This is a genomic window from Pseudorhodoferax sp. Leaf267, from assembly GCF_001422405.1.
GTDB lineage: Bacteria > Pseudomonadota > Gammaproteobacteria > Burkholderiales > Burkholderiaceae_C > Pseudorhodoferax.
In genome coordinates this window covers 112,634-224,601 of the sequence record NZ_LMMV01000002.1, presented here as the reverse complement: position 1 = coordinate 224,601, position 111,968 = coordinate 112,634, and the positions used below count along the sequence as shown (strand labels likewise).

Below are 111,968 nucleotides of genomic sequence, written 5' to 3'. Positions count from 1 at the left end.
CGAGACGCCCAGGTACAGCAGGTCGCGGTTGGCCAGCTGCGCACCCGTCAGCACCGAAGGCATGCGGCCGTGCACCGTGTTGAAGCCATGCGAAGCGCCCAGGAAATAGTCCGGCGTCTTGGAGCTGCAGCCGATGCCCGAAAGCTTGGCCACGCGGTGCGGCTCCACGTCCAGCTCCCAGCAGGCCTGGATGATGGCGGCAGAGATCGAGTCATGCCCGCAGCCGGCGCACAGCGTGGAGATCTTGCCCTCGTAATCGCGCCGCGTGTAGCCGACCTTGTTAGCGGCCAGCGTGGGGTGGTGCAGCCGGGGTTTGGCCAGGTAGGTCATGCCGCGGCCTCCAGGGCGGGTTGCAGGTTGGCAGTGATGGCCTGCGCGATGAAGCGCGCCGTGATCGGCGTACCGTCGAAATGCAGCACGCGCACCAGGCGCGCCGGGTCGGCGTCGAGCTCGTTGACGAGCAGGCTGCGCATCTGCGCGTCGCGGTTCTGCTCGACCACGAAGACCTTGTCGTGCTCGGCGATGAAGCGCGCCACGGCGGCCGGGAACGGAAAGGCCCTGAGCCGCATCGCGTCCAGCTGCGTGCCGGCCTCGGCCAGCATCTGCAGGGCCTCGTCCAGGGCCGGGCTGGTCGAGCCGAAATACAGCACGCCGAACCGGGTCGACCCGTCAGCCGGCTTCAACACCGGCCCAGGCACCAGGTCGGCCGCCTTAGCGAACTTGCGCTGCAGCCGCTCGACGTTGTAGATGTAGTCGGGCCCGCGCTCGGAATAGCGCGCATAGGCGTCGCGCGTGGTGCCGCGCGTGAAGTAGCTGCCTCGGCTGGCATGCGTGCCGGGCAGCGTGCGCCAGGGGATGCCGTCTCCGTCCACGTCCTTGTAGCGGCCGAAGTCGCGGCCGGCCTCCAGCTCCTCGGCCGTCATGACCTTGCCGCGGTCGTAGTCGCGCCCTTCCTCCCACACGAATGGCTCGCACAGGCGCTGGTTCATGCCGATGTCCAGGTCGGTCATCACGAACACCGGTGTCTGCAGGCGGTCGGCCAGGTCCAGCGCGGCTGCCGCATGCTCGAAGCACTCGCGCGGGTCTTCGGGGAACAGCAGCACATGCTTGGTGTCGCCATGCGAGGCATAGGCGCAGGCCAGGATGTCGGCCTGCTGCGTGCGCGTGGGCATGCCGGTGGAGGGGCCGCCACGCTGCACGTTGATGATGGTGACCGGAATTTCGGCGAAATATGCCAGGCCGATGAACTCGGTCATGAGCGACACGCCGGGGCCCGAGGTGGCCGTGAACGCGCGCGCGCCGTTCCAGCCCGCGCCCACCACCATGCCGATGGAGGCGATCTCGTCCTCGGCCTGCATGATGGCGTAGCGGCGCTCGCCGGTGTCCTGGTCCACGCGGAACTTGGCGCAGTAGGACTGGAAGGCCTCGGCGACGGATGAAGACGGTGTGATGGGGTACCAGGCTGCCACCGTGGCGCCGCCGTACACGCAGCCCAGCGCGGCGGCGCTGTTGCCGTCCACGAAGATCTTCTGGCCTACGCGGTCGGCACGCCGCACGCGGATGGGTAGCGGCGCCTGCAGATGCTCGCGTGCGAAATCGCGGCCCAGGTGGAGCGCGCGCACGTTGGAGTCCAGCAGCTTCTCCTTGCCCTTGTATTGCTCGCCGAACAACTGCTCGATGACTTCGGCCTCGATGTCCAGCAGCACCGACAGCGCACCCACGTAGATGATGTTCTTGAACAGCTGGCGCTGGCGCGGGTCGGAATAGACGGCGTTGGCGATCTCGGTAAGCGGCATGCCGATCACCTGGATGTCGCTGCGCAGCTTGTTCGCCGGCACGGGCCGGGTGCTGTCGTAGAACAGGTAGCCGCCGGGCTCGATCTCGGCCACATCGGCGTCCCAGGTCTGCGGGTTCATGGCGACCATCATGTCGATACCGCCGCGGCGGCCCAAATGGCCGGCTTCGGTCACGCGCACCTCGTACCAGGTGGGCAGGCCCTGGATGTTGCTCGGGAAGATATTGCGCGGGCTGACCGGCACGCCCATGCGCAGGATGGCCTTGGCGAACAGCTCGTTGGCCGAGGCCGAACCCGAGCCGTTCACGTTGGCGAACTTGACGACGAAGTCGTTGATCCCGGTGATGGGCTGCGTCATGCGGCCACCGCCTTGCGGGCCGCCGCGTCACGACTGGCCGGGCCGGCCTGCGCGGTCTTGAGCAGGAACTTTTGCATGTCCCAGGCCCCCGTGGGGCAGCCGCTCGGCGCACAGGCCGCAATGCAGGCACAAGTCTTCGTCCTTGGCCATCACGCGGCCGGTCTTGAGCGGGGCCGACACATACAGGTCTTGCGCCAGGTTGGTGGCCGGTGCCTTGAGCCGCTGGCGCAAGTCGGCCTCGTCGCCATCGGGCGTGAAACTGATGCAGTCCATGGGGCAGATGTCCATGCAGGCGTCGCACTCGATGCAGGCCTCCTGCGTGAACACGGTCTGCACGTCGCAGTTCAGGCAGCGGCTGGCCTCCTTGAACGCGGTGGCGGCGTCGAAGCCCAGTTCCACCTCCACGCGGATGCTGGCCAGCGCGATCTCGGCCTGCGCCCAGGGCACCTGGAAGCGTTCGTCCAGCGAGGTCGCGTTGTCGTAGCTCCACTCGTGGATGCCCATCTTGGTGGACATCAGGTTATGGGCGGGCGGCGGCCGGCGCAGCACGTCCTCTCCGTGCAGGTAGCGGTCGATCGACACCGCTGCCTCATGGCCGTGCGCCACCGCAGTGATGATGTTCTTGGGCCCCAGCGCCGCGTCGCCGCCGAAGAAGACATGCGGCAGGCTCGACTGGAAGCTGTTGCCGTTCAGCACCGGCAGGCCATGGCGGTCGAACGCGATGCCGCAGTCGCGCTCGATCCAGGGGAAGGCGTTCTCCTGGCCCACCGCGATCAGCACCTCGTCGCAGGGGATCAGCACGTCGGGCTCGCCGGTCGGCACCAGGCGGCGCTGGCCATCGGCGTCGCGCTCGGCACGCACGCGCTCGAAGGTCATGCCCGTGAGCCGGCCATCCACATGCTCGAAACTTTTGGGCACGTGGTAGTTCAGGAACGGGATGCCTTCGTGCTGCGCGTCTTCCTTCTCCCAGGGGGAAGCCTTCATCTCGTCGAAGCCGCTGCGCACGATGACCTTGACGTCCTCACCGCCCAACCGGCGCGCCGAGCGGCAGCAGTCCATCGCGGTATTGCCGCCGCCCAGCACGATCACGCGCCTGCCCACCTGCGTCACATGGCCGAACGAGACCGAAGCCAGCCAGTCGATGCCGATGTGGATGTGCGCCGCGGCCTGTTGGCGGCCCGGCAGGTCCAGGTCGCGCCCGCGGGGTGCACCGCAGCCCACGAACACGGCGCCGTAGCCCTGCGCCAGCAGCGTGGCCATGGAGGCGATGCGCTCACCGCTGCGGAACTGCACGCCCAGGTCGAGGATGTAGCCGGTCTCCTCATCGATCACTTCCTCGGGCAGCCGGAAGCGCGGGATCTGCGTGCGGATGAAGCCGCCAGCCTTGGCCTCGCCATCGAACACCGTGACCTCGTAGCCCAGCGGCGCCAGGTCGCGCGCCACCGTCAGCGACGAGGGGCCGGCGCCGATGCAGGCCACACGCTTGCCGTTGCGCGGAGCGACCGGGGGCATGCGTCGGGCCACGTCGCCCTTCATGTCGGCCGCCACCCGCTTCAAGCGGCAGATGGCCACGGGCTCGGGCTGCTCGCTGCTGCCCTCCTCCACGCGGCCGCGCCGGCAGGCGGGCTCGCAAGGGCGGTCGCAGGTTCGGCCCAGGATGCCGGGGAATACGTTCGACACCCAGTTGACCATGTAGGCGTCGGCATAGCGGCCCTGGCCGATCAGGCGGATGTACTCGGGAACGGGGGTGTGGGCGGGGCAGGCCCACTGGCAGTCGACGACTTTGTGGAAGTAGGAAGGGCTGGCTGCTTGCGTTGGCTGCAATCTTGTCTCCTTGTCCCGTGCCGGCTTCCATAGCCGACCGAGCGGTCGGGGCAGTCTACGCGGGCGATTGCGGCCAGCGCTACGGTAAATCCCGCATCCACCGCCCGTGCAGGCCGGCCCTCCGGCGATCGGCTCACCCATCCGCAAATGGCTGCCTTGTAGCTATAGTGCGGAATGATCACAACTCTGTCCACGAACCGGTGGACAGTTCTCACCCGGGAGATGACCATGGCCCGACCCGTGCCTATGCTGCGACGTCGCATGCTGTTGCTGTGCTGCCTGGGCTGGGGGATGGCGCGCGCGCAGCCCAAACCCACGGGCGATGTGGTGCTGACCGTGGGAGGCAGGCCCGGTGCCGGCCCTCGCACGGCGTTCGACATGAAGATGCTGGAGAGCCTGCCGCAACACAGCTTCACGACGCACACCCCCTGGTACACCGAGCCCGTGCGCTTCACCGGCCCGCTGCTGCGCGACGTGCTGGCCATGGCCGGCATCAGGGGCAGCAAGATCGTGGCGGTGGCCCTGAACGACTACCGCACCGAGATCCCGTTCAACGACGTGACGCAGCACGACGTCATCGTGGCCCGGCTCATGAACGACAAGCCCATGTCGGTGCGCGAGAAGGGGCCGCTGTTCATCGTCTACCCGTACGACAGCAAGCCCGAGCTGAAGGCCGAGATCTACTACAACCGCTCGGCCTGGCAGCTGAACCAGTTGCAGGTGCAATAGGAGGCCGCCATCCCTGCCTTGCGCAGCAAGCCCCTTCTGCGCCTGCTGATCGCCAGCTTGGCGCTGGTCTACATCGCTATCGGCTTGGTGCAGTACCGCCAGTACCGCGACCTGACGGAGATGATGCAGCGCAGCGACATCAACGCGCTGTGGACCTACGGGCAGCTCACAGTCGAGTACGAGCGGCTGGACAACACGCTCGGCGACTACCTGGCGAGTCCGCAAGCCACGCCCTATGCCCAGCTGCAGCTGCGCTATGACTTGTTCGTGAGCCGCATCAATGCCATCGACGTGGGCACGCCGCGCCGCCTCCTGCAGGCTGACCCTGACTACGTGCAGGCCATGGGCGACCTGCGCGCCCTGGTGGCCGCCGCCGACCGTGCGATGGGCACCGACGGGCCGGTGGACCCGCAGGGCGCCGCGCTGGGCGCCGTGCGCGAGCAACTGCAGGCCCTGCGCCCGACCGTGCGCGAGCTGTCGCTGTCGGCCGCGCGCGCCTCTGCCGCAGTCAACGACCAGCGCAACGCAGAGATCCGGCGCCAGACCGTGCAGGCCGTGGGCCTCACGCTGTTCCAGGCACTGCTCACCTTCTGGCTGGCCCTGGCCATGGCGCGCCAGTTCGGCAAGCGCGAGCGGGCCAGCGTGCAGGCCCTGCAGACCCAGGCCACGCTGCTGGCCTCGCTCAAGCGCAGCGAAGAGGCGCTGGAGGCCCGCGTGGCCGAGCGCACCGACGCCCTGGCCCAGGCCAATGACGCGCTGCGCGCGCAGGAGGGCGAGCTGCGCGCGGCCCAGGCACGTGCGGAGGCGGCCTCGCAGATGAAATCCGACTTCCTGGCCAACATGAGCCACGAGATCCGCACGCCCATGAACGCGGTGATCGGCATGAGCCATCTGATGCTGGTGACCGAGCTCACGCCCAAGCAGCGCGACTACGCGACCAAGATCCAGCGCTCGGGCCAGCACCTGCTGGCGCTGATCAACGACATCCTGGACTTCAGCAAGATCGAGGCCGGCAAGATGGAGGTTGAGAACGTCGACTTCGAGCTGCAGGCGGTGCTCGACAGCGTGGCCGACCTGATCGGCGAGCGCGCCTCGGCCAAGGGCCTGCAACTCGTCTTCGACACCGATCTCGGCGCGCTGCCGCCCGCGCTGCGCGGCGACCCGCTGCGCCTGGGCCAGATCCTCATCAACTACGCCAGCAACGCCGTGAAGTTCACCGAGCACGGCAAGATCGTGGTGCGCGTGCGTCAGGCGCCACTGCCGGACGGCGACGTGCTGCTGCGCTTGGAGGTGCAGGACACCGGCATCGGCATGACCGAGGAGCAGCGCGAGCGCCTGTTCCAGTCGTTCCAGCAAGCCGACACATCCACCACGCGCAAGCACGGCGGCACCGGCCTGGGCCTGGCCATCTCCAAGCGGCTGGCCGAGCTGATGGGCGGCGAGGTCGGCGTGGACAGCACGCCCGGCCAGGGCAGCGTGTTCTGGTTCACGGCGCGGCTGGGCGTGGCCACCAGCCGCGCGGCGACGCTGCCCGATGCCGCGCTGCGCGGCCACCTCGTGCGGGTCGTGGAGGACAACGCGCGCAGCCCCGCTCCCGAGGCCGACGATGCGCAACTGGCTGCACTGCACGGCGTGCGCGTCCTGCTGGTGGACGACAACGACCTGAACCGCCAGGTCGGCATCGAACTGCTGCAGGCCGTGGGCGTGGTCGTCGATGTGGCCGAAGACGGCCAGCTGGCCCTGGACAAGCTGGCCCAGCAGGATTACGACCTGGTGCTGATGGACATGCAGATGCCCGTCATGGACGGGCTCGATGCCACGCGCGCCATCCGCCGCAACCCACGCTGGGCCCGCCTGCCCGTGCTAGCCATGACCGCGAACGCGATGGCCAGTGACCGCCAGCGCTGCCTGGACGCCGGCATGAACAGCCACATCGCCAAGCCGATCGATCCGGCCGAGCTGTACAGCCAGATGCTGCAGTGGCTCGCGCCCGCGCGGGGCACGGCACCGGTGGCGGCGCCCACGCCCGCCTCACCGCTGGCACCGGACGATCAACTCGCCCGGGTGCCCGGCCTGGACGCGCCCGCGGGCCTGCGCCGTGTGCTGCACAAGCGTGCGACCTACGAGGGCCTCTTGCAGCGCTTCGTCGACGGCCAGGCCCAGGCCGTGCCGGCCGCGCGCGCGGCCCTTGCCAGTGGCCAGAGGGCCGAGGCGCGCCGGCTGGTGCACACGCTCAAGGGCACGGCTGCCACCATCGGCGCTGCTGGTCTTGCGCGCCATGCGCAGGCAGCCGAGGCGGCGTTGGAGCACGACCAGGCGGATCATGCAGCCGAGGACATCCTGCTGCAGGCATGCGAGGACGACTGCCAGCGGCTGATCACCGCGCTGCGCCAGGTGCTGGCGCCGCCACCCCAGGCCGCAGCGCCCGAGATCGCATCGGACTCGAACGCCGTGCGTGCCGTGCTCACGCAGCTGGAGACGCTGCTGGCCCAGGACGACGCCGAGGCCATCGACCTGTTCCAGCGGCACGAGGCCTTGCTGCGCCCGGCATTGGGCGAGGCACACGCGGCCGTGGCCGCGGCGATCCATGGCTACGACTTCAGCGAAGCGGCGCAGCTGCTACGGGCCAGCACCGAGGCCGGTTGATCAGGCCGCCGTGCCCAGCGCCAGGGCCGCGGCCACCTCGGGAGGTGCCTGCACCAGTTCGATCAGCACGCCTTCGCCCGCGATCGGGAAGGCCTCGTTCGCCTTGGGGTGCAGGAAGCAAATGTCGTAGCCGGCCGCCCCTTTGCGGATGCCGCCCGGCGCAAAGCGCACGCCCTGCGCCGTGAGCCATTCCACCGCCTTGGGCAGGTCGTCGATCCACAGGCCCACATGGTTCAGCGGCGTGGTGTGGACGGCGGGTTTCCTGTCCGGGTCCAGCGGCTGCATGAGGTCGACCTCGACCTTGTAGGGCCCGCTGCCGATGGCGCAGATGTCCTCGTCCACGTTCTCGCTCTCGCTGCGGAAGGTTCCGGTCACCGTCAGCCCCAGCATCTGCACCCACAGCTTCTGCAGGCGTTGCTTGTCGGGCCCGCCGATGGCGATCTGCTGGATGCCCAGCACGCGGAATGGTCGTTGGCTCATGGTGGCTTCCTTCAGGCGAACTCGACGATGGGCTGGTCGACCGACAGGCTCTCGCCCTTGTTGGCCAGCACCTTGCCGACCACGCCATCGGCCGCGGCGAACAGCACGTTCTCCATCTTCATGGCCTCGATCACGGCCACACGCTCGCCAGCCTGCACCTTCTGGCCCACCTGCACGGCCACGTCGACCAGCAGGCCGGGCATGGGCGACAGCACATAGCGGCTCATGTCCGGCGGCGCCTTGTAGGGCATCAGCGTGAACAGTTCGGCCGCACGTGGCGACAGCACGAGCGCGTCGATCTGCGTGCCGTTGTGCGCCACGCGGATGGCCAGCGGATTCTTCTGCGCGCCGCGCTCCACCTGGGCGCTGAACGGCTGGCCGTTCACCGTGCCGGCCAGGCGGATCGCCCCGAGCCGGCCATCGCTCTCCACCAGATAGCTGCGCGAGCCGACCTGCACGGTGCTGGCGCCCGTCACGCCCTCGAACCCGCTGACGCGCACGGGCTGCGCCCGGTGGTGCCCGTCCGCACCCAGCACGACGACGACGAAGTCCTCGCCGATCTCCAGCTCGTGGCCCGCCATCTGGCCGCTGATGCCGGCCGCGCGGCCCAGGTAGCGCCGGTTGGCGAAAGCGGCCAGCGCGACCAGGAAATCCGGGTCGTCGTGCGGCACATCTTCCGCATGGAAGCCTTGGGCGTACTGCTCGGCGATGAAGCCGGTGTTGAAATCGCCCGCGACGAACTTGGGGTGCGCCAGCAGCGCGGCCTGGAACGGGATGTTGCTGCTGATGCCGCGGATGATGAAGCCGTTCAGCGCCTCGCGCATCTTGGCAATGGCCTCGTTGCGGTCGCGGCCGTGCACGATGAGCTTGGCGATCATCGAGTCGTAGTACATGGGGATCTCGCCGCCGTCCTGCACGCCGGTGTCCACGCGCACGCCCTGCAGGTGCTCGGTGTCGGCGGAGAACATGGTCTCCCTGGGCGGCGCGAAGCGCACGAGACGGCCTGTGCTCGGCAGGAAGTTGCGGAACGGGTCTTCGGCGTTGATGCGGCACTCGATGGCCCAGCCATCGCGCTTCACCTCGGCCTGCGTGAGCGGCAGCTTCTCGCCTGCCGCCACGCGGATCATCAGCTCCACCAGGTCCAGGCCCGTGATGCATTCGGTGACGGGGTGCTCCACCTGCAGTCGCGTGTTCATCTCCAGGAAATAGAAGTCCTGGTTCTTGCCGACCACGAACTCCACCGTGCCCGCGCTCTGGTACTTCACGGCCTTGGCCAGCGCCACGGCCTGCTCGCCCATGGCCTTGCGTGTAGCGTCGCTGATGAAGGGCGACGGCGCCTCTTCGATCACCTTCTGGTGCCGGCGCTGGATCGAGCACTCGCGCTCGTTCAGGTAGATCACATTGCCGTGGGCATCGCCCAGCACCTGGATCTCGATGTGGCGCGGCTGCTCGACAAACTTCTCGATGAAGATGCGGTCGTCGCCGAAGCTGTTGCGCGCCTCGTTCTGGCAGGCCGTGAAGCCCTCCAGCGCCTCCTTGTCGTTGAAGGCCACGCGCAGCCCCTTGCCGCCGCCGCCGGCGCTGGCCTTGATCATCACGGGGTAGCCGATGTCCCTGGCGATCTGCACCGCGCGCTCGGCCGACTCGATGGCGTCGTTCCAGCCCGGGATGGTGTTGACCTTGGCCTCGTTGGCCAGCTTCTTGGAGGCGATCTTGTCGCCCATGGCCGCGATGGAGTAGTGCTTGGGGCCGATGAAGGCGATGCCCTCTTCCTCGACCTTCTTGGAGAAGGCTTCGTTTTCCGAAAGGAAGCCGTAGCCCGGGTGCACCGCCTCGGCGCCGGTCTGCTTGCAGGCGGCGATGATGCGGTCGGCCTGCAGGTAGCTCTCGCGCGAAGGCGCCGCACCGATGTGAACGGCCTCGTCGGCCAACTCGACATGGCGGGCATAGCGGTCGGCGTCCGAGTAGACGGCGACCGTCAGGATGCCCATTTTCTTGGCGGTCTTGATGACGCGGCAGGCGATCTCTCCGCGGTTGGCGATCAGGATCTTCTTGAACATGCTTACCTCTTTTCGATCAATCAAAGCCGCTGCCACACGCGCGCCAACGTGGCGCGCACGGTGTGCAGCGTCGTCTGCCGGATGGGCAGGTCATTCAACAGTTCAAGTTGCGGCTGCAACACTTCCATCCAATGCGCCAGGCAGGCCTGCGCGTCCCTGTCCTTGATGCAGCCGCGCCGCGCGACCCGTAGCAGTTCAGCGCGGCCCGGCGCTGCGCCTTCGCCTGCCACGCTGGTGCTGTGCTGGCCGCCAGGGCCTTGGCTGAAGCTCAGGTCGAAGGCCGGCGACAGGCGCCAGCGCCCATCAAACTCCATGCGGAACGCGAAGTTCTTGGCGTGGTCGTCGCGGTTGTGCGTGAGCACGTTGAACACGCAACGCTCGAAGGCCTTGAGCGTCTCGCGGTAGTCGCCGGTCACGCGGGCGGTGGCCAGCAGCACGGTCTCGTAGTCGAGCGCGGGCAAACGGTAGTCGGCATCCAGCAGCGCGGCCATGCTGAGCAGCGGCGCGCGCTGTTCGGCGCCATCGACGTCCACGCGGTCGAAGCGACGCACGCCGAAGGCCGCTTGCCTAGCGCCCAGGGGGAAGAACGCGGCCTCGGGCATGTCTATGCCGCCCGCACGGGCCAGCCGCGCGTAGAACATCTCCAGCGCGCAGACCTCCGCATGCTCGCCACGCGCGGGAAACTTCAGCAACCAGGGTTCGCCCGCGGCCGCGTGTGCGGAGCCGAACTGGTTCTGCGCGCGCTGCCAGCGCAGCAAGGCCTTGGGCCGCGCGCCTTGCGGCGAGCCACCGAGCAGCAGCAGGCGGCGCAGTTGCTCGCTGCTGCTGTGCTCTTCGTCATCGGCCGCCACGGCCTGCACTTCGCGCGCCAACTCGGCGATCCGCACGATGCCGGCCTCCTCGGCCTCCAGCGGATCGCTGGGCTCGAACGCCAGCGCACCGATGGCCGAATGGCCGACGATGGCCAACCGCTCCAGCACCGACACCGCATGCGGATTTCGGCCGGCCTTGCGCAAGGCGCGGTCCATCAGCAGCATGCCCCAGCCATCCGGCAGGCTGTCGGCAATGAAGCCGGGCAGCCCATGGAAGTGCGCCGGCCCACTGTAGGCCTGCTGCACCGCGCCCGCACTTGGCAGCGGCACGCGCAGAGGCGAGAACTCCAGCCCACGCTCCACAGCCTGTGGCGAGTACTCGAACAGCAAGCGGCCCTGACCTCGGCCAACGTGCCCAGCACCCAGTCCTCGCCCCAGCCGAGGTAGCGGACGTTCAGGCGCGTGATGCCGGCCATGGTCTTCACCCGCCGGAACGCTGCGGCTGGCGCGGCTTGCGTGCGCGTTGGCGCGTGGACAGCTGCACGGCCGCCTCGGCCTCGGCGATGCTGCGTGTCGGCAGCGTCAGCAAATGCTGCAGGCCGTCGCTGGCCTGCAGGGCCTGGGCCAGCTGCACCATCAGCAGCATGCTGCCCTGCCCGCTGGCCTCGAAGCGCCGGATGGTGGACAGCGACGCGCCCGCTCTGTCGGCCAGCTCCTGCTGCGAAAGGTTGCGCGCCAGCCGCAGGGCGCGCACGCGCTCGCCCAGCATCTGGCAGATCGCATCCGGGGTCTGAAGCTCCAGCACTCAACTGCTCCAAAAAGAACAATTAAACCTCAAAAACAGGTTTTACAGGTCAAATATGAACCATTGACTTGGACACTCACAGCGGGATGTTGCCGTGCTTGCGCCACGGGTTCTCCAACTTCTTGTCGCGCAGCATGACCAGCGACCGGCAGATGCGCCTGCGCGTCTCGTGCGGCAGGATCACGTCGTCGATGAAACCGCGCGCGCCCGCCACGAAGGGGTTGGCGAAGCGTGCCTTGTATTCGGCCTCGCGTGCTGCGAGCTTCACGGGGTCGCTTTTGTCCTCGCGGAAGATGATCTCCACCGCGCCCTTGGCCCCCATCACCGCGATCTCGGCGTTGGGCCAGGCGAAGTTGACATCGCCGCGCAGGTGCTTGGAGCTCATCACGTCGTAGGCGCCGCCGTAGGCCTTGCGCGTGATCACGGTGATCTTGGGCACGGTGCACTCGGCATACGCGTACAGCAGCTTGGCGCCGTGCTTGATGATGCCGCCGTACTCCTGGCTGGTGCCCGGCATGAAGCCTGGTACGTCCACGAAGGTGATGACGGGGATGTTGAAGGCATCGCAGAAGCGCACGAAGCGCGCGGCCTTGATCGAGCTCTTGATGTCCAGGCAGCCGGCCAACACCAGCGGCTGGTTGGCCACGATGCCCACAGTCTGCCCTTCCATGCGCGCGAAGCCGACCACGATGTTCTTGGCGTACTCGGGCTGAATCTCGAAGAAGTCACCGTCGTCCACGGTCTTGGCGATCAGCTCCTTCATGTCGTAGGGCTTGTTCGCGTTCTCGGGCACCAGCGTATCGAGGCTCATGTCCTGGCGGTCGGCCGGATCGTTGCTGGGGCGTACCGGCGGCTTCTCGCGGTTGTTGAGCGGCAGGTAGTTGTACAGGCGGCGCAGCATCATCAATGCCTCGACATCGTTCTCGAACGCCAGGTCGGCCACACCCGAGCGCGTGGTGTGCGTGATGCCGCCGCCCAGCTCCTCGGCCGTGACCTCTTCGTGCGTCACGGTCTTCACGACTTCGGGGCCGGTCACGAACATGTAGCTCGAGTCCTTGACCATGAAGATGAAGTCGGTCATGGCCGGCGAGTACACGGCGCCGCCGGCACAGGGACCCATGATCATGCTGATCTGTGGCACCACGCCCGAGGCCATCACGTTGCGCTGGAACACGTCGGCATAACCACCGAGCGAGGCCACGCCTTCCTGGATGCGCGCGCCGCCCGAATCGTTCAGGCCGATCACCGGCGCGCCGACCTTCATCGCCTGGTCCATGACCTTGCAGATCTTCTCGGCGTGGGCCTCGGACAGGGCGCCGCCGAAGACCGTGAAGTCCTGGCTGAACACGAACACCAGGCGGCCGTTGATCATGCCGTAGCCGGTGACGACGCCGTCGCCCGGGATCTTCTGCTCGGCCATGCCGAAGTCCACCGAGCGGTGCTCGACGAACATGTCCCATTCCTCGAACGTGCCTTCGTCCAGCAGCAGTTCCAGCCGCTCGCGTGCGGTCAGCTTGCCCTTCTTGTGCTGGGCGGCAATGCGCTTGTCGCCGCCGCCCAGGCGGGCTTGGGCACGCTTCTTTTCAAGTTGTTCCAGGATGTCTTGCATGTCGGTCCTCGTTGGCTTGTGTCTTCTTCAATTCGATGCGGCGGCCAGCAGCTGGCGCGCCGCCGTGGATGCGGCGATGCGGCCTTCGGTCACTGCAGCCAACATCGCGGGCAGTTCTTCACGCACCTGCGGATGGCTGCGAAAGGCCTGCTTCAGGCCGGTCTCGATGCGCTCCCACATCCAGGCCAGCGCCTGCTTCTGGCGCCGCGTTTCCAGCCGGCCGTTGGCGGTCTGCAGGCCGCGAAACTGCGTCACCTTCTCCCAAAAGCGGTCCACGCCCTCGTTGCGCAGCGCGCTGAGCTGCATGGCCCGGGGCCGCCACAGGCTCTCGTCGTGCAGCGAGTGGCCGCCACTGCCATGCATGCCCAGCAGCCGCAGCGACGAGGTGATCTGCGCCTGCGCGCGCGTGGCGGCGTCGGGGTCGATGTCGGCCTTGTTGATGACGACCAGGTCGGCGATCTCCATCACGCCCTTCTTGATGGCCTGCAATTCGTCGCCGGCGTTGGGCAGCTGCAGCAGCACGAACATGTCGGTCATGCCGGCCACTGCCGTCTCGCTCTGGCCCACGCCCACGGTCTCGACGATGACCACGTCGTAGCCGGCGGCCTCGCAGACCAGCATGGCCTCGCGCGTTTTCTCGGCCACGCCGCCCAGCGTGCCGGAAGACGGGCTGGGCCGGATATAGGCGCGCTCGTGCACCGACAGCATCTCCATGCGCGTTTTGTCGCCCAGAATCGAGCCGCCCGAGACGGTGGAGGATGGATCGATGGTCAGCACCGCCACGCGGTGGTCGCGGCCGATCAGGTACAGCCCCAGCGCCTCGATGAAAGTGCTCTTGCCGACACCGGGCACGCCGGAGATGCCCAGGCGGAAGGCCTTGCCGGTGTGTGGCAGCAGCGCCGTCAGCATGTCGTCGGCCTGCGCGCGGTGGTCGGCGCGGGTCGATTCCAGCAGCGTGATGGCCTTGGCGATGGCGCGGCGCTGCACGGAGCCGGTGCCGTGCAGCAGGGCGTCGGCCCACGGAGTGGCGGCGGGGATGCGGTTCACAGGATTTCGAATGCGCGCCCGTCGGGCAGGCGATAGCGCGAGAAGTCGCGGTGGTCCGTGGTCATGATGCGCGTCACGCCGGTGTCCATGGCGAGGCAGACCAGCGAGGCATCAGCCAGGTCCATTTCAGTGCGCGGCTGCTCGGTGTAGCGCTTCATCAGGTCGACGAAATCACTGAGCGACTCCTGTTGGAACGGAAAAACCGTGACACCGCCCTGAGCGACCCAACGCAGCAGCACATATCGACGCGCCGGAGCAAGCAAGTGGCTCGCCTCTACAACGCAGGGCCAGGTCGTGCTCAGACGCCAGCGCTCGGCGGCGGCACGCTGGAACAGTGCGTGGTAGTGCGCGGAATGGGGTTCGTGCTGGTCGAACACCGCCACCATGGGGCCAGCATCAACCAGCGTCGAGGCCATGCTTCTTCTTCAGCTTGTCGCGGATGTAGGTGCGCACCGCATCGGAATCGCCCAGGTCGCCTTGGAAGCGATCATTGGCAAAGGCCTTCTCCATGACTTGGTATCGGGGTGATGCCTGCTCCTCTGCCTCGATCTTCAAAAGCAGCGCATAAGGGTCTTGGTGGCCCAACGCGTGTTGCACCGCATCGATGATGAACTGCGACTTGGTGACGCCCTTGCGCTTGGCGGCGAGCTCCAGCTCTTTTTCCATCAAGGGGTCCATGCGAACAGAAACAGCCATTGTCAGCTCCTGGCGAAATACGGTATTACCGAATTACACCACGCCGGCCGTCGCCTTGCGGATCTGCTCCAGCACGTCCTTGGCGCTGGCCGGAATCGGCGTGCCCGGGCCGTAGATGCCCTTCACGCCGGCCTCGTACAGCATCTCGTAGTCCTGCCGCGGGATCACGCCGCCGACGAACACGATGATGTCGTCCGCGCCCTGCTTCTTCAGCTCTTGGATGATGGCGGGCACCAGCGTCTTGTGGCCGGCCGCCAGCGTGGAGACGCCCACGGCATGCACGTCGTTCTCGATGGCCTGGCGGGCGCATTCCTCGGGCGTCTGGAACAGCGGCCCCATGTCCACGTCGAAGCCCAGGTCGGCAAAGGCGGTGGCCACGACCTTGGCGCCGCGGTCGTGCCCGTCCTGGCCCAGCTTGGAGATCATCACGCGCGGCCGACGGCCCTGTTCCTCGGCGAACGCGTCGATCTCTTTCTTCAGCGCGTCCCAGCCTTCGGCCGAGTCGTAGGCGGCGGCATAGACGCCGGTCACCTTCTGCGTGTCGGCGCGGTGGCGGCCGAACACCTTCTCCAGCGCATCGCTGATCTCGCCCACCGTGGCGCGCGCGCGCACGGCATCGATGGACAGCGCCAGCAGGTTGCCGCTGTTGCTCTCGGCGGCGGCGGTCAGCGCGTCCAACGTGGCCTGCACTTTGGCGGCATCGCGCGTGGCGCGGATCTTTTGCAGCCGGGCGATCTGGCCGTCGCGCACTTTCATGTTGTCGATGGACAGGCTGTCGATCGCGTCCTCGGTCTTGAGCTTGTACTTGTTGACGCCCACGATCACGTCCTTGCCCGAGTCGATGCGCGCCTGCTTGTCGGCCGCGGCGGCCTCGATCTTGAGCTTGGCCCAGCCCGAGTCCACGGCGCGCGTCATGCCGCCCATGGCCTCGACCTCCTCGATGATCTTCCACGCCGCGTCCGCCATGTCCTGCGTCAGCTTTTCCATCATGTAGCTGCCGGCCCAGGGGTCGATCACGCTGGTGATGTGGGTCTCCTCCTGGATGATGAGCTGCGTGTTGCGCGCGATGCGGGCGCTGAACTCGGTGGGCAGCGCGATGGCTTCGTCCAGCGCGTTGGTGTGCAGGCTCTGCGTGCCGCCGAACACGGCGGCCATGGCCTCGATGGTGGTGCGCACCACGTTGTTGTAGGGGTCCTGCTCGGTCAGGCTCCAGCCCGAGGTTTGGCAGTGCGTGCGCAGCATCAGGCTCTTGGGGTTGGACGGGTTGAACTCCTTCATGATGCGGTACCACAGCAGGCGGGCCGCGCGCATCTTGGCCACTTCCAGATAGAAGTTCATGCCGATGGCCCAGAAGAAGCTCAAGCGGCCCGCGAAGTCGTCCACGTTCAGGCCTTTGGCCAGCGCCGTCTTCACATATTCCTTGCCGTCGGCCAGCGTGAACGCCAGCTCCAGCGCCTGGTTGGCACCCGCCTCCTGCATGTGGTAACCCGAGATCGAGATCGAGTTGAACTTCGGCATGTGCTGCGAGGTGTACGCAATGATGTCGCCGATGATCCGCATGCTCGGCTCGGGCGGAAAGATGTAGGTGTTGCGGACCATGAACTCCTTGAGGATGTCGTTCTGGATGGTTCCGCTCAACTGGGCCTGCGACACGCCCTGCTCTTCCGCCGCCACCACGTAGCCGGCCAGCACCGGCAGCACGGCACCGTTCATGGTCATGGAGACGCTGACCTTGTCCAGCGGGATCTGGTCGAACAGGATCTTCATGTCCTCCACCGAATCGATCGCCACGCCGGCCTTGCCCACGTCGCCCGTCACGCGCGGGTGGTCGCTGTCGTAGCCGCGGTGCGTGGCCAGGTCGAAGGCCACGCTCACGCCCTGCCCGCCGGCGGCCAGCGCCTTGCGGTAGAACGCGTTGGATTCCTCAGCGGTGGAGAAACCCGCGTACTGCCGAATGGTCCAGGGCCGCACGGCGTACATGGTGGCCTGCGGCCCGCGGATGTAGGGCGCGAAGCCGGGCAAGGTATCGGTGTAGTGCAGGCCTTTCAGGTCGGCCGCGGTGTAGAGCGGCTTGACCGTGATGCCGTCCGGCGTGAGCCAGTTCAGCGCAGCGGGGTCGCCACCAGGGGCGGACTTGGCCGCAGCCTTGGTCCAGGCGGCAAGCGCCTCGGGCGAGAGTTCGGAAGAGCTGGGGGGCATGATGAACCGTCCGGAAAGCTATCGAATCAGGTGCCAGCGCCAGACTGGCGACGGCCAGCCTGTGCAGTAGTTGGCAAGGCGCTGGTAGTATATGGCATTCATAATTATTGATTCAAAACTCAGTTTCAGCTGTCTCTCACATGTCCGTCGTGTCCCTGACCCCCCGTGCGCTCTATGAAGAGGTGGCCGAACTGTTGCGGCAACGCATCTTCAGCCGCGAACTCGCGCCCGGCAGCTGGATCGACGAACTGAAGCTGGCCGAGGAATACGGCATCAGCCGCACGCCACTGCGCGAAGCGTTGAAGGTGCTGGCCGCAGAGGGCCTGGTGACGATGAAGGTGCGTCGCGGCGCCTACGTCACCGAAGTGTCGGAAACCGACCTGCGCGATGTCTACCACCTGCTGGGGTTGCTCGAGGGTGATGCGGCGGCCGCCGTGGCGCGCGATGCCACGCCCGAGCAGCTCGACGAACTCGAGGCCCTGCACGCGCAACTGGAAGCGGCCAAGGGCAGCCCCAACAGCGACCGCTTCTATGACCTGAACGTGCAGTTCCATGCGCGGCTCCTGGGCATGGCCAACAACCGCTGGCGCGAGCAGATGGTCAACGACCTGCGCAAGTTGATGCGGCTGGCGCGCATCAGCTCGCTGCACAAGGCCGGCCGCGTCGACGAGTCGCTGCAGGAGCATGCCGACGTGCTGGCGGCGTTGCGCCGGCGCGACCCCGAGGCCGCCATGGCCTGCATGCGCAAGCATTTCCAGAGCGGCTTTACCGCGGCCCTGTAGCGCTTGAAGTGGCGCAACGCCAGGTCAAGCCGCGTTCCGAAAGCAAATCGAAACATCTGTGCCGCGGAGCGCGACTGGCCGGCACCATCGTCGTTCGGGCAAGATGGCGCCATGCGCTCGGCCATCCTGTCGGAAGCCCCGCGCATCGCCATGGCGCCCGGATTTTCCAAAGGATCGCTCTGCATGCCGTTTTCGCCCGGCCCTCTGCCCGATATCGTTGATCCACCACCAGCGCCGCTGCGGCCCATCCGCTGGGGCTCGGCCGCCGCAGCCGCGCTGTGGTTGCTGGTCGTGGGGCTGACGGGCCATGTGCTGTCCAGCCGCATCGTCGGCGCCCACGTCCAGAGCGTTGCCGACGGCGCAAGCCTGGACGCGCGTGCCACGGCCCGCTTGATCGACCGCATGTTCATCGAGTTGGGCAGCGTGTCGAACATGGCGGCGCACCAGGTCGATGTGATCGAGGTCTCGCGCCGCTTCGTCGTCAACACGCCGATCGAGACCGCGCAGACCGCTGCCGAGCGCGCAGGCACCCTGGCTGAGGAGCCGCTGGTGCGCGAGGTCGGCAACTACCTGCGTCGCCTGATCCAGGACCTGAGCTACGACCAGATGTTCCTGGTCAACCGCTCGGGCACCGTCATCGCCAGCGGCGACTGGTCCGAGCCCAGCGGCCTGCTGGGCGCCAGCTACGGCGACCGCGACTACTTCTACCAGGTGCTGCTGGACGGCGTGGGCCGGCGCTTCGACATGGGCACCGATGGCGGCCACCCGGGCTTCTACGTGGCCAGCCGGGTCGATTCCAGCGAAGGCACCTTCGGCGCCGTGGTCGTGCGACTGGACACCACCACCGTCAACGAGATGCTGGCCGGCCAGCGTACGGCCATGATCGTGGACGGCGAAGGCATGGTGCTGGCCTCGTCGCAAGCCGGTTTCGTGCTGCGCCACGTCAGCCCGCTGATCGGCGCCGCAACCCAAACCGGTGCACCGGCCGCCACCCCGGCCGAGCGCCCACTCGATGTGCGCCGCCCCTCCGGCGCGTTGCATGCGGACCATTGGCTCGTCGACGGCCAGCCCTACGTCGTCGAGCGCACGGAGCTCTCCGAGCCCGGCTACCAGCTGATGACCCTGAGCCGGCTGGACGGGGTGGCGCCCATGCAGCAACTGCACGCCATGGTGACCGGCGTCGTGGCAGCGCTGGGGCTGTTGCTGATCCTGCTGGCCAGCCGGACACTGAGCCAGATGGTGCGGCACCGGCACGAGGCCGTGCGGCTGGGCGCCGAGCACTCGGCCTTCCTGCAGTCGGTGATCGACGCAGTGCCGATGCCCATGTTCTACAAGGACGCGCAGGCACGCTTCCTGGGCATCAACGCGGCCTACCAGCGCGTGTTCGGCGTGGCCCCGCAGGACATCGTGGGCAAGACGTTCAAGGAGCTGCCCTTCATCGACAGCGAACGTGCCAGCGTGCTGCACCAGGAACAGCTGGCGCTGATCGACAGCCGCGGCACCTTCACACGCGAGGAAGACTTCCGCTTCGCCAACGGCGAAGACCACACCACGCTGTACTCGGCCAGCGCCATCGCGCGGCGCGACGGCAAGGCCTCGGGCCTGGTCGGCGTGATGGTCGACGTGATGGCGATCAAAAAGGCCCAGGAGGAACTGCACCACGCCAACGACCGGCTGCAGGTGGCGCAGGACGCCGGCGGCATCGGCCTGTTCGACCTGAACTTCGCGACCGGCTCCACCCACTGGACGCCGCAGCTCGAGCGCATCTACGGCGTGGAGCCCGGCACCTACCAGGGCGGCTTCGAGGAATGGAACAAACTGCTGCACCCCAGCGACCGCGAGCGCTCGGCCCGAGCGTTCCGCGACGCGCTGATGGACCCGGCCGTCGACACGCACCGCGACGAGTTCCGCATCATCCTGGCCGATGGCTCGGTGCGTGTGGCGCAGACGGTGGGCCGCATCCAGCGCGACCGCAACGGCCGCGCCACGCGCATCACCGGCGTGCATGTGGACATCACCGAGCTGGCCCGTGCGCGCGACGAGGCCGGCGCCGCGAGCCAGGCCAAGAGCGACTTCCTGGCCAACATGAGCCACGAGATCCGCACGCCGATGAACGCCATCATCGGCATGTCGCACCTGGCGTTGAAGACGGAGCTGACGCCGCGCCAGCGCGACTACATCGAGAAGATCCAGCAGTCCGGCCAGCACCTGCTGGGCATCCTGAACGACATCCTGGACTTCTCCAAGGTCGAGGCCGGCAAGCTGGACATCGAGCACACGCCGTTCGAGCTCGACGACATGATGGCCACCGTCTCCGGCGTGGTTGCCGACAAGGCCACCAGCAAGAACCTGGAGCTGGTGTTCGACGTCGCGGCCGACGTGCCGCAGCAGCTCGTGGGCGACCCCTTGCGGCTGGGCCAGGTGCTGATCAACTACGTCAACAACGCCATCAAGTTCACACAGCAAGGCGAGATCGGCATCGTGGTGCGCGTGGCCAGCCATGAGCCCGCCAGCGGCGTACGCAGCGGGCCCCAGGTGGTGCTGCGCTTCGAAGTGCGGGACACGGGGATCGGCCTGTCCGAAGAGCAGATGGCGCGACTGTTCCGCAGCTTCGAGCAGGCCGATAGCTCCACCACGCGCCAGTACGGTGGCACCGGCCTGGGCCTGGCCATCAGCAAGCGCCTGGCCTCGCTGATGGGCGGTGAGGTCGGCGTGCACAGCGTGCTGGGCCAGGGCTCCACCTTCTGGTTCACGGCGCGCCTGGGCCTGGGCGAGCGCCGCGCACTGCCGCTGGCGCCGCCGGTGGACCTGCGCGGCCGCCGCGTGCTGGTGGCCGACGACAACGAACACGCAGCAACCGTGCTGACCGAGATGCTGCAAGCCATGTCGATGCGCGTGCACGCCGTGTCCTCGGGCAGCGCGGCCATCGCGGCGGTCCAGTCGGCAGCCGACGCCGGCGAGCCCTTCGACTTCGCGATGCTGGACTGGCGCATGCCGGGCCTGGACGGGCTACAGACCGCGCACGGCATCCACGCGCTCGCCTTGTCCCCTGCCCCGCAAATCATGATCGTCACTGCCTATGGCCGCGAAGAGGTCATACGCGGCGCGCAGGAAGCCGGCATCGACTACCTGGTCCTCAAGCCCGTGAGCGCATCGGTGCTGCTGGAAACGATGATGCGCGCCAGCCGCGTCGCCATGCCTGCCGACGCTGCCGAACAGCGCGAGCCGCAGCGCAGCAGCGCACTCGATGCCCTGCGCGGCCTGCGCGGCGCCCACGTGCTGCTGGTGGAAGACAACGACCTGAACCAGCAGGTCGCCAGCGAGCTGCTGGCCGATGCAGGCTTCGCCGTGGACGTGGCCGACAACGGCCAGATCGCGCTGGACATGGTGCGCGCCCAGGCCGCACGCACGCCCGCCTACGACGTGGTGCTGATGGACATGCAGATGCCGATCATGGACGGCGTGACCGCGACGCGCGCACTGCGCGCCGACCCGCGCCACAGCGCCATGCCCATCCTGGCCATGACGGCCAATGCCATGCTGGTCGACCGTGAGCGCTGCCTGCAGGCCGGCATGCAGGACTTCGTCTCCAAGCCCATCGAGCCGGACGCACTGTGGCAGGCACTGGCCCGCTGGGTCCGGCCGCGGCCGGAGATGGGCGCCACGGCGGCAGACCCCGCGCCGATTAGCGCACCGTTGCCCGAAGACGTGGCCAGCCTGGCACTCGACCCCATCGACGGGCTGGACATGCGGGTGGGCCTGCGGCGCGCGCTGGGCAAGCCGGCGCTGTACCGCACGCTGCTCGAAAAGTTCGTGGCCGGCCAGAGCGGCACGCCTGCCGCCATCGACCTGGCCCTGGCCAGCGGCCAGCACACCACGGCCGAGCGCCTGGCGCACACGCTCAAGGGCGTGGCGGCGAACATCGGCGCGACCGAGCTGCGGCAGACGGCGGGGCAACTGGAGCACGCGCTGCGCGAGCGCCTGCCCGAGCAAGTCGTCGCCACGCACCGCGCCGAGTGCGATGCGCAGCTCGCGGCGCTGCTGTCGGCGCTGCGCGCACAGCTCGGGCCGGCGCTGCACGGTGCAATGCCATCCGATGCCCCTGCAGCGCGGTTGGACCCGGCCGTCCTGCAACGTATGCAGACGCTGCTGGCGCAGGACGACGCCGAAGCCGCAGAACTGCTCGCCGAACACCGCAGCGCCTTGCAACAGGCACTGGGCGCGGACTTCGACGCGCTGTCCGATGCGATCGCCGGCTACGACTTCGAGGCGGCGCTACAAACGCTGCGCAGGGCGACCGCGCCGGCCTGAACGCGCGCCCGCGCTCATTCGGCAGCCGGTGTGCGCGGCCCCGTGTTCACGTAGCTGGCATTGCCCAGGCCGGTGCCGATGGTCAGGACCGCCCAGCGCTTGACGTCGCGCATGAAGGGCAGTTCGGACAGGCCCTGCACCACGGCGTCGTTGTGCATCAGGACCTGGGTGCCCTCGTGGCCGATCACGGGCAGTTTCTCGCGCAGCGCGGTGGGCAGGTGGAAGGTGTCGGCTGCCCAGTTGCCGGGCAGGTTCTGTGCGCCGCGCGCGATCGTGCCGTCCTCGCGGATCAGGCCGGGGCAGGCGATGCCGACGAAGGGCGCCAGGCGGATCTTGTGCCGATGGGCCCACTCGATCATGTCGGTCAGCATGGCGACCAGGCCGTCGACCAGGGCCGTGCGGCTGGGCTCGTCGTCGGCGTGGCGCCACTTCGTGCGGCGCACGACCTGTGCACGCGACAAGTCCTGCGCCTTGCCGCGGCGGAACTTCACGATGCCGCAGCGCACGTTGGTGCCGCCAATGTCCAGCGCGAGCAATGCATCGCAGTGCTCGACGAAATGCGGCGGCACCAGGTGCACCCAGCCAATGAGGCCGCCGTCGTCCACCTCGTGGCGCAGGCGCGCGAGCTCGACAGGGATCTCGGCCACATGGCATAGCGCGGCGGCCTGCAGGATGGCGAGCTCGCCCACCTCGCTCTCGGGAAAGCCGCCGCCGATGACGATGCGCTGCACACCATGCCAGGCACCCTGGCGCATGAAACGCTCGATCACCTGCGTGAGCTCGACCGCGAATTCCTCGATCGCGCTGCGCACGATCTCACCGGCCGGCGAGGCATGCTTGCCGCGCAATGCGCGATCCAGCGCCTTTTTGCTGAGTTCCGCCGATGGCAGTTCGCCCAGCGGGTCGGGCTGGTCCTTCTCACGCAAGCGCTTGCGCCACACGTCCAGCAACTGGCGAAACGCCGTCTGGCTGGCCCGGTCCCCGACGAAGCCCTGCTCGTCCGCCACTTCCAGGTTGTAGCCGGCAATCGTGAGGCCGGGCAGCTCGGTCACGCCGTGGTGTGCGCCCACGACGCTGGGCACGTGGCGCGCCTTGGGCTTCGAAGCCCTGGCATCGGGGGTCTTGCCTGCCTTGGCCTTGTCCGTGGCCGAGGTCTTGGACGTGATCTTCTTCTTGCTCATCGGTGCAGGCTTCCATGTGGCGCTTGGCAATCCCAGGCAGACCGATCATGCGCGTGATCGGGCGGGCGCGCTGCGGGGTGCGGCGCGCCATCGGCATCGTCGGGCGACCCTTGTGCATGTAGGAATGCGCCCACCCCGCGCCGCGTGCGTTCACCCTAAACTGCACGCGATGCAGACTCTCCGCTCCGGCTTGCTACAAGCCCTCGCAGCCGCACTCGGTCTGCTCATGCTCCTGGCCCATCTGCCCGCAGGCGCTGCCGACGACGGCCCCCTGCGCGTGGGCTCCAAGCGCTTCACCGAGTCCTACATCCTGGCCGAGATCTTTGCGCAGACGGCGGCGCCACAGCTAGCCACCGCACCCGCCGTGCGCCAGGGCCTCGGGAACACCGCCATCGTCTACGAGGCGCTGCGCTCGGGCGCGATCGACCTGTATGCCGAGTACACCGGCACCATCTCGGCCGAGATCCTGCGCGGGTCACCTTCGATGTCGCTGCAGGCGATGAACGCGCAGCTCGCGCCGCTGGGCCTGGCCGCCTCCATCCCGCTGGGCTTCAACGATGGCTATGCGCTGGCCATGCGCGCCAGCGAGGCGCAGCGCCTGGGCATCCGCAACCTGGGCGACCTGGCCAAACACCCCACGCTCAAGTTGGGCCTGTCCAACGAATTCATCGGCCGCGCCGACGGCTGGCGCGGCGTGGCCGCCCACTACGGCCTGCCGCAAACGCCGACCGGCCTGGACCACGGCCTGGCCTACGACGCGATCGGCGCCGGGCAGGTCGACGTGATCGACATCTACACCACCGACGCCAAGATAGGCCACCTGGGCCTGTTGGTCCTGCAGGACGACCGCGCCTACTTTCCCCGCTACGACGCCGTGGTGCTGCACCGCATCGACCTGCCGCAGCGCCTGCCGCAGGCCTGGGCCGCGCTGCAGAAGCTGCAAGGCCGCATCGACGAGCCCGCGATGATCGCGATGAACGCGCGCGCCGAACTGCAGGGCCAGGCCTTCGACGTGATCGCGCGGGACTTCCTGGCCGGCGGCGCGGCGCAGACCACCGAGCGGCCGGGCTTCGTGGACCGATTGTTCGGCAGCGACCTGGGCCGGCTGGCGCGCCAGCATTTGATGCTGGTGGCCGTGTCGGTCGGCGTAGCCACCCTGATCGGCGTGCCGCTGGCCGTAGCCGTGTTCCCCTACGTGCAGTTGCGTGCCGTCGTGCTCGGCATCACGGGCCTGATGCAGACCGTGCCCTCGCTCGCGCTGCTGGCCGTGCTGATCTCGGCGCTGGGCGCCATCGGCACCCTGCCCGCGTTGATCGCGCTCACGCTGTATTCGCTCCTGCCCATCATGCGCAACGCGGTGACGGGCCTGGCCGATGTGTCCGATGGCCTCAAGCAGGCCGGCACGGCGCTGGGCATGACCGCGTCGCAGAACCTGCAGCTGGTGCAGCTGCCGCTGGCCTTGCCGACCCTGATCGCCGGCGTGCGCACGGCCACGACGATCGCCATCGGCACCGCGACGATTGCGGCCTTCATCGGCGCGGGCGGCTTCGGCGAGCGCATCGTGACGGGGCTGGCGCTCAACGACAAGCAGTTGCTGCTGGCCGGCGCCGTGCCGGCTGCGGCGCTGGCGCTGTTCAGTGAAGCTCTGTTCGAATTGCTGGAGTACGCGCTGCGCCGCCGGCGGCGCACGCCTGCCTCGCGCGCCCCGGTCAGGACGTAGCGAACGGCCGTTTACGCAGCCTGCGCGACAGGCTGTGTGCGCAGCACCCAGGCGCGCAACGCCAGCATCTGCTCGGCCAGCAGCGCGCGCGTGCCCTCGTGCGTGAGCGTGCCCGCGCTGTCGAAGCACTCCGCCGCCGCACCGATGAACACCTCGGGCTTGTTCAGCACGAAGGCATCCAGAAACTGCAGGCACTTGCGCAGGTCGTACTGCATGCGCGAGGTGCCCAGCCGCCCGGCCGATGCGCCGAGCAGCGCCACCGGCTTCTGCGCGAACGGCTGCCTGGGCACGCGCGAAATCCAGTCCAGCGCGTTCTTCAAGCCACCGGGAATGGTGAAGTTGTATTCGGGGCTGGCGATGAGCACGGCATCGGCGCCGCGGATGGCCTGCACCAAGCGTTGCACGCCCTCGGGCCAGCCCGCGGCCTGGTCGTCGGCGTTGTAGATCGGAAGCCCGGCGATCGACTCGATCTGCAGCGTCATGCCGGTCGGCATGGCCTGGCCGGCGGCGCGCAGAGCCGCCATGTTGTGGGAGGCCTTGCGCAGGCTGCCGCAGAGGCCGACGACGCGGATTTCGCTGTTCATTGAGAGATTCCACCTTCCATGTGCAAGAGCGCTTCGGTCACGTTGCGCTCGGTTCCTGAAATATGTTGGCGCAGCAGGCCCACGGCCTTGTCGTCATTGCGGGCGAGCACGGCCGTCAGCAGCCGCTGGTGCTCGGCGTTCTTCTTGCGGTCGACCTTGCGGTGGCGCGCCGAGAAATGGCGGTAACGCTCGGCGTTGTCGAACAGCTCGGCCACCAGGCTCTTGAGCATGGGCGAGGTGCAGCCGGCGTAGATCGCCAGGTGGTAGTCGCGGTGGCGCGCCGCCCAGTTCTCGTCGAGCACCAAGGGGCCGTCGCCCAGGCGCTGCTCCACCAGCGACAGGCTGTGCGCCGCCGCCACCACGCCCGCCTCCCAGGCATCGCGCCCGTTCGCCATGGCGTCGCGCAGGGCCTCGCACTCCACCAGCAGGCGCACGCGCGTGAGGTCGGCGATGCCGGCCACCGACAGCGGCGCAACATGGAAGCCGCGGTTCTCGAACGCGCGCACCAGGCCCTGCTCGGACAGCCGGCTCAGCGCCTCGCGCAAAGGGCTGCTGCTGATCTCGTAGTGCTTGCTCAGCTCGTCCACGCGCAGGCGCTGGCCCGGCGGGAATTCGCAGCGCACGATGGCCTGGCGCAGGCGCCGGTAGGCGCGTTCTGCAAGGGGAAGTTCGGTTTCGGTCGTGGGGTCCATGGCGGTGGCGGCGGATGTCAGCACGGGGCCGCATCTTAAGCGACACGCAAACTTCCAATCAATACGCATAGGGTTTATATCTACGCACATTTTTGTTTTTGTGCATAAAAATTTGTTGCGCGCACAAATGCCATGACGGCGATCCGATCCATCCGCGCCCAACAGGAAGTACCCCATGAAACTGATGTCCTACGAACACGCCGGCCAACCCACCTGGGGCGTCGTGGTCGGCGACGGCGTTGCCAGCCTCGCCGGCCGCACCGGCCACGCCACGCTGGCCGCCTTCATCGCCAGCCCTGATTTCGCGCGGCGCAACGCGCTGGTCGAAGGCCTCGCGGCCGACGCCCGCCTGGCCGAGGTGAAGTTTTTGCCCGTGATCCCGCAACCGGAAAAGATCGTGTGCGCGGTGCGCAACTACATGGACCACCACCAGGAGGTTCTGGCCGCCGGCATGCAGCGCGAGCTGTCGGAGCAGCCGCCGATCTTCCTGCGCGTGTGGCGCTCGCAGACGCCGCACAACGGCCCCATCGTGCGGCCCCATGTGTCCGAGTCGCTGGACTGGGAGGGCGAGCTGGCCGTCATCATCGGCGAGGGTGGCCGCAACATCCGCCGCGCCGATGCGTGGAAGCACGTGGCCGGCTACAGCTGCTACAACGACGCCAGCGTGCGCGAATGGCAGTTCCACGCCAAGCAGATCGCCTCGGGCAAGAACTTCGAGTCCACCGGCGGCTTCGGCCCGTGGATGGTCACGGCCGACGAGATCGAGCCGGGCCGCGAGCTCAAGCTGATCACCCGCCTCAACGGCGAGGTCGTGCAGTCCAGCCACACGGGCCACATGATCTTCCCGATCCCGCAGCTGATCGAGTACGCCTCCACCATCTTCACGCTGGTGCCCGGCGACGTGATCGCCACCGGCACCCCGGCCGGCGTGGGCTGGAGCAAGAAGCCACCGCAGTTCATGAAGCCCGGCGACACGGTGGAGGTGGAGATCGAGGCCATCGGCACGCTACGCAACCCCATCGTCGCCCAGGACTGAGCCCGCCCCCACGACAACGCCGCCGGCATGACCGGCGGGCACGGAGACAAGCATGCACAGAAGACAGTTCGCCGCCGTGTGCGGCGCTGCGGCGGCGCTCACCCTGCTCGATGCCCACGCCCAGCCCTACCCCGAGCGGGCGATCAAGCTCTACCAGGGCTTCGCGCCCGGTGGCAACGCGGATTCGATCGCGCGCGCCATCGGCGTGGAGATGGGCAAAGGGCTCGGCCAGCCCATCGTGGTGGAGTCGCAGAGCGGGGCCGGCGGCACCATCGCCTCGACCTCGGTGGCGCGCGCCAAGCCGGACGGCTACACGCTGCTGCTGGCCACGGGTGGCCACGCCGTGGCGGGCGCGCTCTACAACACGCTGTCGTACAAGACCGTGGACGACTTCCAGATGGTGTCCACGGTCACCTACTTCCCGTTCCTGGTGGTGGTGGCGGCGAACTCCAGGTTCCAGTCCTTCAAGGAACTGCTGGAGGCTGCACGCGCCAAGCCGGACGCCGTGTCCTACGGCAGCGCCGGCATCGGCTCCACGCACCACCTGGCCGGCGAGCTGCTGGCGAAGATGGCCAAGGTGCCCATGCTGCACGTGCCCTACCGCGGCGACGCGGCGGCCGTCACCGCGCTGCTGTCGGGCGACGTACCCTTCATCATCGCGCCGCCCACCGCCGTGCTGGGCAACCTGCAGGCCGGCAAGCTGCGCGCGTTGGCCACCACCGGCCCGCAGCGCTGGCCCGGCCTGCCAGCCACGCCTACGGTGGCCGAGCAAGGCGTGCCGGGCTACGACGTGCGCTCGTGGGCGGGCGTCATGGCCCCGGCCGGCACGCCCACCGCCATCGTCGAACGCCTGAACGCCGAGACGCGCAAGGCCCTGCAGGCACCGGCCGTGCGCCAGCGGCTGGAAGACATGGGCGGCGAAGCCCGCGCCAGCACGCCCGAGGAAATGCGCACCATGGTCGCGCACGAGGTCCAGAAGTGGACCCAGGTCGTCGCCGACGCCCAGATTCCCAAGCAATGACAACCCAAGGAAGCCCCATGTCGCTGATCGCGATCCGCAAACGCAGCCTGACCGTCGAGACGGTCTTCCACGAAGGCGGGCCGGTGGCAGCCACGCCCCTGCGCCTGGCCGCCGCCTGCGCCGTCGTGCGCAACCCCTACGCCGGCCGCTACGAGCCCGACCTGCTGCCCTTCATGGCCGAGCTGCGCGCGCTGGGCACGCTGCTGGCCGAAGAGCTGGTGGCCACGCTGGGCCGCGACCAGGTGGAGGCCTACAGCAAGGCCGCCATCGTGGGCGTGAACGGCGAGCTGGAGCACGGCGCCGTGTGGCACGAGGCCGGTGGCTGGGCCATGCGCCAGGTGCTGGGCGATCCCAAGGCCATGGTGCCGGCGGCCAAGGCCGTGGCGGCCACGGGCTACCGGCTGATGGTGCCGCTGCACAACATCCACGCCTCGTATGTGCGCAGCCACTACAACACGTTCGAGGTGGGCATCCAGGACGCGCCGCGGCCCGACGAGATTCTGTTCGCGCTGGTCATGGCCACGGGCGGGCGCATCCATTCGCGCCTGGGCGGGCTCACGCTCGACCAGGTGGCAGTCCATGATGGCCAGCGCTGAACGCGAACGAGGTCATCCATGAAAGCCATCCAACTGCAAGCCCCGGGCGGGCCCGAGGTCCTGCAACTGGTCGACCTGCCGCTGCCCGAGCCCGGCCCCGGTGAGGTGCGGGTGCGCGCGGCCGCCATCGGCGCGGGCGGGCCGGACGTGCTGATCCGCAACGGCACCTACAAGTGGATGCCGCCGATGCCGGCCATCCCTGGCAACGAACTGGCCGGCACGGTCGATGCCGTCGGCCCCGGCGTCGAACTGCTGCAGCCCGGCCAGCGCGTTCTGGTCAGCGCGCGCGAGCTGCCGCAGCGCGGCGGCTGCTACGCCGAGGCCATCTGCGTGCCGGCCTCCGCTCCCTTCGTGCTGCCCGACACGCTGGCGTTCGACGACGCGGTGAGCCTGGGCAACTTCCAGCTCGCGCTGGCGCTGCTGGCCAGCAACGGCAACCTGCCGGCGCAGAGCATTCTGGTGCCCGGCGCGGCCGGTGGCGTGGCGACGGCGCTGGTGCAGGTGGCCAAGGCGCGCGGCATCCAGGTGATCGGCACCGCATCGACGCCGGCCAAGCAGGCCTTCGCACGCGAGAACGGCGTGGACGTACTCGTGGACGGCAACCCCGCAACCCTGACCGAACAGGTGATGCAGGCGACAGGCGGGCGCGGCGTGGACATGGCCTTCGACCACCTGGGCGGCGACATGTTCGTGGCCTGCCTGCGCGCGCTGGCCAACTCCGGCATGCTGGTCTCCTACAACATCGTCGCCGGCCCGCCCAGTGCCGACGTGTTCGATGAATTGCGCAAGCTGCTGGGCCGCAGCCTGGCCGTGCGCACCTTCTCCATCCACGCCATCGACGCCGACGTCGCGCAGCGCCGCGGCCTGATGGAGCAGGCCATCGCACTCATGGCCAGCGGCCAGGTGCGAGCCCCCAAGGCCACACGCTTCGCGCTGGCCGATGCGCGCCGCGTGCACGAACTGTTGGACAGCGGCAGCACGCTCGGCAAGATCGTGCTGCACCCCTGAAAGCCCCGCATGCAGACCCCCTACCAACCCCATCTGTCGCACTTCGGCGTGTTCTGCCGCGACATCGAGCGCATGAAGAACTTCTACTGCACGGTGTTCGACCTGCAGGAGACCGACCGCGGCGTCGGCTTCACCTTCCCGTTCACCATCGTGTTCCTGAGTGGCCACGCGGACCAGCACCACCAGCTGGCCCTGGCGTCCAGCCGCGACCCGCAAGGGCCGAGCACCGTGATGCAGATCTCGTTCAAGGTGCAGACGCTGGACCACCTGCGCGAGGCCCGGCGCCGCGCGCTGGAATGCGGCGCCACGCGCATGCGCGGCCTCAACCACGGCAACGCGCTGTCCATCTACTGCATGGACCCGGAGGACAACACGGTCGAGGTCTACCTGGACACGCCGTGGTACGTGCGCCAGCCGCACGGCGACCCGCTCGACTTGGAACAGGACGACGCCGCGATCTGGGCCGAGACCGAGCGCATCGTGCGCGCCGATCCCAGCTTCATGCCGGTCGAGGAATGGAGCGCGCGGTTCGCAGCGCGGCGCGCGGCGGCCCAGGGCGCAGCACGGTAAACACCTGGCGCAAACGGAAAAACGGCGCGGCCGCCGAAGCTGCCGCGCCGTCGTCAGGCTGAGTCGATCAGGCCAGCGTGTACGCCGTCTTCACCGTGGTGAAGAACTCCTGCGCGTACTTGCCCTGCTCGCGCGGGCCGTAGCTCGAACCCTTGCGGCCACCGAACGGCACGTGGTAATCCACGCCCGCGGTCGGCAGGTTCACCATCACCATGCCGGCCTGGCTGTGGCGCTTGAAGTGCGTGGCGTACTTCAGGCTGGTGGTGGCGATGCCGGCGGACAGGCCGAACTCGGTGTCGTTGGCCGTGGCCAGCGCTTCTTCGTAGTCCTTCACGCGGATCACGCTGGCAACAGGGCCGAAGATTTCTTCCTTGTTGATGCGCATGGTCTTGGCGCTTTCGCTGAACAGCGCGGGGCTCATGTAGAAGCCGTCCGTGTCCAGCTTCAGGCGCTCACCGCCTGCGGCCAGCGTGGCGCCTTCGCCCTTGCCGATGGCGATGTATTCCAGGTCCTGGTCGAGCTGGCTTTGGCTGGAGACGGGGCCGATGTCCGTGCCTTGCGCCAGTGCGTCGCCCACCTTGATCTTGGCCATGCGCGCTTGCATCGCCTCGATGAACTTGGGGTAGATGCCGTCGGTGACGATGAGGCGGCTCGATGCCGTGCAGCGCTGGCCCGTGGAGTAGAACGCGCTTTGCACGCTCAGTTCCACGGCCTGGTTCAGGTCGGCGTCGTCCAGCACGATCTGAGGGTTCTTGCCGCCCATCTCGAGCTGCACCTTCTTGCCGGCCTTCACGCATTCCAGCGCGATGGCACGGCCCACGCCGGTGGAGCCGGTGAAGCTGATGGCGTGGATGCCGGCATGGCCGACCAGCGCATTGCCGATCACGCTGCCGCGGCCCATCACCAGGTTGAACACGCCCGCCGGGATGCCCGAGCGGCTGATGATTTCGGCCAGCGCCCAGGCGCTGCCGGGCACGAGGTCGGCGGGCTTCAGGACCACGCAGTTGCCGAAGGCCAGCGCCGGCGCGATCTTCCATGCGGGAATCGCGATGGGGAAGTTCCAGGGCGTGATCAGGCCGACGACGCCGACGGGCTCGCGCGTGATTTCCACGCCAATGCCGGGGCGCACCGAGGGCAGCGTCTCGCCCGACAGGCGCAAGCATTCACCGGCAAAAAACTTGAAGATCTGGCCGGCGCGGGCGGCTTCGCCCATGCCCTCGGCCTTGGTCTTGCCCTCTTCGCGCGCCAGCAGCGTGCCCAGCTCTTCCTTGCGCGCCAGGATCTCGGTGCCGATCTTGTCCAGTGCATCGCTGCGTGCCTGCACCGAGCCCGTGGCCCAGGCGGGGAACGCGGCGGTGGCGGCAGCAACTGCTGCATCGACCTGCGACGCATCGCCCTGCGTGTACTGGCCCAGCACGTCGGCCAGGTTGCTGGGGTTCAGGTTGGGGCTGTAGGCCTTGCCCGCGACCCATTCGCCGTTGATCAGGTTGTCATGATTTGCCATCGATTCACTCCAGTTTTCAGCGGACCAAGGCCGGCCGCTTGTTGTCGAACTTCCAGTTCGGAATGAGGAACTGCATGGCCTGTGCGTCGTCGCGCGCGCCCAGGCCGTGCTTCAAATACAGCTGGTGCGCCTTCTCGACCTCGGCCATGTCCAGCTCCACGCCCAGGCCCGGCTTCTTAGGCACCTGCACGTAGCCGCCTTCGATCTTCAGCGGCTCTTTCGTCAGCCGCTGGCCGTCCTGCCAGATCCAGTGCGTGTCGATGGCCGTGACCTTGCCGGGGGCCGCCGCGCCCACGTGCGTGAACATGGCCAGCGAGATGTCGAAATGGTTGTTGCTGTGCGAGCCCCACGTGAGGCCGAAGGCCTGGCACAGCTGGGCCACGCGCACCGAGCCGGCCATGGTCCAGAAATGCGGGTCGGCCAGCGGGATGTCGACCGACTGCAGCGACAGGCTGTGCACCATCTCGCGCCAGTCGGTGGCGACCATGTTGGTGGCCGTGGGCAGGCCGGTGGCGCGGCGGAACTCGGCCATGACGCGACTGCAGCGACAGGCTGTGCACCATCTCGCGCCAGTCGGTGGCGACCATGTTGGTGGCCGTGGGCAGGCCGGTGGCGCGGCGGAACTCGGCCATGACTTCGCGACCCGAGAACACGCCTTCGGCACCGCAGGGGTCTTCGGCATAGGCGACCACGCCGCGCATGCGCTGGCCCAAGCGGATGGCGTCTTTCAGGAGCCAGCCGCCGTTCGGGTCGAGCGTGACGCGGGCCTCGGGGAAGCGTTCGTGCAGCGCGGTGACGGCATCGACCTCGTCGTCGCCGGCCAGCACGCCGCCCTTGAGCTTGAAGTCCTGGAAGCCGTAGCGCTCCTGCGCGGCCTCGGCCAGGCGCACGATGGCGGCCGGGGTCATGGTGGATGGCCACGCGCAGGTCGAAGGTCTGGGTGCCGCGCCCGCCCGCGTCGCGCTCGGCGAACTGCGTGCGCATGGCGTTCAGCACGGCCTGCCAGTTGCCGATGGGCTGGCCCACGATGAGGCCTCGCGCATCGTCCAGCGTCTGGCGGATCTTCTCGCCGCCGGGCACTTCGCCCACGCCGGTGTTACCGGCGTTGTCCTTGAGGATCAGGATGTTGCGCGTGAAGAACGGGCCGTGCGCGCCCGAGAGGTTCATCAGCATGTCGTCGTGGCCCGCGACGGGCACGACACGCAGTTCGGTGACGATGGGGGTGGACATCGGGCTTCCTGGTGAGCGAAGGATCAGACCGGCGGGCGCACGGCCTGGCGGGCCAGCAGTTTCCACTGTCCGCCCTGCTTTTGCCATACACCCAGGATCTTGATGTTGACCTTGCCCGGCTTGCCTGCGTCCAGCGTGTCGGCCGTGAGCGTGTGCCGCACGATGGCCACGTCGCCCACGAGCTTGATGGTCTGCTCGCTGATGGCGATCGTCACGAAGTCGGACTTGCCGTCCATCAGGTCGGCGATGAAGCTGGCCTTGGTGTCGACCTTGCCTGCCGAGTGGCCGTAACTGAGGTCGTCGGCCACCAGTGCATCCAGCGCAGGGCGCGTGGGGTCGACCATGGCCACGCGCAGCTTCTCGGCAGCGGCAGCCACGGCGGCGGCATCGTTGGTGCCGCCGCCCGCGGGCATGCCGGCACAGCCGGCGACCAGGGCGGCCGCGGCCGCCGTCAGGAACAGTTTGCGCATCATCTGCTTGTCTCCTCTGTTGTGGATTGTTCTGGGTGCAGCGCCGCGGGCGGCTTACTGCGGGCCGAGCTTCTTGATCAGCACCGCCAGCTCTTCCATCTCGCCGGGCTTGAGGTCGGACAGCGGTGCGCGCACCGGGCCGCCGTCATGGCCGACGATCTTGGCGCCGGCCTTGATGATGCTGACGCCGTAGCCTTCCACGCGGTTGCGGATGGCCAGGTAAGGCATGAAGAAGTCCTTGAGCAGCTTGTGCTGCGTGGCCATGTCGTCGTTGGCGACCGCATGGTAGAAGTCCATCGCCGTCTTGGGGATGAAGTTGAACACGGCCGACGAGTACACCGGCGTGCCGAGTGCCTTGTAGGCCGCGGCATAGACCTCGGCCGTGGGCAGGCCGCCCAGGTAGGCGAAGCGGTCGCCCAGCGCCATGAAGATCGAGGACATGGTCTCGATGTTGCCCACGCCGTCCTTGAAGCCGACTAGGTTGGGGCAGCGCTCGGCCAGCTCGATCAGCGATTTCGGCGTGAGCTTGGTGCGGTCGCGGTTGTAGACGATGACGCCGAACTTCACGCTCTTGCAGACCTGGGCCACATGCTCGACCAAGCCTTCCTGGCCGGCTTCGGTCAGGTAGTGCGGCAGCAGCAGGATGCCGTGGGCGCCCAGGCGCTCGGCTTCCTGGGCATGGGCGATGGCCATGCGCGTGGGGCCGCCGGCGCCGGCAATGATCGGCACCTTGCCGCGGCAGGTCTCGACCGCGGTCTTGATGACCTGGCTGTATTCCTCACCGGCCAGCGAGAAGTATTCGCCCGTGCCGCCGGCTGCGAATAGCGCGCTGGCGCCGTAGGGTGCGAGCCATTCCAGTCGCTCGATGTAGGTCTTGGGGCGGAAGTTGCCCTGCTCGTCGAAGTCGGTGATCGGGAACGACAGCAGGCCGGAGCCCATGATGGATTTGAGTTCTTGCGGATTCATGTTGGTGTCCTCGAGTAGAAAAGAAAGCAAACGGCTTTGCGTGCAACAGATCAGGCGGCCGCGGAGCAGGCCATGCCAGCAGACGCCGCGGATCTGGCTCTGCCAGGCCGCTGGCGGCGCCCCCTGAGGGGGGATGGGACTTCTACACGCAGTGAGAAGTCCAAACGGGGGTCAGTCAAGCTTGATGTCGGCGGCCTTCACCACGGCAGCCCAGCGGGCACGCTCCTTGGCGAAGAACTGCTCTTCCTCGGCCGGCGCCATGGTCACGACCTCGGCGCCCTGCCCGGCCAGGCGCGAGCGGATGTCGGCCGAGCGGATCACGGTGATCAGCGCCTGGTTGAGCTTGTTGACGATGGCGTCCGGCGTGCCGCGCGCCACGCGCACGCCCTGCCAGGTGCCGGACTCGTAGCCCGGCACGCCTTGCTCGGCGATGGTGGGCGTGTCACCCACCAGCGGCATGCGCGTGGACTTGGACACGCCCAGCAGCTTGAGCTTGCCGCTCTGCACATGCGGCAGCGTGGCCAGCATGCCATTCATCAGCACATCGGTCTGGCCGCCCACGGTGTCCTGGATGGCCTGCACGCCGCCCTTGTAGGGCACGTAGACCCACTTGGCGCCGCTGGCACGTTCCAGCGCCACGCCGGCCAAGTGCGGCGCGCTGCCGCTGGCCGTCACGGCGAAGTTCAGGTCCTTGGTCTTGGACAGCGCGACCAGCTCCTTCAAGTTGTTGGCCTTGACGGAGGGGTGCACCACCAGCAGGTGCGGCGAATAGGCCAGCATGGTCACGCCACGCAGGTCCTTGGACGGGTCGAATGGCAGCTTGGTGTAGACCGAGGGGCTGATGGCCAGCGCGCCCACGTCGCACAGCAGCAGGGTGTAGCCATCGGGTGCGGACTTGGCGACGAAATCGGCACCCAGGTTGCCGTTGGCGCCGGGCTTGTTCTCCACGAGCACGGTGGTCTTCAGCAGCTCGGCCAGCTGCACGCTGACGGCGCGCGCAATGATGTCCGACGAGCCGCCGGGTGGGTAGGGCACGACGATGCGGATGGGCTTGTTCGGCCAGTCCTTGGTCTGGGCGGCCAGGGGCAGGCCGCTCGCGAGCGCGCCAGCGCCCAGAAGAATGTCACGACGATTCAGACCCATGGGGTGTCTCCGGTTGGATGCGGGTGCGACGAGCGCCAGCGCGTCGTCGTCAGTCATCGTACAACCAATCGCGGACGCTGCCAAGTATTTCTTTGCAACGGCTCAGCGGGCCGCCGGCTCGGCGGCGCCCGTGGTCCCGCCCTGCTGCGCCTCGTCCTTGGCGGCCTGCTGGGCCAGGCGCAGGCGCTCGCGGCTGTTGGTCAGGTGGATGCGCATGGCGGCACGCGCCGAGTCGGGATCGCGCCGCGCGATGGCGGCGTAGATCTCCTCGTGCTCGCGGTTGACGCGCACCAGGTATTCGCCGCGCCGGTCGTGGTTGCGGATCGCGTTGACGCGCGTGCGCGGGATGATGGTCGTGCCCAGGTGGCTCATGATGTCGGCGAAGTACGGGTTGCCCGTGGCCTGCGCGATCTGCAGGTGGAAGCGGAAATCGGCCGACACCGAATCCCCCGACGCGGCCACGCTGCTTTCGAATTCGTCCAGTGCCTGGCGCATGCCGGCCAGGTGCTCCTCGGTGCGGCGCAGGGCCGCCAGGCCGGCCGATTCGGTCTCCAGGCTGATGCGCAGCTCCAGCACGGCCAGCACGTCGACGGTGGTGGCGATGTCGGCCGGGTCCAGCCGGAACATGCCCGCCGCGCGCGGCTGCAGCACGAAGGTGCCGACGCCATGGTGCGTTTCCACCAGGCCGGAGGCCTGCAGCTTGGACAGCGCCTCGCGCACCACCGTGCGGCTCACGCCATAGGCCTGCATGATGGCCGACTCGGTGGGCAGCTTGTCGCCAGGGCGCAGCTGCTGGCCGCGGATCTTCTCGCCCAGGTCATCCACCAGGCCGTGCGCCAGCCCGCGCGAACGGCGCCGCGGCGCGGCGCTGCCGAACACGGCTGCCTGGGAGGCCGCGTCGGGCGCCGCGGCGGTGTTTTCGGGCCCGGCGGCAGGCCCCGATGACAGTGTGGACATGCGGCCATGATAGTCCCGCCGCTGTTGTATGACAACTTATGACAAGACCACGTCCGGGCGAGCCACCGCGCATTCCACGCCCCGTCGCCGCGCGGCTGTGGCATCGTCGGGCCCCTGCCATCCACCGAATGCACCGCCCATGAACGTCCCGCGCCGGCGCGCCGCCACCCTCAAAGATGTCGCCGAAGCGGCACAGGTCTCGACCGCGACCGTCTCCAAGTTCGTCAACGGCAACCAGCGCTTCACGGCCGAGGTGGAGGCCCGCCTGGCGCGCGCGGTGCGCGAGCTGGGCTATTCGCTGAACCCGATGGCGCGCGGCATGATCACCGGCAAGACCGGCAACGTCGGCGTCATCATCCTGGACATCCGCAACCCCTACTTCACCAGCCTCGTGAAGGGCGCCTCGCGCGTGGCAGCCGGCGCGGCGCTGAACCTCATCATCGCGGACGCGGCCGAGAGCACCTCGCCGGAATTGAGCGTGTTGCAGTCGCTGTTCCGACGCGTCGACGGACTGATCGTCAGCTCGCGGCTGCCGGCGCCCGTCATCGAAACCCTGTTCCAGAGCGGCACGCCGGTGGTGTTCTATGGCCGGCCCTCGAGCTATGCCGAACACCACAGCGTGGGCTGCGACAACTACACGGCCGGCGTGATGCTGGGCCGCCACCTGCGCGACCTGGGGCACCGCAAGATCAGCTACCTGGGCTTCTCGGGCGCGCGCTGGAGCGTGGAACGCGAGCACGGCCTGCGCCATGCGTTCGAGGGTGCCGATCTGTCGCTGCGCGTGTTCGATGCCGGCGCGCCCTCCACCGAGGAAGGCGAGCGCCTGGCCTCCACCATCCTGCTGTCGCAGGGCCTGGACGATGCCATCGTGGCCTACAACGATCTGCTGGCCATGGGCATCTTGCTGGAGGCCAAGTCGCTGGGCATCAAGGTGCCCGAGCAGGTCTCGGTGGCCGGCTTCGACAACATCGCCTACGGCCGCCTGGTGAGCCCGGCGCTGACCAGTGTGGACATGATGGGCGAGGCCACGGGCGAGCTGGCCATGCGCCGGCTGCTGGGCGTGATCAAGGGCGAGACCACGGCGCCGGAGGACGACATCCTGCAAAGCCGCGTCGTCGCACGCGAATCCACCCGGGCCCGAAAACCCAGGGTAAACGCTTAGCAAAAGCGTCTTGACGGCGCCGCCACTGCGCCCGAACATCGAGCCCCTGCCCCTCGTGGCGAATTTTTTTAGCGATCGGGTAAACGTTTACCTGGTTTCCAAAAACCCAGATTCCAACGGCCAGCCTCATGTCCACACTCAAGCCTTCCGATCCAGCGCCCGCCCGTTTGCAGCGCCTGCTCCTGACCGGCGCCGCCGGCGGCCTGGGCAAGGTGCTGCGCGAACGCCTCGTGCCCTTCGCGCAGACGCTGCGCCTGTCCGACATCGCCGCGCTCGGCGAGCCGCGCGGCGCGCATGAGGAGGTCGTGCCCTGCAACCTGGCCGACAAGGCGGCCGTCGATGCGCTGGTGGCCGGCTGCGACGCCATCGTGCACCTGGGCGGCGTCTCGGTGGAGCGGCCGTTCGAGGAGATCCTGGAGGCCAACATCAAGGGGGTCTTCCACCTGTACGAGGCCGCGCGCCGCCATGGCGTGAAGCGCGTGGTGTTCGCCAGCTCCAACCACGTGATCGGATTTCACAAGCAGACCGAGGCGCTGGACGCGTCGGCGCTGCGCCGGCCCGACGGTTACTACGGCCTGTCCAAGTCCTTCGGCGAAGACGTGGCGCAGTTCTACTTCGACCGTTACGGCATCGAGACCGTCAGCATCCGCATCGGCTCCTCGTTCCCCGAGCCGCTCAACCGCCGCATGATGAGCACCTGGCTCAGCTACGACGACCTCACCTCGCTGATCGAGAAGTCGCTGTTCACGCCGGCCGTGCAGCACACCATCGTCTATGGCGCCTCGGCCAACAAGAACGTGTGGTGGGACAACACTGCCGCCGCGCACCTGGGCTGGACGCCCAAGGACAGCTCGGAGCCGTTCCGCGCCAAGGTCGAGGCCCAGCCGCCCGTGGCGGCCAACGACCCGAACGCCATCTACCAGGGCGGCGCGTTCACGGCCCAGGGCCCGTTCGGCGATTGACCGTATGAGCAGCACGGCAGAACTCATCGTCGACGCACGCAACGGCACGGGCGAAAGCCCGGTCTGGCGCGCGGACGAACAGGCGCTGTACTGGGTCGACATTCCCGGGCGTGCGCTGCACCGCTGGTCCGAGGGCGCAGGCCATTCGCATTGGCTGTCCGACGAAATGCCGGCCTGCATCGCGGCCCGCGCTGGCGCCAGCGGCCAGTGGATCGCCGGCATGGAAACCGGCATCTTCGCGCTGTCGCCACAAGACGACGGCCGCCTGGCCGCCAAGCTGCTGGCCCCTGTCGCCCACGCCGCCCCCGCCATGCGCTTCAACGACGGCCGCTGCGACCGCCAGGGCCGCTTCTGGGCCGGCACCATGTGCCTGGACATGGCGGCCGGCATCCGCGCCGGCGCGCTCTACCGCTTTGGCGCGGGCGACACCGCCCTGCCCGCGCAGCTGAACGATTTCATCGTGCCCAACGGCCTGGCCTTCAGCCCCGATGGCAAGACGATGTACCTGTCCGATTCGCACCCCACCGTGCAGACCGTCTGGGCCTTCGACTACGAGCTGGAGACCGGCACGCCCCGCAACCGCCGCGTGTTCGTGGACATGAACCCCCTGCCCGGCCGCCCCGACGGTGCCGCCATCGACGTGGACGGCGGCTACTGGATCTGCGGCAACGACGCGGGCCTCATCCACCGCTTCACGCCCGATGGCCGGCTCGACCGCTCGCTGAGCGTGCCCGTCAAGAAGCCCGCCATGTGCGCGTTCGGCGGCCCGCGGCTGGACACCTTGTTCGTGACCTCCATCCGCCCCGGCGGCGACCTGTCCGACCAGCCGCTGGCCGGCGGCGTGTTCGCGCTGAACCCGCTCACCCAGGGTCTGCCCGAACCCACTTTCGGCGGCTGAGCCGCCACCATCCCCCCTTTCGCCACCCACCACCACAGAGGAAGACAAATGAAGTTCCACCGCACCCTTCTCGCACTGGCCGCCGGCGCCCTGTGCATCGGCGCCCAGGCTGCCGATTTCCGTTCCGCCGACGTGCACAACAGCGACGACTACCCCACGGTCGCCGCGGTCAAGCACATGAGCGACGTGCTGGCCAAGCAGAGCAACGGCAAGTACAAGATCAAGGTCTTCAACAAGAGCGCCCTGGGTTCCGAAAAGGAAACGCTGGACCAGGTGAAGATCGGCGCGCTGGAGATGAACCGCGTCAACATCAGCTCGCTGAACTCCATCTGCCCCAAGAGCCTGGTGCCCACCATGCCCTTCCTGTTCGACTCCATCGCCCACATGCGCAAGACGCTGGACGGCCCCATCGGCGAAGAGATCTTGAAGGGCTGCGAAAGCCAGGGCCTCGTGGGCCTGGCCTTCTACGACAGCGGCGCGCGTTCCATCTACGCCAAGAAGCCGGTCAAGACCCTGGCCGACGCCAAGGGCCTGAAGATCCGCGTGCAGCAGTCCGACCTGTGGGTCTCGCTGGTCGGCGCCATGGGTGCCAACGCCACGCCCATGCCCACGGGCGAGGTCTACACCGCGCTCAAGACCGGCTTGATCGATGCGGCCGAGAACAACATCCCCTCGTACGAAGGCTTCAAGCACTACGAAGCGGTGAAGTTCTATTCGCACACCGAGCATTCCATGGCGCCCGAAGTGCTGGTCATCTCCAAGGCCATCTTCGACAAGATGACGCCGGCCGACCAGGCCATGTTCCGCGCCGCGGCCAAGGAATCGGTGATCTTCCAGCGCCAGAAGTGGGACGAGCAGGAAGCCAAGGCACTGGACGTGGTGACCAAGGCCGGCTCCACCATCGTGAAGGACGTGGACAAGGCCTCCTTCAAGGCCGCCATGGCCCCGGTGTACGCCAAGTTCATCACCACGCCCGACCTGCAACGCCTCGTCAAGGCCGTGCAGGACAACAAGTAAGTCGAACCCGCCGGCCCCAGGCGGGCCGGCGCCCACACAGATCACACCATGAACACCCCACCGCCGTCGGTCCACGCGGCCGCCACCAGCGCCATCGCCGCGCCGGTCGCCCCGGGCATCGACCCCACGCTTGCCCACACCGATCGCCCGCCCGCCACGCATGCCTACTCGCGCCTGTGCGGCTGGCTCAGCAAGGCCAGCCTGGTCGTCGCCATCCTCGGGCTGATCGGCATCATCGTCAGCGTGCAGGTCCAGGTGGTCGGCCGCTACGTCTTCAACGATACGCCGACCTGGGCCGAAGCCCTGGCGCTGCAGCTCGTGCTGTACGTGACCGCGCTGGGCGTGGCCGTGGGCGTGCGCGACGCCGGCCACATCGGCCTGGAGTCGCTGGTCTCGCTGCTGCCCGAGGGCCTGCGGCTGAAGATCGAGATCCTGATCCACGCGCTGGTGGCTCTGTTCGGCTGCATCATGGTCCAGAGCGGCTGGCTGTGGACGCGGCTCAAGTGGGACGAGCTCGACCCGATGCTCGGCATGCCCGTGGGCATCGACTACCTCTCGCTGGTGATCGCCGGCGCCCTGATCGTGATGTTCTCGATCGAACACATCATCGCGCTGCTGCGCCACGAAGAAGTCGTGCCGTCCTGGTACTGACCGAAAGAACGACATGGAACTCACAGTCCTCTCCATCAGCTTCGCGGTGCTGCTCGTCCTGGGCGTGCCGGTGGCTTTCTCCATCGGCCTGGCCTCCGTCGCCACCGTGCTGTTCTCCGGCATGCCGATCGCCATCGTCTTCCAGAAGATGGTGGGCGGCATGCAGATCTTCTCGTTCCTGGCGATCCCGTTCTTCGTGTTCGCCGGCGAGCTCATGCTCTACGGCGGCATCGCCGACCGCATCGTGCGCTTTGCCAACAGCCTGGTCGGCCACGTGCGCGGCGGCCTGGGCATGAGCAACGTGATCGGCTGCACCCTGTTCGGCGGCGTCGCCGGCTCGCCGCTGGCCGACGTGTCGGCCATGGGCTCGGTGATGATCCCGCTCATGAAGAAGGAAGGCTACGACGCCGACTACGCCGTGAACGTGACCACGCACGCGGCCCTGGTCGGTGCGCTGATGCCCACCTCGCACAACCTGATCATCTTCACGCTGGCCACCACGGGCATCGCCTCGGTCAGCGTGTTCAGCCTGATCCTGGCGGGCGTGATCCCGGCCCTGCTGCTGACCATCTGCAACCTGATCGCCGCCTACTACGTGGCCGTCAAGCGCGGCTACCCCACGCGCGGCAAGTTCCCGGGCTGGAAGGAAGTCGTCGTCTCCTTCCTGGGCGCGATGCCGGGCCTCTTGATCGTGGTCATCATCCTGGCCGGCATCCTGTCGGGCATCTTCACGGCCACCGAGTCGGCCGCCACCGCCGTGCTGTGGGCGCTGCTCGTCACCGTGCTGGTCTACCGCTCGCTGTCGTGGAAGGACTTCCTCAAGGCCTGCGCCAAGGCCTGCAAGACGACTGGCGTGGTGCTGCTCCTGATCGGCATCAGCTCGGCCTTCGGCTACTTCATGGCGCTGTACGAAGTGCCGCAGAAGACCGGCGAGCTGATGCAGTCCGTCACCACCAGCCCGTGGATGATCTTCCTGATGATCAACATCCTGCTGTTCGTGCTGGGCACCTTCCTGGACATGGCCGCCACCATCCTGATCTGCACGCCGATCTTCCTGCCCATCGCACAGCACTTCGGCATGGACCCGGTGCAGTTCGGCATCGTGATGCTGATCAACTGCGCGCTCGGCCTGAACACGCCACCGGTGGGGGTCACGCAGTTCGTGGGGTGCGCCATCGGCGGGGTCTCGGTGGGGCAGGTGATGAAATCCATCCTGCCCTTCTACGGCGCGCTGACGGCCTGCCTGATGCTGGTGACCTACGTGCCTGCGTTCTCGCTGTGGTTGCCCAACCTCTTGAACGCGCCCAAGTAAACCGGCGCAGCGGCCATCGCAGGCTGCGTTGCGACGGGGCTCTTCGTGAGCCCCGTTTTTCATTGTGAGGAGGAGTCGATCGTCATGCACCAGCAGCACAACCAGCGCCTGCGCGTCGCCGTCATCGGCGCCGGCGTGGCCTCGCCGCCGCACTTCAAGAGCCTGCACGACCTGCGCGACGAGGTCGAGGTGGCGTGGGTCTGGGGCCGCGATGCGCAGCGCGTCGCGGCGGCCGGCCTGCCCGTCGGCGCCACCGTCACAACACGCCTTGACGACGTATTGGCAGACGCCAGCGTGCAGGCCGCGCTGGTGCTCACACCACCGCAGACCCATTTGCACATCGTCGAGCAGCTCGCCGCCGCCGGCAAGCACGTGCTGGTCGAAAAGCCACTGGAACTCACGCTCGCGCAGTCCGAGCAACTCGTGGCCACCTGCGAGCGCCACGGCGTGCAGCTGGCCGTGATGCTGCAGCACCGCGCCAGCCCGGCCGCGCTGCACCTGTCCAGCATGCTGCAGGCCGGCGAACTCGGCGAGCTGCTGAGCGCTAGCGCCTCCATCCGCTGGTGGCGCCCGCAGAGCTACTACGACCAGCCCGGCCGCGGAACGCTGGCGCGTGACGGCGGCGGCGTGCTCATGACGCAGGCCATCCACACGCTGGACCTGCTGCTGCACCTGGCCGGCGCGCCCGCACGCGTCACGGGCCTGGTCGGCACACGGCTGCACCGCATGGAGACCGAGGACACGGCGGGCGCGCTGCTGCAGTGGGCGGACGGCGCCGTCGGCGTGGTCGACGCGACCACGGCCGCCTACCCCGGCTACCCCGAACGCATTGCGCTGAACTTCGCACGCGGCACGGCAACGCTGGAGGCCGGCGCGCTGCGCGTGGAGCGGCCGGGCGCCGAGCCGCTGCTCGTGGGCCAGCCCCAGGCGTCGGGCTCGGGCGCCAACCTCATGGGCTTCGACCACGCCGGCCACCGCGCCGTGCTGCAGGATTTCGTGCAGGCCATCGCGCAGCAGCGCGCGCCGCTCACCGCCGGGCGCTCGGCCCTGGCCGCGCACCGGCTCATCGACGCCATCGTGCGCTCGTCGCGCACAGGCGCGGCCGTGACACTCTGAGAATGCAGGCCTGTTCACAATGGGCGGCTTCGCAATCCATCCAGCCCCAAGGAGTGAACTGATGAACGGTGCGCAGAGCCTGGTCCATACCCTGTTGAAGTCCGGCGTGGACACCTGCTTCGCCAACCCTGGCACCAGCGAGATGCACTTCGTGGCCGCGCTGGACGACATCCCCGGCATGCACTGCGTGCTGGGCCTGCAGGAGAACGTGGTCACCGGCATGGCCGATGGCTACTACCGCATCGCCGGCAAGCCGGCCAGCACGCTGCTGCACTGCGGCCCGGGCCTGGCGAACGGCCTGGCCAACCTGCACAACGCGCGCCGCGCGCGCAGCGGCATCGTCAACATCGTGGGCGACCAGGCCACCTACCACCGCCCCTTCGACGCGCCGCTGACGGCCGACACCGACGGCCTGGCGCGCAGCGTCTCGGCCTGGGTGCAGACCAGCATGCGCGCGCAGGACGTGGGCCGTGACGCAGCCGCTGCCGTGCAGGCCGCCCGCAGCGCGCAGGGCCAGGTGGCCACGCTGATCCTGCCATCCGACGCGTCGTGGGACGAAGGCGGCGTCGTCGCCGACGCGTTGGCGCCGCAGCCCGCGCCCGCACTGGACCCGCATGCCGTGGAGGGCGCCGCGCGCGCCCTGCGCAGCGGCCAGCCCGTGCTGGTGCTGCTGGCTGGCCGTGCCGTGCGCGGCCGCTCGCAGGCCCTGGCCTGGCGCGTGGCGCAGGCCACCGGCGCCAGCCTGCTGGCCGATTTCGTCACCGCCCACGTCGAGCGCGGCCAGGGCCGGCTGCAGCTCGAACGCGTGCCCTATGTGACCGACCTCGCGATCCAGACACTGGCCCGCTACGCGCACATCGTGCTGGTCAACGCCAAGCCGCCGGTCGGCTTCTTCGCCTACCCCGGCAAGCCGTCCACGCAGTACCCCGACACGGCGCAACTGCATGTGCTGTCGCGCCCCGACCAGGATCCAGAGGCCGCGCTGCAGGCGCTGGTGGAAGCGCTGGGCGCGCCCGAGGCGGCCCTGCCCGACCCCGGCCCGCGCCCCGCCATCGTGCGCGGCGCGCCCACGCCCGAGGGCCTGGCCCAGACGCTGGCCGCCGTGATGCCCGAGGGCGCCATCGTGTCGGACGAAAGCGTCTCCTTCGGCCGCGGCTTCTACAAGCACACGCATGCGGCGCCCGCGCACGACTGGCTGCACCTGGCCGGCGGCGCCATCGGCGACGGCCTGCCCGTGGCCACGGGCGCGGCGATCGGCGCCAAGGGCCAGCGCCGCGTGATCAGCCTGCAGGCCGACGGCTCGGCCATGTATTCGCTGCAAGCGCTGTGGACGCAGGCGCGCGAGCAGTTGCCCTGCACCACGGTCATCCTGTCCAACCGCAAGTACAACATCCTGATCGGCGAATACGGCAACGTGGGCGCCAAGCCCGGCGACACCGCCATGCGCATGCTCGACCTGGGCAACCCCGACCTGAACTGGGTGCAGCTGGCCCATGGCATGGGCGTGGAGGCCGCGCGTGCGACCACGCTGGAGCAGTGTGCCGACCTGATGCGCCAGAGCTTTGGCCGCAGCGGGCCGTTCCTGATCGAGCTGGCGATCTGAAGGCGCCGTCGCCCGTTCAGGCCCGCCCGAACACCAGCAGCAGGTTGTTCGCTGGCATCTGCACGCGCTGTACCAGGCGCAGCCCCGCCGATGCAGCGGTGGCTTGCACATCCTCCCGCGCGCGGATGCCCCAGGCCGGATGGCGCCGGCGCAGGTCGGCGTCGAAGTCCAGGTTGCCCTGCGAGGTCGGCACGCCCTGCTCCAGGTACGGCCCGTAGGTCAGCAGCTGGCCCTGCGCGCCGAGGTGGCGCGCAGCGCCGCGCATGAGACCTTCGCACGCGGCCCAGGGCGCGATGTGCAGCATGTTGGCGCAGTAGATGGCGTCCCAGCCTGCAGATGCCGCGGCCGGCCAGTCCTGGTGCGTCACGTCGAGCACCACCGGCGCGCGCACGTTGGCCACGCCCAGCTGCGCGCACCAGGCACGGATGGAGCCGAATGCATCGGCCACGGCATCGCTGGGCTGCCAGGTCCACTGCGGCAACGCCCGCGCGAAGAAGGCCACATGCTGGCCCGTGCCGCTGGCGATCTCCAGCGCCGCGCCACTGGCCGGCAGCACGCGCTGCAACACTTCCAGGATGGGCTGTCTGTTGCGCTCGGAGGCGAGGCTGCGCTGGGCCTGCGCAGCGGTGTGGTCGAGGGGGGCTGGGGGCATGGAGATCTCGCAGTGGTGGCGTGGGGCATGGTAGCCAGCAGCTGGCGGCGTGCCATCCAGCATTGAACACAGGTTAAAGATGGATTGCCTTGGAGCGCGATCAAAGCGCACAGGCTTTCTTACAGTTCGTCCACCCCTTCACCACACCCTTTAGGAGACACACCATGAAGACGTACAAGATCGCCACCATCCCCGGCGACGGCATCGGCAAGGAAGTCGTGCCCGCCGGGCGCGAAGTGCTGCAGGCCCTGGCCTCAGCCAGCAGCCAGTTCAAATTCGAGTTCGAGGACTTCGGCTGGGGCGGCGACTGGTTCCGCGCCCACGGCGAGATGATGCCGGCCAACGGCCTGGAAGCGCTCAAGGGCAAGGACGCCATCCTGTTCGGATCGGCCGGCGACCCGCACATCCCCGACCACATCACGCTGTGGGGCCTGCGCCTGAAGATCTGCCAGGGCTTCGACCAGTACGCCAACGTGCGGCCCACGCGCATCCTTCCCGGCATCGACGGCCCGCTCAAGCGCTGCGGCCCCGACGACCTGAACTGGGTCATCGTGCGTGAGAACTCCGAGGGCGAATACTCCGGCGTGGGCGGCCGCGTGCACCAGGGCCACCCGATCGAAGCCGCCACCGACGTGAGCATGATGACCCGCGCCGGCGTCGAACGCATCATGCGTTTCGCGTTCAAGCTGGCGCAGTCCCGTCCCCGCAAGCTGCTCACTGTCATCACCAAGAGCAACGCCCAGCGCCACGCCATGGTGATGTGGGACGAGATCGCACTGCAGGTCAGCAAGGAGTTCCCCGAAGTCACCTGGGACAAGGAACTGGTGGACGCGTCCACCGCCCGCATGATCAACCGCCCGGCCACGCTGGACACCATCGTGGCGACCAACCTGCATGCCGACATCCTGTCGGACCTGGCTGCCGCGCTGGCCGGCAGCCTGGGCATCGCGCCCACCGGCAACATCGACCCCGAGCGCCGCTACCCTAGCATGTTCGAGCCCATCCACGGCTCGGCCTTCGACATCATGGGCAAGGGCCTGGCGAACCCGGTGGGCACCTTCTGGTCGGTGGTGATGCTGCTGGAGCATCTGGGCGAATTCGACGCTGCCAAGCAGGTCATGGCCGCCATCGAGCAGGTCACGGCCAACCCGAAGCTGCACACGCGTGATCTGGGCGGCCAGGCGACCACGGCCGACGTGACGCGCGCGGTCTGCGAGTTGGTCGGCGCACAGCCGCAGCGCAAGGCCGCCTGACGCCTTGTTGCTCCCTCGCCCCTTTGGGGAGAGGGAGCAAGACAGCTCCTCCGCTGACGCCCCGGCAGCAGCCACCAGCGCTGCGGGGATTTCCTTTGCCCGCCCATTCCTGGAGACACGCATGAACCGTCGCACCACCTTCACCGCCCTGGCGCTGGCCCTGTCCTGTGGCCTCGCCGTCGCGCAGGCCTTCCCCAGCAAGCCCATCACGCTGATCGTGCCCTTCCCGGCCGGCGGCAGCTCGGACGCGCTGGCGCGTTCGCTCAGCACGCCGCTGTCGCAGGCGCTGGGCCAGCCTGTCATCGTGGAGAGCCGGCCCGGCGCTGGCGCCACCATCGGCGCGGACTTCGTCGCCAAGGCCAAGCCCGACGGCACCACGCTGCTCATGGGCGCGGTGCACCACACGATCGCCACAAGCGTCTACCGCAAGCTGCCCTACGACTTCGAGAAGAGCTTCGCGCCCATCACCACCGTGGCGCTGGTGCCCAACGTGCTGGTGGTCAACGCCAAGTCCGCGGCCACCGACGTCAAGAGCTTGATTGCGCTGGCCAAGGCCACACCGGGCAAGCTCTCGTATGGCTCGAACGGCAACGGCACGGTGCAGCACCTGATCGGAACGCAGTTCGCCGCACTGGCCGGCGTGGACATCCTGCACGTGCCCTACAAGGGCAGCGCGCCGCTGACGACCGACCTGCTGGGCGGCCAGGTCGACATGTCGTTCGACACGCTCACGCCCATGGTGCAGCACATCAAGGGCGGCAAGCTGCGCGCGCTGGCAGTGACCACCGCCAAACGCTCCAGCACCCTGCCCGACGTGCCCACGCTGGCCGAGTCCGGCATGGCCGGCTTCGACCAGGGCACCTGGTTCGGCATCCTCGCGCCCGCGGCCACGCCCAAGGATGTCGTGGCCCGGCTCCACACCGAGATGGTCAGGATCATCCACTCGCCCGAGTTCAAGAAGCGCATGGAAGAGATCGGCGCCGAGCCCGTGGGCAACACGCCCGAGCAGATGGCCGCGCAGATCAAGGACGACACGGCCAGGTACGCGAAGCTGGTGAAGGAGGCCAAGGTCGCGATCGAGTGAAGTTGCCGCGATCAGCCGCGCCGCGGCCGGTGCGCCTGCACGCAGGACCGCACGCTCGCCACCACGCCCAGGCGGCAAGCGTGCCCACCGCCACGCCGCAGGCGACGCCGGTCCAGGTGTTGCGATCGGGTCCGTGGGAAGAAAGTGCAGCACAGGTCATTCCGGCACTGTCGCAGGTCGGCGCGCGGCCGTATCGGCCTGGACTGCCGTGTTTGAGGCCGGTCTCCTGCCTGGCGGCGCCACGCGGCGGGCGTGAGCCCGGTGGCACGCCGCATCGCGCGCGTCAGTGCGTTCTGGTTCGAGTAGCCGACCGCCAGGGCCAGCTCGGCGATTGGCCGCTCAGTGGGCCAGCCACTCGCGCACGCGCTGCAGGCGCAGCTGCGCCCAGCTGGGTGTCGTCCAGGTCCAGCACCAGGGCGCGGTGAGCGCCCTGGCCCGTCTGCGCGTGTCGCATGCCAGGTGCGACGAACGCGTCCTGCCCTTCGCGCAGCACTTGCTCGCGCCCGCCGATGTCCCCTTGCAAGCGGCCCGCAACCGGCAGTACCAGCTGCGCGAAGTCGTGGCGGCCCGCGCTCCCGTCCGCGGCGTAGCTGCGCAGGTTCAGGCCGAACGGTGGGCGAGTCGGCATGGCGCGGGTATAGCACTTGGCCGCATGCGGGGGCAACCGGTCCATCAACCTTCAGCGATGCGCAGCCACGGCCAGCGCGCCTGGTAGTTCATGGCCTTGCGCAGGAACATCTCGCGCTGCGGCATCAGCGGGTTCATGCGCAGCACGCCCTGCCCCAGTTCCTCCAGGCCATACGGCGCGTACAGCGTGCCGTCCGCCACGTCGATGGCCACGCAGGTGCAGGCGACCAGGTAGCGGTCGATGCCGTCGCGTGACGAGCGCAGCTGCGGATAGTCGTCACCAAAACGCTCCCGGTACCACAGGTGCACGCGCGCCTGGTTCCTGACCTCGACCTGCACGCCCAGGTCGGCGACTGCGGCCTGCACGCGCGCGATGACGGCGTCTTCGGCCTCCCACGACAGGTCGCGGTCGTCGAAATAGAACACGTCGTAGTCCTTCACGCCCCAGCCGGCGCTCTGGCCCGAGGCCCGGTTCCAGGTCGCCTGGAACAGGCAGCCCGCGGCCAGATGGCACTGGCGCAGCTGCAGCGCGCGCAGGCGCCCGATCAGTTCTGCGTTGACAGGGTTGGCCAGGGCGTTGGCAACGAAGGCGTCGGCGGTCAGCGGTCAGCGGCATGGTGCGTGGATTCTCCGTGGGTCGGCCGACGCATTTGGTCATGCGTCAAGCTTCGTTCGCGGCGCCCCGATTCAACGTTAAGCTCGCACCCCGGAACCGGGCTGCCACGGTGGCAGCCGGCCCCATGTGTGACCAAACATTTCGGAGACCGACTCTCATGCAACGCCGCCTCTTCACCTCCCTGCTCGCCGCTGGTCTCGCGTTCGCGGGCGCCGCCCAAGCCGACCAACTGGCCGACATCAAGCAAAAGGGCCAGATCGTCATCGGCGTGCTGGGCACGGACGAGCCGAACAGCTTCCTGGACCCGAAGACGCGCGAGCTCGTGGGCTATGAGGTCGACCTGGGCCAGGCGATCGCCAAGAAGCTGGGCGTCAAGCCCGTGTTCAAGCAGATCGCGGTGGCGGCCCGCATCCCCGAGCTGCAGCAAGGTCACGTGGACCTGCTGGCCGCATCGCTCACGCACAACAAGGAACGCGAGGCGCAGATCGACTTCTCGCTCACCACGTTCGTGACCGGCCAGAAGGCCCTGGTCAAGAAGGCCAGCGGCGTGAAGGACGTGCCCGAGCTGGCCGGCAAGCGCGTGCTGACGGCCAAGGGCGGCACGCAGGAGCCCAACATCAAGAAGGCCGTGCCGACCGCCGAGGTGGTGACGTACGAGAACTCGCAGCAGGCCTTCCTGGCGTTACAACAGGGCAAGGGCGTGGCCTATGTGAACGACGAGCTGAGCCTGTTCGTGGACATTGCCAAGCTGGGCCCCAAGGGCGCGGACTACGTGATGCTGCCGATGAACCTCAGCGTGGAGCCGCTGGCGCTGGGCATCAAGAAGGGCGAGACAGGCCTCAAGGCCGTGGTCGACGAGACGCTGCGCGAGCTGGAGAAGGCCGGCGGCGGCGAGAAGCTCTACATGAAGTGGTTCGGCCCGAACACCAAGACCAACTCGCCCACGCGCACCTTCAAGTTCGAAACCGACAAGATCGCCGGCTGACCTGCCTCTGAGCCCCCGTCGCCGCCGCGACGGGGCGCCCTGCATGCCGGTGTTCGACTTCTCCCTGCTGCTGCGCGGCCAGTACCACGACATGCTCGTGGCCGGGCTCGTGCTGTCGCTGCAGCTGGCCGCGGCCACGCTGGTCTTCGCGCTGCCGCTGGCGCTGCTGGTGGCGCTGCTGCGGCTGGCGCCGGCCAGGCCGCTGACCTGGATCGGCTTTGGCTTCGTCGAATCCATCCGCAACATCCCGCTCCTGGCCCACATGCTGTTCTGGTACTTCGCCGCGCCCGAGCTGCTGCCCGAGGGGCTCAAGGCCTGGCTGTACCAGGGCAACATCGAGGCCGTGAGCGCCGTGATCGCGCTCACGCTGTACACGGCGGCCTACATGTCGGAGGACATCCGCAGCGGCATCCGCGCGATCCCGTCCGTGCAATTCGAGGCCGGGCGCGCGCTGGGCTTCGGCTTCCTGGCCACCATGCGCCGCGTGATCCTGCCGCAGGCGCTGCGCATCACGGTGCCGCCGCTCATCTCGCAGACGCTGAACCTGTGGAAGAACACCAGCGTGGCTACCGTGATCGGCACGGCCGAGCTGATGTACCAGGCCAGCCAGGTCGAGAGCGCGACCTTTCGCAGCTTCGAGTCCTTCGGCTTCGCGACGGCCGCCTACCTCACCGTGTCGCTGGCCATCACGGCGCTGGCGACCTGGTACCAGTCGCGCTACCCGGCGCGGACGGTATGACGCGCCGCGCCGGGCCGCCCCAAGCAAGCGTGCTTCCCCTCGGGGGGCAGCGAGTACACGCAGTGCCGAGCGTGGGGGCCATTGCATGTTGGAGCTGATCGACACCTACTGGGTGTACTTCCTGATCGGGCAGTACCCGAACGGCCCGCTGGGCGGGCTGGCGCTCACGCTGGTGCTGGCCTCGCTCGGGCTGGTGCTGGGCCTGCCGCTGGGCCTGTTGCTCGGCATCGCCCGCGTGAGCCCCTATGCCTGGCTGCGGCTGCCGGTCACGGCGATGGTGTTCGTCGTGCGCGGCACGCCGCTGCTGATGGTGGTGTTCTGGGCCTACTTCTTCCTGCCCAGCGTGACGGGGGTGAAGACCGACCAGTTCTTCACCATGCTGATCGCACTGGTGGTGTTCGACGCGGTCTACCTGGCCGAGATCGTGCGCGCCGGCATCCAGGGCGTGCCGCGGGGCCAGGTGGAGGCCGCGCGCTCGCTGGGACTGGGCTACTGGCGCACCATGCGCAAGGTGGTGCTGCCGCAGGCCACGCGGGCCATGCTGCCCTCACTCGTGAACCAGTTCGTCTCCACGATCAAGGAGACTTCGCTGGGCTACATCATCGGGCTCAACGAGGTGGCCTTCATCACCACGCAGATCAACACCCAGGTGTTCACGCGGCCGGCCGAGCTGTACGCCATCCTGGGTCTGACCTACTTCATCCTGTGCTTCGGGCTGTCGCGCTTTGCCTACTGGCTGGAACGCCGGCTCGCGCGCAGCCCGCAGTCCGGCCCGAACAAGGCGCGCCAGGCGCTGCCGCAAGCGAGCACCCCATGATCGAGTTCAAGCAAGTCAACAAGTGGTACGGCGCCTACCAGGCTTTGAGCGATATCACCGAGACCATCGCCAAGGGCGAAGTGGTGGTGGTGTGCGGGCCGTCCGGCTCGGGCAAGTCCACGCTGATCCGCACGGTGAACCGGCTCGAGCCGATCCAGTCCGGCAGCATCCTGGTCGCCGGGCAGGACATCCACGCGCGCGGCATCGACCTGAACAACTTCCGCTCGCGCATCGGCTTCGTGTTCCAGCAGTTCAACCTGTTCCCGCACTTGACGGTGCTGCAGAACTGCACGCTGGCGCCGGTGCAGTTGCGCGGGCTGTCGCAGCAACAGGCCAACGAGCGCGCGATGGCGCTGCTGGAGCGCGTGGGCCTGGCGCACAAGGCCGGCGCCTACCCGGCCGACCTGTCGGGCGGCCAGCAGCAGCGCGTGGCGATCGCGCGCGCACTGGCCATGCAGCCGCCGCTGATGCTGTTCGACGAGCCCACCAGCGCGCTGGACCCGGAGATGGTGGGCGAGGTGCTGCTGGTCATGCGCGACCTGGCACGCGAGGGCATGACCATGGTCTGCGTCACGCACGAGATGGGCTTTGCGCGCGAGGTGGCCGACCGCGTGCTGTTCATGGACGAGGGCCGCGTGCTCGAGCGCGCCACGCCGGACGACTTCTTCAACCGGCCGCAGCACCCGCGTGCGCAGCAGTTCCTGTCGGACATCCGCACGCCGTTCGCGCCAGCCGGTTGAGACGCCACTTCACAATTTTTGAAGCCCCACCACAAATTCATTGAAACTTTGCGCACGGTGGGCGCTCTAGATTCGGGGTCCCCTGCCAAGGGGTGCTTTCCAAGAACACGAAATCCCACTGTCATGCACCTGCCAGACGAAAGATCCGCACGCTACAGCGCCACCGCCATCGCCCTGCACTGGGTGCTGGGGCTGGCCATCGTGGGCATGTTCGGCGTGGGCCTGTACATGACCAGCCTGCCGTTCTCGCCGGCACGGCTCAAGCTCTACAACTGGCACAAGTGGGCCGGCATGACGGTGCTGACGCTGTCGGCACTGCGGCTGCTGTGGCGGCTGACGCACCGGCCACCGCCGCTGCCCGCGCATGTGGCCAACGCCATGCCGCGTTGGCAGCACGTCGCGCACCACAGCACGCACCACCTGCTGTATGCGCTGTTCTTCATCGTGCCGCTGGTGGGCTGGGCCTACAGCTCGGCGGCGGGCTTTCCCATCGTGTGGTTCGGATTGGTGCAGCTGCCCGATCTGGTGGCGCCCAACCCCGAGCTGGCCGAGGCCATCAAGCCCTGGCATGCCTACACAGCCTATGCGCTCGCGGCGCTGGTGGTGCTGCATGTGGCAGCCGCACTCAAGCACCAGTTCATCGACCGCGACGGCCTGCTCGCGCGCATGCTGCCGGGCCGCGGCTGATCCATCCCTTTTTCTTCGGAGCTTCCATGAAACTCGTGACCACCTTCGCCGGCCTGATGCTGGCCGCCACCGCCGCGCTGGCGCAACAGGCCCTCGTGCCCGCGCAGAGCGAGATCGCCTTCGTGAGCAAGCAGATGGGCGTGCCCGTCGAGGGCCGTTTCAAGAAGTTCGACGCCCAGGTCAACTTCGACCCGGCCAAGCTGGCCACCAGCAAGATCGCGTTCACGGTGGACATGGGCAGCGCCTCGCTGAGCAAGGAAGCCGATGCCGAACTCGTGCGGCCGGTTTGGTTCAACACGCCGAAGTTCCCGCAGGCCACGTTCCAGTCCAGCGCCATCAAGGCGCTGGGCGGCGGCAAGTTCGAGGTGGCCGGCAAGCTGGCCATCAAGGGCAACACCCAGGACGTGGTCGTGCCCGTCACGCTCACGCAAAACGGCGCCACGACCATGGCCACGGGCGCGTTCACCATCAAGCGCCTGGCCTTCAAGATCGGCGAGAACGAATGGACCGATACGTCCATGGTGGCCGACGACGTGCAGGTCAAGCTCAAGCTGGCGCTGACGGGCGTGGCCAAGCTCTGATTTCCCTGTTCCTTTTTTTTCAACCTCTGGAGTCACTCCGCATGATCCGTTCCCCCCTGCTCGCCCTGGCCGCTGTGGCCGCTCTCGCTGCTGGCACCGTCCAGGCCCAGACCGCCAACTACGCGATCGACCCGACGCACACCTTCGCCACCTTCGAGATCGACCACTTCGGCGCCAGCGTGAACCGTGTGCGCTTCGACAAGAAGGAAGGCACGGTCCAGTTCGACAAGGCGAGCAAGACCGGCAAGGTGGAACTGACGCTGCAGATGAACTCTGTCAACTCGGGCACGGCGCCGTTCGACAAGCACCTGCAAAGCGCCGACATCTTCGACGCCGCCCAGCACCCCACGGCCAAGTTCGTCGGCGACAAGTTCACCTTCAACGGCGACAAGGTCACCGAAGTGGCGGGCACGCTGACGCTCAAGGGCAAGACCGGCCCCGTGGTGTTCAAGGCCAAGCAGTTCAACTGCTACGAGAGCCCCATGCTCAAGCGCGAAGTGTGCGGCGGCGACTTCGAAGCCACCATCGACCGCACGGCCTTCGGCGTGGACTACGGCGTGCAGTACGGCTTCCCGAAGAACGTGCGCATCGTGGCGCAGATCGAGGCGGTCAAGCAGTAAGCCACGCGGCTGCACCACGACACAAGGGGCCTTTCGGCCCCTTTGTTGTTGGGCGCTACTTGATCAGCGCGTGCACCGCCTTGAACTGCGGGTGCTCGGCCGTCTCCAGCCATTCGAACAGCACCATCTCGGTGGTCACGAGCTCGGCGCCGGCACCGGCCAGCCGGTCGAAGGCGGCATCGCGGTTGCGGTCGGTGCGCGAGCCGCAGGCGTCGGTGACGACCCACACCGCCATCTCTTCTTCCAGCAGGTCCAGCGCGGTCTGCAGCAGGCACACATGGGCTTCGCAGCCGGCGATGACGATGCTGGCGCGCTCGGCCGCGGCGGGCTTTTGCAGATGCTTGGGCAGGCTGCGCGCGTTGCCGGCGGCCGGCCTCGCCGGCGGCGCCAGCCATTCGCCCAGGCCTTCGGCGACGCCGCTGAAATGCATCTTGGCCAGCGTGCGCTGGCACAGCGCGCGCAGCTCGGGAAGGTTGCCGCCCAGCTTGGACGGGTTCTGCTCGGTGCCCCAGACCGGCACCTCCAGCAGCTGCGCGGCGCGCGCCAGGCGCAAGGCATTGGCGGCCACCTCGGCGCCGCCGGCGATGGCAGGCATCAGGCGTTCCTGGTAGTCGACCAGCACGAGTTGCGAGGCTTGGGCTTCGAGCAGCATGGGTGTCTTTCGAGTCGCGAAAAGGCCGTATTACACCGCAGCCGCTTTCCGCCTCAGGTGCCGGGCTGCAGGCGCAGCAGCCGGCCTGCCGGGCTGTCGGTCAGCACGTAGAGCAGGCCGTCCGGGCCCTGGCGCACGTCGCGGATGCGCTCGCCCACGTCCTGCAGCAGATGGCTTTCGCGCGCGACCTTGCCGTCGGGCGCCAGTTCGATGCGGTGCAGGCGGTTGAACTTGAGCGAACCGACGAACAGGTTGCCCTGCCAGGCCCTGCCGTAGCGCTCGCTGGTCAGGAAGGCCATGCCCGAGGGCGCGATGGATGGCACCCAGTAGTGCAGCGGCTGCTCCAGGCCGGCCGTTTTCGTGAGGCCCTCGCCGATGCGGCCACCGCCGTAGTTCTCGCCGTAGGTGATGACGGGCCAGCCGTAATTGCGGCCGGCCACGGGCAGGTTGATCTCGTCGCCGCCCTGCGGGCCGTGCTCGTGCATCCACAGCCGGCCGTCGGAGGCCAGTGCCGCGCCCTGGCCGTTGCGGTGGCCAAAGCTCCAGATCTCGGGCAGCGCGCCGCTGCGGCCGACGAAGGGGTTGTCCTGGGGCACGCTGCCGTCCTTGCCGATGCGCACGACCTTGCCGTGGTGGTTGTCCAGCGTCTGCGCGTCGGCCATGCGTGCGTAGCGGTCGCCCAGGGTGAGGAACAGCGTGCCGTCGGGCTTGCCGTCCACGCGGCGCTCGACGATGCGGCACCCGAAATGTGCGCTGCTGGCGAACTTGGGCTTCTGGCTGAAGATCACGCGCAGGTCCTGCAGCCTCGTGCCATCGGGCGCGAGGGTGGCGCGTGCCAGTGCCGTGCTGTTGCCGCGGCCGTTCTCGCCGGGTTCGGAGAAGCAGAAGTACAGCGTGCGGTTCGTGGCGAAGGCGCTGTCGGCGACCACATCCAGCAGGCCGCCCTGGCCGCCCGCCGCGATGGCCGGCAAACCGGCGAGCGGCGTCCCTGCCCGGCCGTCGGCCTCCAGCACGCGCATGCGGCCGGCGCGCTCGGTCACAAGGAACCTGCCCTCGGGCAAAAAGGCCACGGCCCAGGGATTCTGCAACCCCGAGGCCACGACCTGGGGCCGGACGGACTGGGCCGCGGCCGGCGGCGCGAGGCCCCACATGCCGAGGGTGGACAGGGCCAGCAGGCCGGCGCCTACAGACATGCGCATCAGAAACCTTTCATGAACATCAGCCGAATCGGCGCGCCCAACACAGCGTCTGGCGGACGGCCGGCACAGAGATCGTTCTAAGTCATCACGATCGTTCGGCGCCCAAAAACCTGAGCCGGATGGGGCCAAAACGGTGCCTTCGTTACAAATTAGATCAAGAATTTAATATGAATCAATGACTTACAATCGATAGCTCACTTGACTCCCCAAGACCTGAGCCGTTAGCCTCGACGCCCATGACCCGCTGGACCGCATTCCTGATCGCACTCGCCCTTTCCAGCGCCGCACACGCAGCCCCGCCCACCGGCCCCGCTACCGACGAAATCGAACGCATCCTGGCCGAGCGTGGGCTGATCCAGCAGACCATCGGCCAGCTCGGGCAAGTCGGCCAGAGCGTGCGCGACCATACGTCCGACCTGGTCGGCAACGCCATGGGCTTTTTGGGCGTGCCCTACCGCCGCGGCGGCAATTCCGAAGAAACGGGCTTCGACTGCAGCGGCTTCGTGCGCGCCACCTTCGAGAAGACGGTCGGCCTGATCCTGCCGCGCCGCGCCAACGAGCAGGCCGCCGCCACTGACTCCATCGACAAGAGCGATCTCAAGCCCGGCGACCTGGTGTTCTTCAACACCATGCGCCGCGCGTTCAGCCATGTCGGCATCTATGTCGGCGACGGCAAGTTCATCCACGCCCCGCGCAGCGGCGCCAAGGTGCGCGTGGAAGACATGGACACGAGCTACTGGAAGCGCCGCTTCGACGGCGCACGCCGCGTCGACACCGACGCGCTCGTGCCCGAGCGCCTGGGCGGCGGCAACTGAGCACGGCAGCGGCGCGCCGCGCCGCCCGCTCGGCATGCGCGCGGGCCGCACGGCGCGTGCTGCGGCCCTGACCCCTCGTCGCCTTCGCGCATCGGCAGCGCCACGACGGGCCCGCTCTTGCCGGCCCCTCGCAGCGCCCAAGGTAGCACTGGCGACAAGCGATCCACGCACCCTGGCGTATCTTGTGCGCCTGATCGCAGACCGCATGACCGATGTGCGCACAGCGACGCGCGGGGCCCCGCCCCGCCGCACCCGCAACGGAGACAAGCCACATGCCCACACGCCGCCGCGCCCTGGCGACCGCCACCCTGACCGCGCTCAGCCTGCTCGGCGCCCTGCCCGCGCTGGCCCAGGAGTTCCCGCACAAGCCGATCCGGTTCGTCGTGCCGTTCCCGCCCGGCAGCGGCACCGACACCTCGGCCCGCTACTTCGGCAAGAAGCTGTCGGAGCTGACCGGCCAGCCCGTGGTGGTGGAGAACCGCGCCGGCGCCAACGGCTTCCTCGCGGTGCAGGCCGTGCTGGCGGCCCCGGCCGATGGCTACACGGTATTCGTGGGCAGCAACTCCACGCTGGCCGTGAACGCGGCCCTGTTCAAGCAGTTGCCCTACGACCCGGTGGCCGATTTCGCGCCGCTCACGATGATGATGCGTTCGCCCGCGCTGCTGATCGTGCCCGGGAACGCGCCGCACAAGACCTTGCCCGATCTGATCGCCGCGGCCCGCGCGCGGCCCGGCGCGCTGAACTACGGCGCCGGCTCGGCCGGCTACCAGCTCATGGCCGAGCTGTTCAACGACGCCGCCAAGACGCAGACCACGCATGTGCCGTTCAAGGGCGCGAACGAGGCCGTGGCCGCCGTAGCCGCCGGCACGGTGGACCTGGCTTTCGCCGAGATGACCAGCGCGCAGGAGATGGTCAAGGGCGGGCGCATCCGCGCACTGGCCGTGGCCTCGGCCCAGCGCACCGTGGCCCTGCCCGAGGTGGCCACGGCCGCCGAGGCAGGGCTGCCCGCCTTCACGGCCTACACCTGGGTCGCGGCCGCGGTATCCGCCAAGACGCCCAGGGCCGAGACCGAGAAGCTGGCCGCGCTGCTGGGGCAGATCGAGCGGCTGCCCGAGACGCGCGCGTTCTACGAACGCATCGGCGCTGAGGTCATGCAAGGCGGCCCGCAGGAGATGCGCGAGTTCCAGGCCGAGGAGATCCGGCTGTGGAAGCGCATCGCCGCGCAGGCCAAGGTGGAGCTGCAATGACGGCGGCCGTGGGCGCACTGGCCGGCATCCGCGTGCTGGACCTGTCGCGCGTGCTGGCCGGCCCCTGGGCCGCGCAGCTGCTGGGCGACCTGGGCGCCGAGGTCATCAAGGTCGAGCGCCCGGGCGGCGGCGACGACACGCGCACCTGGGGCCCGCCCTTCGTGCGCGATGGCGCGGGCCAGCCCACGCGCGACGCGGCCTACTACCTCTGCACCAACCGCAACAAGCGCTCCATCGCGGTCGACATGCAGACCGCCGCCGGCCAGGCACTGCTGCAGGACCTGGCGCGGCATTGCGACGTGCTGATCGAGAACTTCAAGACCGGCAGCCTGGCCGCTTACGGGCTGGACTACGCGGCACTGTCGGCCATCCATCCGCGACTCGTCTATTGCTCGATCACCGGCTTCGGCCACACCGGCCCGTATGCGCAGCGCGCGGGCTATGACTTCCTGATCCAGGGCATGGGCGGGCTCATGAGCATCACCGGCCAGCCCGATGGCGAACCCGGCGCCGGCCCCATGAAGGTGGGCGTGGCGCTGACCGACATCCTGACCGGCCTGTACGCGGGCAACGCGATCCAGGCCGCGCTGCATGCGCGCACGCGCACCGGCCGCGGCCAGCACATCGACCTGGCGCTGCTGGATGTGGGCGTGGCCTGCCTGGCCAACCAGGCCATGAACTACCTGCACAGCGGTGTGGCGCCCACGCGCATGGGCAATGCGCACCCGAACACCGTGCCCTACCAGGACTTCCCCACGGCCGATGGCTACATGATCCTGGCGACCGGCAACGACGGCCAGTTCGCGCGCTTCTGCGAGGCTGCGGGCCATGCCGAGTGGGCGACAGATCCACGCTTCGCGCGCAACAGCGGTCGGCTGGAGCACCGCGCCACGCTGATCCCGCTGATGCGCCAGGCCACCGTGCTGCGCAGCACGGCCGAATGGATCGCGCTCCTGGAACAGGTGGGCGTGCCCTGCGGGCCGATCAACAGCATCGCCGATGTGTTTGCCGATCCGCAGCTCAAGGCGCGCGGCATGCAGATCGCGATGCCGCACGCGGCCGGCGCCGAGATCCCCCTGGTGGCCAACCCCATCCGCCTGTCCGACACCCCCGTGCAGTACCGCGAGGCACCGCCCACGCTGGGCCAGCACTCGCGCGAGGTGCTGCACGACGTGCTGCAGCTTTCAACCGAGGACATCGATGCACTCGTTGCAAAAGGAGCAGTCGAATGAGCGCTCTTGACTCGCTCGCGCTGACCGCGATCCCGCCCGAGGACGAGGCCTTGCGCGCCCCGGTCCGCGCCTTCCTGGCCGAAGCACTGAAGGACGTGCCGGCCCACATCCGCGCCAAATCGTGGAGCGGCTACGACCCGGCCTTCAGCCGCCAACTGGGCGAGCGCGGCTGGCTCGGCATCACGCTGCCGCCGGCCTATGGCGGCGGCGGCCGCAGTGCGTTCGCGCGCTACGTGCTGGTCGAAGAGTTCTTGAACTGGGGCGCCCCGGTCGGCTCGCACTGGATCGCCGACCGCCAGAGCGCGCCGCTCATCCTGCGCTACGGCACCGAGGCGCAGAAGCAGCGCTACGTGCCGCCGATCTGCCGTGGCGAATCCTTCTTCTGCATCGGCATGAGCGAGCCGGGCGCGGGCTCGGACTTGGCCAGCGTGCGCACGCGCGCCACGCCCAACGCGGGCGGCTGGCTGCTGAACGGCCAGAAGATCTGGACCACGAATGCCCACCACTGCGGCCACATGATCGCGCTGGTGCGCACCTCGGGCGCGCCCGAGGACCGGCAGAAGGGCTTGTCGCAATTGATCGTGGACCTCGCCCTGCCGGGTGTGACGGTGCGGCCCATCCTCGACCAGTCCGGCGACGCGCATTTCTGCGAAGTGTTCTTCGACAACGTGCAACTCGATGCCGACGCGCTGATCGGCGCCGAAGGCCAGGGCTGGGCGCAGGTCAACGCCGAGCTGGCCTTCGAGCGCAGCGGGCCGGAGCGGCTGTTCTCCAGCATCGTGCTGTTCGACCAGTGGGCCGCCTGGGTGCGCACGCCACAAGGTCGCACGCCCGAGGCCGAGCGCCTGGCCGGCCGCATCGTTTGCGCGCTGGCGCCGCTGCGCGCGATGTCGGTGGCCGTGACCGAGAAGCTCAGGCGCGGCGAAAGTCCGGTGGTCGAGGCCGCACTCGTGAAGGACCTGGGCACTGGCGTGGAGCAGCTGATCCCCGCCGCCATCGCCGACGACCTGTTCGGCCGCGCCGACGGCAGCGTGCCGCTGGCGCTGCTGCAGACGTTGAACTACGTGACCCATGTCGCGCCTTCGTTCTCGCTGCGCGGCGGCACGCGCGAGATCCTGCGCGGCATGGTCGCGCGTGGCCTGGGACTGAGGTAAACCCATGAACGATCTGTATGCCGACGCGCTCGCGCCCTTGCTGCATGACCTGTGCACGCCCGACACCGTGCGCGCCATCGAGGCCGGCGGCGACCACCGCGCGCTGTGGCAGGCCCTGGACGACGCTGGCTTCGCCGATGCGCTGGTGCCCGAAGCCCAGGGCGGTGCCGGCCTGGCGCTGCACGACGCGCTGAGCCTCATGCTGCTGTGCGGCACACACGCTGTGCCGGTCCCGCTGGGCGAAACCCTGCTCGCGCGCGCCTGGCTGGCGCGCGCGGGCCATGCGCTGCCGCCCGGCAGCATCGTGTTCGGCGAGATCCACGACGGCGCAGCGCTGGTGCGCATGGGCCGCGTGGCCGACCACGCGCTGGTCGCACGCGACGGCGTGGTGAAGCTGCTGCCCGTGGCGCAAGCCGAGGCGGTGCCGGCCGGCTTCGTGCTCGATGCCTCGCTGCGCTGGCCCGAAGCTGCGTGGCAGGCTGCGCCCTCCGTCGACACCGATGCGCGGCCCCTGCCCACGCTGCAGGCTTGCCTGTACGCAGCACAGCTGGCCGGCGCGCTGCGCGCGGTGTTCGACCGCACGCTGGCCTATGCCAACCAGCGCCAGCAGTTCGGACGGCCGATCGGCAAGTTCCAGGCGATCCAGCACCAGCTGGCCGTGATGGCCGAGCATGTGTTCGCCGCGCGCATGGCCGCGCAGATCGGTTGCCGCGCGGCCGACCTGGTGCCCGAGCGATTGCACGTGGCGATCGCCAAGGCGCGCACCAGTGAGGCCGCGCTGGAGGTGGCGGGCCTGGCGCACGCGATCCACGGCGCCATCGGCTTCACGGCCGAGTTCGACCTGCAGCTCTACACGCGCCGGCTGCACGCCTGGCGCCAGGCGGCAGGCAGCGAGTCCTACTGGTACGGCGTGGCCGGCCGGCAGCATCTGGCCGGCGAGCATGCGCTGGTGCTCGACACGCTGCGCAGCGCGACCACCCTCCCCTGAATCTTTCGAGGAACCCATGAGCACTTTCCTGACCACCGAGCGCGACGGCGCCGTCCTGACACTGACCATGAACCAGCCCGCCACGCGCAATGCGCTGACGGGCAACACCGCCGTCGACGAGTTCGTGCAGGCCTGCGCCGAGATCACGCGCGACACCACCGTGCGCGCCGTGATCATCACGGGCGCCGGGCCGGTGTTCAGCTCAGGCGGGAACGTGAAGGACATGCAGCGCTTCTTCGGCAGCGGCCTGTCGCCCGACGTGATCCGCGAGGAATACCGCAACGGCATCCAGCGCATCCCGCGCGCGCTCTACAACCTCGACGTGCCGACCATCTGCGCCGTGAACGGCCCGGCCATCGGCGCCGGGCTGGACCTGACCTGCATGTGCGACATCCGCATCGCGTCCGAGGCCGCCACGTTCGCCGAGAGTTTCGTGAAGGTCGGCATCGTGGCCGGCGACGGCGGCGCCTGGCTGCTGCCGCGCGCGGTGGGCATGTCCAAGGCGGCCGAGATGGCGTTCACAGGCGAGGCCTTGAACGCGCAGCAGGCGCTGGCCTGCGGGCTGGTATCGCGGGTCGTTCCCGCGGATGCCTTGATGGACGAGGCGCGTGCACTGGCCGCCAAGATCGCGGCGAACCCGGGCGGCGTGCTGCGCATGACCAAGCGGCTGTTGCGCGAGGGGCAGAACAGCACGCTGGAATCGCTGCTCGAACTGTCGGCCGGCTACCAGGCCATCGCGCACAAGACGGCAGACCACGAGGAAGCCGTGCGCGCCTTCATCGAGAAGCGCGCGCCCAAGTTCTCTTAGTCGAACAGGCCGGGCTCGCCGAACGCGGCGCGCTCGATCAGCAGCATCTGCAGCTTGGTGTCCACGCCTCCCGGGGCCGAGAAGCCGCCCGAGCGCGCGCCCGCTGCCAGGATGCGGTGGCACGGCACGATGGGCGCGAACGGGTTCAGGCCCAGCGCCTGGCCCACGGCGCGCGCGGCGCTGGGCTCGCCGATGTCGTGGGCGAGTTCGCCATAGGTGATGGTGCGGCCCGGCGGGATCGCACGCGCGCGCGCATAGACGCGCTGGTGCAAGGGCGCAACGCCCTCCATGTCGAGTTCCACGTCCAGCAGGTCGTCGCGCTCGCCCTGCAGCAGGCGCAGCGTGCGCTCGGCGGCCTCGCGCACGAAGGCCGGTGGTGGTGCCACCGGCGCATCGGGCAGGCGCAAGCGCAAGCGGGCCAGCAGCCGCGCGTCGTTGCGGTCCGGCAGTTGGACCGACGCGATGCCGCGCGCGCCCCAGCCGATGCCGCAGCGGCCGATGGGCGTCTCGAAGAGATGCAGGCCGCAGGCGTTCATGCCGGCCGTGCCCGCAGCTCAGGCCAGGTTGACCGCGCCGCACGCAGGCTGCGCTGCGCCCAAGGGCGTCACACGCCAGCCTTCGCCCTCGCGGTCGAAGCGCAGGGGCTGCGCATTGGCCAGCAGTGCGGCATGCGCACCCACGCCCAGTGCGGCGGCCAGCACGTGCAAGGTGCCGCCGTGGGCCACGATGAGCACCGGGCCCGGTTGCGCGATGGCCTCGGTCAGAGCAGCCAGCGTGCGCGCGACGAACTGGTCCAGTGTCTCGCCGCCTTCGGGCGCGCAGTCCCAGTCGATGTCGGCCGATGAGGTGCCGATCAACGCGCCGAAATGGCGTTCGCGCAGGCCGGCATGCGGCACGGGCGGGTGCTGCAACTGGCGCGCGACGGCCTGGGCCGTCGTGCGGGCGCGCGGCGCATCGCTGCACACAATGTGCACCAGCGGGCTGCCCGCGAACTCGGCCGCCAGCAGCAGCGCGGCCTGCTCGGCCTGCGCCAGGCCGGTCGCGTTCAGGGGTTCGTCGATGCTCTGGTAGATGCGCAGCGCATTGCGCGCTGTCTGCCCATGGCGCAGGAAGTAGAAACGGCTTACATGATCCGGCACGTCGCAGCCCGCAGCGCACAGGGCCGGCAGGCGCTCCAGGCCGCGCCCCAGCGCGTGTTGCCCGCCGGTGGCCATGGGCTAACGGGCGTCGGCCTTGGTGTCGGTGAAGCGGCCGTAGCTCTGCAGCCGCTCGTAGCGCCGGTCCAACAGCTCCTTGACCTTGAGGTCGCTGACCTGGCGGTAAGCGTCGTTGAGACCGCGCTTCAAGAACGCCGCCATCTGCTTGTGGTCGCGGTGCGCGCCACCCACGGGTTCGTTGACGATCTTGTCGATCAGGCCCAGCGCCTTGAGCCGGTGCGCCGTGATGCCCAGCGCATCGGCCGCGTCCTGCGCCTTGTCGGAGGTCTTCCACAAGATGGACGCACAACCCTCGGGGCTGATCACCGAATAGATCGAGTACTGCAGCATCAGCACCTGGTCGGCCACCGAGATCGCCAGCGCGCCGCCGGAGCCGCCCTCGCCAATGATGGTGGTGATGATCGGCACTTCCAGCTGCGCCATCTCGTAGATGTTGCGGCCGATGGCCTCGGACTGGCCGCGCTCCTCGGCGTCGATGCCGGGGTAGGCGCCCGGCGTGTCGACGAAGGTGAACACCGGCAGCTTGAACTTCTCGGCGGTCTTCATCAGGCGCAGCGCCTTGCGGTAGCCCTCGGGCTTGCTCATGCCGAAGTTGCGCAGGCCGCGCTCTTTGGTGTCGCGGCCCTTTTGCTGGCCCAGCACCATGCAGGCGTGGCCGTTGAAGCGCGCGAGGCCACCGACGATGGACAGGTCGTCCGCGAAGTGGCGGTCGCCATGCAGCTCGACAAAGTCCGTGAAGATCTCGTTCACGTAGTCCAGCGTGTAGGGCCGCTCCGCATGGCGCGCGATCTTGGTGATCTGCCAGGGCGTGAGCACGCCGTAGATGTCCTTGGTGAGCTGCAGGCTCTTCTTGCTGAGCTGGTCGATCTCTTCGGAGATGTCGACCGCAGACTCCGTTTGCACATAACGCAGCTCTTCGATCTTGCCTTCAAGATCTGCGATCGGCTGCTCGAAATCGAGGAAGGTTCGTTTCGCCAACGCCGTTCTCCTTAGGGGTTCAGTAGCCGACCGGCAGCGGGTCGAGTGATCGCCAAATATACCAAGTGGCCACACTGCAAAAGGGCGCCCAGGCAGCTGCGACTTCACGCACGTCGCTGCGGCTCACAGGGTCGCCGGAGAAGTAGTTGTGGCTGATGCCGTTGACCAGGCCGATGTCGTCCAGCGGCAGCACGTTCGGGCGCATCAGGTAGAAGATCAGGAACATCTCGGCCGTCCAGCGGCCGATGCCGCGGATGGCCACGAGCTCGGCAATGATGGCCTCGTCGTCCATCTCATGCCAGTTCGCCACGTGCAGCGCTCCCGAGTCGAAATGCAGGGCCAGGTCGACCAGGTATTCGACCTTGCGCGCGGACAGCCCCGCGGCCCGCATGTCGTCGACCTTGAGCTTGAGCACGCTGGCCGGGGTGAGCTGGCGTGGCAGCTCCGCGAAGCGGTCCCACACGGTCTGCGCGGCCTTCACGGAGATCTGCTGGCCGACGATGCTGCGCGCCAGCGTGATGAAGGCGTCGCCGCGCGTCTCCAGGCAGGCGTCGCCGAACTGCGGGATCAGGCGCTTCATGACCCGGTCCTTACGGACCAGATGCTTGCGGGCGTCTTCCCAGTAATGCGGCGTGTAGATCTCGACCGCGGGCAGGACCAGGGATTTTCTAGCCACCATGGACCATCCTCGCCGCGCCATGACGCGGCGCTTGGGGAGCTTGCATCACTGCGCGGACTCCCAGGTGGTGCCCGCCGGCGTGTCCTTCAGAACCACGCCCTGGTCCAGCAGCACCCTGCGGATGCGGTCGGCCTCAGCGAAATCGCGGCTGGCCTTCGCAGCCGCGCGCTGTGTGATCATCTCGGTGATCGCCACTGGCGACAGCACGGCTTCTTGCGACGCAGCACCGGCCTGCGCATCGGCCGGCCGCCATTGCTTGAATGCGAGGGGATCGCCCTGCAGCAGGCCCAGCGTGCCGGCCAGCGCCTTGAGCAAGCCGGCGCGCTGCGCCGACCCTGTCCGGTTCACTTCGGCAGCCAGCTCGAACAGCACCGCCACGGCCTCCGGCGTGCCGAAGTCCTCGTCCATGGCGGCCTTGAAGCGCGCGGCGACCGGGTCGGCCCAGTCGATCGCAACCGTATCGGCTGCCACCAGTTCCAGCGCCGTGTACAGCCGGCGCAGTGCGTTGCGCGCGTCGTCCAGATGGGCGTCGCTGTAGTTCAAGGCGCTGCGGTAATGCGTGCGCACCATGAAGAAGCGCAAGGTCTCGGCGTCGTATTTCGTCAGCACGTCTCGGATGGTGAAGAAGTTGCCCAGGCTCTTGGACATCTTCTCGTTGTCCACGCGCACGAAACCGTTGTGGACCCAGAAGCGCGCCAGTGGCTGGCCGCTCGCGCCCTCGCTCTGCGCGATCTCGTTCTCATGGTGTGGGAACTGCAGGTCCGCGCCGCCGCCGTGCAGGTCGAAGGTTTCGCCCAGCAGCGCGCAACTCATGGCCGAGCATTCGATGTGCCAGCCCGGCCGACCGCGGCCATAGGCGCTGTCCCATTGCGCATCGGCGGGCTCCTCCGGCTTGGCGGATTTCCACAGCACGAAGTCGAGCGGGTCGTACTTGCCGTCCAGCACGGCCACGCGCTCGCCAGCGCGCAACTCGTCGAGCGATTTGCCGGACAGCTTGCCGTAGCCCGGGAACTTGCGCACCGCGAAATTCACATCGCCACTGGGCGCGCGGTAGGCCAGGGATTTGCGCTCGAGCGTCTCGATCAGGGCCAGCATCTGCGGCACGTAGTCGGTGGCCCGCGGTTCGCAGGTGGGCGGCTCGATGCCGAGCCGGCCGATGTCCTCGTGCATGGCCGCGGTCATCTCATCGGTCAGCGCACGGATCGTGATGCCGCGCTCGACGGCACGCCGGATGATCTTGTCGTCGATGTCGGTGATGTTGCGCACGTAGGTCACGCGCAGGCCGCTGCACTTGAGCCAGCGCTGCACCACGTCGAAGGCCATCATCATGCGGGCATGGCCCACATGGCACAGGTCATAGATGGTCATGCCGCACACATACATGCGTGCGTGACCGGGTTCGATCGGCGAAAAAATGTCCAACGCACGCGTCAGCGTGTTGTAGATGCGCAAGCTCATGGGATCTGGGAAAACACAGGATCGTCGAGAAACATCCTGAGACTGTTGGACCGTTCGTCACAAGGGTTGGAGGCCGGCGAGAAGCCTGGCGAAACCTACCCCTCGGCTACAATGAGCGGCAGTATATAGCCGCGTGCACGGGCTTGTCTGTACGCTTTTCCGAAGAGGTTTTATGAAGCAAGCGCTGTCCCGCATCCTGCCGTTGGCTCGCCTCTTGACGGTAGCCGCCGCGGCGCTCGCCGCCACGCAGGTGCATGCCGACGACTACAGCGATGTGGGCCAGTTGATCCGCACCGGCAAGCTGGCAGAGGCACAGGCCAAGGTCGACCAGTACCTGTCGAGCAAGCCACGCGATCCGCAGATGCGCTTCCTGAAGGGCGTCATCCAGACCGAGTCCGGCAAGCCGGCCGATGCGATCGAGACACTCACGGGCTTGACGCAGGAATTCCCGGAGCTGCCCGAGCCGTATAACAACCTGGCCGTGCTGTATGCCGGCCAGAACCAGTACGACAAGGCCCGGACGGCACTGGAGATGGCCGTGAAGCTGAACCCTGCCTACGCGACTGCGCACGAGAACCTGGGCGACATCTACGCCAAGCTGGCCAGCCAGGCCTACGGCAAGTCGCTGCAACTGGCGGGCAACAACCCGCAGGCGCAGCAGAAGGTGGCGGCCATCAACAACATGCTGGCACCCAAGGGTGCCAAGCCAGCACCCGCCACCGCCAAGTAAGCCATTGGCGGCGATGCGGGGGCCGACCCCGCTTTCTCCTGAGCGCAACTGCGCGCGATTTCCTTCAGCGACAACATGACCTCATCTGCAGTCTCCTCGACCCGCCGCGCGCTCCTGCTGACCGCAGGCCTGGCCCTGAGCACGCACGTGTTTGCGGACAAGGCCCCGCGCGTGCAGTTCAAGACCAGCGAGGGCACGTTCACCATCGAGGTCTATCCGGACAAGGCACCCAAGACAGTCGCCAACTTCCTGCAGTACGTGCGCGACAAGCACTACGACGGCACGGTGTTTCACCGCGTGATCCCGACGTTCATGGTCCAGGGGGGCGGCTACGACTCGCAGTACGCGCAGAAGCCGACTCGCCCGCCGGTCGTGCACGAAGGCCGCGAGGCGCTGGCCAAAGGCGGAGATCGCAACGTGGTGGGCACTGTCGCCATGGCCCGCACGAACGATCCGAATTCGGCGACCTCGCAGTTCTTCATCAACGTGTCGGACAACGCATTCCTGGACCCGGTGCTGATTCCCGATGGCGACCCGGTGCCGCGCTTTGAGCACCAGGGCCGCGTGCATGAGAACGTGCCGCGCGCCAACCTGCTGAAGGCGCCGCAGCTGTACGGCTACACCGTGTTCGGCAAAGTGGTCAGCGGCATGGACGTGGTGCAGAAAATCAAAGCCGTCCCCACCGGTCCCGGTGGGCCTTTCCCGAGCGATGCGCCCAAGACGCCCATCCTGATTCAATCCGCAACCCTGGTGAACTGACATGACCCAACCCAAAGTCGAACTGCACATTGCCAACTATGGCGTCATCACGCTGGAGCTCGATGCCGAGAAGGCACCGAAGTCGACGGCCAACTTCCTGGCTTACGTGAACAAGGGCCACTACGACAACACGGTGTTCCACCGCGTGATTCCCGGCTTCATGGTGCAAGGCGGCGGCTTCGAGCCCGGCATGAAGCAAAAGGGCACGGATGCCCCGATCGACAACGAGGCCAACAACGGCCTGAAGAACAACAACTACACGGTGGCGATGGCACGCACGAACGACCCGCACTCGGCCACCGCTCAGTTCTTCATCAACGTGGCCGACAACGCGTTCCTCAACCACACCGCCATCTCGGCGCAGGGCTGGGGCTATGCCGTGTTCGGCAAGGTCGTGTCGGGCGCAGACGTGGTCGACAAGATCAAGGCCGTGAAGACCGGCCGCAAGGGTTTCCACGACGACGTGCCGGTCGAGGATGTCGTGATCGAAAAAGCCGTCGCACTCTGATGCGCGAGTTGCCAGCCCTGCCCACTTTCGCGGAGCTGGTCGCGCCCGAGGAATGGCGCGTGATCGATTGCATGTCCGACGTGCATCTGCGCCCGGATGACCTGCCGACATTCGAGGCCTGGCAGCAGGCCATGGCGAGCAGCACGGCCGACGCCCTGTTCATCCTGGGCGACCTGTTCGAGGTCTGGGTCGGCGACGACGCACTGGATCCGGCTGTCGGCGATGGCTCTCCAATCGGCCAGTTTGAATTGCGCTGCGCCCAGGTGATCCGGGCAGCGCGTTGCCCGGTCTATTTCATGCATGGCAACCGCGATTTCCTGCTGGGCGCCACGGGGCGGAAGGCCGCTGGCATGCAGTTGCTGCACGACCCGACGGTGCTCATGTTCGCCGGCCAGCGCTGGCTGCTGAGCCATGGCGATGCGCTGTGCCTGGACGACGTCGCCTATCAGAAGTTTCGCCTGCAAGTTCAGAACCCGGCATGGCAGCAGGCCTCGTTGCAGCATCCGCTAGCCGTGCGGCGCCAGATGGCACGGCAGATCCGCCAGGCCAGCGAGCAGCGCAAAGACCAGGGGCTTGGCTACGCCGATGTAGACCCGGATGCAGTACGCGCATGGCTGCAGGCGTCGCGCAGCCAGACCTTGATCCATGGCCACACCCACTTGCCGGCCGACCACGCGCTTGGCGATGGCTTGCACCGCATCGTCATGAGCGATTGGGAAGCGCAAGCGCAGCCGCCGCGCCTGGAGATCCTGCGTTTGAGCACGTCCGCGCCACCGCAGCGAGTGGGCGTACCGCGCGCCGCATGAGCGGCGTTTGGCGCCGCGCACGCCATTGGCTTGCGCGGCTGGATTTTCCCGGCCGCAGGCCCAAGGAAATCCCGCAAGCGTTATGGCTGCAAACCCTAAGGCGCTACCCTTTCCTTGCGCAGGATGCGCTGACTGCCGCGCGGCTACAGCAGCTTGCCGGGGAATTTCTTGCGCTGAAGGAGTTCCATGGCGCCGGTGGCCTGGCCATCACCGACGCCATGGCCATCGACATCGCCGCACAAGCCTGCCTGCCCTTGCTGCATCTGCGTGCACGCCCAGGTCGCATGCCGCATGGCGCGGGCTCCCCTCTTGTCTGGTACAGCGATTTCGTGGGTATCGTCGTGCAGCCCGGCGATGTCGTGGCGAAGCGCGAGACCACCGACGAGACCGGGGTTGTCCATCACTTTGACGAGGTCATCGCGGGCGAAGCCATGGACCGGGGGCCCATCATGCTGAGCTGGGCGGCTGTTGCCGGGGCAGGCACAAGCGCCGTCGAGGGCTACAACGTCGTGATCCACGAGTTCGCCCACAAGATGGACATGGCGGACGGCGCTGCCGACGGCTGCCCGCCGCTGCAAGCCGGCTTTCTCGGCGCTGGTTCCGCCCAGGCAGCCCGCAGTGCATGGTTCGCAGCCTGGGGACCGTGCTACGAGGCGTTTTGCGAACAGGCGGTGGTGGCCGAACGCTTCGGTGGCATGCCACCGTGGCTCGATCCCTACGGAGCGCAGGGCCTGGACGAATTCTTCGCCGTGGCCTGCGAGGCCTACTTCGTCAACCGGGCGCGTTTTGCGCTGGACTTCGCCAGCCTGATGCCATCGCTGGATGCCTTCTTTCGCGACGGCATCGGCGCGCCGCCTCGGAATCGATGACGGCGGTCAATCCCAGGAGGGCAAGGACGCGAAGCGCGCGGAGAGGAACTCCAGCATGGTGCGCAAGCTCGCCGGTTGGTGGCGGCGCGAGATGTAGACCGCGTAGACGCCGACACTGTCAGGCTGCCAATCTGGCAGCACGGCGACCAGGTCGCCGCTGTGCAGCATGGGCGCCACGACATAGTTCGGCAGCAAGGCGACGCCGCCGCCGGCACGCACAGCTTCGACGAGGCTCATGATGTCGTTGGCGCTGAAGCTGCCAGACACCTGCACGAGGCGCTCCTCCCCGTCGCGCGAGAAACTCCACTGGCTCTTCTCGACACGCGAGTGCGCCAGGCAGTTGTGCTGCGCCAGATCCTCTGGGATCTTCAGCGCGCCCTGCTTCTCGAGATAGCCCGGCGTGCAGCACAGCACGTTGCGGCAGGTGGCGAGCTTCTTGCCCAGCAATGCCGGGTCCAGCTCATTCGTCATTCGAATGGCCAGATCGATCCGTTCGTCGACCAAATTCGGGGACGCATCGCTGAGCACGAGGTCCACGTTGGTGCGCGGATACCGCGCCAGGTAGTCCACGAGGATCGCAGACAGATAGGCCTGACCGAATGCAGGATTGCACTGGACGCGGATCTGACCATGCGGCTCGGTGTCGCGCTGACCGACCACTTGTTCAACATCGTTGACAAGTTCGAGCAACTGACGGCTGCGCACCACGCAGGCCTCGCCGGCTTCGGTCAAAGACAGCCGGCGCGTCGACCGCTGCAACAGTCGAGCCCCCAGCCAACGCTCCAGTTCGCCGATATGCCGGGTCACCATGGCCCGAGACATACCCAGCGTGTTCGCTGCCGCAGTGAAGCTGCCCCGCGTCACCACCTCACTGAACACTCGCATCGCAGAAATACGATCCATCGCCACACCTGTAGAAACAACTTGCTCGACTGCGGCAAACCTTCATTCGCCAACAGAACGAACAAATCTTAAGGTCCAGCCTGAAACAACGTACACAAAAAAGTCACATTTACATGCGAATACAGTCATCAGCTATCGAATCTGATATATGCAGACCGAACTCTCGGTATGCAAAACTTCGCATGTCGTCTTTTGGCGACGATTCTAGGGAGCAAAAGGCGAGATTCAGCCATGCCCCAGCCATTTCTGCAATCGGCTCACTCCCTGAACCAATCGATCCGGGTCACGCGATGCAAAACACCAGCGGAACCAGCCCTGGGCTTGCGACGCAAACGCGGTGCCGGGCGCCAGGCCCAACCCGGCCTCGCGCACCAGGCGCTTGGCCGTCAGAAGCGCGTCATCGAACCCGTCCAGGCGAAAGAAGGCGTACATGCCACCATCGGCAACGGCCACCTGCACGGCCGGCGTCGCGGCCAGCAGCGGTACCAACGTGTCCCGGCAACGCAGCAGGTGCGCCACGACCCCCGGCGTGACCTCCTCGCTGCGCGCCAGCGCCGCGATCGCGGCCCGCTGGGTGAAGACGCTGGCACATGAAGTGTTGAACTCGATCAACTTGCCCATGTGCGGCGTGAGCGATGCGGGCATGACCAGCCAGCCCAGACGCCAGCCCGTCATCAGGAAACTCTTGGAGAAGCTGTGCGCCACGATCAGCCGATCGTCCGGCGCTGCCACATCCAGAAAGCTCGGTGCGCAGGCATTGGCCGAGGGCGCGTAGTACAGTCGCTCGTACACCTCGTCGGCCAGGATCCAGGTGCCGGTGCGGCGGCAATGCGCCAGCAAGGCGACCTGTTCGGCTCGCGACAGCGTCCAGCCGGTCGGGTTGTTGGGCGCATTCACGATCAGCAGCCGCGTCGTTGGCGTGATGGCCGCCAGCAAGGCGTCCAGGTCCAGCTTCCAGCGACCAGCCTCGGGGCCGTAGGCCACCGGCTGCAAGGGCACGCAGCGCAGGCTGGCACCCATGATGAGCGGCTGCGCCGTCAGGTTGGGCCACACCGGCGTCACGGCCACGACCTCGTCGCCCGCGTCCACGAGGCATTGCACGGCCAGCATCAGCGCGTTGACGCCGCCCGAGGTCACGGCGATGCGGCCGCTGTCCACGGGGCCGTGCAGCTGGCCCATGTACTGCGCGATGGCGCAGCGCAACTCGGGCAGGCCAAGGTTGTGCGCGTAGAAGGTTTCACCGCGCTGCAGGGACTCGATCGCCGCCTGGCGGATGAAATCCGGCGTGACTTCGTCGCTTTCGCCGAACCAGAAGGCCAGCACGTCGTCGCGGCCCAGCCCGGCGTTGGCGACCTCCCGGATCTGCGACTCGGCAAGTCGCTCGATGGCTTGTCTCATGGTTTGTTCTTGAAGCGCTCACGCAGAGCGGGAAGGGTGCGATAGATCACGCAAGCACGATCGTATCCAAGCGCACGTCAACGCCTGCCAACTCGATGTCGTTGACGTGCACACCACCACAGGAGCACCAATGCGCACTCGTCCCTACTTGGCCATCTGCCTGGCCGCCACCATTCTCGCCACCGCCAGTCTGCCGGCCACGGCTACGCCCGCAAAGAAGCAGGACGGTGCGGCCAGCCCCAGCAAGAGGACCGCGGCACCGAAGTTCATCCCCAGCAGCTCGCAGGAATCTCCCAAGGAACGCGAACGCCGTCTGCTGCGGGAATGCAAAGGGCGGCCCAACGCAGGCGCCTGCGCGGGCTTCGCCAGCTGACCCTTATAAAGTGGGCCGCTGCATGATGCAGCTCGTGGGCAGCTCGGCCCGCGCAGCGGCCACCTGCTTGATGACGCGAAAGCCATAGCCCGAGCCTTCGACGTCGAACTTCACGCCCGGCGCGCCCTGCCGGTCCATGACGCCCACGACCAGCGTTTGCTGGACCTGGTGGTCCGCCGCGCGCATGCGCGCCGACTGGCCGGACAGCGTGACCGATGCCTGCTCCAGCGCCAGGCCCACGCTGGCCGCGTCCAGGCTGCCAGCCTTCTCGATGGATTGGACCAGGGCCTCGACCATCAGCTGCATGCGCATGTGCACATAGTCATCGGCCGGCTTGGGGTAGCGTTCGCGGAAGTCCCGGTAGAAGGCCTCGCTCTGCGCCGTCGGCAGGTTCGGCAGCCAGTCCGCCACCGCGATGACTTTGCCGATGCCGGCATCGCCGATGGCGGCCGGCGCCCCAAGGGCGTTGCCGTAGAAGGTATAGAACTTGCCCTCGAAACCCGCCTCGCGCGCCGCCTTGACCAACAGCGTCAGGTCGTTGCCCCAGTTCCCCGTGACCACCGCATTGGCACCGCTGGCCTTGATCTTCGCGGCATACGGCAGGAAGTCCTTGATGCGGCCCATGGGGTGCAACTCGTCGCCCACGATGGCAACGTCGGGCCGCATCACAGCGAGCTGCCGGCGCGCCTCGCGCAGCACGGCCTGGCCGAAGCTGTAGTCCTGCCCCAGCAGGTAGACCCGCCCGACCGCCTTGTCGTCCTTGAGCACTTCCATCAAGGCCGCCATGCGCATGTCGGCGTGGGCGTCGAAACGGTAGTGCCAGAAGCTGCACTTCTCGTTGGTCAGGATGGGATCGACCGCCGAGTAGTTCAGGTACAGCACGCGCCGCGCGGGCTCGCGCTCGTTGTGCTTGTTGAGCGCGTCCAGCAGCACGGCGGCCACCGCTGACGAATTGCCCTGGGTGACGAAGGTCACGCCGTCGTCGATGGCCGCGCGCAACGCGCTCAGCGCCTCCTCGCTCTGGCCCTTGCTGTCGTAGCGCGCAATCGCCAGCGGCCGCGCACCACCCGGCAGCTTGATGCCGCCGCGCGCATTGACGCGCTCTGCCGCCCACACGAGGTTGCGAAACACGGCCTCGCCGGTGTTGGCGAACGGGCCGCTCAGGGTCTCGATCATGGCCAGCCGGATCGGCGTGGACTGTGCGGGCGCCGGCACAAAGGCCGTAGCACATAGCACCGCGACGGCCGATTTCAAGAGCCGCCTGCGTTCCTGATGCATCAAAAATTCCTCTTGAAAATCAAAGCGTTGCACGCAGATTGGATGCATGCGGCGCTCATGGTGAGAGCCGCGGAGTGTAGCCACCAAAGGACCCATACCATGTTGTTTGCCCCCGTCATCCGCCAGGCCTCCTACAGCCCTTCCGTGCGTTCGCTGGACCGCAGTTTCGAACGCTTCTTCAACGATGTCGCCTATGCCCGCCAGACCGGCACCAAGGGCCACAGCTTCACGCAGGACGAGAAGTCCTGGACGCTGAGCGTGGACCTGCCGGGCGTGGCCAAGGACCAGCTGACCATCGGCATCGAAGGCGCCGTGGTGCGCATCGAGAGCACCGAGGCCGCCGCTCGCAAGGTCAAGGCCGCCTATGAACTGCCGCTGGACATCGACGCCACCACCAGCACGGCCACGCTGGAGAACGGTGTACTGACGCTCAAGCTGGCGAAGAAGCTGCCCGTCAGCAACGTCGCCCAGCTCGCGATCCAGTAAGAAGGCTGCTCTGCGCGCCGCTCGGTGCCCTACAAGGCGTCGAGCGGCCAGCGCGGCTTCACATCGAACGCGTAGCGGCGCTCGGCCTGCTCCGCCCCTGCCGCCAGCCGCATCGCCGCGGCCATGGCGATCATGGCGCCGTTGTCGGTGCACAGCTCCAGCTCCGGGTAATGCACGCGCACCCCGCGCTTGGCGCACGCCGCATTCAGCTGCGCGCGCAGATCCCGATTCGCCCCCACGCCGCCAGCCACGACCAGCCGCTGCAGCCCGCTCTGCGCGACTGCAGCCATGGACTTGCGCACCAGCACATCGACGATGGCCGCCTGCGTGGACGCGGCCAGGTCGGCTTTGCGCCCCTCCAGTTGGTCGCCCAGCTTCTTGGCCTGCGTCAGCACCGCCGTCTTCAGGCCGGCGAACGAGAAGTCCAGGTTGCCGCTGTGCAGCAGGGGCCGGGGCAGCGCGAACGCCTTCGGGTCGCCCTGCTCGGCCAGCCGCGCCAGTGCCGGCCCTCCCGGGTAGCCCAGGCCCATGAGCTTGGCCGACTTGTCGAAGGCCTCGCCGGCGGCGTCGTCGATGGTCTCGCCCAGCATCGCGTAGCGGCCCACGCCATCGACACGCATGAGCTGCGTGTGCCCGCCCGACACCAGCAGGACCACAAACGGAAACTGCGGCGGGTCGGCACTCATGAAGGGCGACAGCAGGTGGCCTTCGAGGTGGTGCACGCCCAGCACCGGCCTGTCCAGCGCCGCACCCAGCGCGCAGGCGATGCCGGCGCCCACGAGCAAGGCGCCGGCCAAGCCTGGCCCACGCGTGTAGGCCACGACGTCCACATCTCCCAACGAACGCCCCGCTTCCTCCAGCACGCGGGTCGCCAGCGGCAGTGCCCGACGGATGTGGTCGCGGCTGGCCAGCTCCGGCACTACCCCACCATAGGCCGCGTGCATGCGCACCTGGGTGTGCAAGGCGTGGGACAGCAGGCGCGGTGCCTGTTCACCGACGCTTTCGACCAAGGCCACGCCCGTTTCGTCGCAAGACGATTCGAATCCCAGTACCAACATGGCGCGCAGTGTAGTGGGGCGGCGGCACGGATGTTGCTGGCCCCGTCGAACCCCACACGATGAAAACAGGCCTTACTTTTCTGATCGCGGCGCGCGAATGCGAGATCGGCGAACTCGAGCAGCTCGCGCTGACGAGTGCGCTGGTCGGCGCCATCGGCCGCCTGGTCCACGCGCTGCAGCGCGAGCGTGGCATGTCCAACGTCTTCCTCGCGTCCGGCGGCACGCGCTTTGCCGAACAACGCACGGCCCAGATCGGCACATGCGACGCCATCGCGCGCGAGGTGCGTGGCCAGTTCGATGCGCTGGACACCCAGGCCGGGCAGGTGCGCAATGGCGCGCGCCTGTTCAACCGCATCGCGGTGGTGCTGCACGGGCTGGACGCGCTGCCCGACCTGCGCGCGCGCATCGCGGCGCAGGCCCTGGGCCAGGATGAATCCACCGCTGCCTTCGTGCGGCTGCTCGCCGGCCTGCTGGCCGTGGTGTTCGAGGCCGCCGACAGCGCGACCGATCCCGACATCTCGCGCGCGTTGGTGGCGATGTTCAACTTCATGCAGGGCAAGGAGTTCTCCGGCCAGGAACGCGCCTTCGGCGGCGGCTGCTTCGCTTCGGGCCATGCCGACGGCGCACACCAGCAGCAGTGGCTGCACCTGATCGAGTCGCAGGAGCGCTGCTTCCAGGTGGCGATGAATTTTTCGGATGCATCCGTGCGCGAGGCCTGGCAGGCCGCCGAGAAGGCCAGCCCGCTCGCCGACCTGGAGCGCCTGCGCCGCATCGGCTGCGCGCCGCGCGCCGACGGCCACCTGGACCCGGACCTGAGCCAGGGCTGGTACGACGCCTGCACGCTGCGCATCGACCTCATGCGCGAAGTCGAAGAGCTGCTGGCCACCCGCCTGCGCACGTTGTGCGAGACACGCATCGCCAGCGCGCGCGCCGAGCTGCGCGACCAGCAGGCCATCCTGGCGACGCTGTCGCACGAGGCCCAGGCCGGCGCCAGCGAGCGCACGGCGGGCTACGGCCCGCAGCTGGACCGCTCCATCCTGACCATGGTGCAGGAGCAGTCGCAGCGCCTGCAGGAGATGAACGACGAGCTCGAGACCGTGCGGGCCTCGCTGAACGAGCGCAAGTTGATCGAGCGCGCCAAGGGCCTGCTGATGGCCGCGCGCAAGGTCGACGAGGCCGAGGCGCACAAGATGCTGCGCCAGACGGCAATGAACCAGAACCGCCGGCTGCTCGACGTGGCGCAGTCGGTACTGGCGATGTCCGACTACCTTTGAACGCACCATTGCTGCGCCGCACAACTCTTGTGCCTCGCGCAGCCCCACGCACCAGAATCGCCCGCCTTCCCGGCGAGGCCCCTGGGTGACGAACGGCACCTAGAGCGTTGATGGCAAACGGAAAACAGCACAACTCCAAGCGCCACCAAAACTTGGCACACAACCTGCAATAGCTCTTTCATGCGCAGGCCAACGGCGGTCTGCTTCGGCCCTCGTGCCACCTTTTGGACAACGGCGTCCATTTCCCATCTGCGTGTTTGCTCAGGTGCGAAATGGACGCCGTTTTGTTTTTCCTCGCCTCTTCGCCATCTCAGGAGTTGACATGCACCCACGCGCTTCCCGACTTGCCACGCCAGGCCGCCGCGACTTCATCCGCAAGGCCGGCGCTGCCACCGCCGCCACCTGGCTGACCACCCTGGGCCACCGCGCCGCCTGGGCCGCCGGCTCGGACGCCCCGGAGAAGAAGGAAGTCAAGATCGGCTTCATCCCGCTGACCGATTGCGCCAGCGTGGTGATGGCTTCCGTGCTGGGCCTGGACCAGAAGTACGGCGTGAAGATTGTGCTCAGCAAGGAAGCCAGCTGGGCCGGCGTGCGCGACAAACTGTCCAACGGCGAGCTGGACATGGCCCATGTGCTGTACGGCCTCGTCTATGGCGTGCACGTGGGCGTGGGCAGCCCCAAGAAGGACATGGCCGTGCTGATGGGCCTGAACCGCAACGGCCAGGCCATCACGCTGTCCAAGCAACTCGCCGACAAGGGCGCGGTGGACGGCCCCTCGCTGGCCAAGCTCATGGCCGCGGACAAGCGCACCTACACCTTCGCCGGCACCTTCCCGACCAGCACGCACACCATGTGGCTGAACTACTGGATGGCCGCCTCTGGCATCAACCCCGTGACCGATGCCAAGGTCATCGTCGTGCCGCCACCGCAGATGGTGGCCAACATGCGCGTGGGCAACATGGACGGCTTCTGCGTCGGCGAGCCCTGGAACCAGCGCGCCATCATCGACAAGATCGGCGTCACCGCCAGCACCACGCAGGACATCTGGAAGGACCACCCAGAGAAGGTGCTCGGCGCGCAGGCCGCATTCGTGAAGGCCAACCCCAACACCTGCCGCGCCGTGATGATGGCCGTGATGGAGGCCGGCAAGTGGATCGATGCCAACCTGCAGAACAAGGCCAAGATGGCCGACACGGTGGCCGAGAAGTCCTACATCAACACCAGCGCCGACGCCATCAACCAGCGCATCCTGGGCCGCTACGACAACGGCATGGGCAAGACCTGGGACGACCCCAACCACATGAAATTCTTCGACGACGGCGCGGTGAACTTCCCCTACCTGTCCGACGGCATGTGGTTCCTCACGCAGCACAAGCGCTGGGGCCTGCTCAAGGAACACCCGGACTACCTGGCCGTGGCCCAGCAGATCAACCAGATCGACCTCTACAAGCAGGCCGCCAGCGCGCTGAAGGTCAGCGTGCCCAAGGACCCGATGCGCAGCAGCAAGCTGATGGACGGCGTGGTCTGGGACGGCAAGGACCCGAAGAAGTACGCCGACGGTTTCAAGGTCAAGGCCTGATCAACGCCCCACAGGCCCACAAGGAGCACCCCATGGTTTCCGCTGTTTTCCATTCCCCCCTCGAAGCCGTCGCGGCCGAGACGCCGGCACGCGAACTCAAATCCGTTGCCAAGACTGCTGCCAACGACGCGGCGGCGCCAGCCACCCCGGCCGTGCGCAAGATGCCGTTCGACTGGCGCGGCCTGTGGCTGCGCGTGCTGCCGCCCATCGCGGGCCTGGGCCTGCTGGTCGTGCTGTGGGAGATCGTCTCCATCAGCACGAGCGGCAGCATTCCCACACCACGCGACACCTTCGCGCAGGCGGTCGACGTGTTCAGCAACCCCTTCTATTCCAACGGCCCGAACGACCAGGGCGTGGGCTGGAACGTGCTGTCCTCGCTGCAGCGCGTGGCGCTGGGCTTCGGCCTGGCGGCGCTGGTCGGCATCCCGGCGGGCTTCGCCATCGGGCGCTTCAATTTTCTGTCGCGCATGTTCAACCCGCTGATCAGCCTGTTGCGCCCGGTATCGCCGCTGGCCTGGCTGCCCATCGGTTTGCTGGTGTTCAAGGGCGCCAACCCGGCCGCCATCTGGACCATCTTCATCTGCTCGATCTGGCCCATGATCATCAACACCGCGGTGGGCGTGCAGCGCGTGCCGCAGGACTACATGAACGTGGCCCGCGTGCTGAACCTCTCCGAATGGAAGATCGTCAGCAAGATTTTGTTCCCCGCCGTGCTGCCCTACATGCTGACCGGCGTGCGCCTGGCCGTGGGCACGGCGTGGCTCGTGATCGTGGCGGCCGAGATGCTGACCGGTGGCGTGGGCATCGGCTTCTGGGTGTGGGACGAGTGGAACAACCTCAACGTCAAGAACATCATCATCGCGATCTTCGTGATCGGCATCGTGGGCCTGCTGCTGGAGTTCGCACTCATCAAGCTGGCATCCGCATTCACCTTCGAGGAAGTGAAGTCATGAGCGACGCGAAATTCATCGACATCCAGAACGTCGAGCAGACCTTCAAGACCGCGCGCGGCCCCTTCATCGCGCTGCGCGACATCCACCTCACCGTGGCCAAGGGCGAGTTCGTCGCGCTGATCGGCCACTCGGGCTGCGGCAAGAGCACGCTGCTGAACCTGATCGCCGGCCTGACCAAGCCGACCGAGGGCGTGCTGCTGTGCGCCAACCGCGAGATCGCCGGCCCCGGCCCCGAGCGCGCGGTGGTGTTCCAGAACCACTCGCTGCTGCCCTGGCTGACCTGCTTCGAGAACATCTACCTGGGCGTGGAGCGCGTGTTCGGCCCCACGGAAACCAAGACCCAGCTCAAGGCCCGCACCGACGCCGCGCTGGCGCTCGTGGGCCTCACGCCCGCCACACAGAAGCGGCCCGGCGAAATCTCCGGCGGCATGAAGCAGCGCGTGGGCATCGCCCGGGCGCTGGCCATGGAGCCCAAGGTGCTGCTGATGGACGAGCCCTTCGGAGCGCTGGATGCGCTGACCCGGGCCAAGCTGCAGGACGAGCTGCTGGCCATCGTGCAGAAGACGCAGAGCACGGTGGTCATGGTCACGCACGACGTGGACGAGGCCGTGCTGCTGTCCGACAAGATCGTGATGATGACCAACGGCCCGGCCGCCACCATCGGCGAGGTGCTCAGCGTGAACCTGCCGCGCCCGCGCAACCGCGTGGAGCTGGCCGAGGACCGCCACTACGTGATGTACCGCAAGGCCGTGATCGACTTCCTCTACACGCGCCAGGCGCATGTCGAGAAGGCCGCCTGAAGGAGCTGCCATGTCGCGCACCACCTTCATCCGCGTCGTCGAATACTGGCTGCCGAGTGCGGACGGCAGCCTGCTGGAATATGGCGGCGGCGTGTTCGGCAGCGCCACGCGCTTCGAAGCCGCCACCGAGCACCTGTGCTTCGGCCGTGGCGAGGGCCTGCCCGGCCAGGCCTGGGACCTGGGCCACCCCATCGTGCTCAAGGACCTCACCAACTCCTACTTCCGCCGCGGCCCGGCGGCGCAGGCGGCGGGGCTGACCTGCGGCATCGCGCTGCCCATCTTCGACGGCAGCACGCTGCGCGCCGTGGTGGTGCTGTTCTGCGGCGACGACGAGGCCCATGCCGGCGCCATCGAGCTGTGGGCCAACGATGCCGATGCGCCGGCCGACCTCAAGCTGGTGGACGGCTACTACGGCACGACGGGCGACACCTTCGAGTTCATCTCGCGCGCCACCGCCTTCCGCAAGGGCACAGGCCTGCCCGGCCGCGTGTGGGAGTCGGAAAGCCCCGTGTTCCTGCCCGACCTGGGCAAGGGCTCGGGCTTTCTGCGCGCCGAGGGCGCCATCAAGGTCGGCATCAACCGCGGCTTTGCGATCCCGTGCACCACGCCCGAGGGCCAGGTCTTCGTGATCACCTTCCTGTCGGCCCTGGCCACGCCGATCGCCAGCAGCGTGGGCATCTGGGAAGCCGGCCATGCCGGCGAGCCGCCGCGGCGCAGTTTCGGCTTCTCGGAGGCCGAGGGCGTGCTGGAAGGCGTGGCACCCGCGGGCCAGGCCGGCGTGGTCGCCAGCGTGCTGGCCAGCGGCCAGCCGGTGGTGGACGGTGCGGCGATCACCATTCCGGTCGCGCCCGGCGGGCAGATGCGCGCGGCCATGGTGCTGGGGTTTCACTGAGCGGCGGGCGCCGGCACAGAGCACCCACCGCAGCCAACACACGGCCCGGCACGATGACATCCACGCTGCGTTCGCATGAGGGCCGGGGGGAGCGGGCACGGCTCTTGCTGGATTCAAAGGGCGGTGCAATGACGCACCGCTTTGGTGAATCCGAACCCTTCGGACGCACCCCGGGCGCACCGCACCCGGTCGATCGAGCGCTGGCAATGGCCGCTGGCGCTCCCCTCCACACCCCATTGGATGCAGCGACCCCGCGCGGGGCGCCGTGTCGCCCATGAACGCCATGCCGCACTTCCAGAACTTCCTGCGCGCCGGCCACAGCCCCACGCTGTTCGCCGCGTTCGTGTACTTCAGCTTCTCTTGCTGCATCTGGGTGCTGAACGGCGCCATGGCGCCGTTCATCGGCGAGACCTTCGACCTGTCACCCGCGCAGAAGGGGCTGATGCTGTCGGTGCCCATCATCGCGGGCGCGCTGATGCGCTTTCCGCTCGGCGTGCTGGCGCAGTACATCGGACGCAAGAAGGCCACGCTAGTGGAGATGGGGCTGATCGCCGTGGCCATGCTGTTCGGCTTCTTCTTCGTGCACACCTTCAACGACCTGCTGGCCATGGGCGTGCTCCTGGGCATCGCGGGCGCCAGCTTCGGCGTGGCGCTGTCGCTGGGCTCGGGCTGGTACCCGCCGCAGCACAAGGGTCTGGCCATGGGCCTGGTGGGCGCGGGCAACATCGGCACGGCCGTGTCGGTGCTGGTGGCGCCGCCGCTGGCGGCCTGGCTGGGCTGGCAGGCGGTGTACGCGGTGGCGGCCGGCGCCATCGCCATCCCCATGGTGGTAATGATCGTGTTCGCCAAGGAGCCGCCCGATGTGGATGCGCACGCCAGCCTGCGCGAGCACGTGGCCTGTTTGTTCGAGAAAGACGGCTGGGCCTTCAGCCTGATCTACGGCGTGACCTTCGGCGGCTTCATCGGCCTGACCACCTTCCTGCCCAGCTATTACTACGACCAGTTTGGCGTGAGCAAGGTGCAGGCCGGCCAGCTCACCATGCTGGCCGCCTTCATGGCCGCGGCCGTGCGCGTGGCCGGCGGCTGGGTGTCGGACCGCTGGGGCGGCGTGAACACGCTGACCATCGTGCTGTGCGTGGTGGCGGTCTGCCTGGGGGGCGTGGGCTTCGCGTCCAGCTCGCTGGTGCTCACCACGCTGATCCTGATGGTGTGCTTCGCGGCGCTGGGCGCGGGCAACGGCGCGCTGTTCCAGCTGGTGCCGCTGCGCTGGCCCACCACCACGGCCGTGGCCGGCTCCATGATCGGCGAGATCGGCGCGCTGGGCGGTGGCCTGGTGCCCAATGCCATGGGCCTGTCCAAGCAGTACCTGGGCACCTATGCCGGGGGCTTCGTGCTGTTCGCGGTGCTGGCCGTGATCATGCTGGGCGTGATGCGCGTGATGCAGATCCGCTGGACGCGCACCTGGGCCGAAAAGGGTGGCCGCGCACGCACCACGGCGCCCGTCGCGCACAGCCCGCGCACCATGCCACGCCGCAAGCGGGCCTGAAGGCACATCACCATGCGCCGCCCCGGCCCCCTCACCGTGCGCTCAATGTGGCAGGAACAGCAGCCACAGCACGAGCAGCACGTTGAACAGCAACGACAGCAGCAAGCCGAGCTTCCACGCGGCGGCCGGGTCGCGGCGCAGCAGGGGCGTGGCCAGCGGCGCGGCGATTGGGCGCGAGGCGCCGCGCTCCAGCGCGAGCAGCATTTCTTCGGCGGTCTCGAAGCGCTGGCGCGGGTCGCGCGCCACGGCCTTGAGCAGCAAATGGTCGAGCCAGATCGGCACGTCGGCGCGGATGCGCGAGGGCGCGACCGGGTCGCGCCGGTAGCGGCCGCTCTGGTAGGGCTCGATCTCGCCATAAGGCAACCGGCCCGTGAGCCACTGGTACAGCGTGACGCCGAAGGCGAACAAATCGCTGCCGGCGTCGGCCATGCCGCCTTCCCACTGCTCGGGGTTCATGTAGCTGGGCGTGCCCGCGTGCAGCTCGCGCTGGGCCGCGCTCTCGCGGCCGGACAAGGCCACGCCCAGGTCGATCACGCGCCACTGGCCGTCGTCGCCCAGGTGCAGGTTGCCTGGCTTGATGTCACGGTGCACCACGCCCTGGCGGTGCAGCCGGCCGAGCACGCGCACCACGGCCACGGCCGCGTCGATGAAGGGCGTGACGGCGGGGCGGCCATCGGCCTGGCGCAGCTGCTCCAGCGTGCGGCCGGCATGCCAGTCGAACACGGTATAGAGCGCCGTGGCCCCGGCCGCGCGCGGGTGCACGCGCACCAGGCCGCCAACGCCGCCGAAGCGTTGGCCCAGCCAGGCTTCGTGCGCCAGCATGACCCGCTCCTCGGGGTCGCTGGCGCGGCCAGGGCTCAGCGTCTTGATCGCCACCAAGGCGCGGCTGGCAACGTCGCGCGCCTGGTAGAGCCGGTGCACGCCGCTGTCGGCCACCAGGTGCGTGACCTGGTAGCCGTCCAGCACATCGCCCACCTTGAGCACGGGCGGCGGCAGCAGCCGGCGCACGTCGCCCAACTCGTCGTGCAGCTGGCGCGCGTCCAGCCCGCGGATGCGCAGCACCAGCGCGGTGGCGTTGTCGCGTCCACCGGCCGCCAGCGCGGCCTGCACCAGCGCCTCGCTCGCGGCCTGAGCGTCGCCGGCCAGGGCCAGTGCGGCCAGTTGCGCGGGGCGCAGCAGGCCGTGCACGCCGTCGCTGGTCAGCACGAAGCCATCGCCCACGCGCACGTCGCCCTGCAGGTAGTCCACGCGCACGGCGTCGTCCAGGCCGATGGCGCGCGTGAGCTGGCTGCGCATGTCCGGGTGCGGGTGGGCGTGGTCGGCCGTGAGCAGCTCGGCGCCCTCGCCTGCGCGCACACGCCAGGCGCGCGTGTCGCCCACATGGGCCAGCGTGAAGCTCTGGCCGTGCAGCACCAGGGCCGTCAGGGTGGTGAGCGCGCTGCCATTGCCACGGCGCCGGTTGTGGCCGCACAGCCAGCTGTTCTGCGCGGCAATGAGCCGGTCCAGCGCGGCCGTGGGCTCCCAGTGCGCGGGCGTGGCGAAGTAGTCGGCCAACAGGCCCATCACGGTGGTCTGCGCCGCCTCCATGCCCTCGCCGCCGGCGCTCACGCCATCGGCCACCGCCGCCACCAGCGCACCGGCCTGCTGCACAGTGCCCGCGAAGTCCTCGTTGCGTTCGCGCGGCCCGCGCTGGCTGCTGGTGCCGATGTCCACTTCGAAGCTCATGGCGCGCGATTGTGCGCGCGCACATGGGCCGCCTGCCCCCTTTGAGTCGCTAGAAAGGTAGAACCCCATGAAGAAGATGAAACTGGTGCTGGTCGGCAACGGCATGGCCGGCGTGCGGGCGGTGGAAGAGCTGATCAAGCTGGCGCCCGACATGTACGACATCACGGTGTTCGGTGCCGAGCCGCATCCCAACTACAACCGCATCCTGCTGTCGCCGGTGCTGGCCGGCGAGCAGACGGTGGAGCAGATCGTGCTGAACAGCTGGGAGTGGTATGCGGAGAACCACATCACGCTGCACACCAGCAAGAAGGTGACCGAGGTGGACCGCGTGCGCCGCATCGTGCGCGCGCAAGATGGCACCGAGGCCGAATACGACCGCCTGCTGCTGTGCACCGGCTCCAACCCCTTCATCCTGCCCGTGCCGGGCAAGGACCTGCATGGCGTGATCGCCTACCGCGACATCGCCGACACCAACACCATGATCGAGACCGCCAAGACGCACAAGCATGCGGTGGTCATCGGCGGCGGCCTGCTGGGCCTGGAGGCGGCCAACGGCCTGATGCTGCGCGGCATGACGGTGACCGTGGTGCACGTGAACGCCTGGCTCATGGAGCGCCAACTGGACGACGTGGCCTCGGGCATGCTGCGCAAGTCGCTCGAAGAGCGCGGCCTGAAGTTCCGCCTGAGTTCGCACACGCAGGAGCTGGTGGGTGACGACGCCGGCCGCGTCAGAGCGATCAAGTTCAAGGACGGGACCGAGGAGCCGGCCGACCTGGTGGTGATGGCCGTGGGCATTCGCCCCAACATCGAGCTGGCGCAAAAAATGCGCCTGCACTGCGAGCGCGGCATCGTGGTCAACGACACCATGCAGACCGTGACCGATGCGCGCATCTACTCGGTGGGCGAATGCGCGCAGCACCGCGGCATCGCCTACGGCCTGGTGGCGCCGCTGTTCGAGCAGGGCAAGGTGGCGGCCAACCACCTGGCGCACTTCGGCATCGGCCGCTACCAGGGCTCGCTGACGTCCACCAAGCTCAAGGTGACGGGCATCGACCTGTTCAGCGCGGGCGACTTCATGGGCGGCGAAGGCACGGAAGAGATCGTCATGAGCGACCCCTTCGGCGGCGTGTACAAGAAGCTCGTCATCAAGGACGACAAGTTGGTGGGCGCCTGCATGTACGGCGACACGGTGGACGGCAGCTGGTACTTCAAGCTGCTGCGCGACGGCCGCAGCGTGACCGACATCCGCGACAAGCTGATGTTCGGCGAATCCAACATCGGCGACGTGGGCCACGCCGGCCACAACAGCGCGGCCGCCATGCCGGATGAGGCCGAGGTCTGCGGCTGCAACGGCGTGAGCAAGGGCGCGATCTGCAAGGCGATCAAAGACAAGGGCCTGTTCACGCTGGACGAGGTGAAGAAGCACACCAAGGCCAGCGCGAGCTGCGGCTCGTGCACGGGGCTGGTGGAGCAGATCCTGATGTTCACGGCCGGCGGCGACTACTCGGCCACGCCCAAGAAGAAGGCGATGTGCGGCTGCACCGACACCAGCCACCAGGAGGCGCGCGACGCCATACGCAAGCAGAAATTCCTGAGCCACGCCGAGGTCTACGCCAGCCTGAACTGGCGCACGCCCAACGGCTGCGCGAGCTGCCGGCCGGCCATCAACTACTACCTGATCAGCACCTGGCCCAAGCAGGCCAAGGACGATCCGCAAAGCCGCTTCGTCAACGAACGCAGCCACGCCAACATCCAGAAGGACGGCACCTATTCGGTGGTGCCGCGCATGTGGGGCGGCTGCACCACGCCCGACGAGCTGCGCCGCATCGCCGACGCGGCCGACAAGTACAAGATCCCGACCGTGAAGGTGACGGGCGGCCAGCGCATCGACTTGCTGGGCGTGAAGAAGGAAGACCTGCAGGACGTGTGGCGCGACATCGGCATGCCGTCGGGCTTTGCCTACGGCAAGTCGCTGCGCACGGTGAAGACCTGTGTGGGCAGCGAGTGGTGCCGCTTCGGCACGCAGGACAGCACGCAGATGGGCAAGGACCTGGAACGCGCGCTGTGGGCCATGTACTCGCCGCACAAGGTCAAGCTGGCCGTGAGCGGCTGCCCGCGCAACTGCGCCGAGGCCGGCATCAAGGACGTGGGCGTGATCGGTGTGGACTCGGGCTGGGAGATCTACGTGGGCGGCAACGGCGGCATCAAGACCGAGGTGGCGCAGTTCCTCGTCAAGCTCAAGACGCCCGCCGAGGTCATGGAATACACGGGCGCCTTCCTGGAGCTGTACCGCAGCGAGGGCTGGTACCTGGAGCGCACGGTGCACTACATCGGCCGCGTGGGGCTGGACTACGTGAAGAAGAAGATCCTGGACGACGCCGAGGGCCGCAAGGCGCTGTGGGAACGGCTGCAGTTCGCGCTGGACGGCGAGCCCGACCCGTGGTTCGAGTCGGTGCGTGCGTCGGTCGACGTGCGCCAGTTCCACCCCGTCGCCACGGCGCGATCCACCGCGGCCGTCGCCTGAAGCCGGAGATGCACATGAACGAATGGACCTCTATCTGCCGCGTCGACGACATCCCGATGCTGGGCTCGCGTCGCGTGGCGCGCGCCCAGGGCGTGGACGTCGCCATCTTCCGCAACGACCAGAGCGAAGTCTTCGCACTGCTGGACCGCTGCCCGCACAAGGGCGGGCCGCTGAGCCAGGGCATCGTGTTCGGCAACACCGTGGCCTGCCCGCTGCACAACTTCACGATCGGCCTGGCCGACGGCTGCGCCCAGGCGCCTGACGAGGGCTGCACGCCCCGCTTTGCGGTGCAGGTGCAGGACGGCGTAGTGCAGCTGAACGCGCACGAGCTGGCCACGCATGCGACCGACCTGGCGCGGCCCAAGGCCGGGCCGGGCGCGTCCACCGGCGCGCTGGGCGATTCGAGCTTTGCGGTGCAGGCGCCGCACTCCTCTTGAGATGACCATGACCACCGAGACACGCTCGACCTGTCCCTACTGCGGCGTGGGCTGCGGCGTGATCATCCAGGCCGAGGGCGCGCAGATCACGGGCGTGCGCGGCGACCCGGACCACCCGGCCAACTTCGGGCGGCTGTGCACCAAGGGCTCGACGCTGCACCTGACGGCTTCTGCCGAGGTCACGCTGCAGACGCGGCTGCTGCGGCCCATGCAGCGGCTGGTGCGTGGCGCGGCGCCGCAGGCCATCGGCTGGGACCAGGCGCTGGACCAGGCGGCCGACAAGTTCAGCCAGGTGATCCGCGACCATGGGCCGGACGCGGTCGGCTTCTACCTCTCTGGCCAGTTGCTGACCGAGGACTACTACGTCTTCAACAAGCTGGCCAAGGGCCTGCTGGGCACCAACAACCTGGACACGAATTCGCGGCTGTGCATGAGCAGCGCGGTGGCGGGCTACAAACAGACGCTGGGCGCCGACGCGCCGCCGGCCTGCTATGACGACGTGAACCACACGGACTGCCTGTTCATCGTGGGCAGCAACACGGCCTGGGCGCACCCCATCCTGTTCCGCCGCATCGAGGACGCCAAGCGCGCCAACCCGGCGATGAAGATCATCGTGGTCGACCCGCGACGCACCGACACCTGCGAGATCGCCGACCTGCACCTGGCCGTGCAGCCCGGCACCGACGTGATGCTGTTCCACGGCATGCTGCACCTGATGCTGTGGGAGGGCTGGACGCAGCCGGCCTACATCGCGGCCCACACCAGCGGCTTCGACGCGCTCAAGGCCACGGTGCGCGACTGCACGCCCGAGAAGGTGGCCCAGGTCTGCGGCATCACGCAGGCCGACCTGCTGCAGGCCGCGCGGCTGTTCGCCACGTCGCAGGCCACGCTGAGCCTGTACTGCATGGGCATGAACCAGTCGTCCAGCGGCACGGCCAAGAACGCGGCGCTGATCAACCTGCACCTGGCCACGGCCCAGATCGGCAAGCCCGGCGCCGGCCCGTTCTCGCTGACCGGCCAGCCCAATGCCATGGGCGGGCGCGAAGTGGGGGGGCTGTCGAACCTGCTGCCCGGGCACCGCGACATGGCGAACGCCGCGCACCGCGCCGAAGTGGCGGCCTTTTGGGGCGTGGACAGCGTGCCGGCCGTGCCGGGCAAGAGCGCGATCGAGATGTTCCAGGCCGCGGCCGATGGCGAGATCAAGGCGCTGTGGATCGCCTGCACGAATCCCGCCCAGTCCATGCCCGACCAGGTGATGGTGCGGCGGGCGCTGGAGCGCGCCGAGTTCGTGGTCGTGCAGGAAGCCTTTGCCGGCACCGCCACCTGCGCCTTCGCCGACCTGCTGCTGCCAGCCACGAGCTGGGGCGAGAAGGAAGGTACTGTCACCAACAGCGAGCGTCGCATTTCGCGCGTGCGCCCGGCCGTGGCCGCGCCCGGCGAAACGCGGCACGACTGGTCGATCGCGGTCGATTTCGCGCGGCGGCTGGAAGCGCGCGGTATTGGCTTTGCTCCCTTGCCCCCCCGGGGAGAGGGTGGAGGTGAGGGGCAGGCCGCCCCCACGCTGTTCCCCTACGCCAACGCCGAATCCGTCTGGAACGAACACCGCGCCACCACGCGCGGCCGCGACCTCGACATCACCGGCCTGAGCTGGCCGCTGCTCGACGCCCAGGGCCCGCAGCAGTGGCCCCTGGCCGAAGGCCAGTCCACCGGCCGCGCACGCCTGTACGAAGACGGCGTGTTCCCTACAGCCGACGGCCGCGCCCGCTTCGCCGACGCCCCCTACAAGCCCGTCGCCGAGGCGCGCGAAGCCCGCTACCCGTTCTCGCTGAACACCGGCCGCCTGCGCGACCAGTGGCACGGCATGAGCCGCACGGGCACATTGGGCCGCTTGTTCGGCCACGTGCCCGAGCCCGTGGTGCAAATGCACGCGCAGGACATGGAGCGCCGCCAGCTCAAGGAAGGCGACCTCGTGCACGTGACCTCGCGCCGCGGCTCCATCGTCGTGCCCGTCGCGGCCAGCGCCGAGCTGGGCCTGAGCCAGGCCTTCATCGCCATGCACTGGGGGCCCGAATACCTGGGCGGGCGCAGCAGCGTCGGCGAGCCGCTGGCAGGCGTGAACGCGCTGACCACGCCGGCCTACTGCCCGATTTCCAAGCAGCCCGAGCTCAAGCACACGCCGGTCAAGATCCTGAAGGCTGAGCTGCCCTGGTCGCTGCTGGCCATGGCCTGGCTGCCGGCGGAATCGGCGCTCAGCGCGCGCACGCAGCTCCGCGCGCTTGCCGAGGCCCTGCCCTTCGTGAGCTGCGTGCCCTTCGGTGCCAACGCGGCGCTGGACGGCGGCGGCGCCCAGCGCACCGGCGTGCTGCTGCGCGCCGCCGCCCACGACAAGCCCGACGACGCACTGCTGGTGCAGATCGAGGTGCTGCTCGGCCTGACTGGCATGGACACGCTGCGCTACGCCGACGCCCGCCGCGGTCAGCGCCGTGCTGTGCGCCTGGTGCGCACCGGCGCCGACGCCCATGTAGAAGGCGTATTGCTGGCCGGTGACACGCGCGCCGAGAGCTGGATCAAATCGCTGCTGCAGGACCAGCTGCCGGCCCAGGCCTTCGGCCGCCAACTGCTGTCGTTCCAGCCGCTGGCCCCGAGCGGCATCACCGCACGCGGCAAGCTCATCTGCAGCTGCTTCGGCATCAGCGAGACGGCGATCCAGGGCCAACTGGCCCAATGCAGCGGCAGCGACGACGAGCGCCTGGCCGCCCTACAGGGCGCTCTGAAATGCGGCACCAACTGCGGCTCGTGCATCCCCGAACTCAAGCGCATGGTGCGCGGCACGGCGGTGGCCGCATGAACGCCGTGCTGCCCGCGCAAGGCATAAGCCGACTCACGGATCGGCATAAGAGCTGCGGGACAATCCCCACACCCATGAGCATTGCCCACTACATCAAGGAAATCGGTCGCGGCGCGCGCGGTTCCAAGCCGCTGGACCGCGCACAGGCCAAAGACCTGTTCGGCCAGATCCTGGACGGCCGCGTGACCGACCTGGAGATCGGCGCGTTCTGCCTGTCCATGCGCATCAAGGGCGAGACCACGCCCGAGATGGCCGGCTTCCTGGACGCCACGCACGAACGCCTGCAATTGCTGCCTGCGAGCGACCGGCCCGTGGTCGTGCTGCCCAGCTACAACGGCGCGCGCAAGCTGCCCGTGCTGACGCCCCTGCTGGCCCTGCTGCTGGCACGCGAAGGCCTGCCCGTGCTGGTGCACGGCAGCGCCACGGAATCGAACCGCGTGCTGGCCAGCGACGTGCTGGCCGCGCTGGACGTGCCGGCCTGGTCTGGCCTGCGCAAGATCGAGACCGGCGAAGTCGCCGTGGTCGAGACCGCGCTGCTGCACCAGGGACTGAAGCGCCTGCTGGACGTGCGCCGCGTGGTCGGCCTGCGCAATGCGGGCCACAGCGTCGTCAAGCTCATGGCGCCGGTGGCCGGGCCCACGGTGGTGGTCGGCAGCTACACGCACCCCGCCTTCGCCACCGTGATGGCCGAGCTGTTCGCGCTGCTGGGCATGAGCGCCCTGCTCTCGCGCGGGCTGGAGGGCGAGGTGGTGAGCGACCCGCGCCGCACGCCGCAGCTGGACGGCTTCATCCGCGGCCAGCGCGTGGAGCTGCAGGCGCAGCAGCCCGGCACGCAGGCCGACATTCCCGGCCTGCCCACCGCCATCGACGTCGCCACCACGGCCAAATACACGCGCTGCGTGCTGAACGGCGACCTGCCCGTGCCGACTGCCATCGCGGCGCAGGTTCAACACATCCTGGAACTGAGCTCCCACGCATGAACACGATGAACATAGGCACCTGCACCCTCGTCGGCGCCGGCCCCGGCGACCCCGAACTGCTGACGCTGAAAGCGGTCAAGGCCATCGAGGCCGCGACCGTGCTGCTGGTCGACGACTTGGTCAACACCGACGTGCTGCAATGGGCGCGGCCCGATGCGCGCGTCGTCCACGTGGGCAAGCGCGGTGGCTGCAAGAGCACGCCGCAGGCCTTTATCGAAAAGCTCATGATTGCGGCCGTGCGCGAGGGTGAACACGTGGTGCGGCTCAAAGGCGGCGACCCATTCATCTTCGGCCGCGGCGGCGAGGAGGTTGAGCACCTGCGTGAAGCCGGCATCGTCTGCGCTGTGGTCAACGGCATCACGGCAGGCCTGGCGGCCGTCAGCTCGCTTGGCGTGCCGCTCACGCACCGCGACCGGGCCCATGGCGTGCTGTTCCTGACCGGACACGCCAAACCAGGCGAGGCCGGCGTCGATTGGGTTCAGGTCGGCGCCACCGCCCATGCCCTGCATCTGACGCTGGTGGTCTACATGGGCGTGAGCCGCATCGCGCAGTTGCAGCAGGGCCTGCTGGCCGGGTTGCCCGGTCACACACCGGCAGCCATCGTGCGCGATGCCAGCGGCGCGCAGCAGCAACATTGGGTGACGTCGCTCGCAGGCCTTGCCGACACGGCCGCCCACCACGGCATCGCCAGCCCGGCCGTGATCATCGTGGGCGACGTGCTCCACGGGGTGCACGCTCTGGCGAACGACCGTGTTCATGGCGTGGTGCGCACGGCCAGCGCCTGAAGACAAAAGGCCCTCAGCGCATCGCGCTGAGGGCCTTTTTGCAGCAGAAGGTGGAATTACAGCCCTGCCAGTGTCTTCAGATACTGCCTGCACATGCCAGCGTCCCACGAGGTCTTGTGGCCGTTGTCCAGGATCGACTGGTTGCCGGCTGCCACGTCGAACAATTTCAGGCACATCGGCGCCTTGACGTGGTAGTCCACCGGCCACTCCAGCGCATTCAGATACACCGTGGCGGCTGCCTGCAGCAGCGCGTTGTCACCGCCGCGCGTGTAGCTCAGACCGGCAACATTGCTGTAAATCTGATGATAGGTCGCAGCAACTGCGAGCGGAGGTGCGCCCTTCTTGGGGTCGTGCGGGGCGGTGTACATGACGCCGAACTCAGCAGGTGCTTTGCGGCTCCTCGACTCAGCGTTTTTCCCGCACTCGCTGGCGCGGTCTTTCCAGCTCTTGAAACCGGCAACGCAATTGACTGGGGCTGAGTTCTTGCCTTGTGAGACATTGCCCGACTGTTGGCCAGACACGGCACAAACGTAAGTTGCACCCAACGCATGCTTGGACGTGATGGACGCCAGTACGGCAGGCCCGGCCAGCACACCTTTGGCCAGCCGGCGGCGCCCGGAGTTCTTGATCTGCTCGATTTCTTGCATGACTTTCCTTCTTGCTTGCGAGGTGGTCAGCAAAAATCGAACCAGATCCGATTTTTCTTTGAAATCAACACCTTGTCGATCCCGCACCTCTGCGATGGGGACCGACTGTAAGTCAATCCGACATCCTGTTACGTATCTTTTTCACGTTTGAACGCTTGATGTGCCAAGTGCGGCAACAGCAAATGCAGCGGCATGCGCAGCCAGTGGCTGCGGATGTACAAAATGCGTCGCGCCCACGGCGAGGCAGGGCTCGCCATGGACGCATGGGCCGTGGACACCGCCTGGAGGAACAGAGCGTCCATCCAGGACCGATCGCGCAGCCGCGCCAGCAGCTCCTGCGGCAGCGGCGTCTGGAATACGCGGTGCGCGCAACGAACGGCATAGGCAAGGGGAATCGTGAGATTCAGCGCTTGCGCGCGCGCCAGCAGCGCGTGGCCCGCCTTTTCGGACGTGCCGTTGGCGCGCAACAGCAGGTCCAAGTCGCTCAGGTCGCGCAAACCATGGCCCCATTCGCCCTCATGGAACAAGTGGCAGGCCGAGTGCAGGATCTGGTCGGTGGGCGCCGGCACATGGACGTTGGCAAAGCCGGGCACCGGCTGCATGGCAGCCAGCAGCAGCTCGGGCCGGCTGCGGATGCGCGCGGTCTCCGGCAGGATCGCGTGGTGCACGTCCAGCGTGGTCTGGCGCTCCAGGTGCGTCATTGGCGGCAGTTCGTGCATCCACCTCCGGTAGTAGCGCTGGTCGTAGGCGTCGCTGGTCGCGGTCAGCCAGCCGTCCAGAATCAGCGCGCTTTCGACCTCGTCCAGCTGCGCCTTGGGCACCAGGATGTCGATGTCCGAGAACGTGCGCCCCAGTGCGGCGGGGGCATCGGCCATGGCGTAGGCCGCGCCTTTGAGCAGCAGCATGGGCGCGCCGGTTGGCAGCAGGGTCTGCGCAATCTGCTGCGTTTCCCAGTGCACGGCCTTGTGCTGCCGCGTGACCACGCTTTGGGCGGCCGAGAAATGTCGCAACACGGGCGCGGGCAGGCAGGAGAGCAGGCCGTCATGCTGCCGGGCCAGCGCCGCCAGCCGCCCGAGCAGGTCCGCCGAGCGGGCCTGGCGCAGCGCCAGGTCCCATTGCGGGGCGCCGAAGCCGGCCATCACGGCCGGGTCGCGCAAGGCCCGCAGCAGCGGAGACTGCAGCCAGCTCATCGCGTCAATCCGTCGAACATCGCGATGGCGTCGGGCAGGCGCGAGTAGCGCAGTTCATGGCAGGCGCAGCGCTCGATCAGGTCGGCCATCAGGTCATAGCCCGTGCTGCCCAGCAGCTCATAGTTGAAGGCATGCTGGGCCGTGCGCATGAAGGCCGCGGACTTGGCGCACGGCGTCAGCACGAGCTCGGCGCCCTCCTCCCAACGCGGGAACACGATGAAGGCGGGTCTGGCGCTGGCGTCCGATGCCCGCACGCTGGCAGCGGGCGGCCGCAGGTGGGCGACCGAGCCCTTGTGGGTGTCGTGGGCCACCTCGCCCAGCACGGCGTCCTTGGAATAGGCGCGAACGATGTCGATGGACTTGTTCTTGAGCCCCACAGGCCGCGCCAGCGGCATCAGCAAGCCCGTATCGCGGTCGATCAGCGCCATCTCGTCGGACAGCAAACGGTAGCCACTCAGCGACAGCGCAGCGGTCAGGGTGCTCTTGCCGGCGCCGGGGTCGCCCGGCAGCACGATGGCGTGGCCGTTGCGCTCCAGCACGGCCGCGTGCAGCAGCAGGTAGTGGTGGCCGTGGGACGACATGCTCCAGTTCATGCCCCACTCCAGCAAGGCGTAGGCGTGGTTGGCCGGCAGGGGCTTGAAGGGCTCGAAGCCATCGAACTGGAAAGCCACCTGGGGCCGCAGGTGCCCGCGCAGCCCGGCCACGCGGTCGACGCGAACGGCGTAGTCGCTGAAGCCCTGCTCGAAGATCTCGAACTCCGGATACAGCCGGCGCAGGCCGCGGAATACCTGCTCGGTGCGCGATCTGATGCGGAAGCGGAACGGGCCGGTGGCGACGATCAGGCCCTCATCGCGCAAGGCAGCGCGCAGGGCTGCGTCCGACAGCTCGCCCAATCTCATGCCGCGAACTCGGCGATGCCCAGCCGGCGCATCTCCTGCATGGACTTCGTGACGTCGTCCACATGCAGGTCGACCAGTTCCGACAGGCCATGGACCGAGTTGGCCGCACCGGCCAGCGCCTGCAGCAGCCGCCCGACAGGCTCGGGAACGAGGTGCGTGTTGCCAGCGGCGCCGTGGTAGAGCACGCATTCCTCGTTCCAGAAGCGGAAACGGAGCTCGGCGTCGGGCGCAATGCGCCATGCCGCGTGCAAATCGAATGCGGGATTTGGTCCAGAAGTCACAGCAACTAGCATACCCGCGATGAACACCCCCACTTTTGACGCCATCGTCGTCGGCGCAGGCGCTGCCGGCCTGTTCTGCGCGGGCGTCGCCCAGCAGCGCGGGCTGCACGTGCTGCTGCTGGACCATAGCGAAAAGGTCGCCGAAAAGGTCCGCATCTCGGGCGGCGGGCGCGCCAATTTCACGAACGTCGATGTCGGCCCGCGCAATTTCCTGAGCGAGAACCCGCACTTCTGCCGCGGCGCCCTGTCCCGCTACCAACCGCAGCAATTCATCGCGCTGCTCCAGCGCGATGGCATCGGCTACCACGAGAAGCACAAAGGCCAGTTGTTCTGCGACCGATCGGCCGAAGACCTCATCGACCTGCTGCTGCGCGAATGCGAGGCCGGCGCAGCGGGCGGCAGCGTGACGCGCTGGCAGCCCTGCGGCGTGCGCGAGATACGCAGCGTGGCCGACGGCCAGGCGCGCTATGCACTGGACACCGACCGCGGCTCGGTGCAGGGCCGCTCACTGGTCATCGCGACCGGTGGACTGTCGATCCCCAAGATCGGCGCGAGCGACTTCGGCTACCGCGCCGCGCGCCAGTTCGGCTTGCGCCTGGTGGACACGCGCCCCGCACTGGTCCCGCTGACCTTCGATGCCGAGCAGTGGAAGCCTTTCGCTGAACTGGCCGGACTGTCGCTGCCCGTGGAGATCGCCACCGGCGCGCGGCGCGACAAGGCCAGCTTTTCCGAAGACCTGCTGTTCACGCACCGCGGCCTGAGCGGCCCGGCCGTGCTGCAGATCTCCAGTTATTGGAAGCCCCAGACGCCCGTGGCCCTGGACTTGGCGCCGGGGGCCGACCTGCATGCGGCGCTGCCGCAGGCCAAGCTCGCGTCGCGCAGGCTGCTGGCCAAAGTGCTGGCCGAGCGCCTGCCCGCCCGGCTGGCGGCCGCTTGGTCGCAACGCCAGCCGGCCTGGGAGCGGCCCGTGAACGAGGTTCCTGACAAGATGCTGGCCGCATTGGCTGACAGCCTGCACGGCTGGAGCCTCGTGCCCACCGGCACCGAGGGCTACCGCAAGGCCGAGGTCACGGCTGGCGGCGTGGACACGCGCGACCTGTCGTCGCAGACCATGGAATCGAAGCAGCCCGGCCTGTACTTCATCGGCGAAGTGGTGGACGTGACCGGCTGGCTGGGCGGCTACAACTTCCAGTGGGCCTGGGCCAGCGCCTTCAGCTGCGCGCAGGCCCTGGCAGCCATCTGAATCTGGCTATAATGCGCGGCTAACTTCGGCCTTCCCTCAGCGGGCCACAAAAAGTTTCAGTTGAGGACACCCGGCCCGGGGCCTGATCTTCCCCTGCCAAATTCAAGCCAACCGATACATGACCACCATTCGCGTTAAAGAGAACGAGCCGTTTGACGTCGCGCTGCGCCGCTTCAAGCGCACCATCGAAAAACTGGGCCTGCTGACCGACCTGCGTGCCCGCGAGTTCTACGAAAAGCCCACGGCCGAGCGCAAGCGCAAGAAGGCCGCTGCGGTCAAGCGCCACTACAAGCGCGTGCGGTCCATGCAGCTGCCCAAGAAGCTGTACTGACCCGGGTCATCGCTGACCGCAAGCCCGCCCTGGTGCACCCAGCGCGGGCTTTTGTCTTTTCAGGCCTGTTCGTTTCACAAGGAGATTTCGCCATGGACACCCCTCTCTCGCTGAAGGACCGCATCACCGCCGACATGAAGGACGCCATGCGCGCCAAGGATGCCGAGCGGCTGGGCACCATCCGACTGCTGCTGGCCGCACTCAAGCAAAAGGAAGTCGATGAGCGCGTGACGCTGGACGATGCCGCTGTCGTGGCCATCGTCGACAAGCTGATCAAGCAGCGCAAGGACTCGATCGCCGCGTTCCAGCAGGCCGGCCGGCAGGATCTGGCCGACAAGGAAGCATCCGAGCTGCTGGTGCTGCAGGTCTACCTGCCCGAGCGCCTGGACGCCGAGGCCGTACTGGCCGGCGTGCGCGAGATCGTGGCCCGGCTGCAAGCCAAGGGGCCCGGCGACATGGGCCGCGTCATGGCCGCTGCCAAGACGGAATTCGCCGGCAAGGCCGAGATGTCGCAGGTATCGGCCGCCGTCAAGCAGGCGCTGGCCGGCTGACACCGGTCTTTACAGGTCTTTGCAATCGCCAGGCGAACCAAAGCCGGGGTTCGCACGTTCTAAACGGACAAGGAGGCAACATGGCCACAACCGTCTGGAAGCGCTGGGCGACGCGCCTGGCACTGGGCCTGGGCTGCCTGATCGCGGCCTCGCTGGCCACGGCCCAGGAAGACCCGCCGGACCGCGTCGCGCGCATGTCGCTGTCCGACGCGGGCGCGCAATGGGCCCATGCGGGCAGCAACGACTGGCAGAGCGCCGAGGCGAACTGGCCGCTGACTGCCGGTGACCGCATCCGGCTGCCGGCCGGCAGCCGCACCGAGCTCCATGCCGGCGCCAGCGCGCTGCGCCTGCAGGGCCCGGCCCAACTGGAGATCGGCGCGCTGGACGATGCGACCTTGCGCCTGGTCCTCGCCGACGGCAGCCTGAACCTGTCCGTGCGCGAACTGGCGGCGAACGAACGCGTCGAGGTCAACACGGGCAACCTGGCCATGGTGGTCGACCGCCCTGGCGAATTCAGGATCGACGCCGACCCGGCCGGCGACACCACGGCCGTCGGCGTGCGCTCCGGCGCCGTCACGGTCTACGGCGAGAACGGCCAGTCGTCGCCACTCGTCGCGCCACGCCAGGCGCGCTACGCCGGCCGGCAGCTGCTGGCACTCGACGTGATGGGGCTGGGCGCCCGCGATGGCCTGGACCAATGGGCGGCGGACCGCATGCGGGCCGAAGAGCAGTCCGTCAGTGCGCGCTATGTGTCGCGCGAAACCATCGGCTACCAGGAACTCGACGCGCACGGCGAGTGGGTCAACGACGTGAGCTATGGCACCGTGTGGTACCCGCGCGTGACCGTTGCCGACTGGGCGCCCTACCGCTACGGCCAGTGGCGCTGGGTCCACCCCTGGGGCTGGACCTGGATCGATGACGCGCGCTGGGGCTTTGCGCCCTTCCACTATGGCCGCTGGGTGCAGACCGGCTCGCGCTGGGGCTGGGTCCCCGGCCCGATCACGCGCCGCCCGGCCTACGCGCCAGCCCTGGTCGGCTTCGCGGGCACACCGGGGCATCGGCCACCGCCAGGGCGCGCCCAGGCGCCTGGTGCCGACTGGTTCCCGCTCGCGCCCGGCGAGGCCTGGCGGCCGCCGTTCGGCGCCAGCCAGCGCTATCTGGACCGCGTGAACCGCGGCTATGCGCGGCCCGGCGGCGGCCAGCCACCGCGCTACCAGTTCGAGCGCCGCCCGGAAGCCGTGACGACCACGCCGCTGCGCGACATGCGGCCCGACGATGGCGTGCGCAGCACGCGACGCGAGCGACCACCGATGGTTGGCGCTCAGCTGGGCTTGCCTGCGCCAGGACCCGGCATGCAGCCCGGCCGCGACGGCCGTGGGGGCCGCGACGATGACCAGGACCGCCGTGAGCGTTGGCAGCGCGAGCAGCAGCAACTGCAGCAGCAAGGCCTGCAACAGCAGCAGCAGCAATGGCGGCGCCATCAGCAGTCGCAGGACGAATCCAACAACGAATTGCACCAGCGGCACCAGCAGGTGCTGCAGGAGCAACGCCAGCGCGAGTTCTCAGCACGCCAGCAGCAGCGCCAGTTGCAGGACCAGCAGGCGCAGCAACTGCAACAGCTGCGTCAACAGCAGGACCAGCAGCAACGGCAGATGCAGGAGCCGCACCGCCAGCAGGAGCGCTTCATGCGCGAGCAGCAGGATGCACAGCAGCGCCAGATGCAGCAGCGCCAGCAGGAGGCGATGCGCGCTCAGCAGGAGCAGCAGCGTCGTGCCCAGCAGCCGCAGCAGCAAGCGCCGCAGCGACCCATGGCCGGCGACCCCCGGTTCCGCCAGGACGGCCGCGAGCGCCGGCAGGATCAGTGAGCGTGCGCCGGCTTCAGCTGCCGGCCAGCTTCATGCGGTTGACCAGGATCGAGCCCACGGTCTTGGCACCGTAGTTGTAGGCGTCTGCGCCCACGGCGGTGATGCCCTGGAACATGTCCTTGAGGTTGCCGGCGATGGTGATCTCCTCGACCGGAAACGCGATCTCGCCGTTCTCGACCCAGAAGCCGCTCGCGCCGCGCGAGTAGTCGCCGGTCACGTAGTTCACGCCCTGCCCCATGAGCTCGATCACGAACAGGCCGGTCCCCAGCTTGTGCAGCATAGCCTTCAGGTCGTCGCCGGGCTTGGTCTGGCGCGAGCGCAGCACGAGGTTGTGCGAGCCGCCCGCATTGCCCGTGCTGCGCATGCCCAACTTGCGTGCCGAGTAGGTGCTCAGGAAATACCCTTCGACGCGGCCCGCGTCGACCACGGTGCGTGCCGCCACCTTGACGCCCTCTTCATCGAAGGGCGAGCTGCCCTTGCCGCGCGGCACGAACGGGTCTTCGAGCAGGTCGATGTGCTTCGGAAAGACGCGCTTGCCCAGCGAGTCGAGCAGGAAGGTGCTGCGCCGGTAGAGGGCGCCGCCACTCACGGCTTGCACGAACCCGCCCAGCAGGCCGGCGGCCAGAGGCGACTCGAACAGCACCGGGCATTCGGTGGTCGCAATCTTGCGCGACTTCAGACGTGACAGCGCGCGCTCCGCGGCATAGCGGCCCACTGCTTGCGGTGAAGCCATTTCGTCGGGGTGCCGCATCGAGCTGTACCAGGCATCGCGCTGCATCTGGCTGCCCTTGCCGGCGATCGGCGCGACCGAAATGGAATGCCGCGAGCTTGCATAGCCGCCGCGAAAGCCCGTGGTGTGGCCCGTGAAGAAATGCGATTGCTGCGCCGACACGCCTGCGCCTTCGCTGTTCGTGATGCGCTTGTCGGTAGCGAAGGCCGCGGCCTCGCATTCCAGCGCCAGCTTGGCCGCGCCCTCGGAGTCGATGGCCCAGGGGTGGAACAGGTCCAGGTCACGGTGCTCGGTCGCCATGTCCTGCGCGTCGGGCAGGCCGGCGGCCGGGTCTTCGGCCGTGAAGCGCGCGATGTCGAAGGCGGCCTGCACTGTCTGGCGGATGGCCTCGGCCGAGAAGTCCGACGTGCTGGCATTGCCGCGGCGCTTGCCGCTGTAGACCGTCACGCCCAGCGACTTGTCGCGGTTGCGCTCCACGGTCTCCAGCTCCCCCTTGCGCACCGACACCGACAGGCCGCAGCCTTCGGAGGCTTCGGCACCGGCGTCCGTGGCGCCGATCTTCTTGGCATGGGCCAGGGCCTGTTCGACCAGTTCCTGGAAAAATGGCCGGCTGTAGCTGAAGCCGGCCTCGGCGCGTTGGGTGGAGTCGTTCATGTTGGCGGCTATGATACTTGTCGCGCCGACACCGCTCGGCCGCCGCGGACGCCACGCTCCGCCCTACTTCCCACCCGTTCCCAGATGCCGCGCAAATTCAAAAAAGGCTATTTCGTGCAGGGCCAATTCGTTGCCGAAGGCAGCGAGCTGGATCTGCAACTCAAGGCCGAACTCAAGGGCACGGACAGCGCCAGCCGCACCGATCTCAAACGCGAAAGCACGGCCCTGCAGGAACTGGGCGAGCAACTGCTGGGCCTGCGCCCCGAGCAGCTGGAGCCGCTGGCCCTGCCCGAGAAGCTGCAAGAAGCCATCGCCGAAGCGCGCCGCATCACGAACTTCGAAGGCAAGCGCCGGCAGATCCAGTTCATCGGCAAGCTGATGCGCAAGCTGGAAGACGACACCGTGGCCCAGATCCGCCAGGCACTGGCCGACCAGCACGGCGGCACGGCGCGCGAAGTCGCGGCGCTGCACCAAGCCGAGCAATGGCGCGATGCGCTGGTGGCCGACGACGATGCACTGGCCCGCTGGCTGGAGCAGTTCCCCAGCACGGACGCACAGCAGCTGCGCTCGCTGGTGCGCCAGGCGCGCAAGGATGCCAAGCCCGAAAAGCCCGGCCTGGCACCGCGCCACGGCCGCGCCTACCGCGAGATCTTCCAGCTGGTGCGCACGCAGCTGACCGACGAAGGCACCGAAGATGAGCACGACGACCACGCCTGAGCCGGCCCGCATCGGCCTGGTCTCCATCAGCGACCGCGCCTCGTCGGGCGTCTACGAAGACAAGGGCCTGCCCGCGCTGCGCGGCTGGCTGCAAGACGCGCTGAAGAACCCGATCACGTTCGAAGAGCGCTTGATCCCCGACGAGCAGGACGGCATCAGCGCCACGCTGATCGCACTGGTGGATGCCGGCTGCGACCTCGTTCTGACCACCGGCGGCACGGGCCCTGCGCTGCGCGACGTAACGCCCGAGGCCACGCTGGCCGTGGCGCACAAGGAACTGCCGGGCTTCGGCGAGCAGATGCGCCAGATCAGCCTGCGCTTCGTTCCTACAGCCATCCTGTCGCGCCAGACGGCCGTGGTGCGCGGGCGCTGCCTGATCGTCAACCTGCCGGGCCAGCCCAAGGCGATCCAGGAAACGCTGGAAGGCCTGAAGGACGCGCAAGGCCAGTCGCTGGTGCCCGGCATCTTCGCGGCAGTGCCCTATTGCATCGACCTGATCGGTGGGCCGTACCTGGAGACGGTGGACAGCGTTTGCGCCGCGTTCCGGCCCAAGTCCGCGCGTCGCCCCGCCAGCGCCTGAGGCGCCTTACTTGCCAATCAGCGCGTTGAGCTTCTCGGCCTCGAAGCACTTCTCGCGCGCGGCATCGCCCGGCACGCAATCGGCCGTCTGCCGGCTGGCCGACAGCTTTTCGATGGCCTGCCAGAGCAAGGCGATCTGGTGCTCCTGCGCGGCCGTGCTGTCGACCAGGCCGCGCATGGCCTGGCTCAGCGGGTCATCCTCGGGCGTCACGCCGTAAGCCGAGAAAAGCGGTGAGGACATCGCGGCATCGCCTGTCGCCTCCCCTTTGGGCATGATGATGCGGGCCGGGATGCCGACCGCGGTGGCGCCGGCCGGCACGGGCTTGATGACCACCGCGTTGGAGCCGATCTTGGCGCCATCGCCGACCGTGAAGCCGCCCAGCACCTTCGCGCCCGCGCTGACCACCACGTCGCGGCCCAGTGTGGGGTGGCGCTTCTCGCCTTTGTAGAGCGAGGTGCCGCCCAGGGTCACGCCCTGGTAGATGGTGCAGCCGTCACCGATCTCGGCGGTTTCGCCGACGACGACGCCCATGGCATGGTCGAAGAAGACGCGCTCGCCGATCTTTGCGCCGGGATGGATCTCGATGCCGGTCAGCCAGCGCGACAGCTGCGAGATCGCGCGGCCCAGCCACTTCAAGCCATGGTTCCAGCACCAGTGCGCGCGGCGGTGCAGCACCAACGCATGGATGCCCGGGTAGCAGGTCAACACCTCCCAGGCGCTGCGGGCCGCGGGGTCGCGGTCCAGGATGCAACGGATGTCGGTGCGCAGGCGGGAAAACGGCATCGCGGCAGTCTAGCTTTTCGCCCGTTCCGCCGCTTGCAGCATGGCCTTGGCCACACCGCGCAGGATGTGGATCTCCTCGGCACTGGGCCGCGCGCGATTGAACAGCTGGTTCAGGCGCGGCATCAGCTTCTTGGGCACGGCCGGATCCAGGTAGTCCAGCGCGACCAGCGCCTGCTGCCAGTGCTCCAGCATGCCGGCCAGCTGGCGCGCATCGGCCGGCGGTGATTCGGGCGTCGCCGAGGTGGCGCTGTAGCCGCCCAGCGCCATGCGCCACTCATAGGCCAGCACCTGGATCGCCGCACCAAGGTTCAGCGAGCCGAACTGTGGATTGGTCGGGATGCTGAGCGCCACATGGCTACGGTACACGTCCTCATTGGCCATGCCGAAGCGCTCCGAGCCGAATAGGAACGCCACGCCTGCCGGTGCCGCGCCCGGCTCGGCCAGCAGCGACTGCAGGTGCTCGCGCGGCGCACGCGTGGGCGGGCCAAAATCGCGTGGCGTCATGGCGGTGGCGCACAGGTGGTCCATGCCATCCAGCGCCTCGTCCAGCGTCTCGACGATGCGCGCCTTCTCCAGCACGTCCAGGGCGCCGCTGGCGCGCTGGATGGTCTCCTGCCGGCGCAGCACGTTGGGCCAGCGCGGCGCGACCAGCACCAGGTCGTCGAAGCCCATCACCTTCATGGCGCGCGCGGCGGCGCCCACGTTGCCGGCATGGCTGGTACGGATCAGGACAAAACGGGTGCGCATCGTGGAACTGGGCATGACTCGGTAGAATCCCGCGATTGTCGCCGCCCCATCGCGGGCGGCTTTTCGGCCTCGCAACCCGCCCTGCAGCCGCCACGCTCCTCCTCACAATCCATGTCGTTCAACCAGCACCCCATGCTCAACGTGGCCGTCAAGGCCGCCCGCGCCGCCGGCGCCATCATCAACCGCGCCGCGCTCGATGTCGAAGCACTGCGCATCTCGCAAAAGCAGGTGAACGATTTTGTGACCGAGGTTGACCAGGCCAGCGAAGCAGCCATCATCGAAACCCTGCTGACGGCCTACCCCGGCCACGGCATCCTGGCCGAGGAATCTGGCTCTGAGCACGGCGCCAAGGATTCGGATTACGTCTGGATCATCGACCCGCTGGACGGCACGACCAACTTCATCCACGGCTTTCCGTTCTACTGCGTCAGCATCGCGCTGGCCGTCAAGGGCAAGGTCGAGCAGGCCGTGGTCTACGACCCCACACGGAACGACCTGTTCACCGCCACGCGCGGCCGCGGTGCCTACGTCAACGACCGCCGCCTGCGGGTGTCCAAGCGCATCCGCCTGGGCGAATGCCTGGTGTCCACGGGCTTCCCGTTCCGCCCGGGCGACAACTTCAAGGAATACATGGCCATGATGGGCGACGTGATGCAGCGCACGGCCGGCCTGCGCCGCCCTGGCGCCGCGGCGCTGGACCTGGCCTACGTGGCGGCCGGCTACACCGACGGCTTCTTCGAGAAGGGCCTCTCGCCCTGGGACGTGGCGGCCGGCTCGCTTCTGGTCACCGAGGCCGGCGGCCTGGTCGGCAACCTGTCGGGCGAGGCCAACTTCCTGGACCAGAAGGAATGCCTGGCCGCCAACCCCAAGATCTATTCGCTGCTGGTTGGCCTGATCGGCAAGTACAGCAAGTTTGCGCCGGCTGGAGAGAAGGCCTCCGTGCGCCAGACGCTGTCGCTGGGTGATGCACCCGCGCCGGCGGACGCCGCCATCGCACCGGATACGCCCACGGCAGCCGAACAGCCCTTCGTGCAGGAAGAGGCCTCGGCCCCAACGCCGCCGCCAGCAGCCGCCTGACCGGCTACGCCGCGGGGCTCAATCCTCGTCGCGGTAGGTCGTGGCAATCTTGTTGAAGTCGTCCGCCACGGCCTCGAAGGCGTCCACGATGTCGGGATCGAAGTGCTTGCCCCGGCCCTCTACGACGATGCGGCAGGACTCCTCGTGGCTGAAGGCCGGCTTGTACACGCGCTTGCTGATCAGCGCGTCGTAGACGTCGGCCAGCGCCATGAGCCGCGCCGCGATCGGAATGGCGTCGCCGGCCAAGCCCTCGGGGTAGCCACTGCCATCCCACTTCTCCTGGTGGCCATAGGCGATCTCCTTGGCCTGCGTGAGGAAGTCCACCTGCATGCCCAGGCGCCGCTCGGCGTCCTCGATCGCCGCACGGCCCAGCGTGGTGTGGGTCTTCATGATCTCGAACTCTTCGGGCGTGAGCTTGCCGGGTTTGAGCAGGATGTTGTCCGGGATGCCGACCTTGCCGATGTCGTGCAGCGGTGCCGACTTGTAGAGCAACTCGATGCAGCGCTCGGTCAGGAAGCCGCAGAAACGGGGGTGCGTCTTGAGCTGTTCCGCCAGCCGCCGCACGTAGAGCTGCGTGCGCCGGATGTGCGCGCCGGTCTCGTTGTCGCGCGTCTCGGCCAGCGAGGCCATGGCCATGATGGTCACGTCCTGGATGGCCTGCACCTCGAGCGTGCGCTTGGCAACCTCGCTCTCCAGGTAGGCGCTCTTGTCGCGCAGGAAGTCGGCGTTGGCCTTGAGCGTCAGGTGGGCGTGCACGCGGGCCAGCACGATGGGCGGGCTGATCGGTTTGGTGATGTAGTCGGCCGCGCCCAGCTCCAGGCCACGCGTTTCGTCCTCCACCTCGGAGCGCGCGGTCAGAAAGATCACCGGGATGTCGCGCGTGCGCGGCTCGGCCTTTAGCCGACGGCAAACCTCGTAGCCGTCGATGTCCGGCATCATGATGTCCAGCAGGATCAGGTCGGGCGGAGTTTCTGAATTGGCGATGCGCAGGCCGCGCTCGCCGTGGTTGGCCACCTTTGCCGTCGATGTCCGGCATCATGATGTCCAGCAGGATCAGGTCGGGCGGAGTTTCTGAATTGGCGATGCGCAGGCCGCGCTCGCCGTGGTTGGCCACCTTGACCTTGTAGTGGTCCTTGAGCAGCGCGCTCATGAGCGACAGGTTGTCCGGCGTGTCGTCCACGACCAGCACGGTGGCCGGCTTGTCCAGCGTTGGGGTGAGGGATTCCATCGTTGTTCCATGGGCTTGCAGGCCCAAAGTGTCGGCACTTGCGCCAGGAAGATTCACAGCACCAGCAGCGCGCGAAAGTCGTTCACGTTGGTGTGGGTGGGCCCGGTCACGACCAGGTCGCCCAGCGCGTCGAAATAGCCATAGGCATCGTTGCGGTCGAGGTAGGCCTGGATCTTCCGTCCGCCGGCCTCGGCACGCTGCAGGCTGTCGGGCGCGACATAGGCGCCCGCGTTGTCCTCGATGCCGTCGATGCCGTCGGTGTCGGCGGCCAACGCGTGCACGTGCGCCTGGCCCTGCAGGGCCTGCACCAGGCCCATGCAGAACTCGCCGGCCCGGCCGCCGCGGCCGCGTGGCGTGCCCTCGGGCTGGCGCCGTATCGTGACCGTGGTCTCTCCGCCTGACAGGATCACGCAGGGCCGCGCGAACGGCTGGCCGCGCTGCGCCACCGCGCGCGCCATGGCGGCATGCACCTTGCCCACTTCGCGCGACTCGCCCTCGATCTCGTCGGACAGGATGTGCGGCTGCACACCCGCCGCACGCGCGGCAGCGGCGGCGGCCTCGAGCGACTGCCAGGGTGTGGCAATCATGCGCACCTCGTGCCCGTCGAAACGCGGGTCGCCGGGCTTGGGCGTTTCCAGGCTGCCGTCCTGCAGCGCGGCTTCGATGGCGGCCGGCACGGCGATGCCATAGCGCTGGAGGATGACCAGGGCCTGTGCGCAGGTGCTGGCGTCGGGCACGGTCGGGCCGCTGCCGATCACCGAGGGGTCGTCGCCCGGCACGTCGCTGATCGTCAGCGTCAGCACGCGGGCCGGCGCGCAGCCTGCCGCCAGGCGCCCGCCCTTGATGCGTGAAAGGTGCTTGCGCACGCAGTTCATCTCGTGGATGCCGGCGCCCGAGGCCAGCAGTTCGCGGTTGATGCGCTGCTTGTCCTCGAAGTCCAGGCCCTCGGCCGGCAGCGTCAGCAACGACGAGGCGCCGCCGGACATCAGGCACAGCACCAGGTCATCGGCCGTCAGTCCCTGCGTGAGCGCCAGCATGCGCTGCGCAGCGTTGAGGCCGGCCGCGTCGGGCACGGGGTGCGCCGCCTCGACGAGTTCGATGCGCGAGGGCACGCCCGCAGGCCGCGGCGGGATGTGATCGTAGCGCGTGACGACCAGGCCTTCGAGCGGCGCATCGGCTGGCCACCGCGCCTCCAGCGCCTGCACCATCGCGCCTCCGGCCTTGCCGCCACCCAGCACCAGCGTGCGCCCGCGCGGTGGCGGCGGCAGGTGCTCGGCCAGGGTGTGCAGGGGCAGTGCGCGCTCCACCGCGGCGCGGTACAGATGCAGCAGGAATTCGCGCGGCTGACGCGCAGGGTCTGGCGTATGGGTTGCGGGCATGAATCGGATCTCCGTTCTGTATTGTGACGCTGCGCCCGGCGGCGCAGAGGGGGTAGGCGGCCTGGGTATTGCGCCACGCAGACCCAGCCTGCGCGCTGCACCGGGGCCACGGGCCGTCATGGCGCCGCGCCGCTGGCCTGCAGCCAGTCGCAAAACGCACGCGCTGAAGCATCGTCTGCCGAGCGCGCAGGGAGCATCCAGTAGAAATCCTTCTCGTGCAGCAGCAGATGGGCGAACGGCGCGACGAGCAGGCCGCCGCGCAAGGCATCGGCCACCAGCGCCGGGCTGCCCAGCGCAATGCCCAGGCCCTGCACGGCGGCCTGCACCGCCAGATGCGCGTGGTCGAACACCAGCTCGCCTGCGGGACGCACGGCCGCCGCACCCGCCGCGCCAAACCACTGGCGCCACAGCCGCGGCGTCGAGCGGCTGTGCAGCAGCGTGTGCCGGCGCAGGTCGGCAGGCTTCTTGAGCGCGTCGGCGCGCGCTAGCCAGGCCGGGCTGCAGACCGGTGTCACGGCGTCCGGCAGGAATCGCCCGAACTGCACGCCCTGCCAGCCGGGCCGGGCCTGCAGCGCTGCCAGTTCGGCCGCCGACAGGCAGCGCACCGACACCTCGTAAGCCGCCGGGTCGAAGTCGAGCACGCCGGCCGTGGTGACGAGCTGCACGTCCACATCGGGCACCTGCTCGCAGAACCGCGACAGCTGCGGGATCAACCACTGTGCCGCCAGCGTGGGCAGCGCGTTGACCGTGAGACGCGCGCGGTGCGTCTGGCGTTCGACGCGGGCCGTGGCCTGCGCCATCAGGTCCAGCGCGCTGCTCAGGCTGGGCAGGTAGGCCGTGCCCTGGGCCGTCAGCGCCAGGCGGCGGCCTTCGCGCGTGACCAGCGCCACGCCGAGCCAGGCTTCGAGTTCCTTGATCTGGTGGCTGACCGCGCTTTGCGTGACGTTCAGCTCCTGCGCCGCACGCGTCACGCTGCCCAGGCGGCCGGCGGCCTCGAACGCGCGCAGCATGTTCAGCGATGGCAGTCGCCGCGCGGACGTGGCCATCGGCACGGCCGGGTTCACATGAGCTGGATTCATGGTTGCGCGCAAAGATGTCGATAGTCGCCCGAGCGAAGGCTGCCTAGCATTCCACGATGCTTGAACGTGGAATTGTAGAAAACCTCATCGAATGCCGCGCCCTCGCGAGCCAGCATGGCACCCCCTTGCGCGCGCGTCCACCGCGGCGCGACGCGCGGGCGCCCGCGGCCATGGCCGAGGCCGTTGATGCTCAGGGCGTCGTCTTCGCGCCAGCCTGGAACCAGCGGCCGACCAGGGCGCGCTCTTCGTCCGTCATGCCCGTGGCGTTGGTCATCGGCATGATCTTGGTGACCACAACCTGCTGGTAAATCGCCTGCGCATGCAGGGCCACCTGATCGGGCGCGTCGAGCCGCACGTTCTTCATCTGCACTTGCGCGCCGTGGCACATGAAGCAGCGCTGCTCCAGCACCTTCTGCACGTCCTGGAACGCCACCGGCGGTGCGGCAGCAGCGGCCGGCATGGGCGCGACCGGCGCGGGCTTGAGCCAGACGATCACGCCGACCAGGATCGCGATGCCGACGAGCGCATAAGGCAGCGGATGCGAGGCCCGGCCCAGCTTCCAGTGGTGCCGCACCACGAAGAACTGGCGGATCAGCGCACCGCCCAGCATGATGGCCACCAGCACCAGCCAGTTGTACTGGTGCGTGTAGGTGAAGCTGTAGTGGTTGCTCAGCATCGCGAACAGCACCGGCAGCGTGAAGTAGGTGTTGTGCACGCTGCGCTGCTTGCCGCGCGCGCCATGCGCCGGATCGATCGGCAGGCCCGCACGCAGCGCCGCCACGTTCTTGCGCTGGCCGGGGATGATCCAGAAGAATACGTTGGCGCTCATCGAGGTCGCCAGCATGGCACCCACCAGCAGGAAGGCCGCGCGGCCTGCGAACCAATGGCAGGCCAGCCAGGACGCGAAGCAGATGAAGATGAAGATCAGCAGGCCGACGATGGCGTCGCCGTTCTTGCGCTTGCCGAACAACTGGCAGATACCGTCGTAGACCATCCAGAATACGACGAAGAAGGCCAGCGCCACGCCAATGGCGGCACCGGGCGACCAGTCCATCTTGGACTTGTCGATCAAGTAGGTGCTGGCGTTCCACAGGTAGGACACCGTGAACAGCGCGAAGCCCGTGATCCAGGTGGTGTAGCTCTCCCAGTACGACCAGTGCAGGTGTTCGGGCAGCTTCTTGGGGGACAGCAGGTACTTCTGCGAGTTGTAGAAACCCCCACCGTGCACGGCCCACAACTCGCCGCCCACGCCCTTGTCCAGGGATTCCTGGTCCTGGGGCTTTTCCAGGCTGCTGTCTAGCATGACGAAGTAGAACGATGCACCGACCCAGGCGATCGCGGTGATGACGTGGACCCAACGCAACAGCAGGTTGGCCCAGTCGAGGTAGTAGCTATCCATCTATCAGCCCTCCAAGGTGCCATGGGGGACACCCTGCAATGTGCTGCTCACCACTGCGGGCGCTCTGAGCAGACGGAGGGCCGCGCACAGGTACCGGGGGGAGCACCGCGCCGCTGCGACCGGGGGCGATTCTAGACAAAGTAGGCGGTGCATGGCGTTGTTTTTTGCGGCATGTCGGTCAGGCCTCGCGCGGGGCTGGGCGGCACTGCTTTTGCAATAACCATGCCGCCGCGATCGTCTGTGCGCAGGGCGGCGCGGGGCTTGGGTAGACTCCGCGCCACCAGGCCCCTCCCCATCCCACGAGCCGCCGTCAAGGCCTGGGGCCATCTGCACCGGCGACCCACTGAAAAGATCGACATGTCCAGCACCCCTCGCCGTCTGTGGTCGCTTGCGTTGGCCGGCGGCACGGCTGCCGTGCTGATCGGCTGCGCGCCGATCCCGTCGGACGCACCTGCGCCCACCACTTCGACGACAAACCCCGCCGCGCCGGACACCTCCGGTCGCCCTTCCACCAGTGCCGCCCCTGGCCCGGCCGCGCGCCCGGACGCGCCTCGCGTCTCGGCCGCCGGCACGCCGCGCGACTACCGCAAGGACGCGGCGACCCATCTGTACGCGCGCAACGCCGAGCGCATCTACGCCGGCATGCTCCCGCCCAACCTCTACGCCATCGGCGTGCTGCAGGTGGATGTGGACCGCAACGGCGATGTCACGCGCCTGCACTGGATGCGTGCGCCCAGCCACGCACCCGAGGTCATCAAGGAAATCGAGCGCACCGTGCGCGAGGCTGCGCCCTACCCGCGCCCGGCACGCCTGGGCCGGGTGACCTATACCGACACCTGGCTTTGGCATCGCAGTGGCAAATTCCAGCTCGACACCCTGACCGAGGGGCAGATGTAAACATCTTGCGCGGATCGTGGCTTCGTGGCCCGATGTCGTCGTGCCAGGCGGTGCATGCACCATCCGCGGAACATGTGCGGTTGGCCGGGTTCGGACATTTTTGCTTACTGGTTGAAACAAGTGTGTATACGAAGTCGAATGCAGCTATGATTGCTGCATGGACAACACCGGAACCAACACCACGACCATTGTTGAAGCGCTGACCAAGGCCATCGTGGAGCACCGGCTCCACCCTGGCACCAAGCTCGCCGAACAGAAATTGGCCGACCACTTCGGGGTTTCGCGCACGCTCGTGCGCCAGGCCTTGTTTCAACTCTCACAGAACCGGCTCATCCGGCTCGAACCCGCGCGGGGCGCCTTCGTCGCCGCTCCTTCGGTCAACGAGGCGCGCCAGGTATTCGCCGTGCGCCGCATGCTGGAGGCCGAGATGACACGCGCCTTCGTGCGTGAGGCCACTCCGTCTCGCATCAAGTCACTGCGCGAGCAACTCGCACGCCAGCAAGCCGTGCTCGCCGAGAGCAAAGACCCGGCGCAGCGCATCGAACTGCGCGGCGACTTCCATCTGCAGATGGCGCGCCTGCTCGACAACGATGTGCTCGTGCAGATGATGGTCGAGCTGCTGTCGCGCTGCTCGCTGATCACGCTCATGTACCAGAAGGACAACGCGCCCGACCACGCCGATGACGGCCACGAGGCCTTGTTGGACGCCGTCTCCGCACGTGACGAAGCCCTGGCCGTGCAACTCATGGACGAGCACCTGCAGCGCCTTGAAAACGCGCTCACGTTCGACCGCAAGATTC

The 111,968-nt window shown here is 68.2% G+C and carries 105 protein-coding genes and 3 pseudogenes (2 of these 108 running past the window's edge); 60 read left to right on the top strand and 48 right to left on the bottom strand.

The genetic code is table 11. The annotated features are described in order from the left end of the window. The 3 genes and pseudogenes from ASF43_RS07805 to ASF43_RS07795 all read right to left on the bottom strand — a co-directional run. Positions 1-330: the 5' end (the start) of a 2-oxoacid:ferredoxin oxidoreductase subunit beta gene (locus ASF43_RS07805; RefSeq protein WP_056178607.1), read on the bottom strand. 726 nt of this gene lie to the left of the window's left edge; the window shows 330 of its 1,056 coding nt (coding positions 1-330); the start codon lies at positions 328-330; the stop codon falls past the left edge of the window. After that, a complete protein-coding gene (locus ASF43_RS07800) occupies positions 327-2,153 on the bottom strand; it encodes a 2-oxoacid:acceptor oxidoreductase subunit alpha (protein WP_056178605.1) in 1,827 nt (608 codons plus the stop codon). The genes ASF43_RS07805 and ASF43_RS07800 overlap by 4 nt, the downstream gene beginning before the upstream one ends. Beyond that, positions 2,150-3,977 (bottom strand): annotated as a pseudogene (locus ASF43_RS07795) (FAD-dependent oxidoreductase). The gene ASF43_RS07800 and the pseudogene ASF43_RS07795 overlap by 4 nt, the downstream one beginning before the upstream one ends. 228 nt (positions 3,978-4,205) lie before the next feature. Between ASF43_RS07795 and ASF43_RS07790 the strand changes: the two are divergent. Next, positions 4,206-4,706, top strand: coding sequence for a molybdopterin-dependent oxidoreductase (locus tag ASF43_RS07790; protein WP_235578174.1), 501 nt, complete (start codon positions 4,206-4,208; stop codon positions 4,704-4,706). 18 nt (positions 4,707-4,724) lie between these two features. Beyond that, entirely contained in the window at positions 4,725-7,352 is a 2,628-nt protein-coding gene (locus ASF43_RS07785) for an ATP-binding protein (RefSeq protein WP_056178600.1), read from the top strand. On the opposite strand, the gene ASF43_RS07780 is transcribed toward ASF43_RS07785, so the two are convergent. The 9 genes from ASF43_RS07780 to scpA form a co-directional block, all read right to left on the bottom strand. After that, positions 7,353-7,832 (bottom strand): VOC family protein, encoded by a 480-nt coding sequence (locus tag ASF43_RS07780; protein WP_056178597.1) that lies wholly within the window; start codon positions 7,830-7,832, stop codon positions 7,353-7,355. Positions 7,833-7,843: 11 nt separating this feature from the next. Beyond that, a complete protein-coding gene (locus ASF43_RS07775; protein WP_056178594.1) occupies positions 7,844-9,892 on the bottom strand; it encodes an acetyl/propionyl/methylcrotonyl-CoA carboxylase subunit alpha in 2,049 nt (682 codons plus the stop codon). 20 nt (positions 9,893-9,912) lie between these two features. Beyond that, entirely contained in the window at positions 9,913-11,094 is a 1,182-nt protein-coding gene (locus ASF43_RS07770; RefSeq protein ID WP_056178590.1) for a type II toxin-antitoxin system HipA family toxin, read from the bottom strand. A gap of 91 nt (positions 11,095-11,185) precedes the next feature. Next, complete coding sequence (locus tag ASF43_RS07765) at positions 11,186-11,509, bottom strand: helix-turn-helix transcriptional regulator (RefSeq protein WP_156373197.1); 324 nt, start codon at positions 11,507-11,509, stop codon at positions 11,186-11,188. A gap of 76 nt (positions 11,510-11,585) precedes the next feature. Continuing rightward, positions 11,586-13,118 (bottom strand): acyl-CoA carboxylase subunit beta, encoded by a 1,533-nt coding sequence (locus ASF43_RS07760; protein ID WP_056178584.1) that lies wholly within the window; start codon positions 13,116-13,118, stop codon positions 11,586-11,588. 27 nt (positions 13,119-13,145) lie between these two features. Further along, positions 13,146-14,165 (bottom strand): methylmalonyl Co-A mutase-associated GTPase MeaB, encoded by a 1,020-nt coding sequence (gene meaB / locus ASF43_RS07755; protein WP_369803248.1) that lies wholly within the window; start codon positions 14,163-14,165, stop codon positions 13,146-13,148. Continuing rightward, positions 14,162-14,581: a type II toxin-antitoxin system VapC family toxin gene (locus ASF43_RS07750; protein WP_156373196.1), complete on the bottom strand. Its 420-nt coding sequence runs from the start codon at positions 14,579-14,581 to the stop codon at positions 14,162-14,164. Before ASF43_RS07750 ends, meaB begins: the two co-directional genes overlap by 4 nt. After that, complete coding sequence (locus ASF43_RS07745) at positions 14,562-14,861, bottom strand: hypothetical protein (protein WP_156373195.1); 300 nt, start codon at positions 14,859-14,861, stop codon at positions 14,562-14,564. Before ASF43_RS07745 ends, ASF43_RS07750 begins: the two co-directional genes overlap by 20 nt. A gap of 33 nt (positions 14,862-14,894) precedes the next feature. Beyond that, positions 14,895-17,060, bottom strand: a complete 2,166-nt coding sequence (gene scpA / locus ASF43_RS07740) for a methylmalonyl-CoA mutase (protein ID WP_056178575.1) — start codon at positions 17,058-17,060, stop codon at positions 14,895-14,897. Positions 17,061-17,200: 140 nt separating this feature from the next. Here scpA and ASF43_RS07735 point away from each other — a divergent pair, with 140 nt between their 5' ends. Then, entirely contained in the window at positions 17,201-17,842 is a 642-nt protein-coding gene (locus ASF43_RS07735) for a GntR family transcriptional regulator (protein WP_056178572.1), read from the top strand. A 183-nt stretch (positions 17,843-18,025) separates the two neighbouring features. Then, positions 18,026-22,153: a response regulator gene (locus tag ASF43_RS07730; protein WP_162241778.1), complete on the top strand. Its 4,128-nt coding sequence runs from the start codon at positions 18,026-18,028 to the stop codon at positions 22,151-22,153. A gap of 14 nt (positions 22,154-22,167) precedes the next feature. On the opposite strand, the gene ASF43_RS07725 is transcribed toward ASF43_RS07730, so the two are convergent. Beyond that, positions 22,168-23,334 (bottom strand): ROK family protein, encoded by a 1,167-nt coding sequence (locus ASF43_RS07725; protein WP_056178565.1) that lies wholly within the window; start codon positions 23,332-23,334, stop codon positions 22,168-22,170. 169 nt (positions 23,335-23,503) lie between these two features. Here ASF43_RS07725 and ASF43_RS07720 point away from each other — a divergent pair, with 169 nt between their 5' ends. Beyond that, complete coding sequence (locus ASF43_RS07720) at positions 23,504-25,054, top strand: glycine betaine ABC transporter substrate-binding protein (RefSeq protein ID WP_082497690.1); 1,551 nt, start codon at positions 23,504-23,506, stop codon at positions 25,052-25,054. Positions 25,055-25,065: 11 nt separating this feature from the next. Here the strand turns inward: ASF43_RS07720 and ASF43_RS07715 are convergent, their stop codons facing one another. Together ASF43_RS07715 and ASF43_RS07710 are read right to left on the bottom strand one after the other, a co-directional pair. After that, positions 25,066-25,638, bottom strand: a complete 573-nt coding sequence (locus ASF43_RS07715) for an NADPH-dependent FMN reductase (RefSeq protein ID WP_056178558.1) — start codon at positions 25,636-25,638, stop codon at positions 25,066-25,068. Next, positions 25,635-26,354 carry a GntR family transcriptional regulator gene (locus ASF43_RS07710; RefSeq protein WP_235578173.1) on the bottom strand — a complete coding sequence of 240 codons (720 nt, stop codon included), beginning with the start codon at positions 26,352-26,354 and terminating at the stop codon, positions 25,635-25,637. The genes ASF43_RS07715 and ASF43_RS07710 overlap by 4 nt, the downstream gene beginning before the upstream one ends. A gap of 151 nt (positions 26,355-26,505) precedes the next feature. Between ASF43_RS07710 and ASF43_RS07705 the strand changes: the two genes are divergently transcribed. Genes ASF43_RS07705 through ASF43_RS07685 form a run of 5 tightly spaced genes read left to right on the top strand, consistent with a single transcriptional unit; the run spans position 26,506 to position 30,561 of the window. Then, positions 26,506-27,366, top strand: a complete 861-nt coding sequence (locus ASF43_RS07705; RefSeq protein ID WP_056178555.1) for a fumarylacetoacetate hydrolase family protein — start codon at positions 26,506-26,508, stop codon at positions 27,364-27,366. A 52-nt stretch (positions 27,367-27,418) separates the two neighbouring features. Continuing rightward, positions 27,419-28,387, top strand: a complete 969-nt coding sequence (locus tag ASF43_RS07700) for a tripartite tricarboxylate transporter substrate binding protein (RefSeq protein ID WP_056178552.1) — start codon at positions 27,419-27,421, stop codon at positions 28,385-28,387. A 17-nt stretch (positions 28,388-28,404) separates the two neighbouring features. Next, a complete protein-coding gene (locus ASF43_RS07695) occupies positions 28,405-28,983 on the top strand; it encodes an amino acid synthesis family protein (protein ID WP_056178550.1) in 579 nt (192 codons plus the stop codon). An 18-nt stretch (positions 28,984-29,001) separates the two neighbouring features. Beyond that, positions 29,002-29,991 (top strand): zinc-dependent alcohol dehydrogenase family protein, encoded by a 990-nt coding sequence (locus ASF43_RS07690; protein WP_056178547.1) that lies wholly within the window; start codon positions 29,002-29,004, stop codon positions 29,989-29,991. 9 nt (positions 29,992-30,000) lie between these two features. Beyond that, entirely contained in the window at positions 30,001-30,561 is a 561-nt protein-coding gene (locus ASF43_RS07685) for a VOC family protein (RefSeq protein WP_056178544.1), read from the top strand. Positions 30,562-30,628: 67 nt separating this feature from the next. Here ASF43_RS07685 and ASF43_RS07680 read toward each other — a convergent pair whose 3' ends face one another. The 6 genes and pseudogenes from ASF43_RS07680 to ASF43_RS07655 all read right to left on the bottom strand — a co-directional run bounded on the left by ASF43_RS07680 (position 30,629) and on the right by ASF43_RS07655 (position 36,831). Further along, on the bottom strand, positions 30,629-32,065 hold the full coding sequence (locus tag ASF43_RS07680) for an aldehyde dehydrogenase family protein (RefSeq protein WP_056178541.1): 1,437 nt from the start codon (positions 32,063-32,065) through the stop codon (positions 30,629-30,631). A gap of 16 nt (positions 32,066-32,081) precedes the next feature. Continuing rightward, a pseudogene (locus ASF43_RS07675) lies at positions 32,082-33,295 on the bottom strand (enolase C-terminal domain-like protein). A 23-nt stretch (positions 33,296-33,318) separates the two neighbouring features. After that, entirely contained in the window at positions 33,319-33,768 is a 450-nt protein-coding gene (locus ASF43_RS07670) for a nuclear transport factor 2 family protein (protein ID WP_056178538.1), read from the bottom strand. 51 nt (positions 33,769-33,819) lie between these two features. Next, positions 33,820-34,731, bottom strand: coding sequence for a 5-dehydro-4-deoxyglucarate dehydratase (gene kdgD, locus ASF43_RS07665; RefSeq protein ID WP_056178536.1), 912 nt, complete (start codon positions 34,729-34,731; stop codon positions 33,820-33,822). Positions 34,732-34,902: 171 nt separating this feature from the next. Continuing rightward, a complete protein-coding gene (locus ASF43_RS07660) occupies positions 34,903-35,874 on the bottom strand; it encodes a tripartite tricarboxylate transporter substrate binding protein (protein ID WP_056178531.1) in 972 nt (323 codons plus the stop codon). 102 nt (positions 35,875-35,976) lie between these two features. Further along, complete coding sequence (locus ASF43_RS07655; RefSeq protein ID WP_056178528.1) at positions 35,977-36,831, bottom strand: FadR/GntR family transcriptional regulator; 855 nt, start codon at positions 36,829-36,831, stop codon at positions 35,977-35,979. 139 nt (positions 36,832-36,970) lie between these two features. Here ASF43_RS07655 and ASF43_RS07650 point away from each other — a divergent pair, with 139 nt between their 5' ends. The 8 genes from ASF43_RS07650 (at position 36,971) to ASF43_RS07615 (ending at position 45,552) form a co-directional block, all read left to right on the top strand. Continuing rightward, positions 36,971-37,993: a LacI family DNA-binding transcriptional regulator gene (locus tag ASF43_RS07650; protein ID WP_056178525.1), complete on the top strand. Its 1,023-nt coding sequence runs from the start codon at positions 36,971-36,973 to the stop codon at positions 37,991-37,993. 128 nt (positions 37,994-38,121) lie between these two features. Next, positions 38,122-38,955 (top strand): NAD(P)-dependent oxidoreductase, encoded by an 834-nt coding sequence (locus ASF43_RS07645; protein WP_056178522.1) that lies wholly within the window; start codon positions 38,122-38,124, stop codon positions 38,953-38,955. A 4-nt stretch (positions 38,956-38,959) separates the two neighbouring features. Next, positions 38,960-39,853, top strand: a complete 894-nt coding sequence (locus ASF43_RS07640) for an SMP-30/gluconolactonase/LRE family protein (protein ID WP_056178520.1) — start codon at positions 38,960-38,962, stop codon at positions 39,851-39,853. Between the two features lie 48 nt (positions 39,854-39,901). Beyond that, entirely contained in the window at positions 39,902-40,870 is a 969-nt protein-coding gene (locus ASF43_RS07635; protein WP_056178516.1) for a TRAP transporter substrate-binding protein, read from the top strand. Positions 40,871-40,918: 48 nt separating this feature from the next. Continuing rightward, positions 40,919-41,521, top strand: coding sequence for a TRAP transporter small permease (locus ASF43_RS07630; RefSeq protein WP_082497688.1), 603 nt, complete (start codon positions 40,919-40,921; stop codon positions 41,519-41,521). A 13-nt stretch (positions 41,522-41,534) separates the two neighbouring features. Next, complete coding sequence (locus ASF43_RS07625) at positions 41,535-42,833, top strand: TRAP transporter large permease (RefSeq protein WP_056178513.1); 1,299 nt, start codon at positions 41,535-41,537, stop codon at positions 42,831-42,833. Positions 42,834-42,917: 84 nt separating this feature from the next. Beyond that, positions 42,918-43,949 (top strand): Gfo/Idh/MocA family protein, encoded by a 1,032-nt coding sequence (locus ASF43_RS07620; RefSeq protein ID WP_056178510.1) that lies wholly within the window; start codon positions 42,918-42,920, stop codon positions 43,947-43,949. 61 nt (positions 43,950-44,010) lie between these two features. After that, a complete protein-coding gene (locus tag ASF43_RS07615) occupies positions 44,011-45,552 on the top strand; it encodes an acetolactate synthase large subunit (RefSeq protein WP_056178506.1) in 1,542 nt (513 codons plus the stop codon). 16 nt (positions 45,553-45,568) lie between these two features. Here ASF43_RS07615 and ASF43_RS07610 read toward each other — a convergent pair whose 3' ends face one another. Beyond that, the gene (locus ASF43_RS07610) at positions 45,569-46,204 is read right to left on the bottom strand and encodes a DUF938 domain-containing protein (RefSeq protein ID WP_056178789.1); all 636 of its coding nucleotides are present in this window, start codon (positions 46,202-46,204) and stop codon (positions 45,569-45,571) included. A gap of 164 nt (positions 46,205-46,368) precedes the next feature. On the opposite strand from ASF43_RS07610, the gene ASF43_RS07605 reads away from it, so the two are divergent. Beyond that, on the top strand, positions 46,369-47,457 hold the full coding sequence (locus ASF43_RS07605; RefSeq protein WP_056178503.1) for a tartrate dehydrogenase: 1,089 nt from the start codon (positions 46,369-46,371) through the stop codon (positions 47,455-47,457). Between the two features lie 121 nt (positions 47,458-47,578). Continuing rightward, on the top strand, positions 47,579-48,541 hold the full coding sequence (locus tag ASF43_RS07600; protein ID WP_056178500.1) for a tripartite tricarboxylate transporter substrate binding protein: 963 nt from the start codon (positions 47,579-47,581) through the stop codon (positions 48,539-48,541). A gap of 11 nt (positions 48,542-48,552) precedes the next feature. Here ASF43_RS07600 and ASF43_RS31605 read toward each other — a convergent pair whose 3' ends face one another. Genes ASF43_RS31605 through ASF43_RS07590 form a run of 3 tightly spaced genes read right to left on the bottom strand, consistent with a single transcriptional unit; the run spans position 48,553 to position 49,696 of the window. Further along, positions 48,553-48,858 carry a hypothetical protein gene (locus ASF43_RS31605; RefSeq protein ID WP_235578181.1) on the bottom strand — a complete coding sequence of 102 codons (306 nt, stop codon included), beginning with the start codon at positions 48,856-48,858 and terminating at the stop codon, positions 48,553-48,555. Then, positions 48,825-49,169, bottom strand: coding sequence for a hypothetical protein (locus tag ASF43_RS31600; RefSeq protein ID WP_235578183.1), 345 nt, complete (start codon positions 49,167-49,169; stop codon positions 48,825-48,827). Before ASF43_RS31600 ends, ASF43_RS31605 begins: the two co-directional genes overlap by 34 nt. A 44-nt stretch (positions 49,170-49,213) precedes the next feature. Then, positions 49,214-49,696 (bottom strand): nucleotidyltransferase family protein, encoded by a 483-nt coding sequence (locus tag ASF43_RS07590; protein ID WP_255358100.1) that lies wholly within the window; start codon positions 49,694-49,696, stop codon positions 49,214-49,216. A 245-nt stretch (positions 49,697-49,941) separates the two neighbouring features. Between ASF43_RS07590 and ASF43_RS07585 the strand changes: the two genes are divergently transcribed. The 7 genes from ASF43_RS07585 (at position 49,942) to ASF43_RS07555 (ending at position 54,953) form a co-directional block, all read left to right on the top strand. Then, positions 49,942-50,769, top strand: a complete 828-nt coding sequence (locus tag ASF43_RS07585) for an ABC transporter substrate-binding protein (protein ID WP_056178492.1) — start codon at positions 49,942-49,944, stop codon at positions 50,767-50,769. 43 nt (positions 50,770-50,812) lie between these two features. Next, complete coding sequence (locus tag ASF43_RS07580; RefSeq protein ID WP_056178489.1) at positions 50,813-51,508, top strand: amino acid ABC transporter permease; 696 nt, start codon at positions 50,813-50,815, stop codon at positions 51,506-51,508. 85 nt (positions 51,509-51,593) lie between these two features. Further along, positions 51,594-52,325 carry an amino acid ABC transporter permease gene (locus ASF43_RS07575; protein WP_056178487.1) on the top strand — a complete coding sequence of 244 codons (732 nt, stop codon included), beginning with the start codon at positions 51,594-51,596 and terminating at the stop codon, positions 52,323-52,325. Continuing rightward, positions 52,322-53,065, top strand: a complete 744-nt coding sequence (locus tag ASF43_RS07570; RefSeq protein ID WP_056178485.1) for an amino acid ABC transporter ATP-binding protein — start codon at positions 52,322-52,324, stop codon at positions 53,063-53,065. The genes ASF43_RS07575 and ASF43_RS07570 overlap by 4 nt, the downstream gene beginning before the upstream one ends. 123 nt (positions 53,066-53,188) lie before the next feature. Then, positions 53,189-53,752, top strand: a complete 564-nt coding sequence (locus ASF43_RS07565; protein ID WP_056178482.1) for a cytochrome b — start codon at positions 53,189-53,191, stop codon at positions 53,750-53,752. 26 nt (positions 53,753-53,778) lie between these two features. Beyond that, positions 53,779-54,333 carry a YceI family protein gene (locus tag ASF43_RS07560; RefSeq protein ID WP_056178479.1) on the top strand — a complete coding sequence of 185 codons (555 nt, stop codon included), beginning with the start codon at positions 53,779-53,781 and terminating at the stop codon, positions 54,331-54,333. Between the two features lie 44 nt (positions 54,334-54,377). Continuing rightward, positions 54,378-54,953, top strand: a complete 576-nt coding sequence (locus ASF43_RS07555; protein WP_056178786.1) for a YceI family protein — start codon at positions 54,378-54,380, stop codon at positions 54,951-54,953. A gap of 55 nt (positions 54,954-55,008) precedes the next feature. Here ASF43_RS07555 and ASF43_RS07550 read toward each other — a convergent pair whose 3' ends face one another. Both ASF43_RS07550 and ASF43_RS07545 read right to left on the bottom strand, forming a co-directional pair. Beyond that, a complete protein-coding gene (locus ASF43_RS07550; protein ID WP_056178476.1) occupies positions 55,009-55,605 on the bottom strand; it encodes an isochorismatase family protein in 597 nt (198 codons plus the stop codon). Between the two features lie 53 nt (positions 55,606-55,658). Further along, positions 55,659-56,798, bottom strand: coding sequence for a PQQ-dependent sugar dehydrogenase (locus tag ASF43_RS07545; protein WP_200932466.1), 1,140 nt, complete (start codon positions 56,796-56,798; stop codon positions 55,659-55,661). 242 nt (positions 56,799-57,040) lie between these two features. On the opposite strand from ASF43_RS07545, the gene ASF43_RS07540 reads away from it, so the two are divergent. The 6 genes from ASF43_RS07540 to ASF43_RS07515 all read left to right on the top strand — a co-directional run bounded on the left by ASF43_RS07540 (position 57,041) and on the right by ASF43_RS07515 (position 63,048). Next, entirely contained in the window at positions 57,041-57,619 is a 579-nt protein-coding gene (locus ASF43_RS07540) for a C40 family peptidase (protein WP_056178472.1), read from the top strand. 272 nt (positions 57,620-57,891) lie between these two features. After that, complete coding sequence (locus ASF43_RS07535; protein WP_056178470.1) at positions 57,892-58,866, top strand: tripartite tricarboxylate transporter substrate binding protein; 975 nt, start codon at positions 57,892-57,894, stop codon at positions 58,864-58,866. After that, on the top strand, positions 58,863-60,098 hold the full coding sequence (locus ASF43_RS07530) for a CaiB/BaiF CoA-transferase family protein (protein ID WP_056178467.1): 1,236 nt from the start codon (positions 58,863-58,865) through the stop codon (positions 60,096-60,098). The genes ASF43_RS07535 and ASF43_RS07530 overlap by 4 nt, the downstream gene beginning before the upstream one ends. Next, entirely contained in the window at positions 60,095-61,252 is a 1,158-nt protein-coding gene (locus ASF43_RS07525) for an acyl-CoA dehydrogenase family protein (protein ID WP_056178464.1), read from the top strand. The genes ASF43_RS07530 and ASF43_RS07525 overlap by 4 nt, the downstream gene beginning before the upstream one ends. A gap of 4 nt (positions 61,253-61,256) precedes the next feature. Further along, a complete protein-coding gene (locus tag ASF43_RS07520; RefSeq protein ID WP_056178461.1) occupies positions 61,257-62,240 on the top strand; it encodes an acyl-CoA dehydrogenase family protein in 984 nt (327 codons plus the stop codon). A 16-nt stretch (positions 62,241-62,256) separates the two neighbouring features. Beyond that, positions 62,257-63,048 (top strand): crotonase/enoyl-CoA hydratase family protein, encoded by a 792-nt coding sequence (locus ASF43_RS07515; RefSeq protein ID WP_056178458.1) that lies wholly within the window; start codon positions 62,257-62,259, stop codon positions 63,046-63,048. Here ASF43_RS07515 and ASF43_RS07510 read toward each other — a convergent pair. From ASF43_RS07510 to cysS, 5 genes are read right to left on the bottom strand one after another with little or no spacing between them, the layout of a single operon-like run. Further along, the gene (locus ASF43_RS07510; protein WP_056178455.1) at positions 63,045-63,584 is read right to left on the bottom strand and encodes a methylated-DNA--[protein]-cysteine S-methyltransferase; all 540 of its coding nucleotides are present in this window, start codon (positions 63,582-63,584) and stop codon (positions 63,045-63,047) included. The genes ASF43_RS07515 and ASF43_RS07510 overlap by 4 nt on opposite strands. 18 nt (positions 63,585-63,602) lie before the next feature. Beyond that, on the bottom strand, positions 63,603-64,262 hold the full coding sequence (locus tag ASF43_RS07505; protein WP_056178452.1) for a histidine phosphatase family protein: 660 nt from the start codon (positions 64,260-64,262) through the stop codon (positions 63,603-63,605). 3 nt (positions 64,263-64,265) lie between these two features. Further along, the gene (locus ASF43_RS07500) at positions 64,266-65,243 is read right to left on the bottom strand and encodes an acetyl-CoA carboxylase carboxyltransferase subunit alpha (RefSeq protein ID WP_056178449.1); all 978 of its coding nucleotides are present in this window, start codon (positions 65,241-65,243) and stop codon (positions 64,266-64,268) included. Between the two features lie 19 nt (positions 65,244-65,262). Continuing rightward, positions 65,263-65,922, bottom strand: a complete 660-nt coding sequence (locus tag ASF43_RS07495) for a DNA-3-methyladenine glycosylase (RefSeq protein WP_056178446.1) — start codon at positions 65,920-65,922, stop codon at positions 65,263-65,265. A gap of 45 nt (positions 65,923-65,967) precedes the next feature. Then, the gene (gene cysS, locus ASF43_RS07490; protein ID WP_056178443.1) at positions 65,968-67,380 is read right to left on the bottom strand and encodes a cysteine--tRNA ligase; all 1,413 of its coding nucleotides are present in this window, start codon (positions 67,378-67,380) and stop codon (positions 65,968-65,970) included. 172 nt (positions 67,381-67,552) lie between these two features. On the opposite strand from cysS, the gene ASF43_RS07485 reads away from it, so the two are divergent. The 5 genes from ASF43_RS07485 to ASF43_RS07465 all read left to right on the top strand — a co-directional run bounded on the left by ASF43_RS07485 (position 67,553) and on the right by ASF43_RS07465 (position 71,052). Continuing rightward, entirely contained in the window at positions 67,553-68,110 is a 558-nt protein-coding gene (locus tag ASF43_RS07485) for a tetratricopeptide repeat protein (protein ID WP_056178440.1), read from the top strand. A gap of 75 nt (positions 68,111-68,185) precedes the next feature. Then, the gene (locus ASF43_RS07480; protein ID WP_056178437.1) at positions 68,186-68,869 is read left to right on the top strand and encodes a peptidylprolyl isomerase; all 684 of its coding nucleotides are present in this window, start codon (positions 68,186-68,188) and stop codon (positions 68,867-68,869) included. 1 nt (position 68,870) lies between these two features. Further along, on the top strand, positions 68,871-69,377 hold the full coding sequence (locus tag ASF43_RS07475; protein ID WP_056178434.1) for a peptidylprolyl isomerase: 507 nt from the start codon (positions 68,871-68,873) through the stop codon (positions 69,375-69,377). Beyond that, positions 69,377-70,183: a UDP-2,3-diacylglucosamine diphosphatase gene (locus tag ASF43_RS07470; RefSeq protein ID WP_056178431.1), complete on the top strand. Its 807-nt coding sequence runs from the start codon at positions 69,377-69,379 to the stop codon at positions 70,181-70,183. The genes ASF43_RS07475 and ASF43_RS07470 overlap by 1 nt, the downstream gene beginning before the upstream one ends. Continuing rightward, positions 70,180-71,052, top strand: a complete 873-nt coding sequence (locus ASF43_RS07465) for a zinc-dependent peptidase (protein ID WP_056178428.1) — start codon at positions 70,180-70,182, stop codon at positions 71,050-71,052. Before ASF43_RS07470 ends, ASF43_RS07465 begins: the two co-directional genes overlap by 4 nt. Before the next feature lie 6 nt (positions 71,053-71,058). Here ASF43_RS07465 and ASF43_RS07460 read toward each other — a convergent pair whose 3' ends face one another. After that, complete coding sequence (locus tag ASF43_RS07460; protein ID WP_056178425.1) at positions 71,059-71,955, bottom strand: LysR family transcriptional regulator; 897 nt, start codon at positions 71,953-71,955, stop codon at positions 71,059-71,061. Positions 71,956-72,180: 225 nt separating this feature from the next. Then, positions 72,181-73,353: a pyridoxal phosphate-dependent aminotransferase gene (locus ASF43_RS07455; protein ID WP_056178423.1), complete on the bottom strand. Its 1,173-nt coding sequence runs from the start codon at positions 73,351-73,353 to the stop codon at positions 72,181-72,183. A 130-nt stretch (positions 73,354-73,483) separates the two neighbouring features. Between ASF43_RS07455 and ASF43_RS07450 the strand changes: the two genes are divergently transcribed. Continuing rightward, a complete protein-coding gene (locus ASF43_RS07450) occupies positions 73,484-73,726 on the top strand; it encodes a hypothetical protein (RefSeq protein WP_056178420.1) in 243 nt (80 codons plus the stop codon). A 3-nt stretch (positions 73,727-73,729) separates the two neighbouring features. Here the strand turns inward: ASF43_RS07450 and ASF43_RS07445 are convergent, their stop codons facing one another. Then, a complete protein-coding gene (locus ASF43_RS07445; protein WP_056178417.1) occupies positions 73,730-75,004 on the bottom strand; it encodes a branched-chain amino acid ABC transporter substrate-binding protein in 1,275 nt (424 codons plus the stop codon). A 99-nt stretch (positions 75,005-75,103) separates the two neighbouring features. On the opposite strand from ASF43_RS07445, the gene ASF43_RS07440 reads away from it, so the two are divergent. Further along, the gene (locus ASF43_RS07440) at positions 75,104-75,490 is read left to right on the top strand and encodes an Hsp20/alpha crystallin family protein (protein WP_056178415.1); all 387 of its coding nucleotides are present in this window, start codon (positions 75,104-75,106) and stop codon (positions 75,488-75,490) included. Between the two features lie 29 nt (positions 75,491-75,519). On the opposite strand, the gene tsaD is transcribed toward ASF43_RS07440, so the two are convergent. Continuing rightward, the gene (gene tsaD / locus ASF43_RS07435) at positions 75,520-76,548 is read right to left on the bottom strand and encodes a tRNA (adenosine(37)-N6)-threonylcarbamoyltransferase complex transferase subunit TsaD (protein WP_056178413.1); all 1,029 of its coding nucleotides are present in this window, start codon (positions 76,546-76,548) and stop codon (positions 75,520-75,522) included. A 59-nt stretch (positions 76,549-76,607) separates the two neighbouring features. Here tsaD and ASF43_RS07430 point away from each other — a divergent pair, with 59 nt between their 5' ends. The 6 genes from ASF43_RS07430 to ASF43_RS07405 all read left to right on the top strand — a co-directional run bounded on the left by ASF43_RS07430 (position 76,608) and on the right by ASF43_RS07405 (position 83,592). Continuing rightward, positions 76,608-77,822: a nitrate regulatory protein gene (locus ASF43_RS07430; RefSeq protein WP_056178410.1), complete on the top strand. Its 1,215-nt coding sequence runs from the start codon at positions 76,608-76,610 to the stop codon at positions 77,820-77,822. Positions 77,823-78,144: 322 nt separating this feature from the next. Continuing rightward, positions 78,145-79,401, top strand: a complete 1,257-nt coding sequence (locus ASF43_RS07425; RefSeq protein WP_056178406.1) for a CmpA/NrtA family ABC transporter substrate-binding protein — start codon at positions 78,145-78,147, stop codon at positions 79,399-79,401. A 32-nt stretch (positions 79,402-79,433) separates the two neighbouring features. Further along, positions 79,434-80,354 carry a nitrate ABC transporter permease gene (gene ntrB / locus ASF43_RS07420; protein WP_056178405.1) on the top strand — a complete coding sequence of 307 codons (921 nt, stop codon included), beginning with the start codon at positions 79,434-79,436 and terminating at the stop codon, positions 80,352-80,354. Further along, positions 80,351-81,154: an ABC transporter ATP-binding protein gene (locus ASF43_RS07415; protein WP_056178404.1), complete on the top strand. Its 804-nt coding sequence runs from the start codon at positions 80,351-80,353 to the stop codon at positions 81,152-81,154. Before ntrB ends, ASF43_RS07415 begins: the two co-directional genes overlap by 4 nt. Positions 81,155-81,164: 10 nt before the next feature. Then, positions 81,165-82,046: a GAF domain-containing protein gene (locus tag ASF43_RS07410; protein ID WP_056178402.1), complete on the top strand. Its 882-nt coding sequence runs from the start codon at positions 81,165-81,167 to the stop codon at positions 82,044-82,046. Between the two features lie 283 nt (positions 82,047-82,329). Next, entirely contained in the window at positions 82,330-83,592 is a 1,263-nt protein-coding gene (locus tag ASF43_RS07405; RefSeq protein ID WP_056178780.1) for a nitrate/nitrite transporter, read from the top strand. A 42-nt stretch (positions 83,593-83,634) separates the two neighbouring features. Here the strand turns inward: ASF43_RS07405 and ASF43_RS07400 are convergent, their stop codons facing one another. Continuing rightward, the gene (locus ASF43_RS07400) at positions 83,635-85,317 is read right to left on the bottom strand and encodes a bifunctional protein-serine/threonine kinase/phosphatase (RefSeq protein ID WP_056178398.1); all 1,683 of its coding nucleotides are present in this window, start codon (positions 85,315-85,317) and stop codon (positions 83,635-83,637) included. A 67-nt stretch (positions 85,318-85,384) separates the two neighbouring features. Here ASF43_RS07400 and nirB point away from each other — a divergent pair, with 67 nt between their 5' ends. From nirB to cobA, 5 genes are all read left to right on the top strand, one after another. After that, positions 85,385-87,841, top strand: coding sequence for a nitrite reductase large subunit NirB (gene nirB, locus ASF43_RS07395; protein WP_056178396.1), 2,457 nt, complete (start codon positions 85,385-85,387; stop codon positions 87,839-87,841). 14 nt (positions 87,842-87,855) lie between these two features. Continuing rightward, positions 87,856-88,278, top strand: coding sequence for a nitrite reductase small subunit NirD (gene nirD / locus ASF43_RS07390; RefSeq protein WP_156373193.1), 423 nt, complete (start codon positions 87,856-87,858; stop codon positions 88,276-88,278). Between the two features lie 7 nt (positions 88,279-88,285). Then, positions 88,286-91,126, top strand: a complete 2,841-nt coding sequence (locus ASF43_RS07385) for a nitrate reductase (RefSeq protein WP_056178777.1) — start codon at positions 88,286-88,288, stop codon at positions 91,124-91,126. A gap of 74 nt (positions 91,127-91,200) precedes the next feature. Continuing rightward, positions 91,201-92,106, top strand: a complete 906-nt coding sequence (gene ybiB, locus ASF43_RS07380; RefSeq protein ID WP_056178392.1) for a DNA-binding protein YbiB — start codon at positions 91,201-91,203, stop codon at positions 92,104-92,106. Positions 92,107-92,111: 5 nt separating this feature from the next. After that, positions 92,112-92,891, top strand: a complete 780-nt coding sequence (gene cobA / locus ASF43_RS07375) for a uroporphyrinogen-III C-methyltransferase (RefSeq protein ID WP_369803247.1) — start codon at positions 92,112-92,114, stop codon at positions 92,889-92,891. A 56-nt stretch (positions 92,892-92,947) separates the two neighbouring features. Here the strand turns inward: cobA and ASF43_RS30490 are convergent, their stop codons facing one another. From ASF43_RS30490 to ASF43_RS07355, 4 genes are all read right to left on the bottom strand, one after another. Beyond that, on the bottom strand, positions 92,948-93,538 hold the full coding sequence (locus tag ASF43_RS30490) for a hypothetical protein (protein WP_156373192.1): 591 nt from the start codon (positions 93,536-93,538) through the stop codon (positions 92,948-92,950). A gap of 128 nt (positions 93,539-93,666) precedes the next feature. Further along, a complete protein-coding gene (locus ASF43_RS07365; RefSeq protein WP_056178388.1) occupies positions 93,667-94,728 on the bottom strand; it encodes a nucleotidyltransferase family protein in 1,062 nt (353 codons plus the stop codon). Beyond that, a complete protein-coding gene (locus tag ASF43_RS07360) occupies positions 94,725-95,627 on the bottom strand; it encodes an HprK-related kinase A (RefSeq protein ID WP_056178386.1) in 903 nt (300 codons plus the stop codon). The genes ASF43_RS07365 and ASF43_RS07360 overlap by 4 nt, the downstream gene beginning before the upstream one ends. Further along, entirely contained in the window at positions 95,624-95,878 is a 255-nt protein-coding gene (locus ASF43_RS07355; protein ID WP_056178381.1) for a hypothetical protein, read from the bottom strand. Before ASF43_RS07355 ends, ASF43_RS07360 begins: the two co-directional genes overlap by 4 nt. A 49-nt stretch (positions 95,879-95,927) precedes the next feature. On the opposite strand from ASF43_RS07355, the gene ASF43_RS07350 reads away from it, so the two are divergent. The 4 genes from ASF43_RS07350 to ASF43_RS07335 all read left to right on the top strand — a co-directional run bounded on the left by ASF43_RS07350 (position 95,928) and on the right by ASF43_RS07335 (position 99,898). Further along, positions 95,928-97,151, top strand: a complete 1,224-nt coding sequence (locus tag ASF43_RS07350; RefSeq protein WP_056178380.1) for an NAD(P)/FAD-dependent oxidoreductase — start codon at positions 95,928-95,930, stop codon at positions 97,149-97,151. A 118-nt stretch (positions 97,152-97,269) separates the two neighbouring features. Further along, positions 97,270-97,482: a 30S ribosomal protein S21 gene (rpsU, locus tag ASF43_RS07345; RefSeq protein WP_007833691.1), complete on the top strand. Its 213-nt coding sequence runs from the start codon at positions 97,270-97,272 to the stop codon at positions 97,480-97,482. A 92-nt stretch (positions 97,483-97,574) separates the two neighbouring features. Continuing rightward, positions 97,575-98,033: a GatB/YqeY domain-containing protein gene (locus tag ASF43_RS07340; protein WP_056178379.1), complete on the top strand. Its 459-nt coding sequence runs from the start codon at positions 97,575-97,577 to the stop codon at positions 98,031-98,033. 80 nt (positions 98,034-98,113) lie between these two features. Beyond that, the gene (locus tag ASF43_RS07335) at positions 98,114-99,898 is read left to right on the top strand and encodes a DUF6600 domain-containing protein (RefSeq protein ID WP_056178378.1); all 1,785 of its coding nucleotides are present in this window, start codon (positions 98,114-98,116) and stop codon (positions 99,896-99,898) included. 13 nt (positions 99,899-99,911) lie between these two features. Here the strand turns inward: ASF43_RS07335 and pmbA are convergent, their stop codons facing one another. After that, positions 99,912-101,282, bottom strand: coding sequence for a metalloprotease PmbA (pmbA, locus tag ASF43_RS07330; protein WP_056178376.1), 1,371 nt, complete (start codon positions 101,280-101,282; stop codon positions 99,912-99,914). 84 nt (positions 101,283-101,366) lie between these two features. Here pmbA and yjgA point away from each other — a divergent pair, with 84 nt between their 5' ends. Together yjgA and mog are read left to right on the top strand one after the other, a co-directional pair. Continuing rightward, the gene (gene yjgA, locus ASF43_RS07325; RefSeq protein ID WP_056178375.1) at positions 101,367-101,999 is read left to right on the top strand and encodes a ribosome biogenesis factor YjgA; all 633 of its coding nucleotides are present in this window, start codon (positions 101,367-101,369) and stop codon (positions 101,997-101,999) included. Continuing rightward, positions 101,977-102,579, top strand: coding sequence for a molybdopterin adenylyltransferase (gene mog / locus ASF43_RS07320; protein WP_056178373.1), 603 nt, complete (start codon positions 101,977-101,979; stop codon positions 102,577-102,579). Before yjgA ends, mog begins: the two co-directional genes overlap by 23 nt. Positions 102,580-102,585: 6 nt before the next feature. Here mog and cysE read toward each other — a convergent pair whose 3' ends face one another. Then, a complete protein-coding gene (gene cysE / locus ASF43_RS07315) occupies positions 102,586-103,362 on the bottom strand; it encodes a serine O-acetyltransferase (RefSeq protein ID WP_056178371.1) in 777 nt (258 codons plus the stop codon). A gap of 9 nt (positions 103,363-103,371) precedes the next feature. Next, positions 103,372-104,109 (bottom strand): RNA methyltransferase, encoded by a 738-nt coding sequence (locus ASF43_RS07310; protein ID WP_056178369.1) that lies wholly within the window; start codon positions 104,107-104,109, stop codon positions 103,372-103,374. A 111-nt stretch (positions 104,110-104,220) separates the two neighbouring features. On the opposite strand from ASF43_RS07310, the gene ASF43_RS07305 reads away from it, so the two are divergent. Further along, entirely contained in the window at positions 104,221-105,186 is a 966-nt protein-coding gene (locus tag ASF43_RS07305) for an inositol monophosphatase family protein (protein WP_056178368.1), read from the top strand. Positions 105,187-105,204: 18 nt separating this feature from the next. Here ASF43_RS07305 and ASF43_RS07300 read toward each other — a convergent pair. The 4 genes and pseudogenes from ASF43_RS07300 to ASF43_RS07285 form a co-directional block, all read right to left on the bottom strand. Then, positions 105,205-106,414 (bottom strand): annotated as a pseudogene (locus ASF43_RS07300) (response regulator). Positions 106,415-106,467: 53 nt separating this feature from the next. Beyond that, positions 106,468-107,793, bottom strand: coding sequence for a glycerate kinase (locus ASF43_RS07295; protein WP_056178365.1), 1,326 nt, complete (start codon positions 107,791-107,793; stop codon positions 106,468-106,470). A gap of 116 nt (positions 107,794-107,909) precedes the next feature. Beyond that, positions 107,910-108,872 (bottom strand): transcriptional regulator GcvA, encoded by a 963-nt coding sequence (gene gcvA, locus ASF43_RS07290; protein WP_235578172.1) that lies wholly within the window; start codon positions 108,870-108,872, stop codon positions 107,910-107,912. Between the two features lie 190 nt (positions 108,873-109,062). Beyond that, a complete protein-coding gene (locus tag ASF43_RS07285; protein ID WP_056178363.1) occupies positions 109,063-110,271 on the bottom strand; it encodes a urate hydroxylase PuuD in 1,209 nt (402 codons plus the stop codon). A gap of 357 nt (positions 110,272-110,628) precedes the next feature. Between ASF43_RS07285 and ASF43_RS07280 the strand changes: the two genes are divergently transcribed. Both ASF43_RS07280 and ASF43_RS07275 read left to right on the top strand, forming a co-directional pair. Next, entirely contained in the window at positions 110,629-111,168 is a 540-nt protein-coding gene (locus tag ASF43_RS07280) for a hypothetical protein (protein ID WP_056178361.1), read from the top strand. A gap of 157 nt (positions 111,169-111,325) precedes the next feature. Then, positions 111,326-111,968, top strand: the 5' portion of a protein-coding gene (locus tag ASF43_RS07275) for a GntR family transcriptional regulator (RefSeq protein WP_056178358.1). It continues 32 nt past the right edge of the window; the window shows 643 of its 675 coding nt (coding positions 1-643); it begins with the start codon at positions 111,326-111,328; the stop codon falls past the right edge of the window.

Bases quoted from the DNA above. Each gene is read 5' to 3' on its own strand.
- ASF43_RS07350 (WP_056178380.1), top strand. From the start codon at position 95,928: ATGAACACCCCCACTTTTGACGCCATCGTCGTCGGCGCAGGCGCTGCC.
- cysS (WP_056178443.1), bottom strand. From the start codon at position 67,380: ATGAGCTTGCGCATCTACAACACGCTGACGCGTGCGTTGGACATTTTT.
- ASF43_RS07550 (WP_056178476.1), bottom strand. From the start codon at position 55,605: ATGCTGCTCGAAGCCCAAGCCTCGCAACTCGTGCTGGTCGACTACCAG.
- rpsU (WP_007833691.1), top strand. From the start codon at position 97,270: ATGACCACCATTCGCGTTAAAGAGAACGAGCCGTTTGACGTCGCGCTG.
- ASF43_RS07790 (WP_235578174.1), top strand. From the start codon at position 4,206: ATGGCCCGACCCGTGCCTATGCTGCGACGTCGCATGCTGTTGCTGTGC.
- ASF43_RS07485 (WP_056178440.1), top strand. From the start codon at position 67,553: ATGAAGCAAGCGCTGTCCCGCATCCTGCCGTTGGCTCGCCTCTTGACG.
- ASF43_RS07495 (WP_056178446.1), bottom strand. From the start codon at position 65,922: ATGGTGGCTAGAAAATCCCTGGTCCTGCCCGCGGTCGAGATCTACACG.
- kdgD (WP_056178536.1), bottom strand. From the start codon at position 34,731: ATGAATCCGCAAGAACTCAAATCCATCATGGGCTCCGGCCTGCTGTCG.
- ASF43_RS07780 (WP_056178597.1), bottom strand. From the start codon at position 7,832: ATGAGCCAACGACCATTCCGCGTGCTGGGCATCCAGCAGATCGCCATC.
- ASF43_RS07735 (WP_056178572.1), top strand. From the start codon at position 17,201: ATGTCCGTCGTGTCCCTGACCCCCCGTGCGCTCTATGAAGAGGTGGCC.
- ASF43_RS07335 (WP_056178378.1), top strand. From the start codon at position 98,114: ATGGCCACAACCGTCTGGAAGCGCTGGGCGACGCGCCTGGCACTGGGC.
- ASF43_RS07430 (WP_056178410.1), top strand. From the start codon at position 76,608: ATGAAAACAGGCCTTACTTTTCTGATCGCGGCGCGCGAATGCGAGATC.
- ASF43_RS07440 (WP_056178415.1), top strand. From the start codon at position 75,104: ATGTTGTTTGCCCCCGTCATCCGCCAGGCCTCCTACAGCCCTTCCGTG.
- ASF43_RS07510 (WP_056178455.1), bottom strand. From the start codon at position 63,584: ATGAACGCCTGCGGCCTGCATCTCTTCGAGACGCCCATCGGCCGCTGC.
- ASF43_RS07725 (WP_056178565.1), bottom strand. From the start codon at position 23,334: ATGAGCAAGAAGAAGATCACGTCCAAGACCTCGGCCACGGACAAGGCC.
- ASF43_RS07460 (WP_056178425.1), bottom strand. From the start codon at position 71,955: ATGGATCGTATTTCTGCGATGCGAGTGTTCAGTGAGGTGGTGACGCGG.
- ASF43_RS07625 (WP_056178513.1), top strand. From the start codon at position 41,535: ATGGAACTCACAGTCCTCTCCATCAGCTTCGCGGTGCTGCTCGTCCTG.
- ASF43_RS07525 (WP_056178464.1), top strand. From the start codon at position 60,095: ATGAGCGCTCTTGACTCGCTCGCGCTGACCGCGATCCCGCCCGAGGAC.
- ASF43_RS07575 (WP_056178487.1), top strand. From the start codon at position 51,594: ATGTTGGAGCTGATCGACACCTACTGGGTGTACTTCCTGATCGGGCAG.
- ASF43_RS07410 (WP_056178402.1), top strand. From the start codon at position 81,165: ATGTCGCGCACCACCTTCATCCGCGTCGTCGAATACTGGCTGCCGAGT.
- ASF43_RS07745 (WP_156373195.1), bottom strand. From the start codon at position 14,861: ATGGCTGTTTCTGTTCGCATGGACCCCTTGATGGAAAAAGAGCTGGAG.
- ASF43_RS07685 (WP_056178544.1), top strand. From the start codon at position 30,001: ATGCAGACCCCCTACCAACCCCATCTGTCGCACTTCGGCGTGTTCTGC.
- ASF43_RS07415 (WP_056178404.1), top strand. From the start codon at position 80,351: ATGAGCGACGCGAAATTCATCGACATCCAGAACGTCGAGCAGACCTTC.
- ntrB (WP_056178405.1), top strand. From the start codon at position 79,434: ATGGTTTCCGCTGTTTTCCATTCCCCCCTCGAAGCCGTCGCGGCCGAG.
- ASF43_RS07775 (WP_056178594.1), bottom strand. From the start codon at position 9,892: ATGTTCAAGAAGATCCTGATCGCCAACCGCGGAGAGATCGCCTGCCGC.
- ASF43_RS07475 (WP_056178434.1), top strand. From the start codon at position 68,871: ATGACCCAACCCAAAGTCGAACTGCACATTGCCAACTATGGCGTCATC.
- ASF43_RS07565 (WP_056178482.1), top strand. From the start codon at position 53,189: ATGCACCTGCCAGACGAAAGATCCGCACGCTACAGCGCCACCGCCATC.
- ASF43_RS07515 (WP_056178458.1), top strand. From the start codon at position 62,257: ATGAGCACTTTCCTGACCACCGAGCGCGACGGCGCCGTCCTGACACTG.
- ASF43_RS07610 (WP_056178789.1), bottom strand. From the start codon at position 46,204: ATGCCCCCAGCCCCCCTCGACCACACCGCTGCGCAGGCCCAGCGCAGC.
- ASF43_RS07690 (WP_056178547.1), top strand. From the start codon at position 29,002: ATGAAAGCCATCCAACTGCAAGCCCCGGGCGGGCCCGAGGTCCTGCAA.
- tsaD (WP_056178413.1), bottom strand. From the start codon at position 76,548: ATGTTGGTACTGGGATTCGAATCGTCTTGCGACGAAACGGGCGTGGCC.
- ybiB (WP_056178392.1), top strand. From the start codon at position 91,201: ATGAGCATTGCCCACTACATCAAGGAAATCGGTCGCGGCGCGCGCGGT.
- scpA (WP_056178575.1), bottom strand. From the start codon at position 17,060: ATGCCCCCCAGCTCTTCCGAACTCTCGCCCGAGGCGCTTGCCGCCTGG.
- ASF43_RS07365 (WP_056178388.1), bottom strand. From the start codon at position 94,728: ATGAGCTGGCTGCAGTCTCCGCTGCTGCGGGCCTTGCGCGACCCGGCC.
- ASF43_RS07505 (WP_056178452.1), bottom strand. From the start codon at position 64,262: ATGGCCACCGGCGGGCAACACGCGCTGGGGCGCGGCCTGGAGCGCCTG.
- ASF43_RS07405 (WP_056178780.1), top strand. From the start codon at position 82,330: ATGCCGCACTTCCAGAACTTCCTGCGCGCCGGCCACAGCCCCACGCTG.
- ASF43_RS30490 (WP_156373192.1), bottom strand. From the start codon at position 93,538: ATGCAAGAAATCGAGCAGATCAAGAACTCCGGGCGCCGCCGGCTGGCC.
- ASF43_RS07660 (WP_056178531.1), bottom strand. From the start codon at position 35,874: ATGGGTCTGAATCGTCGTGACATTCTTCTGGGCGCTGGCGCGCTCGCG.
- ASF43_RS07615 (WP_056178506.1), top strand. From the start codon at position 44,011: ATGAACGGTGCGCAGAGCCTGGTCCATACCCTGTTGAAGTCCGGCGTG.
- ASF43_RS07695 (WP_056178550.1), top strand. From the start codon at position 28,405: ATGTCGCTGATCGCGATCCGCAAACGCAGCCTGACCGTCGAGACGGTC.
- pmbA (WP_056178376.1), bottom strand. From the start codon at position 101,282: ATGAACGACTCCACCCAACGCGCCGAGGCCGGCTTCAGCTACAGCCGG.
- ASF43_RS07720 (WP_082497690.1), top strand. From the start codon at position 23,504: ATGCAGACTCTCCGCTCCGGCTTGCTACAAGCCCTCGCAGCCGCACTC.
- ASF43_RS07400 (WP_056178398.1), bottom strand. From the start codon at position 85,317: ATGAGCTTCGAAGTGGACATCGGCACCAGCAGCCAGCGCGGGCCGCGC.
- ASF43_RS07445 (WP_056178417.1), bottom strand. From the start codon at position 75,004: ATGCATCAGGAACGCAGGCGGCTCTTGAAATCGGCCGTCGCGGTGCTA.
- ASF43_RS07570 (WP_056178485.1), top strand. From the start codon at position 52,322: ATGATCGAGTTCAAGCAAGTCAACAAGTGGTACGGCGCCTACCAGGCT.
- ASF43_RS07585 (WP_056178492.1), top strand. From the start codon at position 49,942: ATGCAACGCCGCCTCTTCACCTCCCTGCTCGCCGCTGGTCTCGCGTTC.
- ASF43_RS07680 (WP_056178541.1), bottom strand. From the start codon at position 32,065: ATGGCAAATCATGACAACCTGATCAACGGCGAATGGGTCGCGGGCAAG.
- ASF43_RS07620 (WP_056178510.1), top strand. From the start codon at position 42,918: ATGCACCAGCAGCACAACCAGCGCCTGCGCGTCGCCGTCATCGGCGCC.
- ASF43_RS07340 (WP_056178379.1), top strand. From the start codon at position 97,575: ATGGACACCCCTCTCTCGCTGAAGGACCGCATCACCGCCGACATGAAG.
- ASF43_RS07600 (WP_056178500.1), top strand. From the start codon at position 47,579: ATGAACCGTCGCACCACCTTCACCGCCCTGGCGCTGGCCCTGTCCTGT.
- ASF43_RS07605 (WP_056178503.1), top strand. From the start codon at position 46,369: ATGAAGACGTACAAGATCGCCACCATCCCCGGCGACGGCATCGGCAAG.
- ASF43_RS07425 (WP_056178406.1), top strand. From the start codon at position 78,145: ATGCACCCACGCGCTTCCCGACTTGCCACGCCAGGCCGCCGCGACTTC.
- ASF43_RS07640 (WP_056178520.1), top strand. From the start codon at position 38,960: ATGAGCAGCACGGCAGAACTCATCGTCGACGCACGCAACGGCACGGGC.
- ASF43_RS07535 (WP_056178470.1), top strand. From the start codon at position 57,892: ATGCCCACACGCCGCCGCGCCCTGGCGACCGCCACCCTGACCGCGCTC.
- ASF43_RS07545 (WP_200932466.1), bottom strand. From the start codon at position 56,798: ATGTCTGTAGGCGCCGGCCTGCTGGCCCTGTCCACCCTCGGCATGTGG.
- ASF43_RS07455 (WP_056178423.1), bottom strand. From the start codon at position 73,353: ATGAGACAAGCCATCGAGCGACTTGCCGAGTCGCAGATCCGGGAGGTC.
- ASF43_RS07470 (WP_056178431.1), top strand. From the start codon at position 69,377: ATGCGCGAGTTGCCAGCCCTGCCCACTTTCGCGGAGCTGGTCGCGCCC.
- ASF43_RS31600 (WP_235578183.1), bottom strand. From the start codon at position 49,169: ATGCCGACTCGCCCACCGTTCGGCCTGAACCTGCGCAGCTACGCCGCG.
- ASF43_RS07715 (WP_056178558.1), bottom strand. From the start codon at position 25,638: ATGAACAGCGAAATCCGCGTCGTCGGCCTCTGCGGCAGCCTGCGCAAG.
- ASF43_RS07630 (WP_082497688.1), top strand. From the start codon at position 40,919: ATGAACACCCCACCGCCGTCGGTCCACGCGGCCGCCACCAGCGCCATC.
- ASF43_RS07530 (WP_056178467.1), top strand. From the start codon at position 58,863: ATGACGGCGGCCGTGGGCGCACTGGCCGGCATCCGCGTGCTGGACCTG.
- ASF43_RS07280 (WP_056178361.1), top strand. From the start codon at position 110,629: ATGTCCAGCACCCCTCGCCGTCTGTGGTCGCTTGCGTTGGCCGGCGGC.
- ASF43_RS07705 (WP_056178555.1), top strand. From the start codon at position 26,506: ATGAAACTGATGTCCTACGAACACGCCGGCCAACCCACCTGGGGCGTC.
- nirB (WP_056178396.1), top strand. From the start codon at position 85,385: ATGAAGAAGATGAAACTGGTGCTGGTCGGCAACGGCATGGCCGGCGTG.
- ASF43_RS07305 (WP_056178368.1), top strand. From the start codon at position 104,221: ATGTCGTTCAACCAGCACCCCATGCTCAACGTGGCCGTCAAGGCCGCC.
- ASF43_RS07465 (WP_056178428.1), top strand. From the start codon at position 70,180: ATGAGCGGCGTTTGGCGCCGCGCACGCCATTGGCTTGCGCGGCTGGAT.
- cysE (WP_056178371.1), bottom strand. From the start codon at position 103,362: ATGCCGTTTTCCCGCCTGCGCACCGACATCCGTTGCATCCTGGACCGC.
- ASF43_RS07295 (WP_056178365.1), bottom strand. From the start codon at position 107,793: ATGCCCGCAACCCATACGCCAGACCCTGCGCGTCAGCCGCGCGAATTC.
- ASF43_RS07560 (WP_056178479.1), top strand. From the start codon at position 53,779: ATGAAACTCGTGACCACCTTCGCCGGCCTGATGCTGGCCGCCACCGCC.
- ASF43_RS07360 (WP_056178386.1), bottom strand. From the start codon at position 95,627: ATGAGATTGGGCGAGCTGTCGGACGCAGCCCTGCGCGCTGCCTTGCGC.
- ASF43_RS07760 (WP_056178584.1), bottom strand. From the start codon at position 13,118: ATGCAAGACATCCTGGAACAACTTGAAAAGAAGCGTGCCCAAGCCCGC.
- ASF43_RS07385 (WP_056178777.1), top strand. From the start codon at position 88,286: ATGACCACCGAGACACGCTCGACCTGTCCCTACTGCGGCGTGGGCTGC.
- gcvA (WP_235578172.1), bottom strand. From the start codon at position 108,872: ATGAATCCAGCTCATGTGAACCCGGCCGTGCCGATGGCCACGTCCGCG.
- ASF43_RS07310 (WP_056178369.1), bottom strand. From the start codon at position 104,109: ATGCGCACCCGTTTTGTCCTGATCCGTACCAGCCATGCCGGCAACGTG.
- ASF43_RS07645 (WP_056178522.1), top strand. From the start codon at position 38,122: ATGTCCACACTCAAGCCTTCCGATCCAGCGCCCGCCCGTTTGCAGCGC.
- ASF43_RS07730 (WP_162241778.1), top strand. From the start codon at position 18,026: ATGCCGTTTTCGCCCGGCCCTCTGCCCGATATCGTTGATCCACCACCA.
- ASF43_RS07285 (WP_056178363.1), bottom strand. From the start codon at position 110,271: ATGGATAGCTACTACCTCGACTGGGCCAACCTGCTGTTGCGTTGGGTC.
- nirD (WP_156373193.1), top strand. From the start codon at position 87,856: ATGAACGAATGGACCTCTATCTGCCGCGTCGACGACATCCCGATGCTG.
- ASF43_RS07750 (WP_156373196.1), bottom strand. From the start codon at position 14,581: ATGGCCTCGACGCTGGTTGATGCTGGCCCCATGGTGGCGGTGTTCGAC.
- ASF43_RS07800 (WP_056178605.1), bottom strand. From the start codon at position 2,153: ATGACGCAGCCCATCACCGGGATCAACGACTTCGTCGTCAAGTTCGCC.
- ASF43_RS07700 (WP_056178552.1), top strand. From the start codon at position 27,419: ATGCACAGAAGACAGTTCGCCGCCGTGTGCGGCGCTGCGGCGGCGCTC.
- cobA (WP_369803247.1), top strand. From the start codon at position 92,112: ATGAACATAGGCACCTGCACCCTCGTCGGCGCCGGCCCCGGCGACCCC.
- ASF43_RS07650 (WP_056178525.1), top strand. From the start codon at position 36,971: ATGAACGTCCCGCGCCGGCGCGCCGCCACCCTCAAAGATGTCGCCGAA.
- mog (WP_056178373.1), top strand. From the start codon at position 101,977: ATGAGCACGACGACCACGCCTGAGCCGGCCCGCATCGGCCTGGTCTCC.
- ASF43_RS07520 (WP_056178461.1), top strand. From the start codon at position 61,257: ATGAACGATCTGTATGCCGACGCGCTCGCGCCCTTGCTGCATGACCTG.
- ASF43_RS07540 (WP_056178472.1), top strand. From the start codon at position 57,041: ATGACCCGCTGGACCGCATTCCTGATCGCACTCGCCCTTTCCAGCGCC.
- yjgA (WP_056178375.1), top strand. From the start codon at position 101,367: ATGCCGCGCAAATTCAAAAAAGGCTATTTCGTGCAGGGCCAATTCGTT.
- ASF43_RS07480 (WP_056178437.1), top strand. From the start codon at position 68,186: ATGACCTCATCTGCAGTCTCCTCGACCCGCCGCGCGCTCCTGCTGACC.
- ASF43_RS07580 (WP_056178489.1), top strand. From the start codon at position 50,813: ATGCCGGTGTTCGACTTCTCCCTGCTGCTGCGCGGCCAGTACCACGAC.
- ASF43_RS07450 (WP_056178420.1), top strand. From the start codon at position 73,484: ATGCGCACTCGTCCCTACTTGGCCATCTGCCTGGCCGCCACCATTCTC.
- ASF43_RS07655 (WP_056178528.1), bottom strand. From the start codon at position 36,831: ATGTCCACACTGTCATCGGGGCCTGCCGCCGGGCCCGAAAACACCGCC.
- ASF43_RS07670 (WP_056178538.1), bottom strand. From the start codon at position 33,768: ATGATGCGCAAACTGTTCCTGACGGCGGCCGCGGCCGCCCTGGTCGCC.
- ASF43_RS07635 (WP_056178516.1), top strand. From the start codon at position 39,902: ATGAAGTTCCACCGCACCCTTCTCGCACTGGCCGCCGGCGCCCTGTGC.